93 protein-coding genes and 4 pseudogenes (1 of these 97 cut by a window edge) are annotated in these 103,926 nt (G+C 70.9%); 55 read left to right on the top strand and 42 right to left on the bottom strand.

The genetic code is table 11. The features are described 5' to 3' along the window. Positions 1-77: 77 nt before the first annotated feature. A pseudogene (locus AB0I04_RS30040) lies at positions 78-1,109 on the bottom strand (DEAD/DEAH box helicase); the annotation flags it as partial. Between the two features lie 68 nt (positions 1,110-1,177). Here AB0I04_RS30040 and AB0I04_RS30035 point away from each other — a divergent pair. Next, entirely contained in the window at positions 1,178-1,372 is a 195-nt protein-coding gene (locus AB0I04_RS30035) for a DUF3046 domain-containing protein (RefSeq protein ID WP_360891655.1), read from the top strand. Between the two features lie 75 nt (positions 1,373-1,447). Here AB0I04_RS30035 and AB0I04_RS30030 read toward each other — a convergent pair whose 3' ends face one another. Beyond that, a complete protein-coding gene (locus AB0I04_RS30030) occupies positions 1,448-2,308 on the bottom strand; it encodes an ATP-grasp domain-containing protein (RefSeq protein WP_360891652.1) in 861 nt (286 codons plus the stop codon). Between the two features lie 205 nt (positions 2,309-2,513). On the opposite strand from AB0I04_RS30030, the gene recA reads away from it, so the two are divergent. From recA to AB0I04_RS30000, 6 genes are all read left to right on the top strand, one after another. Beyond that, the gene (gene recA / locus AB0I04_RS30025) at positions 2,514-3,641 is read left to right on the top strand and encodes a recombinase RecA (protein WP_360891649.1); all 1,128 of its coding nucleotides are present in this window, start codon (positions 2,514-2,516) and stop codon (positions 3,639-3,641) included. A 39-nt stretch (positions 3,642-3,680) separates the two neighbouring features. Continuing rightward, positions 3,681-4,460 (top strand): recombination regulator RecX, encoded by a 780-nt coding sequence (gene recX / locus AB0I04_RS30020; protein WP_360891646.1) that lies wholly within the window; start codon positions 3,681-3,683, stop codon positions 4,458-4,460. A gap of 519 nt (positions 4,461-4,979) precedes the next feature. Next, positions 4,980-6,560, top strand: a complete 1,581-nt coding sequence (gene rny / locus AB0I04_RS30015) for a ribonuclease Y (RefSeq protein ID WP_360891668.1) — start codon at positions 4,980-4,982, stop codon at positions 6,558-6,560. 461 nt (positions 6,561-7,021) lie between these two features. Continuing rightward, on the top strand, positions 7,022-7,846 hold the full coding sequence (locus AB0I04_RS30010; RefSeq protein ID WP_360891643.1) for a trypsin-like serine protease: 825 nt from the start codon (positions 7,022-7,024) through the stop codon (positions 7,844-7,846). Positions 7,847-8,037: 191 nt separating this feature from the next. Further along, complete coding sequence (locus AB0I04_RS30005) at positions 8,038-8,535, top strand: sigma factor (protein WP_360891639.1); 498 nt, start codon at positions 8,038-8,040, stop codon at positions 8,533-8,535. After that, positions 8,532-9,140, top strand: a complete 609-nt coding sequence (locus tag AB0I04_RS30000; RefSeq protein ID WP_360891637.1) for a TIGR03086 family metal-binding protein — start codon at positions 8,532-8,534, stop codon at positions 9,138-9,140. Before AB0I04_RS30005 ends, AB0I04_RS30000 begins: the two co-directional genes overlap by 4 nt. A gap of 55 nt (positions 9,141-9,195) precedes the next feature. On the opposite strand, the gene AB0I04_RS29995 is transcribed toward AB0I04_RS30000, so the two are convergent. Continuing rightward, entirely contained in the window at positions 9,196-13,182 is a 3,987-nt protein-coding gene (locus AB0I04_RS29995) for a S8 family serine peptidase (RefSeq protein ID WP_360891633.1), read from the bottom strand. A 139-nt stretch (positions 13,183-13,321) separates the two neighbouring features. Between AB0I04_RS29995 and AB0I04_RS29990 the strand changes: the two genes are divergently transcribed. Next, positions 13,322-14,383, top strand: a complete 1,062-nt coding sequence (locus AB0I04_RS29990; RefSeq protein ID WP_360891630.1) for a helix-turn-helix domain-containing protein — start codon at positions 13,322-13,324, stop codon at positions 14,381-14,383. Between the two features lie 32 nt (positions 14,384-14,415). Here AB0I04_RS29990 and AB0I04_RS29985 read toward each other — a convergent pair whose 3' ends face one another. The 3 genes from AB0I04_RS29985 to AB0I04_RS29975 form a co-directional block, all read right to left on the bottom strand. Continuing rightward, positions 14,416-16,413, bottom strand: coding sequence for a prolyl oligopeptidase family serine peptidase (locus AB0I04_RS29985; protein ID WP_360891628.1), 1,998 nt, complete (start codon positions 16,411-16,413; stop codon positions 14,416-14,418). Positions 16,414-16,893: 480 nt separating this feature from the next. Beyond that, positions 16,894-17,538 carry a response regulator transcription factor gene (locus AB0I04_RS29980; RefSeq protein ID WP_360891625.1) on the bottom strand — a complete coding sequence of 215 codons (645 nt, stop codon included), beginning with the start codon at positions 17,536-17,538 and terminating at the stop codon, positions 16,894-16,896. Beyond that, on the bottom strand, positions 17,529-19,073 hold the full coding sequence (locus AB0I04_RS29975; RefSeq protein WP_360891622.1) for a histidine kinase: 1,545 nt from the start codon (positions 19,071-19,073) through the stop codon (positions 17,529-17,531). Before AB0I04_RS29975 ends, AB0I04_RS29980 begins: the two co-directional genes overlap by 10 nt. Positions 19,074-19,269: 196 nt before the next feature. Between AB0I04_RS29975 and AB0I04_RS29970 the strand changes: the two genes are divergently transcribed. The 4 genes from AB0I04_RS29970 to AB0I04_RS29955 all read left to right on the top strand — a co-directional run bounded on the left by AB0I04_RS29970 (position 19,270) and on the right by AB0I04_RS29955 (position 24,213). Continuing rightward, positions 19,270-19,983: an ABC transporter ATP-binding protein gene (locus AB0I04_RS29970; RefSeq protein ID WP_360891619.1), complete on the top strand. Its 714-nt coding sequence runs from the start codon at positions 19,270-19,272 to the stop codon at positions 19,981-19,983. A gap of 3 nt (positions 19,984-19,986) precedes the next feature. After that, the gene (locus AB0I04_RS29965; protein WP_360891615.1) at positions 19,987-21,756 is read left to right on the top strand and encodes an FtsX-like permease family protein; all 1,770 of its coding nucleotides are present in this window, start codon (positions 19,987-19,989) and stop codon (positions 21,754-21,756) included. 179 nt (positions 21,757-21,935) lie between these two features. Beyond that, positions 21,936-23,084 (top strand): monooxygenase, encoded by a 1,149-nt coding sequence (locus tag AB0I04_RS29960; RefSeq protein ID WP_360891613.1) that lies wholly within the window; start codon positions 21,936-21,938, stop codon positions 23,082-23,084. Between the two features lie 64 nt (positions 23,085-23,148). Further along, positions 23,149-24,213 (top strand): Rieske 2Fe-2S domain-containing protein, encoded by a 1,065-nt coding sequence (locus tag AB0I04_RS29955; protein WP_360891610.1) that lies wholly within the window; start codon positions 23,149-23,151, stop codon positions 24,211-24,213. Between the two features lie 151 nt (positions 24,214-24,364). Here AB0I04_RS29955 and AB0I04_RS29950 read toward each other — a convergent pair whose 3' ends face one another. The 4 genes from AB0I04_RS29950 to AB0I04_RS29935 form a co-directional block, all read right to left on the bottom strand. After that, positions 24,365-25,288, bottom strand: coding sequence for an amino acid ABC transporter permease (locus tag AB0I04_RS29950; RefSeq protein WP_360891607.1), 924 nt, complete (start codon positions 25,286-25,288; stop codon positions 24,365-24,367). A gap of 5 nt (positions 25,289-25,293) precedes the next feature. Then, on the bottom strand, positions 25,294-25,983 hold the full coding sequence (locus AB0I04_RS29945; protein WP_360891604.1) for an amino acid ABC transporter permease: 690 nt from the start codon (positions 25,981-25,983) through the stop codon (positions 25,294-25,296). 73 nt (positions 25,984-26,056) lie between these two features. Beyond that, positions 26,057-26,911, bottom strand: coding sequence for a glutamate ABC transporter substrate-binding protein (locus tag AB0I04_RS29940; protein ID WP_360891602.1), 855 nt, complete (start codon positions 26,909-26,911; stop codon positions 26,057-26,059). Between the two features lie 84 nt (positions 26,912-26,995). After that, the gene (locus tag AB0I04_RS29935) at positions 26,996-27,778 is read right to left on the bottom strand and encodes an amino acid ABC transporter ATP-binding protein (protein WP_360891599.1); all 783 of its coding nucleotides are present in this window, start codon (positions 27,776-27,778) and stop codon (positions 26,996-26,998) included. A gap of 255 nt (positions 27,779-28,033) precedes the next feature. On the opposite strand from AB0I04_RS29935, the gene miaB reads away from it, so the two are divergent. Beyond that, on the top strand, positions 28,034-29,524 hold the full coding sequence (miaB, locus tag AB0I04_RS29930) for a tRNA (N6-isopentenyl adenosine(37)-C2)-methylthiotransferase MiaB (protein ID WP_360891596.1): 1,491 nt from the start codon (positions 28,034-28,036) through the stop codon (positions 29,522-29,524). 180 nt (positions 29,525-29,704) lie between these two features. Further along, a complete protein-coding gene (locus AB0I04_RS29925) occupies positions 29,705-30,382 on the top strand; it encodes a class III extradiol dioxygenase subunit B-like domain-containing protein (protein WP_360891593.1) in 678 nt (225 codons plus the stop codon). A 254-nt stretch (positions 30,383-30,636) separates the two neighbouring features. Here the strand turns inward: AB0I04_RS29925 and AB0I04_RS29920 are convergent, their stop codons facing one another. Together AB0I04_RS29920 and AB0I04_RS29915 are read right to left on the bottom strand one after the other, a co-directional pair. Further along, complete coding sequence (locus AB0I04_RS29920) at positions 30,637-30,876, bottom strand: antitoxin (protein WP_360891591.1); 240 nt, start codon at positions 30,874-30,876, stop codon at positions 30,637-30,639. A 250-nt stretch (positions 30,877-31,126) separates the two neighbouring features. Then, positions 31,127-31,804: a carbohydrate-binding protein gene (locus AB0I04_RS29915; protein ID WP_360891588.1), complete on the bottom strand. Its 678-nt coding sequence runs from the start codon at positions 31,802-31,804 to the stop codon at positions 31,127-31,129. A 425-nt stretch (positions 31,805-32,229) separates the two neighbouring features. On the opposite strand from AB0I04_RS29915, the gene miaA reads away from it, so the two are divergent. Then, positions 32,230-33,129 (top strand): tRNA (adenosine(37)-N6)-dimethylallyltransferase MiaA, encoded by a 900-nt coding sequence (miaA, locus tag AB0I04_RS29910; RefSeq protein ID WP_360891665.1) that lies wholly within the window; start codon positions 32,230-32,232, stop codon positions 33,127-33,129. Beyond that, positions 33,117-33,932, top strand: coding sequence for a diaminopimelate epimerase (dapF, locus tag AB0I04_RS29905; RefSeq protein ID WP_360891585.1), 816 nt, complete (start codon positions 33,117-33,119; stop codon positions 33,930-33,932). Before miaA ends, dapF begins: the two co-directional genes overlap by 13 nt. Positions 33,933-34,001: 69 nt before the next feature. Here dapF and AB0I04_RS29900 read toward each other — a convergent pair whose 3' ends face one another. Continuing rightward, the gene (locus AB0I04_RS29900) at positions 34,002-34,541 is read right to left on the bottom strand and encodes a GNAT family N-acetyltransferase (RefSeq protein ID WP_360891581.1); all 540 of its coding nucleotides are present in this window, start codon (positions 34,539-34,541) and stop codon (positions 34,002-34,004) included. 45 nt (positions 34,542-34,586) lie between these two features. Beyond that, positions 34,587-35,174 (bottom strand): TetR/AcrR family transcriptional regulator, encoded by a 588-nt coding sequence (locus AB0I04_RS29895; protein WP_360891578.1) that lies wholly within the window; start codon positions 35,172-35,174, stop codon positions 34,587-34,589. A gap of 103 nt (positions 35,175-35,277) precedes the next feature. Here AB0I04_RS29895 and AB0I04_RS29890 point away from each other — a divergent pair, with 103 nt between their 5' ends. The 4 genes from AB0I04_RS29890 (at position 35,278) to AB0I04_RS29875 (ending at position 39,277) form a co-directional block, all read left to right on the top strand. Further along, positions 35,278-36,270 carry a hypothetical protein gene (locus AB0I04_RS29890; protein ID WP_360891575.1) on the top strand — a complete coding sequence of 331 codons (993 nt, stop codon included), beginning with the start codon at positions 35,278-35,280 and terminating at the stop codon, positions 36,268-36,270. 198 nt (positions 36,271-36,468) lie between these two features. After that, positions 36,469-37,062 (top strand): TetR/AcrR family transcriptional regulator, encoded by a 594-nt coding sequence (locus tag AB0I04_RS29885; RefSeq protein WP_360891572.1) that lies wholly within the window; start codon positions 36,469-36,471, stop codon positions 37,060-37,062. 8 nt (positions 37,063-37,070) lie between these two features. Next, positions 37,071-38,240, top strand: coding sequence for an acyl-CoA dehydrogenase family protein (locus AB0I04_RS29880; RefSeq protein ID WP_360891570.1), 1,170 nt, complete (start codon positions 37,071-37,073; stop codon positions 38,238-38,240). A 2-nt stretch (positions 38,241-38,242) separates the two neighbouring features. After that, positions 38,243-39,277: an acyl-CoA dehydrogenase gene (locus AB0I04_RS29875; RefSeq protein ID WP_360891567.1), complete on the top strand. Its 1,035-nt coding sequence runs from the start codon at positions 38,243-38,245 to the stop codon at positions 39,275-39,277. A gap of 240 nt (positions 39,278-39,517) precedes the next feature. Here AB0I04_RS29875 and AB0I04_RS29870 read toward each other — a convergent pair whose 3' ends face one another. Beyond that, positions 39,518-39,922, bottom strand: coding sequence for an ATP-binding protein (locus AB0I04_RS29870; protein WP_360891565.1), 405 nt, complete (start codon positions 39,920-39,922; stop codon positions 39,518-39,520). A gap of 181 nt (positions 39,923-40,103) precedes the next feature. Here AB0I04_RS29870 and AB0I04_RS29865 point away from each other — a divergent pair, with 181 nt between their 5' ends. From AB0I04_RS29865 to AB0I04_RS29845, 5 genes are all read left to right on the top strand, one after another. Beyond that, positions 40,104-40,889 (top strand): helix-turn-helix transcriptional regulator, encoded by a 786-nt coding sequence (locus AB0I04_RS29865; protein WP_360891562.1) that lies wholly within the window; start codon positions 40,104-40,106, stop codon positions 40,887-40,889. After that, the gene (locus tag AB0I04_RS29860; protein WP_360891560.1) at positions 40,886-41,041 is read left to right on the top strand and encodes a DUF397 domain-containing protein; all 156 of its coding nucleotides are present in this window, start codon (positions 40,886-40,888) and stop codon (positions 41,039-41,041) included. The genes AB0I04_RS29865 and AB0I04_RS29860 overlap by 4 nt, the downstream gene beginning before the upstream one ends. Positions 41,042-41,161: 120 nt before the next feature. Beyond that, entirely contained in the window at positions 41,162-42,142 is a 981-nt protein-coding gene (locus AB0I04_RS29855; RefSeq protein ID WP_360891557.1) for an ABC transporter permease, read from the top strand. Further along, positions 42,139-42,942, top strand: coding sequence for an ABC transporter permease (locus AB0I04_RS29850; protein ID WP_360891554.1), 804 nt, complete (start codon positions 42,139-42,141; stop codon positions 42,940-42,942). Before AB0I04_RS29855 ends, AB0I04_RS29850 begins: the two co-directional genes overlap by 4 nt. Next, complete coding sequence (locus AB0I04_RS29845; RefSeq protein WP_360891551.1) at positions 42,939-44,588, top strand: ABC transporter family substrate-binding protein; 1,650 nt, start codon at positions 42,939-42,941, stop codon at positions 44,586-44,588. The genes AB0I04_RS29850 and AB0I04_RS29845 overlap by 4 nt, the downstream gene beginning before the upstream one ends. A gap of 42 nt (positions 44,589-44,630) precedes the next feature. Here AB0I04_RS29845 and AB0I04_RS29840 read toward each other — a convergent pair whose 3' ends face one another. After that, entirely contained in the window at positions 44,631-44,909 is a 279-nt protein-coding gene (locus AB0I04_RS29840) for a type II toxin-antitoxin system RelE/ParE family toxin (RefSeq protein WP_360891548.1), read from the bottom strand. Between the two features lie 4 nt (positions 44,910-44,913). After that, complete coding sequence (locus AB0I04_RS29835; protein ID WP_360891546.1) at positions 44,914-45,195, bottom strand: type II toxin-antitoxin system Phd/YefM family antitoxin; 282 nt, start codon at positions 45,193-45,195, stop codon at positions 44,914-44,916. Positions 45,196-45,445: 250 nt separating this feature from the next. On the opposite strand from AB0I04_RS29835, the gene AB0I04_RS29830 reads away from it, so the two are divergent. The 4 genes from AB0I04_RS29830 (at position 45,446) to AB0I04_RS29815 (ending at position 48,120) form a co-directional block, all read left to right on the top strand. Further along, on the top strand, positions 45,446-46,036 hold the full coding sequence (locus AB0I04_RS29830; protein WP_360891543.1) for a class I SAM-dependent methyltransferase: 591 nt from the start codon (positions 45,446-45,448) through the stop codon (positions 46,034-46,036). A gap of 206 nt (positions 46,037-46,242) precedes the next feature. Beyond that, a complete protein-coding gene (locus AB0I04_RS29825; protein ID WP_360891540.1) occupies positions 46,243-47,196 on the top strand; it encodes a GNAT family N-acetyltransferase in 954 nt (317 codons plus the stop codon). Positions 47,197-47,380: 184 nt separating this feature from the next. After that, complete coding sequence (locus AB0I04_RS29820) at positions 47,381-47,713, top strand: hypothetical protein (RefSeq protein ID WP_360891537.1); 333 nt, start codon at positions 47,381-47,383, stop codon at positions 47,711-47,713. Between the two features lie 68 nt (positions 47,714-47,781). Then, a complete protein-coding gene (locus tag AB0I04_RS29815; RefSeq protein WP_360891534.1) occupies positions 47,782-48,120 on the top strand; it encodes a hypothetical protein in 339 nt (112 codons plus the stop codon). Between the two features lie 117 nt (positions 48,121-48,237). On the opposite strand, the gene AB0I04_RS29810 is transcribed toward AB0I04_RS29815, so the two are convergent. From AB0I04_RS29810 to AB0I04_RS29800, 3 genes are all read right to left on the bottom strand, one after another. Then, positions 48,238-50,430 (bottom strand): glycosyltransferase family 39 protein, encoded by a 2,193-nt coding sequence (locus tag AB0I04_RS29810; protein ID WP_360891532.1) that lies wholly within the window; start codon positions 50,428-50,430, stop codon positions 48,238-48,240. After that, positions 50,427-51,740 carry a bifunctional glycosyltransferase family 2/GtrA family protein gene (locus AB0I04_RS29805; RefSeq protein WP_360891529.1) on the bottom strand — a complete coding sequence of 438 codons (1,314 nt, stop codon included), beginning with the start codon at positions 51,738-51,740 and terminating at the stop codon, positions 50,427-50,429. Before AB0I04_RS29805 ends, AB0I04_RS29810 begins: the two co-directional genes overlap by 4 nt. 137 nt (positions 51,741-51,877) lie before the next feature. After that, entirely contained in the window at positions 51,878-52,603 is a 726-nt protein-coding gene (locus AB0I04_RS29800; protein WP_360891527.1) for an alpha/beta fold hydrolase, read from the bottom strand. 132 nt (positions 52,604-52,735) lie between these two features. Between AB0I04_RS29800 and AB0I04_RS29795 the strand changes: the two genes are divergently transcribed. Then, the gene (locus AB0I04_RS29795) at positions 52,736-53,638 is read left to right on the top strand and encodes a helix-turn-helix transcriptional regulator (RefSeq protein WP_360891524.1); all 903 of its coding nucleotides are present in this window, start codon (positions 52,736-52,738) and stop codon (positions 53,636-53,638) included. Here the strand turns inward: AB0I04_RS29795 and AB0I04_RS29790 are convergent. The 8 genes from AB0I04_RS29790 to aceB form a co-directional block, all read right to left on the bottom strand. Next, entirely contained in the window at positions 53,635-55,131 is a 1,497-nt protein-coding gene (locus tag AB0I04_RS29790; protein ID WP_360891521.1) for a HAMP domain-containing sensor histidine kinase, read from the bottom strand. The genes AB0I04_RS29795 and AB0I04_RS29790 overlap by 4 nt on opposite strands. Next, positions 55,128-55,805 carry a response regulator transcription factor gene (locus AB0I04_RS29785; protein WP_360891518.1) on the bottom strand — a complete coding sequence of 226 codons (678 nt, stop codon included), beginning with the start codon at positions 55,803-55,805 and terminating at the stop codon, positions 55,128-55,130. The genes AB0I04_RS29790 and AB0I04_RS29785 overlap by 4 nt, the downstream gene beginning before the upstream one ends. A gap of 83 nt (positions 55,806-55,888) precedes the next feature. After that, positions 55,889-56,614 carry a hypothetical protein gene (locus AB0I04_RS29780; protein WP_360891515.1) on the bottom strand — a complete coding sequence of 242 codons (726 nt, stop codon included), beginning with the start codon at positions 56,612-56,614 and terminating at the stop codon, positions 55,889-55,891. Between the two features lie 119 nt (positions 56,615-56,733). Further along, a complete protein-coding gene (locus AB0I04_RS29775) occupies positions 56,734-58,365 on the bottom strand; it encodes an L-lactate permease (protein WP_360891512.1) in 1,632 nt (543 codons plus the stop codon). Between the two features lie 3 nt (positions 58,366-58,368). Then, on the bottom strand, positions 58,369-59,631 hold the full coding sequence (locus AB0I04_RS29770) for a heterodisulfide reductase-related iron-sulfur binding cluster (protein WP_360891509.1): 1,263 nt from the start codon (positions 59,629-59,631) through the stop codon (positions 58,369-58,371). After that, the gene (locus AB0I04_RS29765) at positions 59,631-60,977 is read right to left on the bottom strand and encodes an FAD-binding protein (protein ID WP_360891506.1); all 1,347 of its coding nucleotides are present in this window, start codon (positions 60,975-60,977) and stop codon (positions 59,631-59,633) included. The genes AB0I04_RS29770 and AB0I04_RS29765 overlap by 1 nt, the downstream gene beginning before the upstream one ends. Beyond that, the gene (locus tag AB0I04_RS29760) at positions 60,977-62,419 is read right to left on the bottom strand and encodes an FAD-linked oxidase C-terminal domain-containing protein (protein ID WP_360891503.1); all 1,443 of its coding nucleotides are present in this window, start codon (positions 62,417-62,419) and stop codon (positions 60,977-60,979) included. Before AB0I04_RS29760 ends, AB0I04_RS29765 begins: the two co-directional genes overlap by 1 nt. A gap of 39 nt (positions 62,420-62,458) precedes the next feature. Next, positions 62,459-64,060 carry a malate synthase A gene (gene aceB / locus AB0I04_RS29755; RefSeq protein ID WP_360891501.1) on the bottom strand — a complete coding sequence of 534 codons (1,602 nt, stop codon included), beginning with the start codon at positions 64,058-64,060 and terminating at the stop codon, positions 62,459-62,461. 292 nt (positions 64,061-64,352) lie between these two features. Here aceB and hflX point away from each other — a divergent pair, with 292 nt between their 5' ends. From hflX to AB0I04_RS29725, 6 genes are all read left to right on the top strand, one after another. Further along, on the top strand, positions 64,353-65,762 hold the full coding sequence (hflX, locus tag AB0I04_RS29750; RefSeq protein WP_360891498.1) for a GTPase HflX: 1,410 nt from the start codon (positions 64,353-64,355) through the stop codon (positions 65,760-65,762). 463 nt (positions 65,763-66,225) lie between these two features. Continuing rightward, positions 66,226-67,437 (top strand): imidazolonepropionase, encoded by a 1,212-nt coding sequence (gene hutI, locus AB0I04_RS29745; protein ID WP_360891495.1) that lies wholly within the window; start codon positions 66,226-66,228, stop codon positions 67,435-67,437. 261 nt (positions 67,438-67,698) lie between these two features. After that, positions 67,699-68,412: a TMEM175 family protein gene (locus AB0I04_RS29740; protein WP_360891492.1), complete on the top strand. Its 714-nt coding sequence runs from the start codon at positions 67,699-67,701 to the stop codon at positions 68,410-68,412. A gap of 61 nt (positions 68,413-68,473) precedes the next feature. Then, complete coding sequence (locus tag AB0I04_RS29735) at positions 68,474-69,757, top strand: MFS transporter (RefSeq protein WP_360891489.1); 1,284 nt, start codon at positions 68,474-68,476, stop codon at positions 69,755-69,757. A 126-nt stretch (positions 69,758-69,883) separates the two neighbouring features. Then, positions 69,884-70,735: a DegV family protein gene (locus AB0I04_RS29730; RefSeq protein WP_360891486.1), complete on the top strand. Its 852-nt coding sequence runs from the start codon at positions 69,884-69,886 to the stop codon at positions 70,733-70,735. 140 nt (positions 70,736-70,875) lie between these two features. Then, positions 70,876-71,373, top strand: coding sequence for a YbaB/EbfC family nucleoid-associated protein (locus AB0I04_RS29725; RefSeq protein ID WP_360891483.1), 498 nt, complete (start codon positions 70,876-70,878; stop codon positions 71,371-71,373). A 54-nt stretch (positions 71,374-71,427) separates the two neighbouring features. Here the strand turns inward: AB0I04_RS29725 and AB0I04_RS29720 are convergent, their stop codons facing one another. Further along, positions 71,428-72,132 carry a hypothetical protein gene (locus AB0I04_RS29720; RefSeq protein ID WP_360891480.1) on the bottom strand — a complete coding sequence of 235 codons (705 nt, stop codon included), beginning with the start codon at positions 72,130-72,132 and terminating at the stop codon, positions 71,428-71,430. A gap of 33 nt (positions 72,133-72,165) precedes the next feature. Continuing rightward, positions 72,166-73,494, bottom strand: coding sequence for a hypothetical protein (locus tag AB0I04_RS29715; protein ID WP_360891477.1), 1,329 nt, complete (start codon positions 73,492-73,494; stop codon positions 72,166-72,168). Between the two features lie 287 nt (positions 73,495-73,781). Between AB0I04_RS29715 and AB0I04_RS29710 the strand changes: the two genes are divergently transcribed. Beyond that, positions 73,782-74,573 (top strand): helix-hairpin-helix domain-containing protein, encoded by a 792-nt coding sequence (locus tag AB0I04_RS29710; protein ID WP_360891474.1) that lies wholly within the window; start codon positions 73,782-73,784, stop codon positions 74,571-74,573. A 907-nt stretch (positions 74,574-75,480) separates the two neighbouring features. Here the strand turns inward: AB0I04_RS29710 and AB0I04_RS29705 are convergent. Beyond that, positions 75,481-75,684 carry a hypothetical protein gene (locus AB0I04_RS29705; protein ID WP_360891471.1) on the bottom strand — a complete coding sequence of 68 codons (204 nt, stop codon included), beginning with the start codon at positions 75,682-75,684 and terminating at the stop codon, positions 75,481-75,483. A 91-nt stretch (positions 75,685-75,775) separates the two neighbouring features. Here AB0I04_RS29705 and AB0I04_RS29700 point away from each other — a divergent pair, with 91 nt between their 5' ends. Next, positions 75,776-77,953 carry a ComEC/Rec2 family competence protein gene (locus AB0I04_RS29700; RefSeq protein WP_360891468.1) on the top strand — a complete coding sequence of 726 codons (2,178 nt, stop codon included), beginning with the start codon at positions 75,776-75,778 and terminating at the stop codon, positions 77,951-77,953. A 198-nt stretch (positions 77,954-78,151) separates the two neighbouring features. Here the strand turns inward: AB0I04_RS29700 and AB0I04_RS29695 are convergent, their stop codons facing one another. The 3 genes from AB0I04_RS29695 to AB0I04_RS29685 form a co-directional block, all read right to left on the bottom strand. After that, on the bottom strand, positions 78,152-78,676 hold the full coding sequence (locus AB0I04_RS29695; RefSeq protein WP_360891465.1) for a hypothetical protein: 525 nt from the start codon (positions 78,674-78,676) through the stop codon (positions 78,152-78,154). A gap of 37 nt (positions 78,677-78,713) precedes the next feature. After that, entirely contained in the window at positions 78,714-79,259 is a 546-nt protein-coding gene (locus AB0I04_RS29690) for a hypothetical protein (protein ID WP_360891463.1), read from the bottom strand. Between the two features lie 282 nt (positions 79,260-79,541). Beyond that, complete coding sequence (locus tag AB0I04_RS29685; RefSeq protein ID WP_360891460.1) at positions 79,542-80,579, bottom strand: LLM class flavin-dependent oxidoreductase; 1,038 nt, start codon at positions 80,577-80,579, stop codon at positions 79,542-79,544. 337 nt (positions 80,580-80,916) lie between these two features. Between AB0I04_RS29685 and AB0I04_RS29680 the strand changes: the two genes are divergently transcribed. The 3 genes from AB0I04_RS29680 to AB0I04_RS29670 all read left to right on the top strand — a co-directional run bounded on the left by AB0I04_RS29680 (position 80,917) and on the right by AB0I04_RS29670 (position 82,995). Next, positions 80,917-81,405, top strand: a complete 489-nt coding sequence (locus AB0I04_RS29680) for a hypothetical protein (RefSeq protein ID WP_360891457.1) — start codon at positions 80,917-80,919, stop codon at positions 81,403-81,405. Positions 81,406-81,454: 49 nt separating this feature from the next. Next, positions 81,455-82,414 carry a DNA polymerase III subunit delta gene (holA, locus tag AB0I04_RS29675; RefSeq protein ID WP_360891454.1) on the top strand — a complete coding sequence of 320 codons (960 nt, stop codon included), beginning with the start codon at positions 81,455-81,457 and terminating at the stop codon, positions 82,412-82,414. Positions 82,415-82,488: 74 nt separating this feature from the next. Further along, entirely contained in the window at positions 82,489-82,995 is a 507-nt protein-coding gene (locus tag AB0I04_RS29670) for a hypothetical protein (protein ID WP_360891451.1), read from the top strand. A 254-nt stretch (positions 82,996-83,249) separates the two neighbouring features. Here the strand turns inward: AB0I04_RS29670 and rpsT are convergent, their stop codons facing one another. Next, positions 83,250-83,522, bottom strand: coding sequence for a 30S ribosomal protein S20 (gene rpsT / locus AB0I04_RS29665; RefSeq protein WP_345431584.1), 273 nt, complete (start codon positions 83,520-83,522; stop codon positions 83,250-83,252). 220 nt (positions 83,523-83,742) lie between these two features. Here rpsT and lepA point away from each other — a divergent pair, with 220 nt between their 5' ends. The 4 genes from lepA to hemW all read left to right on the top strand — a co-directional run bounded on the left by lepA (position 83,743) and on the right by hemW (position 88,534). Further along, positions 83,743-85,566, top strand: a complete 1,824-nt coding sequence (gene lepA / locus AB0I04_RS29660) for a translation elongation factor 4 (protein WP_360891448.1) — start codon at positions 83,743-83,745, stop codon at positions 85,564-85,566. Between the two features lie 130 nt (positions 85,567-85,696). Next, the gene (locus AB0I04_RS29655) at positions 85,697-86,563 is read left to right on the top strand and encodes an LLM class F420-dependent oxidoreductase (protein ID WP_360891445.1); all 867 of its coding nucleotides are present in this window, start codon (positions 85,697-85,699) and stop codon (positions 86,561-86,563) included. Between the two features lie 282 nt (positions 86,564-86,845). Next, positions 86,846-87,217 (top strand): ATP-binding protein, encoded by a 372-nt coding sequence (locus AB0I04_RS29650; protein WP_360891442.1) that lies wholly within the window; start codon positions 86,846-86,848, stop codon positions 87,215-87,217. Positions 87,218-87,325: 108 nt separating this feature from the next. Beyond that, positions 87,326-88,534: a radical SAM family heme chaperone HemW gene (hemW, locus tag AB0I04_RS29645; RefSeq protein WP_360891438.1), complete on the top strand. Its 1,209-nt coding sequence runs from the start codon at positions 87,326-87,328 to the stop codon at positions 88,532-88,534. 10 nt (positions 88,535-88,544) lie between these two features. On the opposite strand, the gene AB0I04_RS29640 is transcribed toward hemW, so the two are convergent. The 4 genes from AB0I04_RS29640 to AB0I04_RS29625 all read right to left on the bottom strand — a co-directional run bounded on the left by AB0I04_RS29640 (position 88,545) and on the right by AB0I04_RS29625 (position 92,012). Beyond that, entirely contained in the window at positions 88,545-89,450 is a 906-nt protein-coding gene (locus tag AB0I04_RS29640) for a DUF4870 domain-containing protein (RefSeq protein WP_360891435.1), read from the bottom strand. Positions 89,451-89,459: 9 nt separating this feature from the next. Further along, positions 89,460-90,098 (bottom strand): DUF4870 domain-containing protein, encoded by a 639-nt coding sequence (locus AB0I04_RS29635; RefSeq protein WP_360891432.1) that lies wholly within the window; start codon positions 90,096-90,098, stop codon positions 89,460-89,462. A gap of 102 nt (positions 90,099-90,200) precedes the next feature. Next, the gene (locus AB0I04_RS29630; protein ID WP_360891429.1) at positions 90,201-91,022 is read right to left on the bottom strand and encodes a DUF3097 domain-containing protein; all 822 of its coding nucleotides are present in this window, start codon (positions 91,020-91,022) and stop codon (positions 90,201-90,203) included. Between the two features lie 186 nt (positions 91,023-91,208). Further along, complete coding sequence (locus AB0I04_RS29625; protein ID WP_360891427.1) at positions 91,209-92,012, bottom strand: MBL fold metallo-hydrolase; 804 nt, start codon at positions 92,010-92,012, stop codon at positions 91,209-91,211. 135 nt (positions 92,013-92,147) lie between these two features. On the opposite strand from AB0I04_RS29625, the gene hrcA reads away from it, so the two are divergent. Beyond that, the gene (gene hrcA / locus AB0I04_RS29620; protein WP_360891424.1) at positions 92,148-93,161 is read left to right on the top strand and encodes a heat-inducible transcriptional repressor HrcA; all 1,014 of its coding nucleotides are present in this window, start codon (positions 92,148-92,150) and stop codon (positions 93,159-93,161) included. After that, complete coding sequence (dnaJ, locus tag AB0I04_RS29615) at positions 93,162-94,292, top strand: molecular chaperone DnaJ (protein WP_360891421.1); 1,131 nt, start codon at positions 93,162-93,164, stop codon at positions 94,290-94,292. 213 nt (positions 94,293-94,505) lie between these two features. On the opposite strand, the gene AB0I04_RS29610 is transcribed toward dnaJ, so the two are convergent. Continuing rightward, positions 94,506-95,993 (bottom strand): MFS transporter, encoded by a 1,488-nt coding sequence (locus tag AB0I04_RS29610; RefSeq protein ID WP_360891418.1) that lies wholly within the window; start codon positions 95,991-95,993, stop codon positions 94,506-94,508. Positions 95,994-96,119: 126 nt separating this feature from the next. Between AB0I04_RS29610 and AB0I04_RS29605 the strand changes: the two genes are divergently transcribed. Further along, on the top strand, positions 96,120-97,193 hold the full coding sequence (locus AB0I04_RS29605) for an AsnC family transcriptional regulator (RefSeq protein ID WP_360891415.1): 1,074 nt from the start codon (positions 96,120-96,122) through the stop codon (positions 97,191-97,193). 123 nt (positions 97,194-97,316) lie between these two features. Beyond that, complete coding sequence (locus AB0I04_RS29600) at positions 97,317-98,048, top strand: 16S rRNA (uracil(1498)-N(3))-methyltransferase (RefSeq protein WP_360891412.1); 732 nt, start codon at positions 97,317-97,319, stop codon at positions 98,046-98,048. 105 nt (positions 98,049-98,153) lie between these two features. Here the strand turns inward: AB0I04_RS29600 and AB0I04_RS29595 are convergent, their stop codons facing one another. Next, the gene (locus tag AB0I04_RS29595) at positions 98,154-98,804 is read right to left on the bottom strand and encodes a hypothetical protein (RefSeq protein WP_360891409.1); all 651 of its coding nucleotides are present in this window, start codon (positions 98,802-98,804) and stop codon (positions 98,154-98,156) included. After that, a complete protein-coding gene (locus AB0I04_RS29590) occupies positions 98,804-99,343 on the bottom strand; it encodes a SigE family RNA polymerase sigma factor (RefSeq protein ID WP_360891406.1) in 540 nt (179 codons plus the stop codon). Before AB0I04_RS29590 ends, AB0I04_RS29595 begins: the two co-directional genes overlap by 1 nt. A gap of 310 nt (positions 99,344-99,653) precedes the next feature. On the opposite strand from AB0I04_RS29590, the gene AB0I04_RS29585 reads away from it, so the two are divergent. From AB0I04_RS29585 to AB0I04_RS29560, 6 genes and pseudogenes are all read left to right on the top strand, one after another. Continuing rightward, complete coding sequence (locus AB0I04_RS29585; protein WP_360891403.1) at positions 99,654-100,004, top strand: histidine triad nucleotide-binding protein; 351 nt, start codon at positions 99,654-99,656, stop codon at positions 100,002-100,004. A 116-nt stretch (positions 100,005-100,120) separates the two neighbouring features. Continuing rightward, a pseudogene (locus AB0I04_RS29580) lies at positions 100,121-100,828 on the top strand (PhoH family protein); the annotation flags it as partial. Next, positions 100,817-101,644 (top strand): annotated as a pseudogene (locus AB0I04_RS29575) (LAGLIDADG family homing endonuclease); the annotation flags it as partial. The pseudogenes AB0I04_RS29580 and AB0I04_RS29575, both read left to right, overlap by 12 nt. Before the next feature lie 264 nt (positions 101,645-101,908). Then, positions 101,909-102,241 (top strand): annotated as a pseudogene (locus tag AB0I04_RS29570) (PhoH family protein); the annotation flags it as partial. Position 102,242: 1 nt separating this feature from the next. Next, positions 102,243-102,725: an rRNA maturation RNase YbeY gene (ybeY, locus tag AB0I04_RS29565; RefSeq protein WP_360891400.1), complete on the top strand. Its 483-nt coding sequence runs from the start codon at positions 102,243-102,245 to the stop codon at positions 102,723-102,725. After that, a protein-coding gene (locus AB0I04_RS29560; protein WP_360891398.1) for a hemolysin family protein crosses the window boundary here: on the top strand, positions 102,722-103,926 show its 5' portion. Its footprint extends 106 nt past the window's final position; 1,205 of the gene's 1,311 nt are visible here — the first part of the coding sequence; its start codon is at positions 102,722-102,724; its stop codon lies beyond the right edge, outside the window. Before ybeY ends, AB0I04_RS29560 begins: the two co-directional genes overlap by 4 nt.

The following is a 103,926-nucleotide window of genomic DNA, read 5'->3' as shown; positions in this document are numbered from 1 at the left end:
CCACCCTCTCTCTCCGCCCCCCCGCCGCGGTCCTCCCGCCCGGCTTTCTGGTCTTCCTCGCTGCCGCCCCGATCCTACTCCTCCACCGCGGGGGGGGGCCCCCCCACCACGTCCGCCGGAGCGCCCCGCGACGCCCCCGCCTGCGCCATCATCTCGGCCGGTGAGGAGTCCTGCGGAAGCGCATCGCCGTTCTGTCGTTCCCAGGCCAGCTCGTTCAGCCGCCCGCTGAGCCGCTCGGCCAGCCGCCGGGAGTTGGCGAACACGATCGTCGACCGGTGCGCCCCGATCAGGTCGAGCACGGCGTCCTCGACGTGCGGCCAGATGTTGCGCCCCTGCAGCGGGGAGTCGTCCTCGGCGCGCGGATCCGGAGGGAGCTCGGTCATGTCCTCCACCGGCACCGAGATCCGCAGCTCCACCTCCTTCTCGTGCGGCGGCTGCACCACCGTCGCGGGCCGCACCCCGCCAAGGAACGCCGCGACCTCCGACACCGGGCGCACCGTCGCCGACAGCCCGATCCGCTGAGCGGGCCGCTCCAGCAGCGCGTCCAGGCGCTCCAGCGACAGCGCCAGATGCGCGCCGCGCTTGGTCGCCGCCACCGCGTGCACCTCATCGACGATCACCGTCTCGACCCCGCGCAGCGCCTCGCGCGCCTGCGACGTCAGGATCAGGAACAGCGACTCCGGCGTCGTGATGAGGATGTCGGACGGCCTGGTCGCGAACCGGCGGCGCTCGTCGGCGGGCGTGTCGCCGGAACGGACGGCCACGCCGATGTCGGGCTCGGCCAGCCCCAGCCGCCGCGCGGTCTGCCGCAGCCCGGTGAGCGGGGCGCGGAGGTTGCGCTCGATGTCGACCGCGAGGGCCTTGAGCGGAGAGACGTACAGCACCCGGCAGCGCCGCTTCGGATCCTCCGGCGGCGGCGTCGATGCCAACCGATCCAGTGACCACAGGAACGCGGCCAGGGTCTTGCCCGACCCGGTCGGCGCCACCACCAGCGTGTTGTCACCCTGGGAGATCGCCTCCCAGGCGCCCGCCTGGGCCGCCGTCGGCGCGGCGAACGCCCCCGCGAACCAGGCACGGGTGGCGGCCGAGAAACGGTCGATCGGCGTCATCCTGCCAGTGTGCATCGCCCCACCGACGGAATCGTCCACCGGCGACAGCGGCGGGTAGCGTGGGGGCCGTGCGACTCACGGTGTTCTGGGATCGGATGAACCAGCAGTTCGGCGAGGGCTATGCCGAGAGCGTGGCCAAGGACTACGTCATGGCCGAGCTGGACGGTCGCACGGTCGAGCAGGCCCTCGCCGACGGCGTCGCCGCCAAGGACGTGTGGCGGGCCGTCTGCGCCACCTTCGACGTCCCGCAGCGCCTCCGCTGAGCCGTGCGGTGAGACCCTCAGTGCCGCTGGGTGCGGGCCCGGCTGCGACTCTGAGCCGTGATCCCCGGCGGGGCACTACCTGATCGGGAAGCTCAGGTACAGATCCGCAGGTTCGGCGATCGACGGCAGATCGCTGACCTGTCCGTCGCCGACCTCGACCACCCGCCAGACCCCGTCCGCCCGCCGGGCCAGGTCCGTGGTGATGAACCGGCAGCCGAGCGCCCGTACGCACGGGGCGATCGGGTCCGCCTGCGGGCGGGGATGCCGGTCCGGCGTGTCCGGGTGCGGCCCCATCAGCACCGGTTCACCGTCGACCCACCACACGCGCGCCTCGCCGTCCTCGAACCGCTCGTACTCGCGGATGACGATGCCGCCGGCGAGGAAGTCGCCCTGCAGTTCGATGAAGCGCGCGACGACCGCGTGCAGCCGCTCCACGTCGGCGAGCTCGGGGATGAAACAGGCCTCGTCCCACTCGTGCTTGCGCGACTTCACGTAGTCCTTCACGACCGCCGGCCCGGAGCCCAGCGGGCGTACGAGCTCGGCCAGCTTGTCCGCCGCCGGCGTCGCGCCGGGGGACAGGGGCAGCCATACGCTCGCCGGAGTGACGCCCGCGAAGGTGTCGTACCAGCCGGGCAGCTCGTGCGCCTTCTCATAGCCGTCGGGCGGGACCGCCAGCACGACGTTGCGGGCGGCCAGGGCTGCCGCGAGCGCGGCGTACTGCGCCGGGGTGGTCATCCAGCCGCGGTACCACGTGGTCCCCAGGCCGTCGGGCACCTGGCGTACGGCCGCGGCGGCGTCGCCACGCTGCAGCGCGTCGTGGTCGATGAGCGCGACGGATCCGCCGAGCGCGCGTACGGCCTCGGCCTCCCGGGCGAAGTGCCCATCGACCCGCCGGGGATTCAGCGGGTCGGCGCACATGAGGATGGTCACCGGCATGATCCTGACCCTCAGCGTAGGGCAAGAGACCCCGTCTTTCCCCGGTGAATCGGCGCGTCCGTTCATGATCGAACGTGTGTTCGGCTAGAGTGAAGGAAGCGACGACATTGTCCACAGTGGTGGCCGGGCCCTCGAAAAATGTCGGCGGGTCCCCGTAACGTCGCTCCCGACAACAGCAGGCATCGACCCGACAGGGACACCTCACATGGCAGCAAACGATCGCGAGAAGGCTCTTGAGGCGGCGCTCGCGCAGATCGAGCGGCAGTTCGGCAAGGGTTCCGTCATGCGGCTGGGCCAGGAGGGACGCCCCCCGGTCGAGGTGATCCCGACCGGTTCGATCGCCCTCGATGTCGCCCTGGGCATCGGCGGTTACCCGCGCGGCCGCGTGGTCGAGATCTACGGTCCGGAGTCCTCCGGTAAGACGTCCCTCGCCCTGCACGCCGTGGCCAGCGCGCAGAAGGCGGGCGGCATCGCCGCGTTCGTCGACGCCGAGCACGCGCTCGACCCCGAGTACGCGAAGAGGATCGGCGTCGACATCGACGCCCTCCTCGTCTCCCAGCCCGACACGGGTGAGCAGGCGCTCGAGATCACCGACATGCTGATCCGCTCCGGCGCGATCGACGTCGTCGTCATCGACTCCGTCGCCGCCCTCGTGCCCCGCGCGGAGATCGAGGGCGAGATGGGCGACAGCCACGTCGGCCTCCAGGCCCGCCTCATGTCCCAGGCCCTCCGCAAGCTCACCGGCGCCATCAACCAGACCAAGACCACAGCGGTCTTCATCAACCAGCTGCGGGAAAAGGTCGGCGTCATGTTCGGTTCGCCCGAGACGACCACCGGTGGTAAGGCGCTGAAGTTTTATGCGTCGGTGCGGCTGGACGTGCGGCGGATCGAGACGATGAAGGACGGCACGGACGCGGTCGGCAACCGCACGCGCGTCAAGGTCGTCAAGAACAAGATGGCCCCGCCGTTCAAGGTGGCCGACTTCGACATCCTCTACGGCGTCGGCATCAGCCGCGAGGGCGGTCTGATCGACATGGGCGTCGAGCACGGCTTCGTGCGCAAGTCCGGCGCCTGGTACACCTACGAGAACGACCAGCTCGGTCAGGGCAAGGAGAACGCCCGGCGGTTCCTCAAGGAGAACCCGGACATCGCCGACGAGATCGAGAAGAAGATCAAGGAGAAGCTCGGGGTGGGTCCGCGACTCGACGCCGAGGCCGAGCCGGCGGGTGCTCCCGCGGCTCCGGCGGCTCCGGCGGCGGCCGCGGCGCCGGCTGCGACCAAGGCCGCACCGGCCAAGCGGGCGGCGAAGACCCCGAAGCCGGGAGACGTGTGATCCCGGGTCGCCCTTCGCGAGGCCCCGAGGGGCTGACCCATGAACACTCCTGACGAGCGTTCCACGAACACTCCTGAGGGGTGGCGGCGCCCCGCTCGGCGCCGGGCCGATCCCGGCGCGGAGATCTTCCCTGGTGACGCCGCCACCGCTCAGGACGACGGCGGCGGCGAGTCCGCCCGCGGCGGATCGGCGCGGCGGGGCCGGAGACGAGGGCGCCGTCCCACGGGCGCGACGTCGGGGCGTTCCGGTGAGGGATCCGCGCCTGGGCGCTTTCCCGAGGGGCCGACGCCCGGGAGCGCGGCGGCGCAGGGGCCGCCCGCCGACCCGGAGGCGGTGGCGCGCGAGATCTGCCTGCGGCAGCTGTCGTTCGCCCCGAAGACCCGGGCGCAGCTCGCCGACGCGTTGCGCCGCAAGGGCGTGCCCGACGACGTCGCCGATCGAGTGCTGAGCCGTTACTCCGAGGTCGGGTTGATCGACGACGCGGCCTTCGCGCGGGCCTGGGTGGAGTCACGTCATACCGGCCGTGGGCTGGCCCGACGGGCGCTCGCGGCCGAGTTGCGGCAGCGCGGCGTCGCCGACGAGACGGTCAGCGAGGCGGTGGAGGAGCTCGGGCCGGAGCAGGAGGAGGCGGCGGCCCGCGAGCTCGTCGCCCGCAGACTGCCGGGCACCCGGGGCCTGGATCCGGTCAAGCGCACCCGGCGGCTGATGGGCATGCTCGCGCGCAAGGGCTACTCCGGTGGTCTCGCATACCGCGTGGTCCGTGAGGCGCTCGAGGCCGAGGGCGCCGACGACCTTCCTGACCTGTCCTTTGACGACTGACCGTCCGCGCGCCGTCGTCGCGGTGTTCGCCGTCGCCGGTGGGGCCGGTCGGCGCGTGCGGCCATCACTGGCCCCAGGCCTTCACCGGTCGTCTGGCCGACGAGTCGGATCCTTGTCAGGGGTTCCCCGTCCCTTACATGGGCGTGACATGGACCGTGACAAGAAAGATCTAGCGAATCGTCCGGAACGCGTGGTCTTTCCTTGCCCATTACCTCTTGGCCGCTTACGGTTACCGCAGTGAGGTGTTACTCCGCGCAGTGCGGATTGCCATAGGACTGACCGCGTTCGACCACGTGAAAGGTGTTGTGTCCCCCGGCTCGCCAACGCCGGTGGTTCGCATAGCAGGGTTCTGGAACGGTCCGGAGCCCCCCTTGACCCTGCGCGTCCGGCGCTCGCCGGAGGCGCCGGTCGCGGCCGTCCCGGTGAGATCGCACGGTGCGTCCGTAACCCCTCGCGTCGCATCGCCGTCACCGGGCGTCCCCTGGTGGCGCAGCGTCGAGGAAAGGGGTCAGCGCCGTGATGTATGTCGTGATAGGTGCGGCACTGGTCGTGATCCTGGCGCTCGCCGTCCTCGTCCTCGTCGTACTGCGCCGTCTCGACGCCGCCGCGCGCAGGGTCGCCGTGAACGAGGAGCAGGTCGACGCGCAGCGGGGCGCCGACGAGATCGTGGCCAAGGCCCGAGCCGACGCCCAGGAGATCCTCAGTGACGCGGAGGTCAAGGCCCGCGAGGCGTCCGCGACGGCCCGGTCCGAGGTCGAGGACGAGATCAAGTCGCTCAAGGAGGACCTGCGGGCACTCCGGGAGGACCTGGAGCGCCGCGAGGCCCGGCTCGCCGAGCGGGAGCAACGGCTGGACGACGAGGTGCGCCGCCTCGAGGAGCGGGCCCGCGAGCTGGCCGACACGAAGCAGGGGCTCAAGGAACGCCGTGCCGCGCTCGACCGGCTCGACGAGGAGCGCCAGCGGGTACTCGAGCAGGCCGCCGGGCTCACCTCCGAACAGGCCAAGACCGAGCTCGTCTCCCTGATCGAGAACCAGGCCAAGCGCGAGGCCGTGCTGATCACGCGCGAGATCGAGAACGAGGCGCGCGACGAGGGCGAGAAGCGCGCCCGCAAGATCGTCACGCTGGCGATCCAGCGGGTGGCGAGCGAGCAGACCGCCGAGTCGGTGGTGTCGGTGCTGCATCTGCCCAGTGAGGAGATGAAGGGCCGCATCATCGGCCGGGAGGGCCGGAACATCCGCTCGTTCGAGACGACGACCGGCGTGAACCTCATCATCGACGACACCCCCGAGGCCGTGCTGCTCAGCTGCTTCGACCCCGTACGCCGCGAGGTGGGCCGCCTCACGCTGGAGAAGCTCGTCCTCGACGGGCGGATCCACCCGCAGCGGATCGAGGAGATCTACGAGCACAGCAAGACCGAGGTCGAGCAGCTGTGCGTGCGCTCCGGTGAGGACGCCCTCGTGGAGCTCGGCCTCACCGACATGCACCCGGAGCTGATCACGTTGCTCGGCCGGCTGCGGTACCGCACGTCGTACGGGCAGAACGTCCTGGGGCACCTGATCGAGTCGGCGCATCTGGCCGGAATCATGGCGGCCGAGCTGAAGCTGCCGGTGCCCCTGCTGAAGCGCTGCACGCTGCTGCACGACATCGGCAAGGCGCTCACGCACGAGGTCGAGGGCAGCCACGCGCTCATCGGCGCGGAGATCGCCCGGAGGTACGGCGAGGACGAGGACGTCGTGCACGCCATCGAGGCGCACCACAACGAGGTGGAGGTGCGCACGGTCGAGGCGGTGCTGACCCAGGCGGCGGACGCCATCAGCGGGGGCCGCCCGGGCGCCCGGCGGGAGTCCCTGGAGGCGTACGTCAAGCGGCTGGAGCGTCTCGAGGAGATCGCGACGACGCGCGAGGGCGTCGAAAAGGTCTTCGCCATGCAGGCCGGCCGGGAGATCCGGGTGATGGTGCGGCCCGACGCGGTGGACGACCTGCAGGCGCAGGTCATCGCGCACGACATCGCCAAGCAGGTGGAGGAGGAGCTGACCTACCCCGGTCAGATCCGGATCACCGTGGTCCGCGAGTCGCGCGCCACCGAGTTCGCCCGCTGAGGATCGCCGGTCCGGGGCCGGTGGCACCGGGGGATCAGCCGCGGGTCGCCTCGGAGCCTGATCGGCCGATCTTCTCCGGCACCAGCGGTGATCCTTGCTCCGTCCTCGTGCCGTTAGTACGTTGCCGTACGTCCTTGCACGCGGATGATCGACGGGGGCGTTGCTCCGCCGGGACGGGATGTGCGGATATGGGCTGCACGCGCGCGTTGCGTGCCGGGGTGACGACGGGGATCGTGCTCGGAGCGGTGCCGCTGGTCCTGTACGCGGCCCCCGCTCGAGGCATGCCGGTCCGGGAAGCGCCGATTCGGGCCGCGCCGCTCCGGGAGGCACCGGTCCGGGCCGTGCCGGTCCGGATAGCGCCGGTCCGGATAGCGCCGGTCCGGATAGCGCCGGTCCGGAAAGCGTCGGTCCGGGAGGCACCAGTTCGGAAAGCGCCGGTCCCGGGCGCGCCGGTCCGGGAGGTGCCCACGATCGATGCGCTGGCAACGGAGGTGTACTGGACGCCGGCGCGGATGGCCGCGGCGACTCCTGCCGGGGACGAGACGGCGGCATCGTCGCGTGGTCACGTCGCCGCGCGGGCTTCGGCGGCGGGCCGGGTGGCACACACGTTCCACGGTGTGCCGTCGGTCGGGGTGCTGTTCTTCACCTCCCGGCGGGCACGAGACCACTTCTGCACGGCGAGCGTGATCAGCGGCGCGCGGCGCAACCTGCTGCTGACCGCCGCGCACTGCCTCTACACGTACGACCACGACCGGCGCCGGGCGCACTACGCTTCCCACCTGGCCTTCGTCCCGAGGTACGAACGGACCCGCGCGCCGTACGGCGTCTGGACGGCGAAACGTCTCTACGTCCCGGAGGGCTGGGTCCGCCGGGGCGATGTCGACCTGGACTTCGGCTTCGCCACCCTGCGCCGTGACCGGGCCGGCCGTGACATCGCCGACGTGACCGGGTCCAACCGGCTCGTCCCGAACGTCCGTCTCCCGGCCGCCATCCGCGTCATCGGCTACCCCACCGTGCGCTACTCCGCCGCGGACCGGCCGATCTACTGCGACACGGTGGCCCGCCGGCGGTTCCGCTGGCAGAACACCTTCGCCTGCGGCGGTTTCTACGGAGGTACGAGCGGCAGCCCGTGGCTGTGGAGGTACGACCCCGATCGCCGGCAGGGACAGGTGATCGGCGTCGTCGGCGGCTACCACGCCGGAGGCCGGCGCCACGATCGTTCCTACTCCGCGCGGTTCAACGACGACGTCGCCGCGCTCTGGTCCCGAGCCGAGAAGCTGGGCTGACGGCGAGATCGTGGTGAGCGCCTCGCGGCGCGCTGTCCGCCCTGCGGGGGCGATGAGTTTCGCCCGCCCGCCAGGTCTTTATCAGGTGAGGACGTACGGGAGACCAGGGAACGGCAGGTCGGCGCAACTGCCATCGGCTGTTCACATGAGCGGATGGTCGACGGCGTAGGGGACGCGGAGAGGTGGCGGCGATGTCGAATAGCGACGAGTTCACCCGCTTGACGGATCCATTCCGGCCTGAGCTGCCGGTCCATTGCTACCGCATGCTCGGCTCGATCCACGACGCCGAGGACCTGGCGCGGGAGACCTACCTGCGTGCATGGCGGGCGTACGAGAACTTCGAAGGGCGTTCGTCGCTGCGCCGGCTGCTGCGCGATGATGTCGCTTTGGAGATGCCTCCGAACGCGACGTGGTTCACCGGCCGCGCGACGGTCGGCCGGTTCATCGCGGCGAAGGTCTTCGCCGGGCCCGGCGTGACCCGCATGGTCCGCGTCACGGCCAACGGGCAGCCCGCGGCCGCGGTTTACAGGCGCACGGACGACGGTGTCCACCGCGCGCACGCTGTGCAGGTGCTCAGCATCACCGACACGGGGATCTCACGGATCATCTCGTTCAACGACCCGGGCCTCTTCCGCGCCTTCGGCCTGCCGGTGACCCTGGACGCCGCCGGCGTGCCCGCGAGCGCATGACGCCGCCGAGCCGTCCGGCCGATCTGCTGGAGCGGGCGGTCCGCTACGGCCTGGAGAGCATGGAGGCGGTCGGGGCCGGATGCCTGTCCCGTCCGACGCCCTGCGCCGGCTGGGACGTCCACGCGCTGCTCCGGCACGTCAATGACTCGGTCGGCGCGATGTTGGAGGGGATCGAGCTCGGCCGCGTCGACCTGGTCCCGTCCGAGGAGGAGGACGAGGACCGCGACGGCGATCCGGCGGCCGACCTCGTGGCCGCCTTCCGAGGTGGTACGCGACGGCTCCTGCACGCCTGGACGGCGGCAGGACACCCCGGACACCGGATCGCCATAGCCGGGCATCCGATGGCAGCCGAGCTAGTCGCGGTCACCGGTGCCATCGAGATCGCGGTGCACGGGTGGGACATCTCCGTGGCCTGCGGCAGCGATCGGCCGATTCCGGCCGAGCTGGCCGTCGACCTGCTGACGTTGTCGCCGCTGGTGGTCAACGACGCCCTGCGTCACTCGCTGTTCGCGGCGCCCGTCGCGACATCGTGGCCGGCCGGCCCGAGCGACCGGCTCATCGCCTTCCTTGGCCGCAGCCCTTTGGGTATGGACCCGGGCCGGTAACCGGCATTCCGCGGGGCGGTCCTTCGTTCGCGGCCGCCCCGCGGTGCCGTCGGCGCTATCTGAGGCCGTAGGCCCGGTGGGTCGTCTGGTCGATCGTGTTGCCTTCGGTGTCCGTCGCCTGGACACGCAGCCCGACCGCGTCCCGGCCCGCCGCGGCCGCGGGATTGGTGATCGCCGCCGTGAATCCGGTTCCCTCGGCCCTCGTCGCGACCTGCGTCCAGTGGGCGCCGTCGTCGAAGGTGACCCACAGCTTCAGGCGGGTGAGCCGGGCACCGGAGTCGCCGAGTGAGCCGTGGTAGCCGCCGATCCGGATCCTGTGCGTGCCGCGCGGCAGCCGGTTGTCCAGATCGAGGCCCAGGTCGTACCGCAGGTTGAGGGTGCGCATCGGCGCGCAGGGCTTGATGGCCTGGGTCACGAGCCAGCCCACGCACAGGCCGTCCTGGAGGGAGGTCATCCCTTCCTGCGGACGTGCCGAGCGGAAGGTCCACTCCGTGTCGACGTCGGTGGCGAATCGCTGGAGCGGGTTCGGGGTGTGGTACTTGTCGGTGAGCCGGTACGCGGCCTCGCCCTCGGGCAGGGTGAAGGTGGGCACGGGGAAGGCGAAGATTCCAAGGATGGCCTTCTGCACGACCAGCGGCACCTCGGTGCCGTCGGCGCGGTAGAGGTGCTGCTCTTCCTTTCCGCCGTACTGCGAGACTCCGTTCGCACTCCATGCGAAGGCGCTCTTGCCGCTCGGCGCGGGGCCGGCGCCGACCACGGGGAGGGCCGTCACGAGTAGGTCACCGGTGCGGCAGGAGAAGCACTGCCGGGATCCGGGGAACCGCGCGTTGAGGCTCGCCGTCGGCGGGTCGTCGCCGGGGACGATGGGCTGGGCGCCCCAGTCCGCCGTCCGCCGGTCCGGCCTGGTGTACGCGTCGACGTAGGTGTACTGCCGTCCGTCGCGGTGGTAGTAGTCCCCGCCCGGGTCGTCGTAGGTGAACGCCACGTCGCGCTGCCAGAGCACGTCCGGTGAGACGGGGCCGACGTACTCGGTGCGGCTGCCGGGAGCGGGAGCGTCGAGGCTGAGGTCGCCGGGGGAGCCGGGTTCGCCGCGGTGCGTCGCGTACCAGGTCTCGTTGACGCGTCCCGCGCGGTCGAGGTGGAATCTGCCGGCGGTCTCGACGAGGTCCTTGGCGCCCACCGAGTAGCGGAGGCGGTCCGGGATGCGACCGTTCTCGTAGAACTTCAGCGAGTAGACGTACGGCGTGTTCGGAACGCCCGTGACGTCGACGTCGGCCTTGCCCGCGCGTACGGCGGTGAGCAGCGCCCGGCCCTCCTCGGCGGTCAGGCTCATCGTCGGGATCGGGTACAGCGGCCACGCCCGTGCCGGGTCGAAGAACGACCGTGCGGTGCCACCGAAGCCGAGCACGCCGGCGGCCCCGCCCTGCGCGGCGTTCTTGACGCGCTCGAGGGCGTTGGCCGTGCAGGTGGTGGTGCAGATGTCGTCGAGGGACAGCAGGACGAGCTTCCCGCGAACGTCGACGCCTTGGAGGTCCGCCGTGGTTCCGTGGCCGCCGTCGACCAGCGGAAGACGGAGGCGGCCGTTCAGCATCGGCACCGCGCCGGACTGGTCCTTCCAGTACGGCTGGTACTCCGGGTGCAGGGCCGGTGCTCCTCGCCACCGTCCCTGCATGGTGACCGGCGGGACGCCGAGCAGGTGCTGGCTGAACGCCAGGAAGGTGCCCTGGGCGACCTTCCTGGTCGGCAGCATCCACATGTTCAGCGAGCCGTACGGCATATCGGCGGTCAGCGTCAGGTAGCCGGTCCCGGTCGCCGGGACGCGCCGGAGGCCGAACTCCGCGGCGTAGCCCTCCGTCGGTCTGGGCGTCCGTACGCTGACCTTCCGCGCCTTGCGGAGGTCGAGTGTCACGGCGGTGTCATGATCCGCGTCGACCTCCGGGGCGGTGACCAGCGCGGAGTTGATCCGGTGGTCGGCGTCTCGCCAGGTGGCATAGGTGGTGAGGGTGAAGGCGCCGGGGTAGACGTCGGCGGCGGCGTCCTGGCCCGCGCCCATGCTCACCCCGTAGTCCAGGTCGTCGCGGTCGTCGACGCGCATGAAGGCCCAGCCGCTGTACGTCACGTCGGTGGCGCCGTCGGGCGGGATGACGTGCCCGGTCAGCCTCACCTTCCGGGCCTCTTCGTACGCGCCGATCGCCGTCGTGACGCGCACGCCGGATCCGGTGGCGCGGACGGTGCCCTCGTACCAGGTCGCCGGGCCCTTCGCCGGGTCGAGCGTGACCTTGACGGGCGTCGTACCGCCGGCGGGCACGGTCACCGTGTCGTGGTCGGCGGACAGCATCCCCTTGTCCGGGGTGCCGCCCGCGTGCGCCTTGAGCGTGAGGGCCAGGGCGAGCGTGACGGGCTGATCGCCCTCATTGACATAGGTGATCGTCTTGGTCACCGGTCCGGACTGCGGGTAGGAGAGCAGGCCGAAGTTCAGGTCGCCGTCGGCGTGCACCTGCCCGGTCACGGCCTGCGCCACGTCGACCCGGCCGGCGCCCTGTTCGAAGGTCCCGTAGCCGTCGTCGTGGGCGGTGCCCGTGAGCACGGACTTGAGCCACGAGGGGGACTTGTCCGGGTGCTGCTGCGCGAGGATCGCCGCCGCTCCGGCCACGTGCGGTGTGGCCATCGAGGTTCCGCTGAGGGTGGTGTAGTTCGCGTCCACCGCGGTGCCGAGGTTCGTGCCGGCGGCACGGGCGGCCACGATGTCCACGCCGGGTGCCGCGATGTCCGGCTTCAGGCCGAAGTCGCCCACCCGCGGGCCCCGGCTGGAGAAGTCGGCGAGCTTGTCCTGCTTGTCGACGGCGGCCACGGTGAGGGCGGCGTCGGCGGTGCCCGGCGAGTCGACGGTCCCCGCGTTCGGACCGGAGTTGCCCGCGGCGATGACGAACAGCGCCCCGTACTGCCGGGTGAGGTCGTTGACGGCCTGACTCGCCGGGTCGGTTCCGTCGGTGGGCTGGCTGCCCAGGCTCATGCTGATCACCTTGGCGCCGTGCTCGGCCGCCCACTGCATCCCCTCGATGACCTGTGAGTCGGCACCGCTGCCGCGGTTGTCGAGGACCTTGGCGGCCAGCAGCGTGGCGCCCGGGGCCACGCCCTTGTAGCGGCCGCCCGACGCCGCACCGCTGCCGGCGATGATCGAGGCGACGTGCGTGCCGTGCCCGTGGCCGTCCTGAACGCTGCTCTCGGCGCTGAAGTTGGCCGTGTCGCCGATCCGGCCGGCGAAGTCCGGGTGGTGCAGGTCGATCCCCGTGTCGACGACGGCGACCTTGACGCCCTTGCCGTCCAGGCCCTTCTTCCAGGCCTCGGGCGCGCCGATCTGCGGCACGCTCTTGTCCAGGGTGACGGTCACCTTGCGGTCCAGCCAGAGCTTGCTCAGCCCATCGGCCAGCGCCTTCGGCTGCGCGTCACCGGCGGCGGGGGCGACCGTGTCCCAGAACGTCCGCACCGCGGACTTGGCCACGCCGAACGCGGCTCCGTGGATCGCCGTCAGCGGCCGGGAGGAGGTGTTGGCCGGCAGGGCGTCGGCCTGCCGGGACAACGCCTTGGCGTCCCGGACCGCGCCGCCGTACTGCGCGATCACCGGGATGCGCGCGGACGCGTCGTCGGCATAGCCGGAGCGCGCCAGGTAGGCGACGTCGAACAGGCTCTTGTCCAGCCGCCCGGTGCCGATCAGACCGAGCGCGTCCGACGGGATCACGTACAGGGCGTCTCCCTGGCGGCGCTGGAAGAAGCCCACCGGCCTGCCGTCCGCACGTCGCGCTGCGGTGACCTTCACGTCCTCGCCCTTGTCGGCATGGGCGTCGTACGCGACCACGTCGCCCGTGATCAGTGTGATCCGCTTGCCGGACGACGAACCGGGGAGGGGACGCGATCCGGGCACCGCGGTCGTCGAGCCCGGCGTCGCCGCGGTGGCCGCGGAGACGGGGGCGGGGGCCGCGACGGCCATCAGCAGGACGCCCGCCGCCGTGGTGACGCGTATGCGCCGGCGGAGTGGGTTCAACGGGAACTCCTTCGTGGGGGATGGGGGCAGTTGGATGATCACCGCGGTGACGTCGCGGCGGAAGATCCACAGTGCGGCGCTTTCACGTCATTGACGTGCTTTGGCCCGCTGAGCGGCCCGAGCTGGCAAGATCAGCTTTGTGCTGGATGCTCTCGGCCTGGATTCCGCGGACGAGGCCGTCTACCGCAGCCTCATCGAGGTGCCCGGAGCGTCGGCCGACGCGCTCGCGGCATCGACCGGCCTGTCTCCGCAGCAGGTCAGGGCCTCACTTCGCGTGCTCGAGGACGCGGGGCTGGTGAGCCGGATGTCCGGCCAGCTGGAGAAGTACATCGCCGCCCCACCGGACGTCGCCCTGGAGACCCTCGTCCTCGAACGCGAGGCGGAGCTCAGCCGCGTCCGGGCCGCCGCGCGGCAGCTGGCCGAGACGTACCAACGGGCGCTGGGCACCCGGCACCCCGCCGAACTGGTCGAGATCGTCGCGGGCCGCGAGGCGGTGATGCAGCGGACCGAGCAGCTGCAGCGCGGCGCCCGTCACGAGGTCCGCGTCTTCGACCGCCCGCCGTACGTCAACCAGCCCCACCTGCCCAACCACGTCGAGCTCGAGATGCTCCGCCGAGGGGTCGTCTACCGGGCGGTCTACGACCGCGCCAGCCTCGAGGTGGACGGATGGTGGAAGGGGCACCACGAGCCGATCGCCGCCGCGGGGGAGCAGGCGCGCGTCATGTCAGGCGTTCCCATGAAGATGATGGTCGCCGACGACCGGCTGGCCATCGTGCCCTTGCGGATCGACGCCTCGGCCATCGAGAGCTGCGCGATCGTCCACTCCTCGGAGCTGCTCGACGCCCTGTGCGCGCTGTTCGAGACGCTGTGGCGGCTGGCACTGCCCCTGCGGGTGCCCGGCGACGACACCGCCGACGTCCCCGGGGCCGGCCCGACACCGTTCGAGGCCCAGCTCGTGGCGATGCTCACGGCCGGCCTGGGCGATGAGGCGATCAGCCGGCAGGTCGGCCTGAGCTACCGCACGCTGCAGCGCCGCGTGCGGGACCTGATGACACGGCTCGGCGCGCGAACCCGGTTCCAGGCCGGTCTGCAGGCGGCCTTCCAGGGGTGGGTGACGCCGCCCGCCGCCCGCCCGGCCGACGACACCCGCCCTCCGGTACCCGGAGACGACGCTCGGCCGGAGCGCCCCGGCACCGGATGACCGGCCGCCGCCGGTGCCGCGGACGGCGGGGGTCAGTCGGTCGCCTGGGCAGCGCCCGGCTCGGCGACCTCCTCGGCGCCGCTCGGCGGGTCGACGGTGAGCTCGATCGAGGGCACGTCCTTCGGCTCGAACCCCAGGGTCCGCCCGTAGAAGGCGAGCTCGGCCTCCAGGCAGGCGACGACGGTGCCGGCCCGCCGGAACCCGTGCGACTCTCCCTCGAACGCCAGATACGCGTAGGGCATCTTCTTGTGCGCCATCGCCTCGGCGAACCGCTCCGACTGGGCCGGGGCGACGACCGGGTCGTCCAGCCCCTGCAGGAGCAGGACGGGGCAGGTCACCTCGGACGCGCGGGCGATCGGGGAGCGCTCCTCGTACGTGCGCTCGAAGCCGGGGATCGGGCCGATCAGCCCGTACAGGTACGTGGATTCGAAGTCGTGGGTCTCCTTGAGCCAGTTCTGCGGGTCGGAGATGCCGAAGTAGGACGTGCCGGCCTTGAACAGGCTGCTGTGCGTCACCGCGCACAGCGTGGTCCAGCCGCCGGCGCTGCCGCCGCGGATGGCGAGCCGCTCGGGGTCGGCGGTACCGCTGCGGATGAGCGCCTCGGCGGCCGCGACGCTGTCCTCGACGTCCACGACCCCCCACTGGCGGCGGAGCCGTTCCCGGTAGGCGCGGCCGTAGCCGGTGGAGCCGCCGTAGTTGACGTCGATGACGCCGACGCCCCGGCTGGTGAAGTAGGCGATCTCCAGGTCGAGCACGCTGGTCGTGTGGTCGGTCGGGCCGCCGTGCACGAACACGACGTACGGCGGGAGCTCGCCCTCAGGTGCCTGGAAGCCCGGGTTGGACGGCGGGTAGACGTAGGCGTGCACCGGGCGGCCGAACGGGCCCTCGAGCTCCTGAGCGCGCGGCAGCGGCAGGTAGGCCGCCTCCGGCGGGGTGTCGAGCTCGCTGCGCAGCACCTTCGACTCGCCGGTGTCGGCGTCCACGACGACGACCGACCACGGGATGTCGGGGGCGCCCGCGATGCCGACGATGCTCGTCCCGTCGGCGGACAGCTGGGGCTTCCAGTCGGTGTACGGCAGGTCGAAGTCGACCAGATCGGCCGTCTCCGGGTCGTACAGGCCGAGCCGCTGGTCGCCCTGGCCGTGCAGCACCGCGATCCGTCCGTCGTCCAGGACGGCGTACGGGCGGCCGCCCAGGTTCCAGAGCGGCGCGGCGAACTCCTCCTCGGCCGGGTACAGCGCCTGCGGCGACTCGCCGTGCAGGCCGATCTCGTAGAGGTTCCACCAGCCCGGCCAGTCCGACACGACGTACAGCCGCGACTCGCTCAGCCACGTCGGCGCGAGCGCGGACTCGCTCAGACCGCCCTTGACCGTTCGCGGCCGGTCGAGCGTCCCGCTCTCGTCGAAGGCGGCGACCCGGATCTCGGTGCCGTCCCAGGGCATCCGGGGGTGACTCCACTGCATCCAGGCGAGGTGGCCGCCCTCCGGCGACGGCGTGGGGAACGCGTAGAAGTCGGCGCCGCTGACGAGCTCCCGGATCGCCTGGGCGTCGTCGGCCGCGCTGCCGTCGACGGGCACCGCGACGATCGCCCGGCGTACGCCCGCGGTCGTGTGACCCTCGCAGACGCACCAGACGTGCTGCGCGTCGGGGGCCAGGGCGAAGTCGGCGTACCGCAGGCCGGCGGGCTGGGCCGGCTCGGGCGTCAGCGGCCGGGGCAACTCACCGGGGGTGAGGCGGTAGAGCCGCTGGTCCTCATAGTTGGCGAAGACGACGTCCCCGTCGGGGAGAGGGAGGTAGGACCGCCCGCCGTACTCGTTCACGCGCGTGCGGGCGTCCCACGGCGCGGGCAGCAGGTCGACACCGGATCGCACGATCGTGGTCCGGCCGCCCTTCTCCGGGCGGGTCTCCTGCCACCACACGCGATCACCGTGAATGGTGGGAAAGCTGAGCCGCAGTCGCGCGCGGGCCACGTCGGCGGCGGAGATCGGAGAGGACCAGGATCCATAGGGAGCGGTAGCGCGAGCGGTCATATCGGAATCGTCTCGCAAACAGGACGCTGATGGGACCTCGAACGGTGACTTGACAGCTACGATCATGAAACGCAAACGGGCCGGTGGATCACCACCGGCCCGTCCGTGTCCCGTCGGCTCAGCTCGCCGACAGGCTCTCGCCGGACGGGCCCGCGCAGGGGTCGGATCGGGTCGGCGCACCGGTGACGAACGCCCGGTCCGTCGGGCTGTGCGGTGTCGCCCATTGTTCGCAGAGTTCTTCCAGTTCGGCGTGGGTGAGTTCGCCCGTGGCCGGAGCGGCCAGGTCGGCGATCAGGAGATCGCACGTCCCGATACGCGGCCGGGATCACCGCCTGCCGGTCCGGCGCGCCCCGCTCCGGAGGTCCTCCCTAGAGCGGTCTGGGCTGCGCTGGGCTGGACCTGGGGAGTACGCCTGGGGGCGCGGCGATCAGCATCCCCCTGGTGGCCAAGACGGGTGGGATGAGGCCGTTTCGGCGGGGGTCAGCGGTTCAGGTGGGCGAGGACGGCGAGGACCCTGCGGTTGTCGTCGTCGGAGGGCTGGAGGCCGAGCTTGAGGAAGATGGAGGCCGTGTGCTTGACGACGGCCCGTTCGGTGATGACCAGTCGCTGGGCGATGGCGGCGTTGGACCGGCCTTCCGCCATCTGGGCGAGCACTTCGCGTTCGCGTGGGCTGAGCGCGGCGATGGGAGCGGTGGCGGAGTTATGGTCCAGCAGGCGCGCGATGACTTCGGGGTCCATCGCGGTGCCGCCGGCGGCGACTCGGCGGACGGCATCGACGAACTCGGCGCTGCGCAGCACTCGGTCCTTGAGCAGGTAGCCGATGCCGCCGGTGCCTTCGGCCAGCAGCTCACGGGCGTACAGCTGCTCGACGTACTGTGACAGCACCAGCACCGGAAGGCCGGGCACCTGGCGGCGGGCCTCCAGCGCCGCCCGTAGGCCCTCGTCGGTGAAGGTGGGCGGGAGCCGTACGTCCACGATGGCCACGTCCGGCTTGTCCGCCGCCACGGCGGCGAGGAGATCGGGTCCGTTGTCGACGGCGGCGGTGACCCGCAGCCCGTGTGCCCGGAGCATGCGGGTCATGCCGTCCCTCAGCAGGAAGAGGTCTTCGGCGATGACTACGCGCACGGAATCTCCAGGTTCACCATGGTGGGCCCGCCGCGCGGGCTGCTGACGGCCAGTACACCGTCGAAGGCGGCGAGCCGCCGCTCCAGGCCGCGCAGACCGGTGCCCTGGGCGGGGTCGGCACCGCCACGGCCGTCGTCGGTGACACCAATCCGAAGCGTTCCGCGAGCATAACCGACGTCGATCCACACGTGAGTGGCGCCCGCGTGCTTGGACACGTTGGCCAGCAGTTCGCTGACCGCGAAGTACGCCGCCGACTCGACCGGCGCCGGTGGCCGGTCGGGCAGTTCACCGGAGAACTCCACCCGCAGCGGCAGGTCCAGGGCCAGCGCACGGAGCGCGTCGACCAGGCCGCGGTCGGCCAGCACCGGCGGGTGGATGCCACGGACCAGGTCGCGCAGCTCTTCGAGCGCCTTGATCGAGGAGTCCCTGGCCTCGGTCAGCAGTGCCCGCGCCGCGGCGGGGCTGGCCTCGACGAGTCCTTCAGCGGCGTCCAGGGTCATGCCCATCGCCACCAGCCGCGCCTGCGCACCGTCGTGCAGGTCCCGTTCGATCCGGCGCATCTCGGCCGCGCCGGAGTCGATGGTGTCAGACCTGGTCTGGGCGAGGTGACGGACCCGCAACGCCAGTTCGGCCTGGCGGTTCGGCCCCAGCATCGAGCGGGCGAATCGGCCGTAGACCGGCAGCAGCCTCGGACCGAGGTACAGCCCGAGCGCCACCATGGCCAGACCGAGCGGAATGGCGAGCCAGGCGGTGAGGCCGCCGGGGTTGAGCGGGGTGGCCAGCCAGTCGGTGAGCCGCTCGGTGTATGGCTGCGGCGGGAGAGGCGGTCCGGGGGGCACGGGAGGCCGGGTGAACTGGAGTGTGTGCTGCACGGGGGTGTCGAGCGCGTCGATGGTGCCCAGCCCGTAAAGGATCAGCCCGGGCGGCGCGGTGACCAGGACGCAGCCGCCGCCTGCGTTCACGGCCGCCCACAGCAGGTCCCGCCCGGTCGCGGTGTCGGTGAGCAGCCAGCGGGCGATCTGCCTGGCGCCCGGAAAAGGCTGGTAGGGAGCGGCGATGGGCACGCCGCAGCAGGCACCGACCAGTGACCTGGTCGCCCACGCCACCCACCGGATGCCCAGCACGCCGCAGAGGACCAGGGGGATCGCCAGCCACACGGCTCCGTGATCGCCACCGGGAGGCGGGCCACCGTAGGTCAGGATGGCGGCGATCGTCAGAACCGGGGGAACCAGCAGGGTGGCCCCCGCCGTCGGTCCGGCCCGACCGGCGGCCCATCGCACGCCCAACGCGGTGCAGGGAACCAGCGTGACCACCAGCCCCAGCCACAGGTGGAGGCGGTCGCCGCTGGACGGCCCACCACTGAGCGGCGCACCAGGGAGCAGAACGTCCAAGACCAGAGCCGGGGCCGCGAGCAGAATGGCGGCTCCGGCGAGCGTCAGGCCACAGAACGCCAGGCCGTACGCCAGGCCGCGGGCAGCGGCACCGATCCCGTGCCGGGGCGCCCCCGTGTTCAGGGCGGTCGATCCACCACTCACCGTGCTCTCCTCGGCCGGGTCTGTCCCGTTCATTGTGCAGGGCCACCGACTGGGCCCGCTGGGGTCCTGAGTGCCGAAGTGGAGGTGTACCTAGCTCCACTTCCGAGATGCCACCCAGCTGTGTATCGCCGTGGATCGTCCATTACCTAGCGTGATCGTCGGTTCGGGAACACCGGACCCTGCGAAGGGACAGACGATGACACCGGTACTACGCACCCGCGGGTTGCGCAAGAAGTTCGGCAGGGCGGCAGGGCTGGTCCACGCGGTGGACGGCGTCGACCTGGAGGTCACCCAGGGCGAGACGCTGGCGGTGATGGGCCCAAGCGGTTGCGGGAAGTCGACACTGCTGTACCTGCTCGGCGGGCTGGAACGACCCGATGAGGGCGAGATCGAGCTGGCCGGACGCCGCGTCGACCAGATGAGCGAACGGGCCCTGGCGCAGCTCCGGCGCGAGGCCGTCGGCTTCATCTTCCAGTCCTTCCACCTCATGGAGGAGCTCACCGCCGTGGAGAACGTCGAGCTCCCGGCGCTGCTGGCCGGACGCTCGCCGCGAGCGGCACGAGCGCGGGCCCTGGAACTGCTGGCGAGCGTCGGCCTGGCCGACCGGACCGACTTCCTGCCCACGGCGCTGTCCGGCGGGCAGCGCCAGCGGGTCGCGATCGCCCGCGCGTTGAGCCCCGACCCGCTGGTCCTGCTGGCCGACGAGCCCACCGGCAACCTCGACAGCGCCGCCACCCAGGAGGTGCTCGCACTGTTCGACAGCCTGCGGGTAGCCGGGCAGACGCTGGTCATCGTTACCCACGACCCCCAGATCGGGGCGACGGCGGATCGGCTGATCTCGATGCGCGACGGGGTGCTCGTGAGCGAGGTCAGGGGAACAACCGGCGCCTTCGCAGGGCGGAGGGACTGAGACGTGAGCCGTATCCTGGTGATTCTCCGGCTCGCCGCCCGCGACATGCGGCGGCACCCGGCCGAGGCCGTACTGATCCTCCTGGTGATCGCGGTCACCACCACCACACTGACGGTCGGACTCGCCCTCTACGGGGTGACCGACAAGCCCTACCAGCACACCCGGACGGCGACGGCCGGGCCGGACCTGGTGGTCAGCATGCGTCCCGGCCAGTCCGCCGACGCACTGATCCACGCCTCCGCCGTCACCGGCCACAGCGGGCCCTACCCGGTCGCCTCGACCATCCTCCACGCCGGTGGCCACACCACGCCGGTGATGGCGGCAGGCCGCGACCGCACACCGGCCGCCGTCGACCAGCCCACGCTCACACAGGGCAGCTGGGTGAGCGAGGGCGGGGTGGTGTTCGAGCGCAGCTTCGCCGACGCACTCGGCGTCCACGTCGGCGATCAGGTCACTTTGAGCGGGCGGACATTCCACATCGTCGGCACCGCCGTCACCGCCGCCATCCCGGCCTACCCGTCAAGCCTCTGCAACACCGGCTGCGCCGTTCTCCCAAGATCGTGGCTCAACGGCTCGAGGAGCCCCTCACCCGGCCTCGTGTGGCTCACCCGGACCGCTGCCCAGAGCCTGGCCACCACACCCGATTCACTGTCCTATCTCCTCAACCTGAAGCTTGCCGATCCCGCTGCGGCTCCGGCATTCGTGGCCGCGCACTCCAGTGACTCCGCCGCCGAATCGTCCTGGCGGCAGATCAGGGACGTGGACAACCTGGTGGTAAAGAACGAGCAGCTCGTACTGCAGGTCGGCAGCTGGTTGTTCGGCCTGCTCGCGATGGCTGGGGTCGCCGTGCTGGTCGGCCGCCGGATGGTGGAGCAGACCCGTCGGGTCGGACTGCTCAAGGCGGTCGGCGGCACGCCCGGGCTGGTCGCCGCCGTACTACTGGCCGAGCATCTGGCCCTGGCGTTGTCGGCAGCGGTGGCCGGGCTGGCGGCCGGATGGCTGATCGCTCCCCTGTTCGCCAGTGCGGGCGCCGGGCTGGTCGGGACTCCGGACACGCCATCGGTCACGCTGTCCACGATGGGGCTCGTCGTCACCGTCGCCCTGGCGGTGGCGGTGGCCGCGACACTCGTTCCCGCCATCCGAGCCGCCCGTACCAGCACAGTCGCCGCGCTGACCGACGCCGCCCGCCCGCCCCGGCGCCGGGCATGGCTGATCGCCCTCTCGGCACGGCTACCGATCCCGCTGCTCCTCGGCCTGCGACTGGCCGCCCGCCGACCCCGCCGCGGCGTCCTGAACGCGCTCAGCATCGCCGTCACAGTCACCGGGATCGTGGCGATCTTGACCAACTACTCCTTCCTGGCCGACCACCTCTCCTCCGAGGTCGACAATCCCCGCATCGACCGGATGAACCAGGTCATGGCGATGATCACCGTCCTGCTCGTCATCCTGGCGGCCGTCAACATGCTCTTCATCACCTGGGCGACGGTCCTCGACGCCAGACGCTCGTCGGCGCTGGCACGCGCACTCGGTGCGACCCCCCAGCAGGTCAGCGCCGGACTGACCGCGGCCCAGGCCCTTCCCGCGCTGATCGGCACCACCCTCGGCATCCCCACAGGCGTGCTCCTCAACAAGATCCTCAGGCAGGGCATCTTCACCGTCCCGCCCCTGTGGTGGCTCCTCGCCGTCCTGGTGGGAACCGTGCTCGCCGTCGCCGGGCTCACCGCCATCCCAGCCCGCATCGGCGCCCGCCACCCCGCAGCCGAAACACTCTGACCCTTCCCGGTCCAGGCAGTTCAGGCCCAGGTCCAATGATCAGGGTCAAGGCCGATGACGATGAAAGCGCACTGTAAGGAATGGCTGCGTACGTTCACGTGCACAGAATTCCAGATGAGAAGGGCATCATGACGAAACAGATAACTCGATTTCGGATACTCGCTTTTGTGACGGGTGCGATGACGCTGGTGGCCGCCGCGTGTGGCTCGAACGAGACGGGTTCCGGATCCGCCACCGACGGCGGAGGCCGGCACACCAGTCCGATGCACATGCCCTCCTCGGTGGCACAGGCGCTACCACTGCGGGCCGGCGAGCGATTCGTGAACCTGACTGTGCCGCAGCCCTACACGCCGTCCGCCCCCAACGGTGGCACCGATGAGTACCGGTGCCTGGTGATCGATCCGCACCTGACCAAGCCCGCGTACCTGACCGGAACCCAGTTCGAGCCCGGGAACCCGTCGATCGTGCACCACGCCATCACCTACACGATCCCACCCGAGAGCGCGGCAGAAGCACGCGCCAAGGACGCCGCGACGCCGGGCCAGGGCTGGACCTGCTTCGGTGGCGACGGCTTGAGCCAAGGTGGGGCGTGGGTCGACACCTGGACCCCGAATCACAAAGAGACGCTTCTGAAGCAGGACGTCGGATTCCCGTTGAAGCCCGGCAGCCTGCTCGTCCTTCAGGTGCACTACAACCTGCTCGCCACCGGCGGCCGTGCCGGCGCATCGGACCAGCCCAGAGTCCGGTTGCGACTGACTGACGGCACAGCCGCCACCAAGCCGCTGGCCATGGTGCCGTTGGAAGCGCCGATAGAACTGCCCTGCGCCGGCGGCGAGTCCGGTCCGCTGTGCGACCGCGCCGCAGCCATCGCGGACGTCGCCAAGCGCTTCGGCGTCGACCAAGGCTCCCGCGAGGCGCAACTGGTGAGCCGATGCAGCAAAGGCAAGCCGGTGCCCGGCAACACCCAGCACTGCGACTACCCGGTACCGCGACCCATGACGGTGTACGCGGGGTTGGGACACATGCACCTGCTCGGACGCTCGATCAAGGTGGAACTCGATCCCGGAACCCCCAAAGCCCGTACCCTGCTCGACGTCCCGTCATTCGACTTCGACAATCAGAAGCTCACGCCGCTGCCCACACCCGTCGACGTCAAGCCCGGAGACACGGTACGGGTCACCTGCACCCATGACGCCACGCTGCGTCGGAAACTCCCGGAACTGAGCAAGCTTCCCCCGCGATACGTGGTCTGGGGAGACGGCACCAGCGACGAAATGTGCCTCGGCCTGCTTTCCGTAACAGGCCCAGGCGGGAAGTCACTCAGGTAATCGCCTCTTGACTTGACGACGCCGTTACCTGGTGCCCCGACTCCGGATGGAAAGGTTGATCCTCATGCCGTCATCCTCGTCCTCCACCACCTCGCGCCGCGCGGGACCGCTGAGTGGTTTGCCGGCTCGGTTGCGGATGGATTCCCCACTGCAGTCGCCGGCGTGGGTGCTTCTGCCGCTACGCGCCTTTCTCGGTGTCACCTTTCTGTACGCCGGTCTTTCCAAGATCTTCGATCCGCACTACCTGGATGACGCCTCGCCACTCGGCGTCCACGCCCAGATGCTGCACGCCGCTGCGACGTCTCCGGTCGGCGCTGTGGTGTCGCTGAGTGCCCGCTATTCGACCGTCATGGGGCTGGCGATCGCCTTCGGTGAGGTTGCGGTCGGGCTGGGCACCCTACTGGGACTGTTCACCCGAGTCGCAGCCCTCGGCGGCGTCGTGCTCGCGCTCAGCTTCTTCCTGACGGTGAGCTGGACCACCCGGCCGTACTACTACGGAGCCGACATCGGTTTCGCCTTCGCATGGAGCCCACTGTTGATAGCGGGCGACGGCGGAGTGTTCTCGGTGATGGCCTGGCTGCGTGCGGCGGTGCGTCACACGCTGGATCTGCCGGCGCGGCCCACGCCGCACAAGAACGTGACCGAACAGGGCGACGTCGAGCGACGCGCCCTCGTGCGGGGCGGCATGATCGCGGCGGCGGTCGTCGCGGTCGCCGTCCCCATCGGCAGCGTCCTGGCGCTCGCGCGGCGCCCGTCCGGCGCCGCGGTGAGCCACGCTGGCCTGTCGCCGACTTCCACCGCGCCGGACGCCTCGCCGAGCCCAGGGACGGCCGGTGCCGGAATGGTGATCGCTGCGGTTGCCGGCGTCCCCGTCGGATCATCGAAGAGTTTCACCGCGCCGAACGGCGCCCGCGCTTATCTGCTGCACCCGGCGACGGACGCCTTCATGGCATTCAACGCCACCTGCACCCACCAGGGCTGCCCGGTCTCCTACGTCGGATCCGGTTTTCATTGCCCCTGTCACGGCTCCACCTTTGACCAGAACGGCCAGGTGACCGGGGGACCGGCGCCTGCACCGCTGATCAAGATCCCCGTAAAGGTCGTCAACGGACAGGTCACAATCGCCTGATCCCCGGTTGAGCCTTGCGCCATGACCAGCCGCGCCGCGCTGTGTCCCTTCGAACTTGGTCGCGGTGTCCTCGGCCGGCGTCATGCAGAGGCATACGAGATCAAGCGAACGGGCCGGTGGATGACCACCGGCCCGTCCGTGTTCCGTCGGCTCAGTTCGCCGACATGACCTCGCCGGTCAGGTTTGCGCCGAGCGTCTTGGCGGAGCTCTTGCGGCTGCGCCGGCTCCGCTTCTCCAGCCACGTGGCCAGGTAGCTGATTGCCAGGTTCATCGCGATGTAGAGCAGCGCGATCACCATCGCGGCCGGGATGAGGTTGCCGTACTGGGTGGGGATCTGCCGGTAGCCCGTGTTCAGCAGGTCCTCGTACGAGATGATCCAGCCCAGCGCCGAGTCCTTCAGCAGGACGACGAGCTGGCTGACGATCGCCGGCATCATCGCGGTGGTGGCCTGCGGGATGAGGATGAGCCGCATCACGCCGCTCTTGCGCAGGCCGATCGCGTACGCGGCCTCCGACTGGCCGCGGGGCACCGCGTTGATGCCCGCACGGAAGATCTCCGCCAGCACGGAGCCGTTGTAGAGCATCAGCGCGAAGACCAGCGCGGTGAACGCGGTGACCTCGGGGAACTCGCGGTTCAGCGCGTTGGCGATCGTCGGCGGCCCGCTGAAGACGAAGAAGATCAGGATCAGCAGCGGGATGGCCCGGAAGAACTCGATGATCGTCGCGGCGGGCACCCGGATCCACCGGTGGTCCGACATCCGCGCCAGTCCGAAGAATATGCCGAACACGAGGGCGAGCACGGCCCCGGCGAACGCCGCCTTCAGCGTGCCGGCCATCCCGGGGAGGATGAAGTCCGTCCAGGTCGAGCCCTGGATGAACGGCTTCCACAGCTTGCCCTGAAGCTGGCCTTCCTTGTCGAACCGGGCGACGACGACGTAGATGATCCCGAGGATGACGATCGCCGAGACGAGCGTCAGGATGTTGTTCCGCAGCCGCGCCTTGGGGCCCGGCGCGTCGAACAGGACGGACGACTCGGACTTCTTGGCCCGCCGGGGCGCCGGCTTGGTCTCTGTCACGGTTGTCACCGGACCACCGCCATCCGCTTGGCCAGCCAGTTGAAGAAGAAGCCCGTCGGCAGGGTCAGGCACATGAAGCCGACCGCGAATCCGATGAAGATCGGCAGCGTGGCGCCGTACTGCTCGAACATGTCCTTCATCAGCGAGGCCGCCTCGTAGTAGCTCGCGACCAGGACCACCGTGGTGTTCTTGATCATCGCGATCATGACGCTGCCGAGCGGCGCGATGACCGCGCGGAAGGCCTGCGGCATGATCACCATGCGCAGCGACTGGGTGAAGGTCAGCCCGATCGCCCGCGCCGCCTCCGCCTGCCCCATCGGCACGGTGTTGATGCCGGCCCGCAGCGACTCGGCCACGAAGGCCGCCGTGTAGAACGACATGCCGAGGACCGCCAGCCAGAAGAAGTTGACGGTCGACGTGTTGGAGATCCTGAACTTCAGCGTGTCACTGAGCCCGAGACTGCAGAACAGCAGGACCAGCGTCAGCGGGGTGTTCCGCAGCGTGTTGACGTAGAACGCGCCGGCGATCCGCATCACCCGGACGGGCGAGACCCGCATCGCGGTGATGAGCGTGCCGATCACCAGCGACAGGATGCCCACCGTCACCGAGATCTCGATGTTCGCCCAGAACGCGGACAGGAGCTTGCCGCTGTTGTCCGCGAGCGGACTGAAGTCGAGGAGTACGTCCCAGTTCATCTCACTCCTACCCTCTTACGAGCGGCGCCGGCGAGCCCGTGCGGCCCACCGGCGCCGATCCCGTGCCTGCGGCTCAGCTGCAGCCTTCCGGCGTGGGCGCGGTCGCGTCGAAGGGCAGGTTCGCCTTGGCGAACCACTTCTCCCACAGCTGCTTGGCGGTGCCGTCGGAGTACATGGCCTTGATCGCGTCGTTCACGGCGTTGCAGGTCTTGGTGTCGCCCTTCTTGAGGCCGACGCCGTACTTCTCGTCGGTGAACGGCGCGTTGACGACCTTGACCGCCGAGCCCTCACGGACGGCGAAGCCGCCGAGGATGGTCGCGTCGGTGGACACCGCGTCGACCGATCCGCCCTTGAGCTTGGTGATGCACTCCTCGTAGCCCTGGGCCGGGACGGTGGTCGCGGCGACCTTGACGTTGAGCTTGTTGGTGCCCTCGGTGATGTTCTTCCAGGAGTTCGACCCGGACACCGCGCACAGCTTCTTGCCCTTGAGGGACTGCACGCTGGTGATCGAGTTGTCGTTCGCCCGGACCATGAGGTCCTGGTGGGTGACGACGTACGGCCCGCCGAACGTGACCTTCGGCTTACGCTCCGCGGTGATCGAGTAGGTGGCGATCACCATGTCGACCGTGCCGTTCTGCAGGAAGGTCTCCCGGTTGGCCGACCGGGCCTCCTTGAACTCGATCTTGCTGTCGTCCTTGACGCCGAGCTTCTTGGCGATGTACTTCGCGACGTCGACGTCGAAGCCCTCGACCCCGCTGCCGGTCTTCATACCGAGGGCGGGCTGGTCGTACTTGACGCCGATGATGATCTTCTTGCCGTCCTTGGCCTTGTCGACCACCGTGGTGTTCTTCTTCGCCGCACACCCGGTGACGCTCATCGTGGCCGTCGCAAGCGCGGCGGCGACGAAGCCGAAATGACGTACTCGCATGATCTTCCCCTGCTGCTGTTGTGGAGAACCGCTCCCCGCGGTTCCTCTTCCTCGGGTCTGAGTCCGTCGAGATCTGTGAGCGCGTCAGTGCGTCAGGATCTTCGACAGGAAGTCCTTGGCACGGTCGCTCCGCGCGTTGGTGAAGAACTCCCCGGGGGTGTTCTCCTCCACGATCTGGCCGTCCGCCATGAACACGACCTTGTTGGCCGATGCCCGGGCGAACCCCATCTCGTGGGTCACGACGACCATCGTCATGCCCTCGGACGCCAGGTTGATCATGACGTCGAGGACCTCTTTGACCATCTCCGGGTCGAGGGCCGAGGTGGGCTCGTCGAAGAGCATCACCTTGGGCCGCATCGCGAGGGCCCGGGCGATCGCGGCGCGCTGCTGCTGCCCGCCGGACAGCTGCGCGGGGTACTTCTCGGCCTGCGAGGCGATGCCGACGCGCTCGAGGAGCTCCATCGCGCGCTGCTCCGCCTCGGTCTTGTCCGCCTTCCGGACCTTCATCGGGCCCAGGGTGACGTTCTGCAGGATCGTCTTGTGCGCGAACAGGTTGAACGACTGGAAGACCATGCCGACGTCGGCGCGCAGCTGCGCCAGTGCCTTGCCCTCTTCGGGCAGCGGCTTGCCGTCGATCCGGATCGTGCCGCCGTCGATCGGCTCCAGCCGGTTGATCGTGCGGCATAGCGTCGACTTGCCGCCGCCCGACGGGCCGATCACGACCACGACCTCGCCACGATGGATGGTGAGGTCGATGTCCCTGAGGACATGGTGCTCGCCGAAGTACTTGTTCACGTTCTCAAGCACCACGAGCGGTCCGCCGCCACTCACCTCGGCCTCCAAGGCCTCCTTGCCGCTGTCCGTCATGTGCGCAAAGCGTACGTCAAACGCCTGCGGTAACCCCAGAGATGAGGTACCGATCCGATCACGTTGTATCTCGCGCCTGCCTGCGGCGGGACATATCCGACCTACCGAAGTCGATCTTGAATGTCCGGGCTCGCGGCGCCTGAGTCGCCGCTGTCGGACGTGCCGTCGGGGCTCACGTCGGGTGCCGGACCGCGAGCGGGGTTGGTGTCGCGGAGTCTCCGTCCGCCGCCCGGCGCGCGTACTCTTTCCTATGAGATGAGCGCGCCCACGACATTCGACGACCGGCCCCGCACGTACGAGATCCGCACGTACGGGTGCCAGATGAACGTGCACGACTCCGAGCGGCTCGCCGGGCTGCTCGAGGACGCCGGCTACGCACGTGCGGACGACGACACGACGCCCGACGTCGTCGTCTTCAACACCTGCGCGGTACGCGAGAACGCCGACAACCGGCTGTACGGCAATCTCGGCCACCTGCGGCCGGTCAAGGAGAGCCACGCCGGTATGCAGATCGCGGTCGGCGGCTGCCTCGCGCAGAAGGACCGCGACACGATCGTCAAGCGCGCCCCCTGGGTGGACGTCGTCTTCGGCACCCACAACATCGGCTCGCTGCCGGTGCTGCTGGAGCGCGCCCGCGTCCAGGAAGAGGCGCAGGTCGAGATCAAGGAAGCGCTCGAGACGTTCCCGAGCACCCTGCCGACCCGCCGCGAGTCCCCGTACGCCGCGTGGGTGTCGATCTCGGTCGGTTGCAACAACACCTGCACCTTCTGCATCGTGCCGTCGCTGCGCGGCAAGGAGAAGGACCGCCGGCCCGGCGAGATCCTCGCCGAGGTCGAGGCGCTGGTCGCCGAGGGCGTCTGCGAGATCACCCTCCTCGGGCAGAACGTCAACTCCTACGGCGCCGAGTTCGGTGACCGGGGCGCGTTCGCCAAGTTGCTGCGCTCCTGCGGGGAGATCGACGGGCTGGAGCGCGTCCGGTTCACGTCCCCGCATCCGCGCGACTTCACCGACGACGTGATCGCGGCGATGGCCGAGACGCCGAACGTCATGCCGTCGCTGCACATGCCGCTGCAGTCCGGGTCCGACCCGGTGCTGAAGGCGATGCGCCGGTCCTACCGGCAGGAGCGCTACCTCGGCATCATCGAGCGGGTCCGCGCCGCCATCCCCGACGCCGCGATCACCACGGACATCATCGTCGGTTTCCCGGGCGAGACCGAGGAGGACTTCGAGCAGACGCTGCACGTGGTGCGCGAGGCGCGGTTCTCCGGGGCGTTCACGTTCCAGTACTCGAAGCGGCCCGGCACGCCGGCGGCGGAGATGGACGGCCAGGTGCCCAAGGAGGTCGTGCAGGAGCGGTACGAGCGCCTGATCGCGCTGCAGGAGGAGATCTCCTGGGCCGAGAACAAGAAGCAGCTCGGCCGCACCCTCGAAGTGCTCGTCGCCGAAGGCGAGGGCCGCAAGGACCAGCGGACGCACCGCATGTCCGGGCGGGCGCCGGACAACCGGCTCGTCCACTTCGGCCTCGGCGAGGGGCAGACCGAGGTCCCTCGCCCGGGCGACATGGTCACCGTCGACGTCACCTATGCCGCCCCGCACCACCTGGTCGCGGACGGACCGGTCCGCGCCGTCCGGCGCACCCGGGCGGGCGACGCGTGGGAGCGGCGCACCGCCGCGCCGAAGGGCGTGCCGCTCGGCATGCCGGGCATCGGCCGGCCCGCCACGCCGCCGGTGTCCTCCTGCCCGTGATCGCGTTCTCGGGGCTGATCGCCGCCGGTGTCCTCTTTGGCCGTGACCGCGCTCTCAGGGGCCGTTGAATGCTGATCTCCGCTGGTGTCCTCCTGGCTGTGACCGTCCCGCCGGGGGTGGCCGCGTGCTGATCTCCGCTGGTGTCCTCCTGCCCGTGACCGTCCTGCCCGGGGCGGCCGCGTGCTGATCTCCGCTGCGGTCTGCCCGCATCCGCCGCTGCTCGTTCCCGAGGTGGCGAGCGGCGCGGCGGCCGAGCTCGACGGCCTGCGGGCGGCGTGCGGCGAGGCCGTGCGCCGGCTCGGCGACGCCGACCTCCTCGTCGTGGTCGGCTCCGGGCCGCGCACCCACGACTTCGGCGCCGACGCGGCGGGCACCCTGCGTCCGTACGGCGTCGACCTGACGATCGGACCGGGCGAGCCCTTGCTGCCGCTCTCCCTGACGATCGGCCGATGGCTCATCGGCGACCGGCCGGCGGTGTACCGGAGCGTCGCCGAAGACGCCTCCGCGACGGCGTGCCTCCGGCTCGGCGCGGAGCTCGCGGACCTCGCCGGTACGGTCGCGCTCCTGGTCATGGGCGACGGGTCGGCATGCCGTACGCAGGCCGCCCCCGGCTACTTCGATCAGCGCGCCGCCGGGTTCGACGCGACGGTGGCGACGGCGCTGGCGGGCGCGGACCAGGCCGCGCTCACCGGGCTCGACGCCGACCTCGCCGCGGAGCTGCGGGCGGCCGGGCGCGCGCCGTGGCAGGTCCTCGGCGGGGCGGCCGGACACGCCCCGTTCGACGCGGAACTGCTGGCGGACGAGGCCCCGTACGGCGTCGGGTACCTGGTCGCGAGCTGGACCCGCCGCACGCCCTGACGACCGCGGCCCACCCTGTCGGCCGACAGTAGGTCACGCCGACCGGCAGCGGGTTACGCCGGCCTGCGGTCGGTCACGCGGACCGGCAGTGGGTCATGACGGCCAGGCAGCGCCTATGACGGCCAACAGCCTGCTCTGCCGACCGGCGGCCGGTCATGCCAGCCGATGACCGGTCATGTCGGCCGACGGCGGACTATGCCGGCCGCAGTGGTCCGTGCCGGCCGGCAGAGCGGGCTATGGCGGTCGGCGGCGGGCTAAGACGGCCGGCCACCGCCCATCGGATCGGCGCCTCCCGGGCTGCCGCGGTCTTCGGGCTCGCCTTCGCCGCCGGAGCGCTCCACGAATCGCCGTGCCTGCTCCTGAGCCGTGTCGATCTGGCCGGAGTACTTCCCGCCGGTCTTTCGGTCGGCCATGTCGCCGGCCTTCTCGATTGCTTCTTCCACCTTGTCGCCGTGCTGGCCGAGAAGGTTCTTCACCTTGTCCATGAGGGACATCCGAGCTCCCCTGACGCCTTGTTCCGGGACACCGGCCCTCGGCGCCCCTATCGGCCATCTGCCCCCATATCCGGCAGGGGAATCCCGTCGGCGGCGACGCGCGCTCCAGAGTGATCTGCGTCTCGCCGACGAACCCTCCGGGTGCGGTCTGTGATGCTCTGGCCTGCGCCGATCTGGCGAGAACGAGTGCGCTCGGCTCCGGATCCGCCCGGAGCCGAGCGCACCTTCGCGGCGCGGGAGGCGCGCCGGGTCAGCAGGAACCGTTGTCGGTCCAGACGTTCTGCGCGTTCGCACCGGGCACGTCACCCTGGGTCCACCACTTGGCGGTCCAGCGGTGGCCGTTGTACGACACGCTCGCCCCGCCGGTGTAGGCCGTACCGGCGTTCCAGGCCGACAGCCCGCCGCAGCCCGTACTGCCGCCGCCACCGCCGCCGATCTGGTTGACCGCCTGCTGGGCTTCGGCCATGTGCTGCTGGTAGGCGCCGTTGGTGTAGGTCGTCCACGGTGTCCAGTCGTTACCGGACGAGGAGATCCGGTAGGCGGCCTGCGCGGCGCCGTTCGGGTCGAACGCCTGTGCGTCGGACACCTCGGAGTGCCAGTACGAGTTGATCTGCCACAGTCCGCGGTCGCGGCTGCAGTCCGAGTCGACCAGCACCGCGCGGGTCCAGCCGCTGCTCTCGGCGAGCGCCACGGCCACCGAGACGACCAGCCCGTTGCCGGTGAAGCCGTTGTTCTTGGCGGTCTGGGCGACCTGTACGGGGGTGAAGTGGTCGCCGGCGAGTGTGCTGGTCACCGTGCAGGTGGCCGCGGGGCCGGCCGAGTGGCGGGCGGCACCGGGCGGGATGGTGCCGGCTTCCGCCGCGGTGCCGGTCAGGGCGGTGAACAGGGCTGCGGCGAGCAAGCCGGGGAGCCACGTGCGAAGCAGCATCGATCCTCCAGGGGCGGGATGCGGGAGATGGCGGGGGGCGCCGCCGTGCGGTGTCGGCGGGCTGACGCATGCACGTGATGGCCGGTCCACGACCGGCCTGAGGGGGGCGGATGGCGGGGTGACCGGGAGCGCTCCGGATGACTCTTAAGAAAGTTTCCTAAAAGTCGACTTGATGGTAGACCGCGGCCGTTCGGCCGACAAGCGATCCTGACGCCTGGTCCGGGGGAACTTGACCGGTCTACCTCGCGTACTGGGCCTCTTCCTCGGGGAGAGCGGTGATCCGCCGGATAAGGGCGTCCTGATCCAGTCCGGGAGCCGATCCGAAACGTGATCCGCTCGTCGTGGAGCCTCGGTCAGGGGCCCCGCTCGCTCGTGTGCGGAGGAAGCACCCCGGAGGAAACGGCAGAATTAAGCCGGTGGAGGAGATGAAGGTGATCGCGGTGGTCGGGCCGACCGCCGCGGGCAAGTCCGACCTCGCGGTCGAGCTCGCCCTGCGGCTCGGCGGCGAGATCGTCAACGCCGACTCCATGCAGCTCTACCGCGGCATGGACATCGGCACCGCCAAGCTCATCGAGCCGGAGTGGCGTGGCGTGCCGCACCACCTGCTCGACGTGTGGGACGTCACCCGCACGGCCAGCGTCGCCGAGTTCCAGGAGACGGCGCGCCGGGCGGTCGCCGAGATCCGCGGGCGCGGGCGGGTGCCGCTGCTCGTCGGCGGCTCCGGCCTGTACGTCCGGGCGGTCCTGGACGACCTGGAGTTCCCCGGCACCGACCCGGAGGTGCGCGCGCGGCTGGAGGAGGAGCTCACCGAGCACGGGCCCGCCGCGCTGCACGCCCGGCTGGCCGGGCTCGACCCGGCCGCCGCCGCGTCGATCCTGCCCAGCAACGGCCGCCGCATCGTCCGGGCCCTCGAGGTGATCGAGATGACCGGCCGGCCCTTCACCGCCTCCATGCCGTCGTACGCCGACACCGGCGACTCGGTGCAGCTGGGCCTGACCGTGCCCCGGCCGGAGCTCGACGAGCGCATCGCCGTACGCGTGGAGCGGATGTGGAAGGCCGGGTTCGTCGACGAGGTCCGCCGCCTCGAGCCGGAGGGGCTGCGCGACGGGCTGACCGCGAGCCGCGCACTCGGCTACGCCCAGGTGCTGCGATTCCTGTCGGGGGAGTGGACCGAGGAGCAGGCGAAGCAGGAGACGATCCGGGCCACCCGGCGGTTCGCCCGCCGTCAGGAGTCGTGGTTCCGCCGCGACCCCCGCGTGCGCTGGATCCCCTACGACGCGCTCGTCGAGACGGCGCTGGATACGATCGGGCCATGCGCTTCGTGAAGGGACACGGCACGGAGAACGACTTCGTGATCGTGCCGGATCTGGATGGCTCGCTCGACCTGACGCCGTCCCTCGTGGCCGCCCTGTGCGACCGGCGCGCGGGCATCGGCGCCGACGGCGTGCTGCGCGTCGTGCGCTCCAAGGCGCTGGGCCGCGACGACCTCGGCGCCGAGTGGTTCATGGACTACCGCAACGCCGACGGCAGCATCGCGGAGATGTGCGGCAACGGCGTGCGCGTCTTCGCCCGTTACCTGGTCGACGCCGGCCTGGCCGCCCCCGGCGACCTCGCCGTCGGGACGCGGGCGGGCGTACGCGCGGTGAGCCTGGGCGCGACCGGCGACGTGACCGTGGACATGGGCGCTCCCGAGGTGTTGGGGAAGGGGCGGGCGGTCGTCTCCGGCCGGTCGTACGCCGGGCTGCGGGTCTCCATGGGCAACCCGCACCTGGCCTGCGCGATCGACGAGCCGGTCGCCGGCCTCGACCTGACGCGCGCCCCCGGTTTCAACCCGGCCGCCTTCCCCGAGGGCGTCAACGTCGAGCTCTTCCGGCCGCTCGGCGACGGCCGGGTGGAGATGCGCGTGTACGAGCGGGGGTCGGGCGAGACGCGCTCGTGCGGTACGGGCACGGTCGCGACGGCCGTGGCCGCCGCCCACGCTCAGGGCCGGACGACCGGCACCTGGGAGATCACCGTCCCGGGCGGCGTCGTCACCGTCATCCTGGACGGCACGACGAGCTTCCTGCGCGGCCCGGCGGTCCTCGTCGCCGAAGGCGAGCTGCGCCCCGACTGGCTCGCCGCCCGCTGACGGCGGTCGGCGGCCGCGGTCGCCCTGGTCCCGCCGCCGCAGCCTGATCAGACCACCCGGCGGAGAACCTCAGGTCCTCGTACTACGGGCGATGCGGTACAGCACGCTCGGGCGCAGTGGCCCTTCGGGCGCGGTCGGGTCGTCGAAGTCGTCGGCAGGGTTCCGGGTCATGCCGATCCGGCGCATCACCGCCTGCGAACGGACGTTGGTGGCCGTTGTCACGGCGAGGATCTCGGGAAGCTCAAGGGCGTCGAAGCCGTGGGCCAGGACCGTCCGCGCGGCCTCGGTGGCGTAGCCCCGGCCCCAGGCCGGGCGGGCGAGCCTCCAGCCGATCTCCACTCCGGTGAACGGCATGTCGGCCTCCACCGGGTCCAGGCCCACGAAGCCGATGAACCCGCCCGTGGCCTGCTCCTCGACCGCCCAAAACCCGTAGCCACGCCGGTCGAGCTCGGCCTGGAACCGCGCCGCGGAGGCGTCGCTCTGTTCGCGGGTGAGCAGGTCGCCCAAGTGCTCTCGAACCTCGGGATCGGCGTTCATCGTCGCCCACGGTTCAAGGTCGGAGGCACGCCATCGACGGAGGATGAGGCGATCGGTACGCAGTTCGGCCATGCCGCCCAGCCAAACGTGGGCCCTGACCTCGGCGCAATTCCTTTTTCAGCCGGTCAGCGCGCGGATGCCCTCGCGCAGGGTGTCGGCGTCGACGTCCTCCAGGATGAGCCGCTGGAGTACGAAGCCCGGCACGAGGCAGAACAGCGTGGCGCCGACGACCCAGGGGTCGGCGTCGGCGGGCAGGCGTCCCGCGTCGCGCATCCGCTCGGCGAGCTTCACCCACCACTGACGGGTGTCGGCGAACAGGTCACGGACGATGACACCGACCGCCGGGTTGTGCATCGCCTCGACCCATGCGGCGGGTGCGACGCGGAGTGCGCCCTCGTCCGCCAGCAGGGTCTCGATCCGCTGGACGAGCCGGCCGACGACCTCGTCCAGCGGGGGCAGGGCGTCCTCGCTGAGGACCTCCTTCAGCAGGCCGGCGATGATGCCCTGGTTCTCTACGCCGATGGCGCGGACGATCTCTTCTTTGCTCTTGAAGTAGCGGTAGACGGCGCCGGCCGACAGGCCTGACTCCTTGAAGACGTCCTGCATGGACGTCTGGTGGAAGCCCTTGCGGCCGAAGCACCGCCGGGCCGCGTCGAGGATTTGCCGACGACGCTGTTCGAGGTGCTCCTCGCTGACCTTGGGCATGGTTCCGATAATAAAACGAACATTCGTTCTTGACAAACCCGGCGAGGGTTGTGATCGTGAGGGCCGGTAAGAGAACGAACATTCGCTTTACTGGAGTGGGACGATGAAGACCTCTCTCCGCGCCGCCCTCGTGGGCCTGCTGGCCGTCGCCGTGCAAGCGCTCATGGTGGCCGCGTTCACCTGGCCCGCCGCCCGTATCGCACCCCGCCACGTGCCGGTCGTCGTGGCCGGTCCGGCCCCGGCCGCCGCATCCGTCGCGCAGCGACTCGGTGCCGAGCGGCCTGGGGCGTTCGAGGTGAAGCGGCGCCCCGACGAGGCGGCCGCCCGGCGGGCGCTGGCCGACCGCGAGGCGTACGGCGCCATCGTGGTCACGCAGGGCGGGCCGCGGGTGCTCGTCGCCTCCGCCGCGAGCCCGACCGTCGCGCAGCTGCTCACCCAGATGTCCCAGCAACTGTCCGGGGCCGGCGTGCCGGCCCCGCAGGACGTCGTGCCGGCCGATCGTGACGACCCGCGAGGCGCCGCGTTCAGCGCTCTCGTACTGCCGCTCGTCATGTCGAGCCTGATCTGCGGCATTCTCTTGACGCTCCTGGTCGGTTCCGCGGAATGGCGGGGGATCGGCCTGGTGGTGTTCGCGGCCGGGGCGGGGTTCCTCACCGCCGCGTTCGTGGCGGGCGGCCTGTCGGTGGTGCCGGGCTCGTACGTGACCGTCGCCGGGGTGATCGGCCTGACCAGCCTCGCGGTGGCGAGCGCCGTTGCCGGGCTCGGCGCGGTGCTCGGCCGGGCCGGGATCGGCCTGGGCGCGGTCACGATGATGCTTCTCGCCAACCCGCTCTCGGGCGTCACCTCGGCGCCTGAGCTGCTGCCCCGGCCGTGGGGGACGATCGGCCAGGACCTGCCGGCCGGAGCGGGCGGCACGCTCCTGCGGTCGGTCGCGTTCTTCGACGGCGCGCGGGCGGGCGGCCCGCTCACGGTTCTACTCGTCTGGTCGGCGGCCGGTCTTCTCCTGGTCGGCGCCGGGGTGCTGCGCAACCGGCGGGTCCGGCCGGGGAGCACCCCCGAACAGCACCCTCCCACGCCCGTACCCGCCCGCTCGTGACCCGGCCCCCGGGCTCGGGCGGGTACGCAGATCCAGCACGCCCCTGAGCCCCTGTACCACCGCGTCGTCTGGCACCACGGTGTCGCCCGGCACCACCGCGCCGGGCGGCGCTGTCGTGTAGGGCGGTGCCGCTGCCGCGTCGAACGCGAGTCGGCCGACTTGTCGATTACCGAATCGGTTTCGGTTACGATGTGCGCCATGACCCCCGTGAAGCGCCAGGCACGCGCCGAGCGTACCCGCGCCGCGCTGCTGACGGCCGCCCGGGAGGTGTTCGAGGAGAACGGCTTCCTCGACGCCAAGATCAGTGAGATCTGTGACCGGGCCGGCGTCGCGTACGGCAGCTTCTACACGCACTTCGCCGACAAGGACGCCGTCTTCGCCGAGCTGATCGACGAGATGCTGAACGGCCTGCTCACCGTGATGCGGGCCGAGCCGCTGAACGGCGACGGCCCCGCGGCGCGCATCGCCAGTGCCAACCGCGCCTACCTGCGCGCCTACCGGGACAACGCCCGGCTGATGGCGGTCTTCGAGCAGGTCGCCACGTTCTCCCCGGCGATGCGCGAGACGTACCTGCGGGCGTGGGGGGTCTTCTACGACCGGCAGGAGCGCGCCATCCGGGAGTGGCAGCGGTCCGGCCTGGTCCCCGAGGACGTCGACCCGCGTACGGCCGCGGTCGCGCTCGCGACGATGATCGGCCGGACGGCGTACACCTGGTACGTCCTCGGCCGGCCCCACGACGACGGCGACGTCGAACAGCTCACCCGGCTGTACTGCCGGGCGATCGGCATGTAGGAGGCAGCGTGGACTTTCGCGACACACCCGAGGAGGCCGCGTTCCGAGCGGAGCTCCGCTCGTGGCTCGAGGAGAACGCCCCGCGCCGCGCGATCGAGGCGGGCCGGGGCGACTTCGACGAGCAGCGGGCGTGGGGCGGCCGGCTCTACTCGGCCGGCTACGTCGGGCTGACCTGGCCGGAGCAGTACGGCGGGCGTGGCCTGTCCCCGACCTACCAGGCCATCTACCTGGAGGAGTCGGCCCACGCCGACGCCCCCGGGCACCCGGGCGTCATCGGCCTGAACATGGCCGGCCCGACGATCATCGCCTGGGGCACCGACGAGCAGAAGCAGCGCTACCTCAAGCCGCTGCTGTCGGGCGAGGAGATCTGGTGCCAGGGCTTCTCCGAGCCCGGCTCAGGCTCGGACCTGGCCGCCGGCCGGACCAGCGCCGTCCTCGACGGCGACCACTGGGTGGTCAACGGGCAGAAGGTCTGGTCGTCCTACGCGCACAAGGCGGACTGGTGCATCCTCGTCGTCCGTACGGACCCGGACGCGCCCAAGCACGCCGGACTGTCCTACCTCATCGTCGACATGCACGCGCCCGGCGTGACCGTGCGCCCGCTGCACCAGATCACCGGCGACCCGGAGTTCAACGAGATCTTCTTCGACGACGTCCGGGTGCCGCGCGACTCGATCCTCGGCCGGCCCGGTGACGGGTGGAAGGTCGCGATGACCACGCTGCTGCACGAGCGCGGCACGCTCGGCTTCGCCCTGTCCGCGGAGCTCGAGCGCATGGTCAACCACCTGGTCGACCTCGTACGGGAGCCGGGCACGGACGGCCGGCGGCCCGCCGACGACCCGCTGATCCGCGACGCCGTGGCCCGCGAGTGGATCGAGATGCAGTCGCTGCGCTTCACCAACTACCGGGCGCTCACGACCCTGCTGGAGACGGGGATCCCCGGCCCGGAGGGGTCGGGCGTCAAGCTCGCCTGGAGCGAGGCCAACCAGCGCCTTACCTCGCTTGCCCAGTCGGTGTTCGGCCTGCACGCCCAGGTCACCGGCGACGAGGCGCCGTGGAACGGGTTCTGGCAGTACTGGCAGCTTCGGGCTCGGGGCAACACGATCGAGGCGGGCACCTCGGAGATCCTGCGCAACATCATCGCCGAGCGGGTCCTCGGCCTGCCGAAGGGACGTTGATCATGGACTTCGCGTTCTCCGAAGAGCAGGAGCAACTGCGCGGCTTCGCCCGCGAGTTCCTCGCGGACCGCTACGACGACGTCCGTCTCGCGCAGCTCGCCGACTCCGAGACCGGCGTCGACGCCGAGGTGTGGCCGAAGCTCGCCGAGATGGGCTGGCTGGACGCCGAGCTGACCTTCCTCGACCAGGCCGTACTGCTGGAGGAGACCGGCTACCGGCCGCTCGCCGCGCCGTACTTCTCCACCGCCGTCCTCGTGGCTCCCGCGCTCGACGACGAGACGGCCAAGCGGGTCGCGGAGGGCGGGCTGACGGCCACGCTGGCGTGGGCCGAGCCCGGCGTGCCACAGGGGCTGCTGGACCCGGCCGGCGCGACGGTCTCCGGCGGGCGGCTCACCGGCGAGAAGGTCCTCGTGCCGGACGGCGCGGCGGTCGACCTGTTCGTCGTCACGGCCGCCGACGGGCTCTACGCCGTCGAGGCCTCCGCGGCCACGGTCACGCCGCACCGCGCGCTGGACGGCACGCGGCGACCGGCGACCGTCCGATTCGACGGAGCCCCCGCGCGCCAACTGGAGAGCGGGGACGCCGCCGCGGAACTGCTCGGCCGGATCCGCGACGGCGCCTACGCCGCGGCGGCCCTGGAGTCGGTCGGCGTCGCCCAGCGCGCGCTGGACCTCCTCGTCGCCTACGCCAAGGAGCGCAAGCAGTTCGGCAAGCCGATCGGCGTCTACCAGGCCGTGTCGCACAAGGCGTCCGACGTCTACGTACGGCTCCAGGAGGCCCGTTCGCTGGCCTACTGGGCGGCGTGGTGCGTCGCCGAGGACGACTCGATGGCGCGCCAGGCCTGCCTCGCGGCCAAGGCGTTCGCCGGGGAGGCCGCGGTCTTCGCCTGCGAGAACGCCATCCAGGGGCACGGCGGCATCGGCTTCACCTGGGAGCACGTGCTGCACCGCTACTACAAGCGCGCCCAGTGGCTCGCCGCGTTCGACGGCCCCGCCCGTGCCCAGCACGCCGAGATCGCGGCCTTCCTCCTTGACTGAGACCCTCACTTCTTGAATCGGCGCGGTGGAGCCGTTCCGTGAGCTCCGTGTAAGGATGACAGGCCCCGCGCATTATGGGCGGGGCCTGTCTGTTTTAGATCTCCGTCGGTGATTGACGCGGTCTTATTCTGAAGCGGTATAACGCGTTTTATTTGGAGGTCCAAGGCTAATAGTGGTGGTATGGATTCCGGCGCTGCGTCGTCAGGGGCGTGATCGTGAGGCGCGGAGGCGGTTCGGTCGTCACTCGAGAATCAGGCACTCGCACCATACGATTTTTCCACCCGAGTGCAACGTTTCATATCCCCAGTCCTTCGAGAGGGCCTGGACGAGAACGAGTCCACGGCCGTTCTCGTCATCGTCCGAGGCTGTGCGCCTATGCGGTGATTCGTCACTTCTGTCCCACACTTCTATCAGCAGCTTCTCCGAGAACGTCGAGAGACAGAGATAGATCGACGAACCCGTCTCGCCCCGCCCGGCGCGGAGAGAGCCGTTGAGGCCGCCGGTGGCCTTCACCGCATTGGTCACCAGCTCGCTGACCAGGAGCTCCGCAGTCTCGATCATGGTCTCCAGCCGCCAGGTGCGCAACGCCCACCGCGTATAGGCCCGGGCTCGCCCGGCCGCGCTGGGCAGTGCGGCGATGAGCATGCAGCTCGAATGAGGTGAAGATGGCATCTCTTACGCCTTCCTGACGGTGAGAGATTTCCCCTCCCACGTCTACCTGGAGAGACGTAGTCTCGACCCAAAGACCCGGTTAACGTGAGCGCGAGCGCCCGGTCTGTGAGGCGGTTGTGAGGGAGCTGTGAGGTTCAATGATGGTCGTACCTGGTTGGAGTACTTCGCCGCTGAGTTACGTTCATGGCGTGAGTATCGGAAGCTGAGCCAGCTTCAGCTGGCTCAGGCGATCAATTATTCGGAGTCCGCCGTCGGGATGGTGGAGACCGCGCGACGGAAACCGAAAACCGACTTCGTAAAGCGGTGCGATGACGCCCTGGAAACAGGTGGGGCGCTCAAGCGGCTGCTGAAAGAACTCGTCGAACGTGAGTTGATCCCGGACTGGCTCGACCGATGGAGAATCATCGAAGAACAGGCGACCGCCCTCAACTGGTTCGAGGCGCTCCTCGTCCCGGGGCTGCTGCAGACCCCCGACTACGCCCGCGCGGTGTTCGAGAAGAGCGGCCAGCCGGCGTCGCTGGACATCGAGACGCAGGTGCGGACCCGGCTGGAACGCCAGCGGATCCTCACCCGCGACGACCCGCCGATGTTCGTCGCGGTGGTGGACGAGGGCGTTCTCCACCGGGCCATCGGCGGGCCGACGGTCATGCGCGAGCAGCTCATGCACCTCGTCGAGCTGTGCGAGACGCGCTCGGACATCGTCGTGCAGGTGATCCCCACGGATGCCGGCGCCTACGCCGGCCTGGCCGGGCCCTTCGTCATCGCCACGATGGACGGAGACGAGTTCGTCTACCTCGACACCGCGCTGTACGGCCAGCTGGCCGAGAGCGCGGAGGACCTGGCGATCGTGAAACGGATGTGGGAGTGCCTCCGCGCCGAGGCGCTCCCGCGGCAGGCATCTCTCAACCTCATCAAGGAAGTGGCCAAGAAATGGACGTGAACTGGCGAAAGTCCACCCGGAGCAGCGGCAATGGCGGCGCGTGCGTCGAAGTGGCGACGTGGCGCAAGTCCGCCCGCAGCGGCGGCAACGGCGGTAACTGCGTCGAAGTGGCGTGCGTGACCGCGCGCCGGGCCGCCGACCGTAGGAGCTGAGGCAACGGCGGGTGGGGCGACGGCCCCACCCGCCGTTCCGGACATCTCGGCAACCTCCTGCGCGAAGAGTGATGAGTCGATAACTTTTCGTGGTCGGGTCGATTCGCGGAGGAGGTGTCCATGGCGGGCGTTCTGCTGCGCAGACTGGCCGGTCAGGCGCTCCTCGTCACCGTCGCGATCGGTCTCGCCTACCTCCTCGCCGCCACGGCGCTCGATCCCCGGGCCGAGCTGGAGGCGCACAATCCGCCTCCGCCGCCTTCCGTCGTCGACAAACGGCTCGACGAGCTCAACGCGAACGACCGGACCCCGCTGCTCACGCGGTTCGTCACCTGGGCCTCCGGAGTGCCGCGCGGCGACCTCGGCATCACCCTGGACGGCGCTCCGGCCGAGGCCGAGACGCGCCGCCGGATCGGCGCCAGCCTGCGCCTGCTGCCGGCGGGCGTGCTCCTGGGCAACCTCCTCGGGGCCGCGCTCGGTGTCGTCGGCGCGTTCGACCGGCACGTCGTCCTCGACCGCCTGGTCACGGCCGGCACCTTCACGGTCCTCGCGATTCCCCTCGTCGCCCTCGCCGTCCTGGCCCAGGCGGCGGCGCAGTGGGCGAACTCCCGCACCGGGACCAGGATCTTCGCCTGGACGGGGGAGTACACCCCCGGCGTCGCGGGCGGATCCCCGCACCACCTCGCCGAGCGCCTCCAGCACCTCGTGCTGCCGACACTGACGATCGCGCTCGGCCGGGCGCCCGTCGTCGGCCGTTACCTTCGCGGCACCCTGCGGGACACCGCCGACGCCGCCTTCGTCCGGGCCGCCGTCGCCAAGGGACTGACCCGCCGCAGAGCGCTGACCCGGCACGCGCTGCGCGTCGCGGTGATCCCCGTGGTCCCGATGTCGGCGTACGGGTGCGCGACCCTTCTCGCGGGAGCGGCGTGCACCGAGAAGGTCTTCGGCTGGCACGGCATGGGGGAGTGGCTGATCGACTCCATCCATCGCGGCGACGTCAACGCGGTCGCCGCGTACTGCTGCTTCGCCGCCGTCGTGGTCCTGTGCGCCGGGCTGCTGTCCGACCTCGCCGTCGCGGTCCTCGACCCGAGGGCCCGCGCGTGAGGACGTACGGACGGCCGCTGGCCGGGTTCGCGCTGCTCGCCCTGCTCGGGATCCTCGCCGGCGCCGGGCCGTACCTCACCCGGTGGAGCTGGACGGACGTCGACGTCACCGCGTTCGGCGATCCGCCATCGGCGGATCACTGGCTCGGAACGACGGCGAGCGGCCGGGACATGTACGCGGTCGCGCTGCGCGCCCTTCGCCGGTCGCTGATCACCGGCCTGCTCGTGGCGTCGGGCGCGACGATTCTGGCCGCGATCACGGGTGCAGTCGCCGGATACCTCGGCGGGTGGGCCGATCGCCTCCTGCTGTGGACCACCGATCTGCTGCTGGTGTTCCCGCCGTTCCTGGTGGCGGCGGTGGCGTCCCGGGAGTTCACCGGCCAGGTCGCGACCGCCCTCCTGTTGACCGGCCTGATGTGGATGATGACGGCGCGGGCGGTCCGGGCCGCGACGCGCTCCCTGCGCGACGAGGGGTACGTCCTCGCGGCACGCCAGCTGGGCGCGTCGGCGCAGAGGATCGTCCTCCGCCACCTGCTGCCGAATCTGACGTCGCTGTTGCTCGCCGACGCCACGCTGAACACCGGCGCGGCCGTCGTCGGCGAGTCTGGCCTGTCCTACTTCGGCTTCGGGGTCCGCCCGCCGGACGTCTCCCTGGGCACGCTCCTCGCCGACGGAGCCCCGGCCGCCACGGTCTTCCCATGGCTGTTCCTGCCCCCGGTGATCCTGCTGATCGCCACGCTGCTCGCCGTCGACCTGGCCGGCGCCGGGCTGCGCGGCGCGTCGTTCCAGGAGCGTGGATGACGCTCATCCGACTCGTGGCCGTCCTCATCGTCCTGAGCGGCTGTTCCGGCGCCCGTCCCGGCGCGCCGCCCGCCCTCGCCCCGTACGACATCGGCCCGGTGCCGCGTGCCGGCGTGCGGGAGGGCGGCACCCTCCGCCTGGCGACCGGGGAGTTCCGCACCCAGTGGAACTACTGGCATCTCGGCGGGCCGAACCTCGACGCGGTCACGGTCCTGCGCACGACGATGCCGTGGCTGTTCCGCAGCGACGCGAACGGCGCGGTCCGCCCCGACCCGGACTACCTGGCCGGCGCGCGGATCGCCCGGACGAGCCCGCATCAGGTCATCGTGTACGACATCAACCCGAAGGCCCGCTGGTCCGACGGCACGCCGATCGGTTACCGGGACTTCCAGTCCCTCTGGCGGGCGGTCCGCGGCCGGAACCCGGCCTTCCCGATCGCCACCTCCACCGGGTACGACCGGATCCGCGGCGTCGCACGCGGACGTGACGACCGGCAGGTCGTGGTGACCTTCGCCCGGCCGTTCGGCGAATGGCGCGAACTCTTCAGTCCCCTCTACCCGGCCGGGACCATCGGCACGCCGGACCGTTGGGACCACGCCTGGCTGAACCGGCTTCCCGTCACCGCGGGCCCCTTCCGGCTCGAACGGATCGATCGGACCGCCGAGGCCGTCACGGTCGTCCGCGATCCGGCCTGGTGGGGCGCCAGGCCGAAACTCGACCGGATCGTCTTCCGCCACCTCGCCCGCGACGCCATGCCCGGTGCCCTGCTGAGCGGTGAGATCGACGGCTTCGACGCCGGCGCCGACGCCACCGCGTACCGGCGCGTCGCCGGGACCGCCGGCGTGTCGGTACGGCGGGCGGCCGGGCCGGACTTCGTCCAGCTCACCTTCAACGGCGCCGGCCCGGCGCTGTCGGACCCGGACGTGCGACGGGCGGTCGCGATGGCCATCGACCGCGCCGCCGTCGCCCGGTCGGCGCTGCGCGGCCTGGGCGGACGCGCCGACGTGATGAACGACCACGTGTACGTCAACACCCAGCAGGGCTACCGGGACAACGCCGGGCAGGTCGGGGCGTACGACCCCGGCGGGGCCCAGCGACTGCTCGACCGGGCGGGCTGGACACCGGCAGGGGGAGTGCGCCGGAAGAACGGCCGGATGCTGACCCTCCGCTATCTCTTCCCGGAGAGCGCGGCGATGAGCAGGCAGAGCGGCGAGCTGATCCAGGCGATGCTGCGTGAGGCCGGCGTGCGCCTGCTGCTCCGCCCGGTCCCCGACGGTGATTTCTTCGACCGGTACCTCGTGCCCGGCGGCTACGACGTCGCGCCCTTCACCTGGCACGACACGTCGTTCCCGATCTCGAACCTGGAGTCGGTGTACGCCCGGCCGCGCGGCGACGACGTGCGGCAGAACCTCGCCCGGATCGGCTCCGCCCGGCTGGACGGGACGCTCGCGCGGGCCGTCGGCGAACTCGACCCCGTACGGGCGCGGCGCGCGGCGAACGAGGCGGACCGGATGATCTGGGCCGAGGTCCACTCACTGCCGCTCTACCAGCGCCCGCAGATCGTCCCGGTCCGAAGCTCCCTCGCCAACTGGGGCGCCTTCGGCCTGTCCGACCCGGTCTGGACCGACATCGGGTTCCGGAAGTGACGCCACTTCGGGTGAGTGGAACTCCTGGATCCCCGGCAGGGCTCAAATGCGGCGGTATATCTCCCGGCGATTGCCGACGGCCAGAACCCACACGATCAGTTGACCATCCTCAATCGTGTAGATGACGCGGTAGTCCCCGACTCGCAGCCGCCACCGCGCGTTGTGACCTTGAAGGGACTTGATGTCGAAGGCGGTGGTGTCTCCGGCATCCAACGCCTTCTGAAGCTCGGTAAGCCGATGGAGGATCCGCACTGCTTCGCCGCGGGGAATCTTGAGCATGTCCCGCTGCGCGTGAGGGGTGAATCGCGTGACGTATCCCATTGGCTCACGCGTGGTGGTCTCGGAGCATGGCGGCCATCTCCTCGAGCGAGACGGAGCCTTCCGTACCCTCGGACTCCGCTTCGTCGGCCAGTTGGTTGAGCCACGACTCCTCGAGCTGCTCCGCGATGCGACGCAGGTGCTGGTATTCATCGATGTCGATCACCACGGCCTCCTGCTTGCCGCGCCGGGTGATGATGGTGGGGATCTCGTCTCGACGGGCTCGATCGATCACATCCGCGAAGTGGCTTCGGGCCTCCGCCATTGATTCGATCACCGGATCGCTCATGTCATGAATGTATCAGATGTACATGAAGCCAGCTGGTTGCGGGCCGAGATCGCAGGCGCGGGCGAGGGGAGACGACGCCCCTTGTCGGCTGGGGAGCCTTCGGTCTCAGCGACCCGGTCTGGACCGAAACGGCTTCCGGAAGTAGTCAGGTGGCAGGATCAGTTGCAGGAAGGGGGACGAAGCCTTGGAGCGATCAGGAGATCTCGCTGATGATCCCTTCGGCGGCCGCCGGCCGACCAGTCATGAACGGATGACGGGACTGCCCTGGGATGCGTCGTATCACGACGGCCCTGCGCCTTGGGACATCGGCCGGCCGCAGTCGGCGATTGTGCGTCTGGCGTCCGAAGGCGGATTCGCCGGAGCGGTGCTCGACGCAGGCTGCGGGACCGGCGAGAACGCTCTTCACATCGCCTCGCTGGGACTGCCGGTCCTGGGCGTCGACGTGGCTGAGACGGCACTGGCGATCGCCAGGGAGAAGGCCGACGACCGTGGGATCGAGGTCGAGTTCGCCACGGCGGACGCGTTCAGGCTGGAGCGTTTGGGACGCAGGTTCGAGACGGTGCTGGACTGCGGACTGTTTCACACCTTCGACGGTGACGAGCGCCCGGGATATGTGGCGAGCCTGGCGTCGGTGATCGCGCACGGTGGCACCCTGTACGTGTTGTGCTTCAGTGACGATGGCCCCGATGCCGGCCCGCACCCCGTCAGCGAGGAAGAGCTGAGAGCGGCGTTCGATCCCGGCCATGGATGGAGCGTCGCCACGATCGAACCGGACCGGATTCAGACGAGATACCACGACGACGGCGCACCTGCCTGGTTCGCGACGATCAACCGGATCTAGTGCTGTAGCAGGCAACGTTCGCCCTGCACGTAGTGTCGCGCGTCGGTCGATCTCCGCGGTCGACCGGCGTAAGCGAGGGACTTGGCTGCCCGGCCTGCCGCCTCGACGATGCGTTTCGCACGTTGTCCCAGTGCTGTTGACTGCCTCGATCGGCGGCCCCGGAAAACCTTTCGACGGCTTTGTGGGGTCCTGGCACAGTGGCGCCTATGGCGAACGTCGAGCTTGTGGCCGCCGTGGACGTGCAGCTCATGCAGGGTCTGGCGCAGCGTGTCACCGCCACCCGCCCGGACCTGGTGAACAGCGACGCCTCGTTCGGAGAGTTGGCCTGGAACTGGGGCAAGGGGTACGCAGGCGAGGGCGCGAGCTGGCGGCGTCGGCTGTGGTTCTCTGGCGGGGATCTGGTGGCGTGGGGCTGGGCCCATCTTCCGCGCCAGGTGAGGCGGAGTGACGGGTCGGTGAAGGACGTCACCGGCGCCTATCTGGCGTATCAGGTCCATCCCGACCACGCCGGGCTGGTCGACGAGGTGATCGACTGGTACGACGGTACGGCGGCGGGCATCGAGCGTACGGTGATGCCGGGCGCCGCCGATGAGTTCGCCCTGCGACGTTGGGCGGCGCACGGCTATGAGACCGACCCGGCCTCGCTCGGCGACGCCGGGTCCTGGACCCAGCTCAATGAGCGGGACCTCACCGACGTGGAACAGCCGGTACTGCCGGACGGATTCCGGTTCCGCACCGCCGACGAGGCCGGGCCGGAGGCCGCGGTCCAGGCCCATCTGGACGCCTGGTCTCTCTCGACCTACACGGCCGAGGGCTACCAGGGTGTCCGACAGACGGCGGGGTACCGCGGCGATCTGCACATCCTGGTGGAGGCGCCGGACGGGACGATGGCATCCTCGACGATCATGTGGCTCGACGAGGCGAACAAGACCGCTGAGTTCGAGCCGGTCGGGACGCATCCGGACTACCGGCATCGGGGGTTGGGAAGAGCGATGCTTCTGCATGGGATGCATCTGGCGCGGGCGGCCGGGGCCACTCATATGACGGTCGCCTGCCTGGGTGCGCCGGGGCATCCCCGGGCGCGCGGGCTGTACTACAGCGTCGGGTTCCGGGAGTTGTCGCGGGACGCGCCACTCATCAAAGCCAAGACCGCGCGCTGAGGGCTGGTTGTTCGGGTAGCCGCTGGTCAGGCCGCATTGGCCCGGGCGAACGCCCATCCGTCACGATGATCATGTAGTGAATTCGATGGGAGCCTTCCGGCGGATTTCGGGTATGCGCCTTCTGCGGCCCGGTGATCAACGTCAGCCGAGGCGGAGCGGGACTGCCGGTGATCGGTGAGTACGCGTGATGCGGAGGCTGGGGCGCGACTTTCGGCTGCTGTGGGCGGGGCAGACGATCAGTCTGGCCGGTGACCAGGTCGCCACGCTGGCGGTTCCCAGCATCGCGATTCTGGTGCTCCACGCTGGCGGGTGGCAGGTAGGCCTGCTCACCGCCATCGGGTACATCGCCTGCCCACTGCTGGGCCCGTTCGCCGGGGTGGCCGCCGACCGGTATCGGCGCCGCCGGATCCTGATCGCCTGTGACCTGGTACGGCTGGTGGTCTTCGCCACGGTCGCGGCGGCCTCGGCCACCGGCCGGATCGACTACCTGTCGCCGTGTCCTTCGCCGCCTCACTGACCGGGCTGTCGCTCATCACCACCCGAGAACCTGCCCGCCATCACCGGCCCCCGGCGCCGGGAGAGGCATTGAGACAAGGACTCGGTCACGTCTGGCATCACCCGGTGCTGCGCCACACCACGCTGGCCGCGGCCACCCGCAACCTCGGCATGACCATGGTCAGGACCGCACTGCTGCTGTTCGCCTATCAGGACCTGCGCCTCTCGGCCGCGGTGACCGGCACGATCCTGGCGGCGGGCACCGCCGCCGCCTTGCTGGGCGCGGTGGGCGCCCGCCGGCTCGCCGCCCGCATCGGACTGAGCCGCACGCTCAGCGCCGCCACCAGCGCCTCAGCCGTCTGGTGGCTACGCGCGCCCTCCATCAGCCGCCTGACCGACCACCACCCTGCCTCCTCCACCACGAGTTGAGCCGAGCGAGTCGTGGCCTCGGCCCTTCTGCCGACAGGGCGCGCGGTGGACGCTTGGCGCTGGGAGCCGGTGGTCGCGGGCCCGGGAGCGGGGAGACGCCCGGGCCCGCGATGTCCCTTAACCGCAGCGGTAGAGGGACGACCCGGTGGTCTGCGTAGAACCGCTCGCGGTCGAGGCGCCGTACTCCGAGGGCTGCACGGCGGTGCAGTTCTTCGTGACCCAGGAGGTCACGTCCGAGTTGCCTCCGCCGGGACCGCCTCGTCCGCCGAAGCCGCCGCCGGTCATCACGTAGTGCAGCTTTCCAACCTTGACCAGCTCCTGGAGCTTCTGCACGGTCATCGCCTTGTCGCTGCCGACGAAGCCGAACATGGAGATCGCCGGCCGGCCCGTCTGCAGGATGATCGACGCGGCGCTCTGCGAGTTGCTGACCGCGACGAGCCAGGTGGCGCCGCCCTGGTTCTTCTCCAGGTAGGAGATCATCTGCGAGCTGAGCTCACCGCCCATCCCCGGACCGCCCCCGCCGGGGCCGCCCTGCCGCCCGTTCCGGCCACCGGGCATTTGACCACCGGGCATCTGCCCGGCGCCGCCCTGACCGCCCGTGTTGCCTTGTCCGCCGGAGCCGCTCGGAGCGCCCGGGAAGCCGCCGCCGGGGAAGCCACCACCCGGGAAACCGCCTCCGGGGAAGCCGCCGCCCTCCTCGAACCTCTTCCGGATCTCGGCCGGGATCTGCCCGCCGCCCGGCATTCCGCCGCGCATGCCCGGGAAGCCCATGCCGCCCGAGTTCGGGCCGGCGGTCGGGTTGCTCCCGTTCGTGCGGCCGCCGGCGGCGGACACCGCGAAGGCCGCCGGTCCGGCGAGCCCGGCCACCAGGCCGATGACGCCCGCCAGGACGCCGAAGCGGGCGAGCGTGCCCGGGCCGAGACGCGCGGCGAGCAGGCCGATCACGGCGACCACGGTCAGGCCGGCGACCGTCCAGGCGAGCCACGGGTTCCAGTTCGGAGTGCGCCGCAGGAGGGTGAACGCCCACGCGCCGGTGACCGCGAGGCCGGCGGGCAGGACCCAGGTCCAGGCCCCGCCGCCCCGGTACGCGCGGGTCAGCTCGACGGCGCCGATCCCGACCAGGGCGGCGATCGCCGGGGTCATGGCGGTCGTGTAGTAGGGGTGCATGATGCCGCTCGCGAAGCTGAACACCACGAAGTGGAGGGCCAGCCAGCCGCCCCACATCACCAGGGCCGCGCGCGCCAGGTCCGTACGAGGCCGCTTCCAGTACAGGACCAGGCCGCCGACCAGGACGAGCGCGGCGAGCGGCAGTAGCCAGGAGATCTGGCCGCCGAGGACCTCGTTGAACATGCGCCCGATGCCGGACTGACCGGAGAAACCGGGCCCGCCGCCTCCACCGCGCCCGCCTCCGCCGGGGCCACCGCCTCCGCCGGGGCCGCCGCCCTCATTGCCGGTGATCCGGCCGATGCCGTTGTAGCCGATGATGAGGTCCCAGGCGGTGCCGTCCGTGCTGCCGCCGATGTAGGGCCGCTTGCTCGCGGGGATCAGGTCGACGATGATCGTCCACCAGAGGCTCGACACCGCGAGGACGACTCCGGCGGCGAGCAGGTGCCCGATTCGGCGGAGCCACCCGCCCTGGGCGAACAGCAGGTATACCAGTGCCAGCGCGGGCAGCAGGATGTACGCCTGCAGCATCTTGGTGTTGAAACCGCAGCCGATGAAGAACGCCGAGGCGAGCAGCCAGCGCAGTCTCCCGGACTCCAGCGCCCGCTGGCAGGCCCACGCGGAGAGGGCCAGCAGCAGGACGAGGAGTGTGTCCGGGTTGTTGTCCCGGTTGATCGCCACGGTGATCGGCGTCAGCGTCATGACCAGCGCGGCGATAACGCCCGCGACCGGTCCGAAGGCGCGCCGGACCGTGGCGTACACGACGGCGACCGCCGCGACGCCCATGATGACTTCGGGCAGCAGCAGGCTCCACGTTCCGAATCCGATGATCCGGGCGAAGATCTCCTGAACCCACAGGGCCATCGGCGGCTTGTCCACCGTGATGAAGGACGCGGAGTCCAGCGAGCCGAAGAAGAACGCCTTCCAGCTCTGGGCGCCGCTCTTGACGGCCGCGGAGTAGAAGCTGTTGGCGTAGCCGCCCGCCGACAGCCCCCAGCCGTACAGCGCGGCGGCCAGCGCGAGGACGGCCCACAGGGCGGGACGGGTCCACGCGGGGTCACCCGTGGGGCCGAGTGCGAGACGGCCGAGCCGGTTTCTGGGCGGCGCCTGCGGCGCGCCGGTGGGTTCGGACAGTTGGGTGGTCAACGGGACTGCTCCTGCATGACGGGCTCCGTCTCCTCGGCGGCGCGGCGCGGGTGGAAGACCCAGGCGCGCAGCAGGACGAAGCGTATGACGGCGGCGAACAGGTTGAGCGCGAACAGGGCGCCGACCTCGGCCAGGCGCGGGGCGTTCGGCGCGACGGTGTCGAAGATGGCCAGGCCGGCGGTGCTGACGACGAGGCCGACGAGGAACGCGACGCCGCCTTCGAGCTGGTGCCGTACGGCGCTTCGCCGCCCGCGTACGCGGAAGGTGAACCGGCGGTTCGCGGCGGTGTTGGCGATGGCCGCGAGGAAGTACGAGACGACGTTGGCTGCGATGACCGGCATGAAGAAGCGCAGCAGCGCGTACAGCGCGAGCTGGGCGACGGTGCTGATGACCCCGATGACCGCGAAGCTCGGCAGCTGCCGGCGCATGCCGGTCGGCAGTTGCGCGTCCCGCGTACGTGCGGGGACCGGCACGTTGAAGGCCCCGGAGAGGACCCGGCGGGCCACGCGCGCCATGCCGCGCAGATCGTCCGCTGCCGTACGGACGACGTCGACCCGGCTGTCCGGGTCGTCCACCCAGTCCACGGGCACCTCGTGGATCCGCAGGCCGTTCCGTTCGGCGAGCAGCAGCAGCTCGGTGTCGAAGAACCAGGCCTCGTCCTCCACCGCGGGCAGCAGCGCCCGCACGATCTCGGTACGTCCGGCCTTGAACCCGCACTGCGCGTCGGAGAAGCGCGCGGCGAGCGTCGTACGCAGAAGGAGGTTGTACGTGCGGGAGATGAACTCTCGCTTCGGACCCCGGACGACGGCGGAACCCCGGGACAGGCGGGTCCCGATCGCCAGGTCGCTGTGGCCGGACACCAGCGGCGCGATCAGGGGCAGGAAGGCGTGCAGGTCGGTGGACAGGTCCACGTCCATGTAGGCGACCACGTCGGCGACACTGGTGCTCCACACGTGCCGGAGTGCCCGGCCGCGTCCCTTCCGGTCCAGGTGCACGGCGTCGACCTCGGCGATCTCCAGGGCCAGGTGCTCGGCGACCTCCCAGGTCCCGTCGGTGCTCGCGTTGTCGGCGATCGTGATCACGAAGCGGTACGGGAACGTCTCGCGCAGGTAGGCGTGCAGCCGGCGCACGCTGGCCGCCAGCACGTGCGCCTCGTTGTAGACGGGGATGGCGACCTCGATGAGCGGGTCGCGGGGTTCTTCGTCGATGATTCCCGGGGGCTGCCCCAGGGGGCCGCGCCGGGAGCGCGCGGTCTCGCCGCGCCCCGGCCCGGACCCCGGAAGATCCACGGAAGTCGTCAGCTCGCTCATGCTGACCAAGCTCGCGACTCATCGTGGGAGCCGCCTGAGCCGTTTCTTAAGCGCAGATGAGAAACCGGGTGCGCCGAATTCGGCGCGCGGCGATGCCCCGGCCTCGGCCATCTCGACCGACCACATCGGTGCGCAGGTCAGCCGAGCTTGAGCAGTAGCTCGGTGAGCTCGACCGGCATGGTGATCATGCAGTCGTGGCCGGTTTCCAATTCCCAGACCTGTGCCGGGGAACCGTTGGGCTGTGTCGCGGGGACGGGTCGCCGGACAATGCCTTCCGGCTTGCCGACAGTGCAGTGGATGTGCGTCCGCGGGATCGTGTTCACGGCCGGGTTGTCCAGTCGGACCGGTTGCTGGAGGCAGCGCACCGGCTGATCCGACAGCATCGTGCGCAGCCAGGCGACGTCCGCCGGGTCGGTGACCCCGAACAGGCCTGAGGGCGGCGGCATCTCGGGCAGCGGCGGAACCCGCCAGCCACTGTCGGACTTCACGGCGAGGTCGATCAGGTCCTGGGTCATGGGCATCACGTCGGCCGCGCTCTCGCCGTCCTCCGGGACCATCGCGTCGAGGTAGACCAAGTGAGCGATCCGCTCCGGGACCTGGTTGGCCACGGACGAGATGACCAGCCCGGCGTAGCTGTGTCCCACGAGTATCACCTCGGTGAGGTCTTCCTCGATGATCAGCCGAACGACATCGTCGACGTGCGTGTCAAGCCCTACCTCGGGGGTGAGCAGGTGCGCCTTGTCGCCGTAGCCGGTCAGGGAGGGCGTGAACACCGGATGTCCGGCCGAGGCCAGCAGCGGGACCACCCGCTCCCAGCACTGTCCACTGTGCCAGGCGCCGTGTACCAGCAGAAATGTCGACATGGTTACGCTCCTTGCTGTGCTTGTCCGCGTCGGACCAGGCTGCCGCCCGGCCTCTGACCGGGCCAGGGCCCCCGCGATCCTGGGGGTGACAGGACCAGGCACGCGCGCGACCGGGCGAATTACAGTGCGGAGATGACCGGCGAACCGAACCCGCTGGGCGACTACGTGCGCGCCCGCCGTGAGCTCGTCACCCCTGAACAGGTCGGTATCCCCGTTTCGGGGGCACGGCGCGTGCCGGGCCTGCGCCGGGAAGAGGTCGCGATGCTCGCCGGCATCAGTGCCGACTACTACCTGCGCCTGGAACAGGGCCGCGACCGCAATCCATCCGTGCAGGTCCTCGAGTCCCTCGCCCGCGCGCTGCAGCTCGACGACGACGCGACGGCATACCTGCTACGCCTTGGCGCCGACAGGCCCCAACGGCGCCGGCGCCGGGCCCGGAAGGAGACCGTCCCTCCCGGGATCGTCAAGCTCGTCGCCACGCTTCCGTTGCCCGCGCTGGTCGAGGGCCGCTACTTCGACGTTCTCGCTGTCAACGCCTTGGCGACCGCTCTGTCACCGCGCTTCGCGGTGGGAGCCAACCGCCTGCGGGACCTGTTCCTCGACCCCGCCGAGCAGGCCCTCTACCAGGACTGGGAGAAGGCCGGCGCGGGCATGGTCGCCGGCTTCCGCGAGTCCGTCGGCACCGACACCGACGACCCCCGATTCATCGAGCTCGTCGGCGAGCTCTCCCTGGCCAGTCCCCGCTTCAGCCGTCTCTGGGCCCGTCACGACGTCGAGGCGTGCGAAGGCGCACCTAAACACATCGACCATCCCCAGGTCGGTCGCCTCCGGTTGAACCGGGAGAGGCTGGGGATCGACGGCACGGCAGGCCAGACGCTCGTCGTCTACCACCCGGACCCCGGCACTGACAGCGCCGACAAACTGGCACTCCTCGCCTCCGCCGTACAGACACCGGCTGGGCCTCAAGCCACAACCGAACAGGCACGAGCGGATACCGACCTACCGGACGCGGTGCACGGACGCCTTCGGCCCTAGCGCCGGACGTCTTCCCCGCCGGCGCGGTCGCCCGAGTTCGCGGCGCCGACCCACGGCTCGTCGTCGTCCGGTTCCGCGCCGTCCAGTGGCGCCGCGTGGCCTGGCAGGCGGAGCCAGGCCAGGGTGCCGCCGCCGTCCGCGGGGCCCAGCCGGACCTCGCCGCGGGCCTCGGCGACCGCGCGGGCGACGATCGCCAGGCCCAGGCCCGAGCCGGGCAGGCCACGGGCGGACGGGGAGCGCCAGAAGCGGTCGAAGACGTACGGCAGGTCTTCGGGCGGGATGCCCGGACCGTCGTCTCGTACGGTGAGCTCGCCGCCGTCCAGCCGTACGGCGATGGTGCCGTCCGGCGGGCTGAACTTCACGGCGTTGTCGAGGAGGTTCACCACCGCCCGCTCGAGGGAGGGGGCGTCGCCGCGGACGTACCAGGGGGAGGCGACCGCGTCGACGTTCAGGCCGGGACCGCGCAGCCGCGCGCGGCGTACGGCCTTGTCGACGACCTCGTGCAGGGGGACGTCCTCTTCGACCCGGACGCCGGTGGCGGACTCGGGCCGGGACAGGTCGAGCAGGTCGCCGACCAGGTGGGACAGCTCGAGCAACTGTGCCTTGACGTTGGTGAGGAGCTTCTGCTTGTCGGCGGCGGGCAGCGGCCGGCCGGTGGTCTCGCTGCGCAGCATCAGGTCGATATTGGTGCGCAGGCTGGTCAGCGGCGTGCGCAGCTCGTGCCCGGCGTCGACGATCAGCTGCTGCTGGCGTTCGCGGGCGCTGGCCAGGGCGCGGGTCATGCTGTTGAACGACCGGCTCAGCCGGGCGATCTCGTCGTGCCCGTCGGCGGGGATGGTGGTGGCCAGGTCCTCGGTGCGGGCGATGTGCTCCACCGCGTCGGTGAGCCGGTCCACCGGCCGCAGCCCCGCGCGGGCGATGAGCAGGCCGGCGGTGGCCGCGCCGACCACGCCGACGGCGGACACGATGACCAGCACCACGGCGAGGCTGTCCAGCTTCTCGTTGACCGGGCCCAGCGGCTTGGCGATGGACACCGCCGCCCCGCCGTCCGGGTCGTGCCGGGTGAAGACCCGCATGGCGACGCCGCTCTCGGTGTGGCCGTCGCGGTAGACCAGGTCGCGCTGGCCGCGGGCGACCTCCAGGTCGCCGGCCGACCGGACCAGCGGGTCGGTGGTGTCCTGCGGGCTGCAGGAGGTGCCGTTGGACCACACCACCTGCACCGTCGGCAGGAAGTCCCGGAACCGGTCGTTGCCGCCCCGTGCCGGCTGCCGGCAGATGTCCGCGACCGAGCCGGTGTCCCTGCGCGGCGGGCCGGGGCGGGCTCCCGGCGGCCCGAAGCCGACGTTCGGCCCTGAGAGGGACTGGTCGAGCTGTTCGATGAGCTGCTTGTGGACGATGAACCAGCAGCCGAGGGCGCAGGCCGCGACCGCGACGGCGACGGCGAGGCTCGTCAGCACGGCCAGCCGGGCGCGCAGCGACAATCGCTTGATCATGGTTCCCGCAGGACGTATCCGACGCCGCGTACGGTGTGGATGAGGCGCGGATCGCCCATCTTTCGCCGCAGGTACATCACGTAGACGTCGAGGGAGTTGGACGCGGGCTCGAAGTCGAAGCCCCACACCGTCTCGAGGATCTGCTCGCGGGTGAGCACCTGGCGCGGGTGCGACAGGAACATCTCCAGGAGGGTGTACTCCGTGCGGGTCAGGTCGAGGCCGCGGCCGTCGCGGGTGACCTCCCGGGTGAGGGTGTTCATCCGGATGCCGGCGTACTCCATGACGTCGCCGGGGTCCGCCGAGCGTGTGGTGAGCACGCTGCGCCGCAGCAGCGCGCGGACCCGGGCGAGGAGCTCGTCGAGCTCGAACGGCTTGACGAGGTAGTCGTCGGCGCCCGCGTCGAGGCCGGTGACCCGGTCGCCGATGGTGTCCCGGGCGGTCAGCATGAGCACGGGGACGGCCTCTCCCCGGGCACGGAGCCGTCGGCAGGTGGTGAGGCCGTCGAGACGGGGCATGAGGATGTCGAGCAGGATGAGGTCGGGCTTGACGGCGTCCAGCTTCTCCAGGGCGTCAAGCCCGTCGACGGCGGTCTCGACCTCGTAGTCCTCGAAGGCGAGGCTGCTGGCGAGCGACTCTCGGACGGCGGGTTCGTCGTCCACGACCAGGATGCGCACGATCCGACGGTACCGGGGGTCAGCGGGTGGGCGACCGGCGCGGCCGGTGACGGGACGTATTTCTCATGGAACTCTCAGAGGGATCAGGGGAACTCGACCTGGACGGCCTGGCGGTTGGCGACGAAGCGCGGGTTCCAGACGTACAGTCCGATGTCGCCCGGCGGGGTCTCCTTCTTGACGCCCATGTCGGTGGCGACCCTGACCAGGTAGCTCGCTCCCGCCGGGATGTACTGGTCGCCCTCCTGCGACTTGGGCGGCGCGAACCCGAGCGTGTCGATGACCTCGGTGCTGTCGGGCAGTGTGCACATGTCCGAGGGCGCGCCCGGCTGCGGCATGCACCGGCCCGTGGCCGCGACGCCGTCTGGCAGGGCCGAGCGCTTGACGAACAGGTCGGCCGGGAAGTCGAGCAGCGCGGGATCGGTGCCGGTGTTGGTGATGACGTAGTCGACGTAGGCGAGGGTCGCGCCCTCCGGCGGTGGCGTCTTGGTGCCGGAGAGCGGCTTGTCGGCGGTGCCGGCCGCGACCGCGGCGATGTCGTAGACGTAGCCGTCAGGGGTGGTCAGGTCGAGCTTCGGGCCGAGCTTGAGCTGGGCGAGCGTACGACGGTGCGCGGGCCGCGCGCCGGCGGCGTTCGTGGTGGCCGCCATGGTGCCCGGCTCGTCCGCGGTTCGGCTTCCGTGCGATCGGAGAGTGAACATCAACCCGGCGACGGCGACCACTCCGACGACGCCTGTGACACCGCCCGCGATGGCGAGGCGGGCGGTGTTCCTGGCCTTCTTGCGCCGGTGTGAGCGGTGGCTCGCTGGCATTGATCTCCCGGTCCCCCGACGGTATGCGGGGCGGGCCTGGGCTCGCGCCGCGCGATTGATGAGGTTGAAAGATAGCAAAGTGTGTCGAAGGGGAGAATTACCGCAGCGGTGACGGATGGTCAGGGCACCATCCAGTCCAGAATGGCGTTCGCTTGCAAAAGGACAAGGACGCACATCCCGCCGAGAAAGACGAGACTCCAAATGATCACTCGGCGGAAGATATCGCCCTCCCGGCCGTCCAGCCCGACCGCCGCGGCGGCGATCGCCAGATTCTGCGGGGAGACCATTTTGCCGAGCACGCCGCCGGAGCTGTTGGCGGCCGCCAGCAGCACCGGGGACAGGTGGGCCTTGCCCGCGGCGGCGACCTGGAGCGCGCCGAACAGCGAGTTGGAGGAGGTGTCGGAGCCGGTCACCGCGGTGCCGAACCAGCCGAGGACGGGGGAGAGGAACGCGAAGAACCCTCCGGCGCCCGCCATCCAGGTGCCCAATGTGATCGTCTGCCCGGACGCGTTCATCACGAAGGCCAGCGCCAGAACGAGCGTCACGGTGAGGATGGCCCACCGTAGTTGCACCAACGTGTCCCGATAGGCGTGCAGCGCGCGGCGGACCGAAATCCGCAAAATGATCATGGTGAGCAGTCCGGCGACCAGCATCTGGGTGCCCGGAGTCGTCAGGTAGTTCAGCGTGAAGGTCTGCAGGGACAGCGGTTTGCCCGCCGCGTTCACCAGGTGCAGGCCCGGCCAGTGCACCGTCTGCGTCGCCTTGTCGACGGCGTTCTTGACCGCCGTTATCTGGCATACGACGAAGACCAGAATGATGATCGCGTACGGCAGATAGGCCCGCAGGACCTCCCGCGGGTCGTCCGGGCGGGCCACCCGCCGGGCGAACTCCGGCGTCAACTCGTCCGCCGCGCCGCCCGCCACCACCGCCTGCCTCTCCGGCCGCAGACGCGGCCGTACGATCGCCACCACGGCCGCCGCGGAGACCAGGGAGGCGACCACGTCGGCCAGCGGCACCGAGACGAAGTTCGACGTCACGTACTGCGCGACCGAGAAGGCGACCCCGCAGCCGAGCGCGGCCGGCCAGGTCTCCCGGACGCCACGGCGCCCGTCGACGATGCTCACCAGGATCAGCGGCACGAACAGCGCGAGGATCGGCGTCTGCCGCCCGACCATCGCGCCGAGCGTGTCACTCGACTGCGACGTCACCTTCCCGAGCGTCAGGATCGGCGTGGCCATCGCCCCGAACGCCACCGGCGCGGTGTTCGCGGTCAGCGCCAGCACCGCCGCCTTCAGCGGCCGGAAGCCGAGCGCGATGAGCATGACCGACGTGACCGCGACCGGCGTGCCGAACCCGGCGAGCGCCTCCAGCAGCGCCCCGAACGAGAACGCGATGATGATCGCCTGGATCCGCTGGTCGTCGCTGACCCGCGTGAACGACCGCCGCAGCACGTCGAAGTGGCCGGTCTCCACGGTCATCGTGTAGACCCAGATCGCGTTGATCACGATCCACAGGATCGGGAACAGGCCGAACGCCGCCCCCTCCGTCCCGGCCAGGGCCGCCTGGCCGACCGGCATCCCGTACGCCCAGATCGCCACCGCCAGCGCGACGGCGAGGGCGACGAGCGAGGCCGTCCACGCTCGCATGCGCACGGCGCCGAGCAGCACGAACAGCGTGAGCAGCGGCAGCGCGGCGACCAGTGAACTCCAGGCCAGTGAATGGGCGACAGGGTCGAGCACCTGCTGGAACATCGCTCACCTCCGGGAGAGGAATGACTCCTTGCCGATCCCCCGAATGGACGCGTCCAGGACCTCCGCCGTATGAGCCACCGGGAGGTCCTCGCTCTGCCTGCGCAGGGCGGTGGTGATCTGCAGGGTGCAGCCGGGGTTCGCGGCGACGAGCAGGTCCGCGCCGGTGGCCGCGACGTTCCGCGCCTTCCGGTCGCCCAGCTCGCCCGCCGCCTCCGGCCGCAGCAGGTTGTACACCCCGGCGGATCCGCAGCAGATCTCCGGGTCGGCGACCTCCCGGACCTCCAGCCCGGGGATGTCGGCGAGCAGCCGCCGGGGCTGCGCGCGGACGCCCTGCGCGTGCGCGAGGTGGCACGCGTCGTGGTAGGCGACCGACAGCTCCAGAGGGTGGCGGGTGGCGCGCGGGCCCAGGTCGGCCAGGAACTCCGCGAGGTCCCGCGTCTTCGCCGAGAACGCGGCGGCGCGCTCGGCCCACTCCGGGTCGCCCGCGAACACCGCGCCGTAGTCCTTCATCGCCGACCCGCACCCGGCGGAGTTGACCACGACGACGTCGACGTCCGCGAACGTCTCGATCGTCGCGCGGGCGAAGGCCCTGGCCTCCTCGTCCCGTCCGGTGTGCAGCGACAGCGCCCCGCAGCAGCCCTGGCCCTTCGGGAGGACCACGTCGCAGCCCTCCATCGCGAGCACACGGGCGGTCGCGGCGTTGACGCCGGGGAAGAACTCCCGCTGCACGCACCCGGTGAGCATCCCGACGACGGCGCGGCGCTCGCCCCGGGCGGGGACGCGCTCGGGCAGGCGGACGTGCCGGGCGGGCGGCGGCGTCAGGCGTTCCATCGCGGCGAGCGTGGGGGAGAGGCGCTCCAGCAGCGGCGTCAGGTTCAGGTTCAGCCGCCGGTACGCGCGCAGCGGCCCGCGCATCGCCCGCAGCCGCCGGGGATAGGGGAACACCGCGAAGATCGCCTCGCGCAGCAGCCGCTCCCCGCGCGACCGGGGGTGGTCGTCCTCGACCCGGGCCCGCGTCATCTCGATGAGCCGGTCGTACCGGACCCCGGACGGGCACGCGGTCACACAGGCCATGCAGCCGAGACACCGGTCGAAGTGCTCGATGGTCGACGCGGTCAGCGGACCGCCGCGCTCGAGCTGGTCCATGAGGTGGATGCGGCCGCGCGGGGAGTCCATCTCCTCGCCCCACAGCACGTACGTCGGGCAGGTCGGCAGGCAGAACCCGCAGTGCACGCAGTCGTCCAGCAGCTCCCGGAACTCCTCCATCAGATGCCCCCCGCGAAGCGGCCCGGCGCCAGGCGGTGCCCGGGATCGAACTGGTCCTTGACTCGGCGCATCAGCGGCAGCGCCGGGATCGGCCCCCACCGGTCGAGCCGGGCGCCCGCCGGCGCCGCGAGCGCGACGGCGGTGCCGTGGCGGCGCAGCCGCGTGAGCGCCTCGTCGGCGCCGCCGGCGGGCAGTGCCGCGTGCCACACGCCGCGCCCGGCGGAGCCGCGGATCCGGGCCCCGCCGTCCGGCAGCTCGGCGAACAGGTCCGGGAGGGCGGTCGGCAGGGCCCGGACCTCGGCCAGGACCTCGCCGTCGGGGAGCCGCGCCCACCATTCGGGCGGGTCCTCGCCGATCCGGCCGCCGATGAGGCTCCGCGCCGCCTCCGCCCGGGGCGGCACCCCGTCGGGCACCCCTTCGAGCAGGACCGCGACGGTGATCGGATCGGGGCCGTCCACCTCGATCGCGGCGGGGACCAGCGTCGAGTGCAGCACGGCCTGGGCCATCTGGAGGGCCTGGGCGGGATCGGCGGCCGTGGCCGAGAGGTACGCGGTCGCGCGCGGCAGCGGATGCAGCCGGAACGCCGCCTCGACGATCAGGCCGAGCGTGCCGTACGAGCCGGTGAACAGCTTGCCGAGGTCGTACCCGGCGACGTTCTTGACGACCTTGCCGCCCGCGTGCGCGACGACGCCGTCGGCGCGGACGACGGTGATGCCGATCAGCAGGTCGCGGGCCGAGCCGTACAGCAGCCGGCGCGGCCCGGCGACGCCGGTCGCCAGGACGCCGCCGACGGTGCCGCCCGGCGGCAGGAGGTCGAGGGCGAGCTGCTGTTCCGCGCCCGCCAGGACGCCGCGGAGCTCGTCCAGCGGCAGGCCCGCCTCGGCCTTGACGACGAGGTCCCCGGCGGCGTGCTCGACGATCCGGCCGAGCCGGCGGGTGTCCACGAGCAGGTCACAGCCGTCCGGCGGCGCGCCCCAGTGCATTTTGGTGCCCGCGCCGCGCGGCACGACCGTGAGCCCGTGCTCGGCCGCCGTACGCATCAGGTCGGCCGCCTCGGCGACCGTTGCGGGCGCGGCGACGTACGCAGGCGTGACGCCCGGCGACGTGACGCCTGACGGCGTGACGGCTGGGGACGTGACGCCTGACGGCGTGACGCCCGGCGACGTGACGCCTGACGGCGTGACGGCTGGGGACGTGACGCCTGACGGCGTGACGCCCGGCGACGTGACGCCTGACGATGTGACGCCGGGGGACGTGGTGCCCGGCGGTGTGACGCCCGGCACGGCGTCGGTCGCCTCGCCGGGGCGGACCTCGCACGCCTTCGCCAGGGCGTCCAGGGCCTTCATCAGAACAGGTCCGCCTTCCCGCTCTCGACCAGCGGATGCACCCCTGTGCGCCGGCCGGGGACCTCGCCGCACAGCCGGGGCGTGGGGTACACCTTGCCCGGGTTGCACAGCCCCGCCGGGTCGAACGCGCACCGCACCATCTGCATCGTGTCCAGGTCCTCGCTGGTGAACATCCGGGGCATGTGCTTGGCCTTGTCGATCCCCACGCCGTGCTCGCCGGTGATCGAACCGCCGTGTTCGATGCACAGGTCGAGGATCTTCCCCGAGACCTCCTCGGCGCGTTCGCCCGCGCCCGGCTCCGAGCCGTCGAACAGCACGAGCGGATGGAGGTTGCCGTCGCCGGCGTGGAAGACGTTCGCGACGCGCACGCCGTGCTCGCGGGAGAGCGCGTCGATGCGCGCGAGGACCTCCGGCAGGGTCGTGCGGGGGATGACGCCGTCCTGCACGATGTAGTCCGGGCTGATCCGCCCGACGGCGGCGAACGCCGACTTGCGGCCCCGCCAGATCAGCCCGCGCTCGGTGTCGTCGGCGGCGACGCGGATCTCGAACGCCTGCCCGCACAGCTCCTTCACCCGGGCGAACTGCGCGTCCACCTCCGAGGCGGGCCCGTCCAGTTCGACGATGAGCACCGCGCCCGCGCCCGGCGGGTAGCCGCAGCGCACGGCCGCCTCGGCCGCCTCGATGGACAGGGCGTCCATCATCTCGATCGCGGCGGGCACGACCCCGGCCGCGATGATCGCCGAGACCGCCTCGCCGGCCCGCTCGATCGTGTCGAACCCGGCCAGCAGCGTCTGCACGGTCTCCGGCAGGCGCGTCAGCCGTACGGTGACCTTGGTGGTGATGCCGAGCGTGCCCTCCGAGCCGACGAACGCGCCGAGCAGGTCGTAGCCGGGACCCTCGGTCAGCTCGACGATCTCGCCGTCCGGGGTGACGACCTCGCAGGCCAGGACGTGGTTGACGGTGAAGCCGTACTTCAGGCAGTGCGCGCCGCCGGAGTTCTCCGCGACGTTGCCGCCGATCGAGCAGACCTGCTGACTCGACGGGTCGGGGGCGAAGTAGTAGCCGTACGGCCGCGCCGCCCGGGTCACGTCGAGGTTGATCACACCGGGCTCGACGACCGCGCGCTGGTTGGCGGCGTCGACCTCCAGGACGCGCCGCATCCTGGAGGTCACGATCAGCACGCCGTCCGTACGGGGGAGCGCGCCGCCGGACAGGCCGGTGCCCGAGCCGCGCGCGACGTACGGCACGCCTTCCGCCGCGCAGGCCCGGACGATCGCCGCGATCTGCTCGGCGGTGTCCGGGAGCACCACGATCCCCGGTGTGGCGCGGTGGTAGGTCAGGCCGTCGCAGTCGTACGTCGCCAGCTCGGCGGGATCCGTCAGGACGCTCCCCGCGCCGACGATCCTGCTGAGCCGTTCCGCGAGCGCGTCAAGCCGTGCCATACCACCCATACTCACCCTTTTCCCGAAGATCGGCGAGGGTCACGGCATGCGTTCGTATGCCGGGAGGGTGAGGAAGTCGGCGTAGTCGTCGGCGAGCGCCACCTCCTTGAACAGGCTCACCGCCTCGGCGAACCGCTGCTCGTCGAACGCGTCGCCGTACGATTCGCGGATCTTGCCGAGCTCCTCGTCGATGATCCGCTCGACCAGGTCACGGGTGACCTTCTGCCCCTCGGCCAGGTTCACGTCGTTGTGGATCCACTGCCAGATCTGGGAGCGGGAGATCTCGGCGGTCGCGGCGTCCTCCATCAGGTTGAAGATGGCGACCGCGCCGTTGCCGCCCAGCCAGGTGGCGATGTACTGCAGGCCGACGCTGATGTTGTTGCGCAGCCCCGTCTCGGTGATCTCGCCGGGGGTCTTGTCGACGGCGAGCAGGTCCGAGGCCGAGACGGACACCTCCTCGCGGAGCCGGCCGAGCTGGTTCGGCCTGTCGCCGAGGACTCCATCGAAGATCTCCCGGCAGACCGGGACCAGGTCGGGGTGGGCGACCCAGGAGCCGTCGAAGCCGTCGTTGCTCTCACGGGTCTTGTCGGCCCGGACCTTCTCGAACGCGGCCTTGTTGACCTCCTCGTCGCGCCGGGACGGGATGAACGCGGCCATGCCGCCGATCGCGTGCGCGCCGCGCTTGTGGCACGTACGGACGAGCAGCTCGGTGTAGCCGCGCATGAACGGCGCCGTCATCGTGATCGCGTTGCGCTCCGGCAGCAGGAACTGCCGGCCGCGGGCGCGGAACTTCTTGATGACGGAGAACAGGTAGTCCCAGCGCCCGGCGTTCAGCCCCGCGGAGTGGTCCCGCAGCTCGTACAGGATCTCCTCCATCTCGAACGCCGCCGGGATCGTCTCGATCAGGACGGTGGCCCGGATCGTGCCGCGCGGGATCTCCAGGAGGTCCTGGGCGAGGTTGAAGGCGTCGTTCCAGAGGCGCGCCTCCAGGTGGCTCTCCATCTTCGGCAGGTAGAAGTACGGTCCCTTGCCCTTGGTCAGCTGGCGGCGCGCGCAGTGGAAGAAATAGAGGCCGAAGTCGAACAGCGAGCCCGACATACGCTTGCCGTCGACGAGGACGTGCTTCTCGTCCAGGTGCCAGCCGCGCGGGCGGACGACGATGGTGGCGAGCTCCTCGTCCGGCTTGAGGCGGTACGACTTGCCGCCCGTCTCGAAGTCGATGGTGCGGTCGAGCGCGTCGCGGAGGTTGAGCTGGCCGCCGACCATGTTCTCCCACAGCGGCGTGTTGGCGTCCTCGAAGTCGGCCAGCCACACCTTCGCGCCGGAGTTGAGCGCGTTGATGGTCATCTTCCGGTCGGTCGGACCGGTGATCTCGACGCGGCGGTCCTCAAGTCCCGGCGCCGGCTCGGCGACCCGCCAGGAGTCGTCGTGGCGGACGCCCGCCGTGTCCGGCAGGAAGTCCAGCGTGCCGCCGCGGGTCAGCTCCTCCTGACGCTCGGCGCGCTTGTGCAGCAGCTCCTCGCGGCGGGCGCCGCACTCTCGCTGCAGGGCAGCGAGGAAGCCCAGCGCCTCGGGCGTGAGGATCTCGTCGTAGCGCTCGTGGACGGGGCCGGTCAGCTCCACGCCGTCAAGTCCGGGCATCGAAGCCGCCTTTCGTATAGTGAAATTATTCTTCTGCTTAATGGAAACGATATTAAGATCGTCGTAGCTCGGTCAACGGTGAGCCCGGCCACCGGCGCCGGGGCGTACCGGCCCTGGTGAGGGCGAAGGGTGTCCCCACATCGGCGGGCGCGCAGGGATATCCCTGCCCCGGTGGGGAACGGTCACTCCGGGCCGGACACGGCCGCGCCCGGAATAAGCAGGTGTGCTCGGGACCCGGGCATGGCAGCATCAGGGAAGATCCGGCGACGTTCCGGCGTTGACATGGGGGAACATGACGAACTTTCCTTACGAAGAGCCAGAGCAGACGCCGCTGACCGGCGAGCTGGACCTGGAGGACCGCCAGGCGCTGCGGCGTGTGGCCGGCCTGTCGACGGAGCTCAGCGACGTCACCGAGGTCGAATACCGCGCCCTGCGACTGGAGCGCGTGGTCCTCATCGGGGTCTGGACCGACGGCGACGAGGCTCAGGCCGAGAACTCCCTGCGCGAGCTCGCGCTCCTGGCCGAGACCGCCGGATCCGACGTCCTCGAGGGCATGGTCCAGCGGCGTTCCAAGCCCGACCCGGCGACCTACATCGGGTCCGGCAAGGCGGCCGAGCTGCGCGACGTCGTGATCTCCACCGGCGCCGACACCGTGATCTGCGACGGCGAGCTGACGCCTAGCCAGCTCCGCCAGCTGGAGGAGATCGTCCAGGTCAAGGTGATCGACCGGACCGCTCTGATCCTCGACATCTTCGCCCAGCACGCCAGCAGCCGTGAGGGCAAGGCGCAGGTCGAGCTGGCCCAGCTCGACTACCTCCTTCCCCGCCTCCGCGGCTGGGGTGGCAACCTGTCCCGGCAGGTCGGCGGCCGCGCCGCCGGCGGCGTCGGCATCGGCGGCCGTGGCCCCGGCGAGACCAAGATCGAGCTTGACCGGCGGCGGATCCGGTCCCGCATGGCCCGGCTGCGCCGCCAGATCAACGAGATGGGCAAGGCCCGCGACACGAAGCGGTCCCGGAGGCGCGCCCGCCAGGTCCCCTCGGTGGCGATCGCCGGATACACCAACGCCGGCAAGTCCAGCCTGCTCAACCGCGTAACGGGGGCCGGAGTCCTCGTCGAGAACGCGCTGTTCGCCACCCTGGACCCCACGGTCCGGCGGGCGAGCACGCCGGGCGGCCGGGCGTTCACGATCACCGACACTGTCGGGTTCGTCCGTCACCTGCCGCACCAGCTGGTGGAGGCCTTCCGCTCGACGCTGGAGGAGGTCGCGGACGCCGACCTGATCCTGCACGTCGTCGACGGCTCCGATCCGGCCCCGGAGGCGCAGATCGCCGCGGTCCGCGAGGTGCTGCGCGAGCTCGGCGCGGACGACGTGCCCGAGCTCATCGTGATCAACAAGGCCGACGTGGCCGACGCCCTCTCCCTGGCCCGGCTGCGGCGCCACGTGCCGCGCAGCGTCGTCGTCTCGGCGCGCACCGGACAGGGCCTGGACGCCCTCCTCGAAGCGGTCGAGGAGCAGCTCCCGCGCGGCGACCACGAAGTGCACGTCCTCGTCCCGTACGAGCGCGGCGACCTCGTGGCCCGGGTGCACGACCTCGGCGAGGTGCTCTCCCAGGAGCACACCGCCGACGGCACCGCCCTCCACGCCCGCGTCCCCGCGAGCGTGGCCGGCGAGCTGGAGCCGTACGTGACCACGCCCGCCTGAAGGCAGGCCTGGGCACGCGACCGGCGAACTGAGCCGTACTCGGACGGCGCGTGGCCGGCGAGGTGGCACCGTACGTCACCACGTCCGCCTGACCGTAAGGCCGGACGGCGGGGTCCGAATTCGGGTCCCGCCGCCCGGTGAGCCCGGCCCCCTGTCGATTCCGTCGTTCGGTCCGGCGAAGGGTTGGGAGTGAGGTATCGTCAGTGCACCTGTAGCAGTCGGCCGCTGGGCGGTTTGGGGAGCGGTATGTGGCGTGAGGCTGTACAGCGTGGCCTTTCGTGCACTACGGTGACGAAACCGATATCCCCGGGCTCGTTGCTCCAGGTGGTCGGCTGATCACCCCTTATCCGATTTGGGTCCGTCGGCAGTGCCGCCGGCGTAATCGAGCGAGAGCAGGTGACCCGCTGCATGGCGTCCGGACACCTTTCACCGGCGCGCGACCGCAGAATCGGGCGGTGACGCGATGACCGTGCGTTTGCTGACGAATATCGGTCGGCTGTGGACCGGCACCGATGTGTGCAGCAACGCCGCCATTCTCGTGCACGACGACCGGATCGTATGGGCCGGTCCCGCCTCGGACCTTCCGCAGAGCGTCCCCGGTGTCATCGACGACATCGTCGATGTCGACCACGTCGAGAACCTCGGTGGCGGCCTGGTGACCCCGGGTCTCATCGACGCGCACTCGCACCCGGTGTACGCCGGTAACCGCTGGGCCGAGCTGGCCATGCGGACGAGCGGGTCGTCCAACAACGAGATCGTCGCGGCGGGCGGCGGGGTGGCCTCCACCGTCACCGTGACCCGTGGCACCGATCCCTGGACACTCTGCAACAACGTGCGCGAGCGGCTCCGGCAGTGGATCTGCGCCGGCACGACCACGGTCGAGGCGAAGACCGGATACCACCTCACGCGCGACGGCGAGCTGGCCGACGTCCGGATGCTGCGCTCGCTCGAGGAAGAGCCCTCGATGCCGCGCATCCACGCGACGTTCCTCGCCGCGCACATGCTGCCGCCGGAGTACTTCGGCCGCCGCCGCGACTACATCGAGGCGGTCCGCCTGTGGGCCGGCGACGCGGCCGCCGCGGGCGCCGACAGCATCGACGTCTACTGCGACGAGGGCCACTTCACCGCGGACGAGGCCCGCGTCCTGCTCATGACCGGCCAGCGCGTCGGCCTGAAGGCGCGCCTGCACGCCTGCGCCAACGAGCGGGTCGGCGCCGCCCAGGTCGCGGCGGAGGTCGGCTGCGCCTCGGCCGACCTGCTCACCGAGGCCAACGACGACGACATCAAGGCACTGCACCACGGTGGCGTCGCCGCGACGGTCTGCCCCGGCAGCGCCCTGCACAACGGCCGCACCCCGCCGGTCCGCGCCATGCTCGACCGCGGCGTCACCCTGGCCTTGGGCACCGACCACAACCCCGGTCAGTGCGGCATCACGTCGATGCCGCTCGTGATCGGCCTGTCGGTCGCGATGTTCGGACTCAGCGTCAACGAGGCGCTCCGCGCGGCGACCCTCGGCGGCGCGGCCGCCCTCCGGGTCTCCGACCGAGGCGCGCTCGTGCCGGGCATGTACGCCGACATCGTGCTGTGGGACGCCGACCACGAGGGCGCGTTCGCCTGGGCGTTCGGTCTCCGCGCGCTGCGCGTCTGGCGCGGCGGCGTCCCGGTCCAGCCGTAAGGCCCCTGGCCCGCGTGGCCGGGTAACCTCGCGCGCGTGCGGTGGGTGTCCTCGGCCCGGCGAGGGCATCAGTTGGAGGCAGTACGCCGGGAGTAACGTGTTCGGCCGGATGCCCACCGCATCCCACGTGCGGATGTCCGGTGACGGCGACCACCGAGAGGGGGACCACCGCTCGAGTCGGCCGGCGAACCCAGGGGTCCGCGACCCTCCCGTCCGCGTACGATGCGGCTCCACCGTTCCTCTTCGTTGGAGTCGCCTGTCGTGTCCGAGCGCGTTGATGAGACTGAGGAGATGGCGGAGGCGATCGCCCCTGGACGGCTGGCGGCGTTCAGCGACGGCGTGATCGCGATCGCCGCGACGCTCCTCATCCTCGAGGTGAAGGCCCCGCCCGCCGGGGAGGAAGTGTGGCCGGCACTGCGTCACGAGTGGCCGGCGCTCGCGGCGTACGCCGTGAGCTTCCTCGTCATCGGCATCGCGTGGATCCACCACCACAACATGTTCCACCAGGTGCGGCGGGTCGACCGTGGCCTGCTCTTCCTGAACCTTGGCATGCTGGCCACCCTGGCCTACCTGCCGTTGCCGACCGCGACGCTCGGCAACCACCTCACCGGCCACGACGCCGTCCCGGCCGCCGTGTTCTACTCGGCGTCGGTCATGGTGTCGGCCGTCTGGTTCACCCTGCTCTGGAACCACCTGTGCGCGCGGCCGTACCTGCTGCATCCGGCCGCACGGGAGTTCGCCCGCGAGGCCCGCCGCAGGTCGCTGCTCGGGCCGGTGTGCTACCTCCTCGCCGCCCTGCTCGCCTTCGTCAGCCCGGTCGGCTCGCTGATCCTCAACGCCGCGATCATCCTCTACTTCATCGTCGGCCGCCGGTCCCCGGCCTCCCGGGTCCAGCGGCCCGCCCCGGCCTCGGCCGCCGGCTCAGAAGAAGATGACGCGGCCAGGGACGGTGAGCCGTCCTCCGACGCTCGCTGATCGGCCCGCCGTTCCGCCCGCCCCGGCAAGGGAATCGCGCGCGACCATACCCTGAGCGATCGTGATCAATAAGACGACCTCGGAGACGGCCGGTTCGAGGAAGGCACGCGGAGGCGTCGTTCTGATCGGCGCGTTGCTCATCGACGCGGTCGGCAACGGGCTCTTCCTCCCCTTGTCCCTGGTGTTCTTCACCCGGCTCACCGATGTGCCGCTGAGCCTCCTCGGCATCCTGATCAGCGTCGCCAACGTCGTCACACTGCCGGTCCCCGTCTGGGCCGGTGCGCTGGCCGACAGGCTGGGCGCGGTGCCGCTGGTCGTCGCCGCCCAGGTCATGCAGGCGCTGGGCTTCCTCGCCTACAGTCGGGTCGACGAGCCGGTCGGCATCTTTCTCGCGGCGAGCCTGGTGGCCGTGGGCGTGCGGTTCTTCTGGTCGAGCATCTTCACCGCGGTCGCGGACTACGCCGACGCGAGCACCTCCACCCTGAGCACCGACTCGTGGTTCGCCTGGACCAACACGACCCGCACCGTAGGACTCGGCGTGGGGGGTCTGATCACCGGCGCCGTCGCGGCTGACGGCCGTGCCGTCGCCTACCGCGCCGTCGCCTACGGTGCGGCCGCCTGCTTCACCGTGGCCGCCGCCGCGATCACCGTCTTCGTCCGCGCACCACGGTTCCGCCACGAAGGCGAACAAGCCCGGTCCGGATATGGAACGCTCCTCCGAGACCGTCCGTTCCTCGCGCTGACCGGCATCAACACGGTCCTGGCGATGACGAGCATGATGCTCGCCCTGGGGTTGCCCACCTTCGTACTCACCGGCCTGCACGGGCCGGCGTGGATCACCTCCGCGCTTTTCGTGGGCAACACCGTTCTGGTCTCGGTCCTGGCCGCCCCCGTCGTCAAACGGCTCGCCGGCTACCGGCGCACCCGAGCCGTCATGACCGCGGCCGCCCTGTGGGCCGTGTGGTGCCTCCTGCTGTCCGGTCTCGCGCCAGGCCGCCACGCCTGGGTGATCCCCGTGCTGGTCGGTTCCACAGCACTGTTCACCCTTGCCGAAATGCTGCATGCGCCCGTCTCGATCGCGCTCGCGACCGCGATGTCTCCCCCCGAGTTCAGGGGCCGCTACATGGCCGCTTACCAATACTCATTCACCATCGCCGGGATCATCGCGCCGACGTTCTTCGCCACGCTGTTCGACCTCCACCGCGCCCTGCCGTGGGTCGCCCTTGGCATGATCGACTGCCTCGCCATCGTCGCCATACGGATGCTGGAGCCGAGTCTGCCGCCCGGGGTGCAGCATGACTTCGCCGCCGAGGTCGGCGGCGGTCACACGGAGCGTTCGGTTTGAGCGGCGTCGGCGGGTTACGGAGGGCGCCGCCATGTCCGCCGAGACCTGGCTGCACGGCTCGGCGACGGTGACGCGCGGCCTTCCGGGTTCAGACGCTTATGTCGCTTACAGCCCTACACTCCCGGTATGACAGCAGCGGTCGCGGTCGTCACTGATTCCACCGCTTACCTCCCTGACGAACTGGTCGCGGCGCACGGCGTCACCGTCGTGCCGTTGCAGGTCGGAGTCGGCGGAGAGACGTTCGAGGAGGGCCTGGGCCGTACGGCTGCCGAGGCCGCCCAGGGGTTCCGCGACTGGCGGCCCGTCACGACGTCCCGGCCGTCGCCGGAGAGCTTCGCGGACGCCTTCCGCAAGGCGGCGGAGTCGGGGGCCTCTGGGGTGGTGTCCGTCCACCTGTCCGCGGAGATGTCGGGTACCGTCGAGTCGGCTCGGCTGGCCGCCAAGGAGGCGCCGATCCCGGTTCGCGTAGTGGACAGCCGATCGCTCGGCATGGGGCTCGGCTTCTCGGTCCTGGCCGCTGCCCGGGCGGCGGTCGCCGGCGGCGACCTCGACGCCGTGGCCGATGCCGCGGTACGCCGGATCCGGGCGACCCGCTCGTTGTTCTACGTCGACACGCTCGAACATCTGCGCCGGGGCGGCCGGATCGGCGCGGCGGCGACCCTCCTGGGCTCCGCACTGATGATCAAGCCGCTGCTGCGCATCGCCGACGGGCGCATCGCGCCGCTCGAGAAGGTCCGTACCACCTCGCGAGCGCTCGCCAGGCTGGAGGAACTGGCCGTCGAACTCGCCGGCGACCGCCCCGTCGACGCCGCCGTCCAGCACCTGGCCGCGCCCGTACGGGCCGCCGCCCTCGCCGGTCACCTGCGGGAACGCATCCCGCAGGTGCACGACCTGTACGTCGGTGAGGTGGGTCCGGTCATCGGCGCGCACGTCGGCCCGGGAATGCTCGGCGTGGTCGTGTCCCGCCGGGAGCAGTGAGCCATCCACGATCGGTGGTGGGGCGTCGCATGTCGTCATGGCTCGGGCGGCAGCACGTAACCTCCCACACGGTCGTAGAGGCGAACGGCGGCGGGATGCACGGCCGCGGAGCCGGCGGCGTGCGGTTTTGTGGAGCCCGGATGGTGTTTAAGGCGATAATCGGCAGTCGGGTGAATATAGAGGGGGATGCCGTGGAGAGTTTCGGGGATTTCGCCAATATCGATGTCGACAAGCTGCTCAGCGGGGCGCACGAACGTATGGCGCGCGTCCACGAGATGCAGGAGCAGCTGGCCGACCTCGTCGGGCAGGCGGAGGGTGCCGACGGACGCGTCAAGGCGACGTACACCATGGCCGGTGGGCTGACCGATCTCGACATCGATCCACGGGCCTTGCGCATGGGATCCAAGGATCTCGCGGCCGCCATCAAGGCGACGGTCCACGAGGCGGCGCAGGACCTGCAGCGTCAGGTCGGGGAGGTCATGAGCGAGGTCTTCGGCGAGGCGGACAATCCGATGAAGCTCGTCGGTGACCGGGACGCCGCCATGGCCAAGGTGAAAGAGGCGCAGGCCGCCTACGACCGTACGATGCAGGATGTCATGGGCGAAGTCGACGCCGTCCGCAAACGCCTCGGCCTGTGAGCATCCGCCCAGCGCCGGGAAGGACGACCGCCCGGCGCTGGGCGTCACCAAAGATCAGTTCGTCGGCGGCACCTGCGTGTTCGGGTCCGTCGGCATGCCCGGGCTCGACGGCATGAGGGTCGCCTGCTGGAAGTTGACCGGGCCCTTACCGGTCGGGTTCGTCGCCTTGTGGCTTGAGTACATGTAGACCCCCATACCGGCGCCGATGATGCCGGCGATCGTCATTATGGCGGTCTTCAGGCTGACGCAGGAGGCGGACACGATGGTGTCGCACATCGCGGCGAAGATGGTGGCGTCAGACTCCAGCGTGACCCCGCCGACGATGGTCCACACGCTCGCCGCGATGAGAGTCGCCCATACCGCGAGGAGCGTCCCGATGGCGAGGGCGAGCACCGCGAACGCGAAGAACGCGTATCCGGCGATCTTCAGCATCCCGCCGACGTCATCGGTGAACTGATGAACCTTCGTCAGCTCCTCTTTGTACTTGTCCAGCGCCGTCTGGAACGCCTCGCGGCCGCCCTCCTGCCACTTGTCCTCAGGCACCCCCTTGGCCAGCTCGTCCAACTTCGTGCCGACTTCCTGGAGCTGATGCGCGGTCGTCTTCCAGTCGCTGCCCGCGTTGTCCATCTGACCGGGATCCGAGTACGCCAGAAACATCTCGGGGATCAGGGGCCAGGCTGCGGGCACCACCTTTGCGGCCCACATCGTCTCCGCGATGGCCACCATGCACATCCACTTGCCCTTTTCCAACATGCTCATGTCGACGTTCTCCTCATGTGACCAAGCCGGCCGTCACTGCTGCGTCTGCACGGTGCTGGCGTTCTCGCCGTCCTGCCACGTCTTGGCGTTCGTGCCGAGCGTCTGCTGCCAGCTCGTGAGCATGGACCGGCCCATCTTCACGTAGTCGGTCGCGCTGTCCCGTACGGTGTTGTGCGCCATGTTCAGCGGAAAACCGAGCACGCCGAACGCCGGCCAGCCCACGCTGATCTTGGACGCATTCTCGTGCGCGGTGTCCATTGCCCTGCCCGCATCGCGGTCGATGTCGTCGCCGAGCTTCTTGATCGCCTGAGGATCGCCGTTGCGCTGCCCGCCGCCCGCACCCTTCGGCGGCTGTGGAGTGGTCGGCTTACCGCCCCCACCTCCTGAAGGGCCACCGCCCCCCGACGGACCGCCGCCCCCGGAAGGACTGCCGCCGCCTCCGGAAGGGTTGCCGCCCCCGGCCGACGGCGTCTTCGGCGAGGAGGCCTTGTCGCCGTCCTTGCCCTTACCGTCCTGGCCTGTCCCGTCCTTGCCGTTCGGGTCGGCTCCGGGTGCTTTGCCCTGACCGTCCTTTGACGTACCGTCACCCGGCTTGGCCTTGTCGACCTTGACCTTCACGTCTCCGTGCTTGCCGCGTGACACGTCGATCGAGACGTGCTTGCCCGGATCGACGTGGACGCGGATGTCATGCGGGTTGTGCGGGCCCTTGCGGATAAGGACGTCGAGGCTGCCATCGGGGTTCTTGGTGGTGACGACCTGAGGTGCGTGCTTCCCGAAGCCGTGCTCGGAGAGGTCCGCCGCGGCGGCGTGCGCGCCCTCACCTTTGATGTGCTGCGGTTGCTGGTCCTGCCCCTTGCCGGAAGGGTGGCCGGTGTCCGCGACGCCGTTCGTGAGATTCTTGCCGGAAGGGTGGTCGGTGTTCGACACGCCGTTCGTGAGGTCCTTGCCGGACGAACCGTCACCGTGGTGAGCGTGTTCGGCTCCCGGCCGACCGTCGCTCTGCTGGCCGTGACCCTTCTCGGAGGCGGCCCCGTGCTGTCCGGCGCCGCCCGCGTCCGAACCGGTGCCGGAGTGGGAGACCTTCGCGGAGCCATCGGCCAGGACATCGACCTTCAAGCCGTCGTCACCGGCCGCGACCGCGTGCCCGTCGACGAACACCTGTGCGTCGGAGTCGGACGGCACCTGACCCTTTCCGGCGTCCGTCCCGCTCGGGACCGTGTATCGGTCGGGAGCCGCGGTGTTCTGGACGCTCCCTCCCTGCCGGGTGGCCAACGAGGGATCCGCGGATCCGGTGTGAGAGCCCGCGTCCGCCGTCTGATCAGATGAGCCGTTCAACAGCATGTCGATGCGGTTCTCGCTCATGGGACTCCGATCACAGGCAAGGTGTCGCTCACGCCGGAATTAGACCACACGATTAGATATCCGGTTCCCCGGCCGACCTACTCTTCATGACTCATGTTCGAGGAGTCGTCAACGGCATCGATCACGGGTCGTCCGATGAGGTCTGTGTGACTCCCCACCGGAGAGAGGCCGCGGTCATCGCGCACTCGGCCCGGTCCGCATGGCCGTCCCTCGCCGCTTGGAGCGAGTTATCCACAGTCCGCATCGAGTTGGTCGCGGTGGGTCATCGGCCCGTTAGCGTCGGGCTCATGTCCAGCTCCGATGGCAGCGCCTTTGATCGACTACGTGACGTCTTCCGTCCGCCGCAGTCGTTCGGGCCCGACGACGCGGACCCGCAACCGCCGGGAGCGGTGTTACGGGCCTCGCCCCAGAACCCCGGGAAGCGGGTGCGGCTCGACCCGGGCGTCCCGGGGATCCGTGTGCTGGCGGTCGTCGGTCTCGTCGCGGCGCTCGTGGCGGGTGCGTATCTCTGGTGGTCGCGTCCGGAGCCCCGGTCGGCCCCACCGGTCGTCGTCAGTCCCGCTGCGCACCGGTCCGCTCCGATGGACGCGTCGGCGCCGAGCCCCGCCGTGCCGACCGTGGCCGCCGCACCGACCTCCTCGTTGTCGCCGGTGCTGATCGACGTCGCCGGGAAGGTACGGCATCCGGGTGTGGTGAGCCTGCCCGCCGGCGCCCGGGTCATCGATGCGATCAAGGCGGCCGGCGGGGTCCGGCCCGGCGCCGAGACGGGCACGCTCAATCTGGCCCGCCGCGTCGTGGACGGTGAGCAGATCCTCGTCGGAGTGGGCGCCCCGCCCGCGCCCGCCGCCCCACCCGGGGCGCCGCCCGGCGCCACGGTTCCGGGCGGTACGCCGGTCGACCTCAACACCGCCAATGCCGCCCAACTCGACCAGCTCCCCGGCGTGGGTCCCGTGCTGGCCCAGCGCATCGTCGACTACCGCACCCAGCACGGACCGTTCCGTTCGGTCGACGAGCTGCGTCAGGTGTCCGGCATCGGAGCCGCCAAGTTCGGGGACCTCAAAGGGCTCGTGACCGTGTGAACGCACCGTCACGGATGGCTCACCGGCCCTTCCGAACCGAGCCGCGATGCGCCGACCGCAGGCGCGCCGACTGAGGGCAGAGGGGCGGTCGGGCTGCGCCACCGACGGGCGGCCCGGTGCCGGGGAGCCGCGGAGCAGCCGGGGAGGTACCGCTGGCGGTCGGCGGCGTGCCCGGGACGGCCGAGAAGTGCTCGGCGCTGCGGAGGGGTCGGGGGCCCGGTGCCGCGGAGCGGCGGGGCAATCAGGGGCACCAGTGCTGCGGAACGCGAGGGAGGTCGCGGTGGACCATTGCCGAGCGGCAGGGCGTCCGAGGAACGGCCGGGCGGTGGGGGGGAGCGCGCCGTCGACGGGTGGCAGAGGGGCAGCGAACAGCGGGCCCGCCGAGGGACGCATGTCGGGGAAACGGAGGTCGAGAGCCGGCTGCCGGAAACCGGTGGGGCGGGTCGTGGATCGGCCGGCGGCACGTGGTGCGGTGCCGGGGGAAACGGTCAAGCGATCGGGGGCCGGGTGCGGGGGAACGGTGGGCGGCCCGGAGGCGGCCCTGGCAGATGAGGAGTGTCGGGGACGACGGAGCGGTGGAGGGTCGGGTGCGGGGGAACGGTGAGGTGGCGGGAGAGGGGCCACTGGCAGGTGGTGCGCTGCCGGGGAACGGTCGAGCGGCCGAGGGCTCGCCGCTGGAGAATGGCCGCGCGGTCGGTGGCCCGGTGTCGGGGGACGGTGAGGGGGCCGGGAGCGGGCCCCCGACGGGCGGCGGTCACGACCTGCGACTGGCCGCCCCGGCGGTCGGTGCCTGGCTGGCGGCCCTCGTGCTGCTCGGGACCGACGCCGCCGTGGCGTACGCGACTGCTGCGGTCGCGGCCCTCGGGGCGGTGCTCCTGGTGGCCATCTCGGCTCGAGACCAGACCTCCTACGTCGTCGGCGCCTCGGCCCGGTCGGCCAGAGGCAGGTTGACATGGGCTCGGTTGGCCGGAGGCCGCTTGAGCGGGGGCGGGGCGATCGTGGGCCGGCCCGTCACGGGTGGGTCGGCGGTGGGCCGGTCGCTCAGGGGCGGGTCGAGCGTGGGTGGGTCCGTCACGGGTGGGTCGACCGTGGGCGGGTCGGTCAGGGGCATGTCGGCCAATGATCGGTCGGCTGCGGATTTGCCGGCCGGGGATCTGTCGGCTGGGGATCTGTCGGCTGGCGGGCGCTCGGCCTTGGGACGTGTGGCCTTTCGGCGGGTCGTGGCGGGCGCGTTGGTGTGCGTCGCGGCGTCGGCGGTGGGGGTGGGGTTCCGGCTGACCGCGGTGGGGTCCGGGCCGGTCCGGGCCTTGGCGGTACGGGAGGTAACGGCGACCCTCGACGCGGTGGTGACCGGCGACCCGGCGGTGTCGGTGAAGGCGGGATCGGCGCGTCGGCGCACGACCGTTCTGGTGCCGGTGCGGGTGGAGGAGGTCGATCGGCGGCGGGTTCGGGTGCCCGTCCTCCTGCTCGCGGGCGACGAGGCATGGAGATCGCTGGTGCCGAGTCAGCACGTCCGCCTGACCGCGCGGCTCGTCGTCCCGCGCCGAGGGGAGCTGCTCGCGGCCATCGGCCTGGTCCGCGGGCCGCCGACGGTCGTCGGCGGGCCGTCGCTCCCGCAGCGGTGGGCGAGCGTCATCCGATCACGGCTGCGGGCGGCAGTAGGCCGGCTCCCGGCCGACCAGCGCGGTGTTCTGCCCGGTCTGGTGGACGGTGACACGTCGCTCCTCGACCCTGAGCTCGCCGACGCGTTCGAGAAGGCCGGGCTCACGCATCTCATGGCGGTCAGCGGCGAGAATCTCTCCCTGCTGATCGGCGCCGTCCTGATGGCGGGCCGCCTCACCGGGCTGGGCCGCCGCGCCCTTCCGCTGTTCGCCGGGGCGACGGTCTTCGGGTTCGTCCTCGTCGCTCGACCGTCGCCGAGCGTCCTGCGCGCGACCGTCATGGGCTCCGTCGCCCTGCTCGCCGTCGTGACCGGCCGGGAGCGCCGTGGGGTCCCGGCGCTCTGCGCGGCCGTCCTCGTGCTGGTCCTGCTCGACCCGGGGCTCGCCCGTTCGTACGGCTTCGCGTTGTCGGCGCTGGCGACCGTCGGCATTCTGATCCTTGCGCCCCCGTGGCGGCGGAGCCTGGCCCGGTGGCTGCCGGGGAGCGTGCCCGGGCGTGTCCTTCGCCGCGTGGCCGGCATGCTGGCGGAGCCATTGGCGGTGTCCGCCGCGGCGCACGTCGCCTGTGCCCCGGTGCTCGTCCTGCTCGACGGCGAGGTGGGCCTGGTCGCCGTGCCGGCCAATCTGCTGGCCGCTCCGGCGGTGGGGCCCGCGACGCTGCTCGGTGTGCTGGCCGCCGCCGTCGCGCCGATGTCCCTGTCCATCGCCCGATGGATCGTCGTACCGGCCGGGCTGGCGGTCGGCTGGATCGCAGGCGTCGCACGGGTGTGCGCCCGCGCGCCGTACGCCGCGGTCGCCTGGCCGGCCGGGCCCGTCGGGGCGGCGCTGCTGGCGGTGGTGTTCATCGTCGGCGCGCTCACCCTGCGTCGGCCCGGGGCGCGCAGGGTCGCCGCCGCCGCGATGGCCGGGGTCGCCGTCGTGGCCCTGATCGTCCACGTCTGGGCACCTGGCTGGCCGCCACGCGGCTGGCGGTTCGTGGCCTGCGATGTCGGCCAGGGCGATGCGCTCGTGCTGGCGGCGGGGCCCGGCCGGGCGGTGGTCGTCGACACCGGTCCCGACCCCCGGCCGATCGACCGTTGCCTGAGCGACCTTCGGATCCGTGCCGTGCCGCTGCTCGTGCTGACCCACCCGCACGCCGACCACGTGGACGGCGTGCGCGGCGTCCTGCGCGGGCGCGCGGTCGGCGAGACCGTGATCAGTCCGGACAGCGAAGGGGAGGAGCGTCGTCTGCTCACCGGGAGGCGGGTCCGCCCGGCGGGCATCGGTGACGTCTGGAGGGTCGGGCCGCTGACGCTCGGCGTCATCGGCCCCCTGACCACCCTGCGAGTGTCGACCCGCGACCCCGGAACGCTGGTCAACGATGCCAGCGTGGTGCTCCTCGCCCGCTGGCCGGGCCTGAGCGCGCTCCTCTGCGGAGACGTCGAGACCGAGGCACAGCGGAGACTACTGGCGGCCGGGATGCCTCAGGCCACCATCTTGAAGGTTCCACATCACGGATCGTCTCACCAGGATCCTGACTTCCTGGCCGCCGCGCATGCGCGCATCGCCGTCACATCGGTCGGGGTGGACAACGACTACGGTCATCCGGCACCCGCGACGATGGCCCTTCTGGCCCGCATCGGTCTGCGGAGCTACCGCACGGACCGCGACGGCGACATCGCCGTCATCGGCTCCCACGACGGCCCCACGGTCGTCACCCGGCGACCGGGATCCGGATAACGGGATCACGCGGCTCCTGTCCTGCCGCGCGGTACGGCCCCACCGCAGCACGGCCTCACGCGGCTGACTGAACGCCCGGCGTGCGCGTCGCCGGTGGCCGGGTCCGGGGAGTCGCGTGCGGCTTGCCGATGGTCGGCACCGACGAGGCGCATGCAGTAGGCGCTGACGAGGCGCCTGCGGTTCGACTGGGGGACGGCGTTAGACCGTCTTGTTGATCGCCCAGATGTCGTGCGAGTCGTAGTTCCGTGGGAAGGAGTTGCCGTCGATCATGCAGGACTTGTTGCTCTTCCGGTGGCCGAGGTCTCCGGTGTGGCCCACCTCGTGGCAGCCGAGGCTCTCCCAGGCGCTCGTCGAGCGGGACCCCATCGCGGATTGATTGAAATGGACGCTGAAGCTTCCGCACTTCGGACCGTTACGAACCTCGCACCGTGTCTGGCCGAACCAGCCGGTGTTTCCGTACTTCCCGTCGAAGAAGTGGATGTCGCCACTTCCCCATTTCGTCGTTATCTTGCTGCGCTCCAGCTGCTGCTTGCCGTGCTTCATCGCCGCCGTGCCCTTGGCGGTCAGGCTGTGCCCTTGGAAGTCCTGGGTCTTGTTGTCCGGGAGTCCCGAACCCTTGAACTGGTGGTCCGCATAAGATGCCGGAGCCCCGAACACGGCGATGACCGCCGTGCAGCCGGCGATGGCCGCGATGCGCGCCGAAGAGATTCGCATAATCGTCATGCGCCTTCCGTGAGGATCGACTGAGTCTTGGCGTTCGCTATCGAGGCACCGGGACGGCGCGGAGGTGGCCGGCGCGGTACTCGTCGGAGGCCTTTCGCAAGGAGGTGCGGAAAGTGGTCTCCGACTGCCTCTCGACCGCTTCGTGAATGGGGTTGTCCTCCGCCGCGGTCGGGGCCAGTCGAGAGCTCTTGACCGACACGCGTCCCTGCGTGCTGACCAGCCGGAACCGCGCCGGTCCCTCGTCGATCCTCCGGAGGAAATAGTAGTTCTCGTCTCCGGTCTTGCTCCAGGTGACGCCTTCGATCTGAAAGCCGTGCCCGCGGTCGTCCCAGCCCCACTCGTCGAGCGTCACCGTGGCCGGCGTGGTGCCGGTCTTGTTGAGGAAGACCTGTTCGACCGTGATCACCACGTCCCGTACGCGCTGCCCGTCCATGCCGCTGCTGCCGATGTGGCGGCCAGGAGTGATCCGGGTGACGCGGCCGCGGATCACCAGGTCCGATGAAGCGGTCATCGTCGGCACATCGTCGTATGTCTCGACCTCTTTGACGGCCGCGACCTCCCGCGGCTTGACGTCGAGTTTCACTGCGGAGACATTCGTTGATCCCGCGTCGGCGCGTGCGGGTGCGGCCGCCGATGACCGTTCGGCCGGGGACGAGCAAGCGGCCAGCGACGTTATGGCCGCGACGACGAGAAGCGGGCTCAGGCGACGGCCGGAGCTTTTGAATTTCACCACGAAGACCTTTCGACGTGCGTCATTCCCCGCGATGCGCGACCGGATCAGACGGTCAGTATGTTCGTCGGTCTTTATGTGGTGAAGAGACCTTGGGCCTAATCGGATTAGGCCTCCGGTCCCGGTGAAACGGTCTCAGACGGCGGCCGGATCCTGCGATCCACTCGTGGTGAGGACCTCTTTGACCAGCTCGTACGAGCGCAGTCGCGCGGCCGGATCACCGACGTTCGTGGAGATCATCAGTTCGTCCGGGCGGGTGCGGTCCAGCAGTTCAAGGAGCCCCTTGCGAACCGTTTCGGGGCCGCCGATCACGTGCGACTCCGTGATCGCGCCGATGGCCTCGCGTTCCTGGGGCGTGTACGGGTGGGCCAGCGCCTCCTCCGGCGTCGGCAGCAGACCGGGTCTCCCGGCGCGGAGCCGCAGCATCGACAGGCCTATGGGAGCGGCCAGCCGTTCCGCCTCCTCGTCCGTCTCGGCGCCGACGACGGCGGCGGTCACCATGACACGCGGACGGGACAGCGACTCGGACGGCTGGAACGTCGAGCGGTACAGCTCCAGCGCGGGCTCGGTGAACCGCGCGCTGAAATGGTGGGCGAACGCGAACGGCAGCCCGAGCGCACCCGCGAGCTGCGCACTGTAGCCGCTCGAACCCAGCAGCCAGATCTCCGGTGGGTTCTCGCCCGCGGGCACCGCCCGGATGCCGAGGGAGGAGCCGGCGAGGAACGCCCTCAACTCCGCCAGGTGCCGTGGGAAGTCCTCGACGTCCAGGTCGGCGGTCCGCCGCAGCGCGTACGCGGTGGCCTGATCGGTGCCGGGCGCCCGGCCGATGCCGAGGTCGACGCGGCCCGGGTGCAGTGCTTCGAGCATGCCGAACTGCTCTGCCACGACCAGAGGCGCGTGGTTGGGCAGCATCACCCCGCCCGAGCCGACCCGGAGCGTGGACGTCGCCTCGGCGAGATGCGCGATCAGGACCGGCGGCGAAGAGCTGGCGATACCGGGCATGTTGTGGTGTTCGGCGACCCAGAACCGGTGATATCCGAGTCGCTCCACCGCACGGGCCAGCTCGATGCTGGCTCGCAGCGCGGCACCGGGGGTGGTCTGCGTGTCCACCGGCACGAGGTCGAGCACGGACAGGCGTATGTCATTGAGTTCGAGCACATTCGAACAACCCATGGGCGGCTCCCTGGATTCCGGACCTGACCGATCCGGGCGCCGGGACTTGGCCGGAGCGGCCCGCCCATCCACCGCGACCGAGTGCGGGGAGCCGCCTCGCGCCGTCCGCAGGGCCCGGGAATCCGCCGTGCTCTCGGCGTGGCTGGAGTGGGTCGCGCTGTCGGCGGGCCCGGGAATCCCCCGTGCCCTCGGCGTGGCTGGAGTCCGCCGTGCCGTGGGCAGGGTCCTGGAGCCTGCCGCGCCGCCGTATGGCTGAGGGTCGCGTGAGGCATCCCGGTTCCGTATCGACACCGTTCGCCTGTGCCGAGATGTCCTGATCACCGGGCATCATTGGACAATGCCCCGAGGAACGTCCCGAGTCCCCCAACCGCACGGATTCCTGCCTCGTATCGCGCGTACCCCGCTGTGGTTCTACCACCGGGACCTCGGTTTTCTTCTGGGGAAGCGGTTCCTCTATCTCGCACACCAGGGGCGGCTGAGCGGGCTGCGCCGCGAGACCGTGCTGGAGGTCGTGAAGCTCGACCATGAGACCGGCGAGGTCATCGTGTTCTCCGGGTGCGGCAACCGCGCCGACTGGGTGAAGAACCTCCGGGCCGGCCGTGCCCTCGAGATCCGCATCGGGCATCTCCGCCTCCTCGAGCCGGAGCATCGCTTCCTGTCCCACGAGGAGCGCCGGGCAGTGCTCGTCGAGTACAAGGAAGTCCGTCCGCTGACCTGGTGGGCACTCGCCCGGCTGACGGGGCTGCCGGGTGACCCGAAGAACGACGACATCGGCGACATGCGCGCCGTCGCCTTCCGCCCGAACCGGTGGGACGTCCCGTCCTGACGGCCGCAGGCGGGCCATGCGGCATGCCGCGACATGGCATGCTGCTTGCGTGTCTTCGGAACGTCTCACCTTGGTCGTCGGTGACGAGGAGCTGCTCGTCGACCGGGCGATCGGCGACGTCGTCGCCGCGGCCCGTGCCCGCGAGCCCGACGTCGAGGTCCACGAGCTGACCCCTGCCACCCTGGCGCCGGGCGCCCTGGCGGAGCTGACGTCGCCCTCGTTGTTCGGCGGCGGGCGCGTGGTCGTCCTCCGCTCGGCCCAGGACTTCGGGAAGGACCTGGCCGCCGAGATCGGACGGTACGCGGCGAACCCGGCCGACGACATCGACCTGGTCGTCGTGCACGCGGGCGGAGCCAAGGGCAAGGCACTACTCGACGCGTTCACCAAGGCGGGCGCCCGCAAGGTCACCTGCCAGAAGATCACACGGCCGGGCGACCGCGTGAGCTTCGTCCGCGCCGAGGTCCGCCGGGCCGGCGGCAACATCGGCGAGGACGCCGCCCGTACCCTCCTCGACGCGGTCGGCACGGATCTACGGGAACTGGCCAGCGCGTGCAGTCAGCTCGTCGCCGACACCGGCGGCAGGATCAACGACGAGGCCGTCGCCCGCTATCACCGGGGACGTGCGGAGGTCAGCGGGTTCACCGTGGCCGACCGGGCGGTGGAGGGGAAGCTCGCCGAGGCCCTCGAGCAGCTCCGCTGGGCGCTGGCCACCGGCGTCGCGCCCGTACTGATCACGAGTGCGCTGGCCCAAGGGGTGCGCTCCCTCGCCAAGGTCGGCGGCGCGCCGCGCGGCCTGCGCGGAGCCGGACTGGCCAAGGAGCTCGGCATGCCGCCCTGGAAGGTCGACCGGGTGCGCGCGCAGCTTCGCGGCTGGGAGCCGGCCGGGGTGGCGCGGGCGCTGCAGGTGGTCGCGGAGACCGACGCGCAGGTCAAGGGCGGCGGCGCCGATCCGGCGTACGCGCTGGAGAAGGCCGTCGCCCAGATCGTCGCCGCCCGCGCGGGCCGCTGACCACCGGTAGAGAGGCAGCCGCCCGGCGATAATTCCGTTTCGCGCGGGTCGGCCCGTACCGCAACCTGATCCTCATGAACAGGATCAGAGAGCCACGTCTCGGCGTCGACTTCGGCCGGGTCGTCCAGGGAGGCGCGGTCGAACCCGGAGAAGAGGACACCGTCTTCCTGAGCGGCGGGTTCGAGGAGGCGATGCGCACTCCGCCAACGCCCGGCGCGTTCGACGTGCTGCCCCGGATCGTCTCACGGTTCGGCGGACGGGTATGGGTGATCTCCAAGTGCGGGGAACGCGTCCAGCGGCGCACCCTGGACTGGCTCGATCACAACGACTTCTACCGGCGTACGGGGGTCCCGCGCGGCAACGTGCGGTTCTGCCGCAAACGCGCCGACAAGGCCGTTCACTGCGCGGAACTCGGCATCACCCACATGATCGACGACCGCCTCGGCGTGCACAACGCGCTACGGGGCCTGGTGCCGCACCTCTATCTGTTCGGCCCGCAGGGCGACTCGCCGCCGGACTGGGTGGAGGCCACGCCGACCTGGACCGACGTCGAACGGGCGATGACGGCGACGCACCCATGACCGCGTCGGGCGACGATCGCCGGCCCGGCACCGCCGCCCGGACGCGGTCCGGGAGCGTATGTGCTCAGGAGACGATGACCGGGCCGGGACCGGCGCCGAGCGAGTAGGCGCTCATGGTGACCCGTGGTGCGGCATCGAGGGCCGATTCGCCGACGGCGGCACGGCCGACTGCGACCGGGCGCCGGGGCGCAGGCAAGCACAGCGACGCCGCGCCCGGACCAGCGGGCACGGCGTCGGTGACGCTTCGGTCTGTCTTACTTGGCGGCCTGCAGCTCGGCGGCGCGCTTGGCGATCGCCGACTTGCGGTTGGCGGCCTGGTTCTTGTGGATGACGCCCTTGCTCACGGCCTTGTCGAGCTTGCGCGAAGCGTGGCGCAGCTCGGCCAGGGTGGCCTCGACGTCACCGGCCTCGGCGGCCTCACGGAACTTGCGGATCGCGGTCTTCAGCTCGGACTTGACCGCCTTGTTGCGCAGGCGAGCCTTCTCGTTCTGCTTGTTCCGCTTGATCTGGGACTTGATGTTCGCCACGAAAGAAGCCTCAGGTCTTAAGTCGATGGGATGGGGGCGCGGGACCTGTCGCGCCCACACGCAGTGGAACAGCCTACCAACCCCACCGGCCCCTCCCCAAACCGAACCCGCCGACCGGTCGCGGAGAGGGCGTCCGCGGGTCGGGCGACGCGCGGCGGGAGCATGGCGCCCGGCATGGGACCATGGAAGACGCTAGATCCGCCACTTCTTGAGGAACCCGGTGCCGCCCGTACCGAACCAGACCGATCCCGCGGTGATCCGCAACTTCTGCATCATCGCGCACATCGACCATGGCAAGTCGACGCTCGCCGACCGCATGCTTCAGCTGACCGGTGTGGTCGAGGAGCGTCAGATGCGCGCTCAGTATCTCGACCGGATGGACATCGAGCGCGAGCGCGGCATCACCATCAAGAGCCAGGCCGTGCGCCTGCCGTGGAAGGACCACGTCCTCAACCTGATCGACACGCCCGGCCACGTCGACTTCTCGTACGAGGTGTCGCGTTCGCTGGCGGCGTGTGAGGGCGCGGTGCTGCTCGTCGACGCGGCGCAGGGCATCGAGGCGCAGACGCTGGCCAACCTCTACCTCGCGCTCGAGGCGGACCTGCACATCATCCCGGTCCTCAACAAGATCGACCTGCCCGCCGCACAGCCGGACAAGTACGCCGAGGAGCTCGCCGGCATCATCGGCTGCGACCCGTCCGAGGTGCTGCGCGTGTCGGGCAAGACGGGCGAGGGCGTCGCGGACCTGCTCGACAACATCCTCGAGACGGTCCCGGCGCCGGTGGGCGACCCGGACGCTCCGGCCCGCGCGATGATCTTCGACTCGGTGTACGACACCTACCGGGGCGTCGTCACGTACGTGCGAGTCATCGACGGGCACCTGTCGCGGCGCGAGAAGAGCCTGATGATGTCCACGAAGGCCGCGCACGACACCCTCGAGGTGGGTGTGATCTCGCCGGAGCCCAAGCCGGTCACCGGTCTCGGCGTCGGCGAGGTGGGCTACCTCATCACCGGGGTGAAGGACGTCCGTCAGGCCCGGGTGGGCGACACGGTGACGAGCGCCTCCGGCCCGGCGGCGGAGCCGCTCGGCGGCTATCAGGATCCAAAGCCGATGGTGTTCTCCGGCCTCTACCCGGTGGACGGCGACGACTATCCCGAGCTGCGCGACGCGCTCGACAAGCTGCGCCTCAACGACGCCGCGCTGATCTACGAGCCGGAGACGTCCCTGGCGCTGGGTTTCGGGTTCCGCTGCGGCTTCCTCGGCCTGCTGCACATGGAGATCGTGCGCGAGCGGCTGGAGCGGGAGTTCGACCTGTCGCTCATCTCCACCGCGCCGAACGTCGTCTACCGCGTGGAGATGGAGAACGCCGAGGAGCACCGGGTCACCAACCCGAGCGAGTTCCCCGAGGGCAAGATCGCCGCGGTGTACGAGCCGATCGTGAAGGCGACCATCCTGTCGCCGAGCGACCACATCGGCGCGATCATGGAGCTGTGCCAGGGCCGGCGCGGCGTCCTGCTCGGCATGGACTACCTGTCGGAGGACCGCGTCGAGATCCGCTACACCCTCCCGCTGGCCGAGATCATCTTCGACTTCTTCGACCAGCTGAAGTCGCGCACCCGCGGATACGCCTCGCTCGACTACGAGCCGAGCGGCGAGCAGGAGTCCGACCTGGTCAAGGTGGACATCCTGCTGCAGGGCGAGTCGGTGGACGCCTTCAGCCAGATCGTCCACAAGGACAAGGCCCGCGAGTACGGCCTGATGATGACGGCCAAGCTCAAGGAGCTCATCCCGCGGCAGCAGTTCGAGGTTCCGATCCAGGCGGCGATCGGCGCGCGGATCATCGCCCGGGAGAACATCCGCGCCATCCGCAAGGACGTCCTCGCCAAGTGCTACGGCGGTGACATCTCCCGTAAGCGCAAGCTGCTGGAGAAGCAGAAGGAGGGCAAGAAGCGGATGAAGACCATCGGCCGGGTCGACGTCCCGCAGGAGGCCTTCGTCGCCGCGCTGTCGACCGGCGCGGCCACCGCCGAGAAGAAGAAGTAGTCACCGCGCCGCCGGACCGTCTCGGCCGCTCCCGCCCGGCGCGCCGGGACCGGTTCACGCGTCTTCGGATCGGCTCCACCGGGGCAGGCTGACCGTGACAGCGGTCGGCCGAGACGGTTGGAGGAAGACGATGGTGAACGTCGGCAGGGTGGGCATCTGGAGCCTCGGGCTGCGCAACGACGATCCGAACGCTGCGGGCGAGATCCGGGACGCGGCGGCGGAGCTCGAACGGCTCGGGTACGACGCGATCTGGCTCGGCGGAAGCCCGGGGGTGCACCACGCCGAGCCGGTGCTGGAGTCGACCTCCCGGGTGGTCGTCGCCACCGGGATCCTCAACATCTGGGAGTACGACGCAGCCGACGTCGGGGCGCGGCACAAGGCGGTGTCCGCGGCCCATCCTGGACGGTTCCTGCTGGGCCTGGGTGCGAGCCACGCCGGCCTCGCCGAGGGCTACCGCAGGCCGTACTCGGCGATGGTCGCGTACCTCGACGGGCTCGACGCCGCGGGCGTTCCGCGATCCGAGCGCGTGCTGGCCGCGCTCGGGCCGCGCATGCTCGCGCTGTCCCGGGACCGCGCGGCCGGCGCGCACCCGTACCTCGTGACGCCCGAGCACACGGCGCTGGCGCGGGAGATCCTCGGCCCGGACCGCATGCTGGCCCCCGAGATCAAGGTGGTCCTCGACACCGATCCCGAGCGGGCGCGTGCGACGGCACGGCGGCACCTCGGCTTCTACATGAAGCTGCCCAACTACACGAACAACCTGCTGCGACTGGGCTTCAGCGAGGACGACTTCGCCGAGGGCGGCAGTGACCGCCTGATCGACGCGGCCGTCGCGTGCGGCGACGTCGAGACGGTACGGCGGCGGATCGCCGCTCACCGTGAGGCGGGCGCCGACCATGCGGTCCTCCAGGTGCTCACCGACGACCGGAGCGGGCTGCCCCGTACGGAGTGGCGGGAGCTCGCCGCCGGCCTGGGACTGGACCGGCTGGGTTCTTGAGGCCGGCAGCCTCCCGCGCCGGGAGGGGCACTGTGACGAACCTCACCGCGGCGAGGGCGGACGCCCATGGGTAAGGGTTCGCGGCCGATAAGGGACCGCTCATCTGCTCCGTCCGAAAAACCGTAACCGGCGATCCGGGTTTTCGTCCGCCCCGAGGGGAATGAGGTCGTTCCGTCTTTTTAGGGAGGAGTTGTGGATGCTGCCATAGCGCGACCGGAAGCACACCCCCGCCATCCGTGTGTCCCGGACGGCAGCGCTCCGGCCGCTATGACGCTCATCGGAGTGATCGCACTGCCCGGGACGGAGTGGTCGGTCGCGGTGAGCCGTGAATTCGTGCGGGACGTACTCGGCTCCCACCACCCCGCTCTGGACGGCGTCGGCCTCAGCGTGAGCGAACTCGCCACCAACGCGATCAGGCACACCCCCAGCGGAGCCGGCGGCCGGTTCACGATAAGGCTCGCCGCCGCGGACCACCGGATCCGGGCCGAGGTCATCAACGACGGCGTGATCGACGGCGAACCCCACCGCAGGAGCGAACCGGGCATCGACGCCGAGCACGGGCGCGGGCTGCTCCTCGTCGACGCCCTCGCGGACCGCTGGGGCGTGACCCGGTGCGCCGGCCGGACCACGGTGTGGGCGGAGTTCGGCTACTGAGGAGCCTCGAGATCCGGCCACCTCCTGATCATCGGAGCACCCTCGTACGCCGTCCCGGGCACTCATACGCCGTCCCGGGCATTCGTCCGGTGGCGGCAGACTTGAGGGGTGCCCTCGACTCTGCCCGATGGAGATCCGGTCCCCAGCGACGGCGCGCTGCCCGGCAGCGCCCTCGAAGGTCTCGGTGACCGCCCGTTCGGCTTCTACGTGCACGTGCCGTTCTGCGTCACCCGCTGCGGCTACTGCGATTTCAACACCTACACGGCGACCGAGCTCCGGGGCGCGTCACGCGAGGCGTACGCCGACACGGCCATCGCCGAGATCCGTCTCGCCCGCCGCGTGCTCGGCGACGTCGACCTTCCCGTCGCGACCGTCTTCGTCGGAGGCGGCACGCCCACCCTGCTGCCCGCCGACGACCTGGGCCGGATCCTCGACGCGATCGGCAAGGAGTTCGGGCTGGCGGCCGACGCCGAGGTGACCACCGAGGCCAACCCCGAAACGGTCGATCCGGGCTACCTCGCGGGCCTCCGGGAGGCGGGCTTCACACGCATGTCCTTCGGGATGCAGAGCTCCCAGGAACACGTGCTGGCCGTCCTCGACCGCACGCACACGCCCGGCAGGCCGCAGCAGTGCGTCCGGTGGGCGCGCGAGGCCGGGTTCGAGCACGTGAACCTCGACCTCATCTACGGTGCGCCGGGGGAGAGCGACGCCGACTGGCAGGCCAGCCTCGACGCCGTACTCGAGGCCCGTCCCGATCACGTCTCGGCGTACGCGCTGATTGTCGAGGAGGGCACCCGGCTGGCCGCCCAGGTGCGGCGTGGTGAGGTCGCAGCGCCGGACGACGACGCCATGGCCGACCGCTACCTCGCCGCCGAGCGCACCCTCGGCGCCCACGGGCTGAACTGGTACGAGATCTCCAACTGGGCGGCGGACGACGACGCCCGCTGCCGGCACAACCTCCTGTACTGGACCGGCGGCGACTGGTGGGGGGTCGGCCCGGGCTCGCACAGCCACGTCGGCGGCACCCGCTGGTGGAACGTCAAGCACCCCGCCGCCTACGCCGCCCGCCTCGCGGCCGACACCACGCCGGCGCACGCCCGGGAGGTTCTGGACACCGCCGACCGGCGGTTCGAACGCGTGATGCTCGAACTGCGCCTGGCCGACGGCTGCCCCCTCGACCTGCTCGACGACGCCGCCGTACGCCGCGCGGTCGCGGGCGGCCTGCTCGTCGCCGAAGCCTACGAGGCGGGACGCGCGGTGCTGACCATGCGCGGGCGGCTCCTGGCCGACGCGGTCGTCCGCGACCTGACGCCCTGACGAGCCGCGATCATTTGATCATCGGCCAGCACAGCCACTTCGGGATCACGTACGGCTGGGCCTTGCTCGCCCGCACCGCGCCCATGATCAGATAGATCAGGTGCGCCACGCCGTACGCCACGAGCACCGGGAGGACGACGATCGCGCCGATCCCGAGCGTGACGACGATCAGCAGGATGCTGCCGAACGTGAGGATGAGGCTGGTCAGCGCGAGGTTCAGCGCCTGCGCGCCGTGTTGGCGGACGAACGGCGACCGGTCCTTGCGCGACGCGTAGACGATGAGTGGCGCGATGAATCCGATCGCGAACTGCCCGACGTAGGCCATGAGCGCCCACGTCGTGTCGTCGGCCGCCGTGATCCCCGGGGTGGCGTACGCCGGCGGCCCGTAGCCGTACGGGACGGGAGGCCCGCCGTACGGCGGGCCGGGCGGGTGCGGAGGGCTGCCGTACCCGGGACCGTGCGCTGGTGGACCGGGCGGCGCGTCGTACGGCCCGGACCCTGCCGGCGGGCCGCCGTAGGGCCGTCCATACGGCGGCGGCTCGGCCGGCGCGCCGTACGCCCCCGGATGTGCCGACGGTTCAGTCGGTGGCCCGTACGGCCCCGGTAGTGCGGGCGGTTCGGCCGGGGTGCCGTACGCCCCCGGTAGTGCGGGCGGTTCGGTCGGTGGCCCGTACGCCCCCGGTTGGGCCGGTGGCTCGACAGGGGCGCCGTACGGCCCTGGTTGCGCCGGGGGGCCGCCGTACGGCGGTTGGCCGGGAGGGGCCTCGTAGGACGGCCGGCCGGGCGGAGTGTCGTGCGGTCCCGGCCATGAGGGTTCGGGCGGGGGACCGCCGAGAGGCGGAGGAGTGGAGGGCGGGCCGCTCAGCGCCGGGTCCGGCGGTTCGAAAGAGGGCCGGGGGTCCTGTGGCTCGCTCACACGACATCCCTATCGCAGGATCGGCCAGGCGGCGATCGAGGGCAGGCGGTACCACTCGCAGCGGTTCGCGCCGATCGCGGCCTTGACGACGCAGAAGTACTCGATGGCCAGCACCGCCAGCGTGATGAGCAGGCCCTGTGGGCCGATGAAGTAGGTCACGGCGAAGGCGGCGATGTTGCAGGCGGTCATCGCGATGGACAGGTTGAGCGCCTGGACCGCGTGGAAGCGCGCGAACCGCGAGGAACGGCCCCTGAGGAGGTAGACGATGGCCGGGGCGATGAACCCGGCGACGAAGATCCCGACGTAGGCCGGGACGGCCCAGCGTTCGTCCTCGTCCGTGACCGGCCCGCCGGTGGGCGTCGGCTCGCGGCGCCGCTTCGCGGGCTTGGGCGGGCCGTAGCCCGCGGCCGGCGGGGCCTGCTGCCCGTGCGGTGCGGCGTACGGCTGCTGCTGGTATCCGCTCTGGTCGTAGCCTCCCGGCGCGTACCCGGGCTGGGCGTACGGCGACGGCCCGTGGCCCTGGGCCGGTGCCTGTCCATGGCCCTGGCCTCCGTGCCCCGGTCCGTACGCCTGGCCTCCCGGGCCGGGCCCGTAACCCGGTCCGCCGAGGCCGGGCCGTCCGTAGCCCGGTTGCTGGCCATAGGTCATTGGTGGTGTCCCTTCTAGCGGAACATGAGGAGATGTCGGGGGGTGACCGAAAGAGGTCGCAGTGTATGAGACGTACGCCGGCGCGGGATGGTTGCGGCGTCCTCAGTCCTGTTGCTGGACGGTGACGAAGTCGATCAACTCCTCGACCCGCCCGAGCAGCGCGGGCTCCAGGTCGGTGTAGGCGCGGACCCGGCCGAGGATCGCCTGCCACACCTCGCCCGGCTCGCCCCGCCAGCCGAGGGCGGCGATGACACCCTCCTTCCAGGACGTCCCGCGCGGCACCCGGGGCCACTCCGGGATGCCGAGCACCGACGGCTTCACGGCCTCCCAGATGTCGATGAAGGGGTGACCGGTGACCAGGACGTACGGCGAGGAGACCGCGTCGGCGATGCGGCTCTCCTTCGAACCGGTCACGAGGTGGTCGACGAGCACGCCCAGCCGGCGTTCCGGCCCGGGGCCGAACTCCTCGACGATGTCGGGGAGGTGGTCGACGCCCTCGAGGTACTCCACGACGACGCCCTCGACCCGCAGGTCGTGCCCCCAGATCTTCTCCACGAGCTCGGCGTCATGGCGGCCCTCGACGTAGATCCGGCTCTCCCGGGCGACGCGGGCCCGGAGGTTCGGCACGGCGATCGAGCCGGACGCCGACCGCGCGGGCCCCGCCGCCCGTACGGGACGGACGAGCGTCACCGGCTTGCCGTCCATGAGGAACCCGGCCTTGGCGAGAGGGAAGACCCGGCGCTTGCCGAACCGGTCCTCCAGGGTCACCGCGTCCTTCTCGCAGGCGACGACCGCGCCGCAGAAACCGCTCGACGGGTCCTCGGCGACCAGACCCGGCTCGGCGGCGACCTCCGGGATCTGCCCTTTCTTCGGGCGGCGCCAGTCGCCGGACAGAACGTCGCGTCCATAGTCTTTGCTCCGCACTCGTCGCACCGTACCGGTCACGGGGCGAGCGAGTCAGCCGTCCGAGCGGCTCGCGCTGATCCCTCGCCGCCCCGATCGTCCGGGCGGCTCGCTATGAGCCCTTGTCAGTCCGGTCCGGGCGGCTCACCCTGATGTCCTGCCGGTCCGATCACCCGGCGGCGCACCGGATCGGGCCCTCCCGGTGGCTCATCCTGATCCAGGGCTCGGGTCCAGGTGGTCGTGGCCGCGCCGGACCGCCTCGCGCAGCGCCTCGGCCGGGTACGGCCAGTCGCCCGAGCCGAGTGCCTCCTCGACGTCCAGCCCCGCGGCGTGCGTCTCCCGCACCCGGTGGGCCACCAGGTCGATCTCCTCGCGCTGGCGGGCCGCGAACTCCGGATCGACGGGCTCCCCGTGCCCCGGCACGAGCACGCCGTCCACGGCCCGCAGCAGCTCGGCCAGGGTGCCGGGCCACTCCAGGGGGAACGAGTCGCCGCCGTACGACGGCGGGCCCGACTGCTCGATCAGGTCGCCGGTGAACGCGCACCGGGCGTCGGGAACCCACACGACGAGATCGCCGTCCGTGTGGCCCCGGCCGAAGTGGCGCAGCTCGACGACGCGGTCGCCCAGGTCGAGCTCGGCGCGGTCGGTGACGAGGTGGTCCGGCGCGAGCAGCAGGTCGGTCTCGACCTTCTCCGCCCACCCGGGGAACTCACGCGCCAGCATCGGCCGCGCGGTGTGCGCCATGTAGTCCGGCACCGACGTGTGTCCCCACCGCTCCCCGGCGAACGCGGCGTTGCCGAAGCAGTGGTCGAAATGGCCGTGGGTGTTGACGACGACGGGATCATCGACGCCGAGCCGCCGAACGTCGTCGCGCAGCCGCACGCCCTGTGCGACACTCGCGCGGGTGTCGATGACGACGGCGCCCTCGGCCCCGACGACGACCCCCACGGTCACGTCGAAGTCGGAATAACGGCGCTGGAAACAACGTTCCGCAATCTCGTGCCAGGTCACACGAGTGACTCTGTCATGCTCGACGCGAGAACGTGATCCACCGGCGTCTCCTCGTGCGTGCCGCCGAGCCGTACACTTGGCACTCAGAGGAGAAGAGTGCCAGATTGAAGGGCTGTGGACACGGGAGGTGAGTGCGTGCTCGACGATCGAAAACTGGCCGTGCTGCGAGCCATCGTCGAAGATTACGTGTCCACCCACGAGCCGGTGGGTTCCAAGACGCTGGTCGACCGGCACAATCTCGGCGTCTCGCCGGCCACGATCCGCAACGACATGGCCGTACTGGAGGAGCAGGGCTACATCGCCCAGCCCCACACCAGCGCGGGACGTGTTCCGACCGACAAGGGATACCGGCTGTTCGTCGACCGGCTGTCCACGATCAAGCCGCTGTCCGCGGCCGAGCGGCGCGCCATCGAGACGTTCCTGGCCAACGCCTACGACCTCGACGACGTCGTGAGCCGTACGGTCCGGCTGCTGGCACAGCTGACGCGGCAGGTCGCCGTCGTGCAGTATCCCTCGCTGACGCGTTCGTCGGTACGGCACGTCGAGCTGGTGCCGATCGCGGCCCAGCGGCTCCTGCTCGTGGTCATCACCAACACCGGCCGCGTCGAGCAGCGGGCCATCGAGACCCACGAGGACGTCTCCGACGAGGCCATCGCGCACCTGCGGGCGCTGCTCAACGCGCGTCTCGACGGGTGCTGGCTCACTGACGTGCCCGACGCGCTCGCCGACCTGCCGGAGCAGGTTCCGGTCGGCGAGCGGCCCCTGGCCGCGACGGTGCTGTCGGTCCTCCTCGAGAGCCTCGTGGAGAAGCACGAAGAGAAGATAATCATCGGCGGTGCGGCGAACCTCGCCCGCGCCGACTTGTCCCAGAGCCTCCGTGACGTGCTGGAGGCCCTGGAAGAACAGGTCGTCCTGATGCGACTGCTCGGCGAGGCGGAGAACCCCTCCGGCCTCACCGTGCGGATCGGCACCGAGAACCCGCATGAGGGCCTGCGCACGACCTCGGTGGTCGCCACCGGGTACGGCGCGGGCGACCAGGCCGTGGCCCGGCTCGGCGTTCTCGGTCCGACGCGGATGGACTACCCCGGGACGATGGGAGCAGTGCGCGCAGTGGCACGTTACGTCGGTCAGATTCTGGCGGGGTCGTAAGTGGCGAACGACTACTACGCGACCCTTGGGGTGCGCCGGGACGCCAGTGCGGACGAGATCAAGAAGGCTTACCGAAGGCTCGCGCGTGAGCTGCACCCGGATGTGAATCCCGATCCGGCCACGCAGGATCGGTTCAAGGAGATCACCCAGGCGTACGAGGTGCTCTCCGATCCGAAGAAACGCGAGATGTACGACCTGGGCGCCGACCCGTTCGCCGCCGGCGCCGGCGCGGGAGCCGGTGGCTTTGGCGCCGGGTTCCCGTTCAGCGACATCATGGACGCCTTCTTCGGCACCACCACCCAGCGAGGGCCGCGCAGCCGGGCCCGGCGGGGCCGCAACGGCACCGTGCGCGTGGAACTGGACCTGTCCGAGACGGCGTTCGGCACCACGCGCGAGCTGACGGTCGACACCGCCGTCGTGTGCAACAACTGCTCGGGCGCCGGCACGGCCCCGGGCACGCACCCCGAGACGTGCGACATGTGTCACGGCCGGGGCGAGGTGCAGCAGGTCACCCGGTCGTTCCTCGGTCAGGTCATGACGTCGCGGGCCTGCCCCCAGTGCGGCGGCTACGGCACCATGATCCGCAACCCGTGCCCGGAGTGCTCCGGCGACGGCCGGGTCCGCACCCGCCGCACGATCAAGGTGCGCATCCCCGCCGGTGTCGAGAACGGCACCCACATCCAGCTCGCCGGTGAGGGCGAGGTCGGCCCGGGCGGCGGACCGGCCGGCGACCTGTTCCTGGAGATCGTGGAGCGCCCACACCAGATCTTCGAACGGCAGGGCGACGATCTGCACTGCACCGTCCAGGTCCCGATGACCGCCGCCGCGCTCGGCACCACGCTGACCGTCGAGACCCTCGACGGCCCGGAGGAGATCGACATCCGGCCCGGCACCCAGTCCGGCCAGGTGATCCCGATGTACGGCCTGGGCATCAAGCACCTCAACGAGAACGGCCGCGGCGACCTCATGATCCACGTGAACATCGAGACGCCGACCAAGCTCGACGAGGAGCAGGAGGAGCTCCTGCGCAAGCTGGCGAGCCTGCGCGGCGAGGAGCGCCCGCCGGGCAAGTTCTCCCCGGGCCAGCAGGGCTTCTTCTCCCGCCTCCGCGACGCGTTCAACGGCCGCTGAGCCTCCACGAAGGCCCCGCCCGGTCTCTGTGCCGGACGGGGCCTTCGTCATTCGTAGGCGGTCTCCGGCACGTGGTGGGTCTTCGTCACGTGGATCGGTCTTCTCACGTGGGTGGGTCTTCGTCACGTTGGTGGCTCTTCGCCCACGTCGGCTGTGCCGGGCCCCCGTCCACGTCACCTGGGCGGGACCGGTCCACATAGGCGGGGGCCTCGATCATCCGTGGGCGGGTGCCGTGGAGCGGTTCTCCGGCTCCCGTTCCGGCGGTGCCTCGCGCGTGCGCATCAGCGCCGTCGTGACGGCCGCCGCGACGAGGAGCCCCGCCGCGAGCCAGAACGTCAGCCCGACGGCGTGCAGCGACGCGGCGCCCGGCCCGCCGCCCGTCCGGGCCCCCGTCGCCAGGCTGCGGAAGAAGACGGTGCCCAGCAGGGCGATGCCCAACGTGCCGCCGAACTGCTGGACCGCGTTGAGCAGTCCGGCGGCCGACCCCGTCTCATGCGGGCGTACCCGGGTCAGGGCGGTGGTGAAGAAGGGCACGGTGAACAGCCCGTTCCCGATCCCGCACAGCCCCAGCGCGCCGAGCAGCGCCCAGGGGTAGGCCCCGGGCCGGGCGCCGGCGTAGACGGCGACCGCGACGAAGAGACCGGCGAGCATGACGGCCAGCCCCACGAACATCATCCGCGGTCCGTACCGCGGCACCAGGCGCGTCCCCGAGACCCACGAGGAGATCGCCATGCCGCAGGACCACGGCAGCAGCGTCAGCCCGGCGGAGAGGACGTCGTCGCCCAGCCCCACCTGCACCTGCACCACGACGACCAGCATCAGCCCGTTCATCACCGCGAAGAACAGCGTCGAGGTCGCCAGCGCGGCCGGGAAGCCCCGGTCGCGGAACAGGCTCGGCTCGACCAGCGGCCGGCCACCGCGCCGGGCTGCGTACCGCTGCTGAAGACCGAACGCCACCAGGACCACGGCCCCGGCGCCCATCTCGGCCCAGCCGCCCGCCCGCACACCGGCGGTCCCGCTCTGAATCAGGGGATGGACGACCAGCCCGGATCCGGCGATCGCCAGCACCGTGCCGAGCAGGTCCAGGCGTGGCCGCGCCGCCGCCCGGTCCTCGCGCATCCTCGGAACCACGGCCAGCACGACGGCCGCTAGGGGCAGGTTGACGAGGAACACCGAACGCCAGGAGGAGCCGAACAGGTCGGCGTGCGTGAGCACCGCCCCCAGCACCGGCCCGCAGATCGCGGCCAGGCCCATCACCGGCCCGATGCTCCCCATCGCCTTGGCCAGCTCCGCCCCGTCGAACATGGCACGGATCAGCCCGATCGTCTGCGGGATGATCAACGCGGCGGCGGCACCCTGGACCGCTCGGGCGACGATCAGCGCCCCGGCCCCGGGCACCAGCGCGCACGACAGCGACGCGAGCGCGAAGCCCACCACCCCGACCGCGAACACGCGCCTGCGCCCCACCATGTCGCCCAACCGGCCCCCCGTGACCAGCAGCATCGCGAACGGCAGCGTGTAAGCGGCGCTGAACCACTGGATGTCGGCCTCGTCACCGCCCAGGTCGGTGTGGATGACCGGCGCGGCGACCTGCACGATCGTCGCGTCCAGCAGGTTCATCGCCTCGGCGACCAGCAGGGCGCCCAGCGCGAGCCATCGGAAGCGGTACGCCGCTCCCGCCGTCCCTTCTCGTATCTCCATCGATCTTCCTTCCGGTCACGCCCGATGTCGCGATCCAGCGTGCGGGGCCGGGGTCAGCCGTTCCATTCACGGCGCGAGATCCGCGGATTGTTTCCATCAGAGGCGTGACAGGTGCAAGATCGGTGCATGCTCGACGATCTCGACCGGTGCATCATCCACGCCCTCTACATCGACGGACGGGCGCCGTTCAGCCGGATCGCCACGGTCCTCGGCGTGTCCACCCAGACCGTCGCGCGCCGATACCGGCGGCTGCGCGTCGAAGCGGGCCTGCGCGTGGTCGGCCTCGCCGAGACACGCCAGGCCGGGCACACCCAGTGGATGGTCCGCCTCACTACGACCCCGGCCACCGCGCAGACGCTCGCGCACTCCCTCGCCCGGCGGCCGGACACCTCATGGGTCAAGCTGGTCTCGGGCGGCACGGAGATCTTCACGCTCATCCACGCGCCGCACGGCGTCGAGGTCTCGCAGGCCCTGCTGCTGCGCGACATCCCGCGCCGGGCGGGGATCACCGCCGTCTCCGCCCACTGCGTGCTGCACACCTACCTGGGCGGCCCCACCACCTGGCGCGGAGTCACCCAGGCCCTCAGCGAGAGCCAGCAACGGGAGCTGCGGCCCGCGGCGGAGCCCGGCGACGCACTAGCCGGGTCGGCCTCCCACCCCCGTACGGCCCGCCCTGCCTCTCCCGACGGTGCGCCGACCCAGTCCCGTATGGTCCGGCCTGCACCTCCGGCGCGCGCGGACCAGGAACTGCTCGCCGCGCTCCGCCAGGACGGCCGCGCCTCGTACGCCGACCTGGCCGCCGCGACGGGCTGGTCGCAGGCCACCGTCGCCCGCCACATCGCCGACCTGCGCGCCCGCGGCACGGTCTTCTTCGACGTCGAGATCGACCCCGCCGTCCTCGGAGCGACCACCCAGGCCCTGCTGTGGATGGCCGTCGCACCGGCCCGCCTGGACCACGTCGCGACCGCGCTCGCCGGCCACCACGAACTGGCCGTCGTCGCCGCCACCACCGGCCCGACCAACCTCCTCGCCCAGGCACTCTGCTCCGACCCGACCGAGCTGCACCACTACCTCACGCGGCGCCTCGGCGCCCTCGACGGCATCCACACCCTCGAGACCGCCCCGATCCTCCACACCGTCAAGGCGGCCGGCACGCTCAGCCCGGCGGGCACCCGGCTCGGCCTGTCCTCGGCGTCCTGACGCGGCGGACCGCTCAGGCGGCCTTGACCTCCAGCACGCCACGCGGATCCCCGACGACCAGCGTCCCGATGCCGTGCCGCACCGCCGCGCTCTCGGCACCGCGGCACGCCTACGATCGGTGCCATGAGCCCGCCCCTCTTTCTCGCCGATCCCGCGCGCCTCGACTCCGATCGAATCCTCCTCGACGGACCCGAGGGGCGCCACGCGGCCGCCGTACGCCGGCTCCGGGCGGGAGAGCGGGTCGACCTGAGCGACGGGGAGGGCCGGCTCGTCGAATGCGTCGTTGCCTCCGCCGAGCGTGACAGCCTCCACTTGGAGGCCGTCACACGCCGGTACGTTCCCCGCCCGGAACCCCGCATCGTCGTCGTCCAGGCCCTGCCCAAGGGCGACCGGGGAGAGCTCGCGGTCGAGACGATGACCGAGGTGGGCGTCGACGTGATCGTGCCGTGGACCGCCGCGCGCTGCGTCACACAGTGGCGGGGCGACCGGCGGGCCAAGGCGCTCGCACGGTGGCGCGGTACGGCGCGCGAGGCGGCCAAGCAGAGCCGCCGGGTATGGATGCCGGAGGTGACCGAGCCCGCCGGCACGGCCGCGGCGGCCGAGCGCGCCGCCGACGCGGCGCTCACCGTGATCCTGCACGAGGAAGCCGAGCGGCCGCTGAGCGGGATCGACGTTCCGGACACCGGCGACATCGTCGTGGTCGTCGGCCCCGAGGGCGGGCTGACCGACGACGAGATCGCCGCGTTCCAGGCCGCGGGCGGCACTCCCGTCCTTCTCGGCCCGACCGTCCTGCGCACCTCCACCGCAGGGGTCGCGGCGGCCGCCGTACTGCTCAGCCGCGCCGGCCGCTGGTAGACCTCACGTCACGGGGCGGCCGTGCTGCCCGGCCACGGCGGTCGCCGATGGACCTCACGTCACCGGGCGACCGTGCCGCTCAGCGGCGCCGGTCGCCGGGGCCCGTCACGGGGACGACTGCGTCGACGGCTGCTGGCCGCCGTTGGTCGGCGCAACGCTCGTCGTCGCCGACTGCGTCGGCGACGACACGGGCGGCGTGGGCGTTTCCTGCGAGGCCGGAGGCGATGTCGCCGACGCCGGCCCGCACGTGACTCGTGGCGACGGACCTGTGGTCGCCGTCTTGGCACCGGCCGAACCGGGCGGCGGCTTGATCGTGCCCTCACCCGGCGGGCACTTACGGCCGGTGACGACGTGCGTGCCCCCGGGCGTCGTCGGGACCGCCGTCGGACGGGGCGACGCGCTCGTTTCAGGACGAGAGGGGTTGACCGGAGGTGGCGCGGTCACCGCGTGCTGCCCACCTGCGACGGACGTGCCGCCGTCCTGATGGTCGTCGGGGCTGAAGTGCCCCGTCTGCACGAAGGTCTTGATCGCCGGGGTCGCGGACACGGCGGCCCCCGCGACGACGACCGCGGCGGCGACGGCCGCCAGCGGACGAAGCCACGGTATGGCGAACCACGTCAGGAAGCGCCGCTCGCGCTTCTTGCCGATCTTGGTGCGGATCTGCTCAAGACCCTCTGGAGAGGGCGTGACCGCTTCCGCTTCCGCGTGCAAGACACGGCGCAGACGCTCGCCGTACTCGTCGAAGGGTTCGGTCATTAAAGCTGCTCCAGAACGCTGCGAAGCGCGGCCATCCCGCGCGCGGTGTGGCTCTTGACGGCTCCCCGGCTGATCCCCATTGCACTGGCGATCTCCGCCTCGGACAGATCACCGTAGTAACGCAGCACCAGCGCCTCCCGCTGCCGGGTCGGCAGCCCGCTCAGGGCCTTGACCACCGCGGAGCGCTCGAGCTCGACGATCGCGCCGTTCTCGGCGCTCGGTGCGTCGGGCAGGCCCTTGGGAGCGTACTTCTCCACGACGGCCCGGTGCCGCAGTACGGATCGTGACCGGTTGACCACCGACTGCCGGAGGTACGACAGCGCCTTCTCCGGATCGCGCAGCCGCCGCCATGCCCCGTGCATGGCGACGAAGGCGTCCTGCACCACTTCCTCCGCCGTCGCGAGGTCGCGTACGAGGAGGGCGCTGAGCCGTACGAGGGAGCGGTAATGAGCACTGTAAAGCGCGGTAACCGCCTGGTCAGCGTCCCAGGCGACGGTCACCGCGCCTGTCGTTCCTCTGGCCACGAGGGTCTCGGTCACATCAGTAGGACGCGTGCCCTCGCCGTCAGGTTTACGAAAGGGCATTCCTCGTCTCGCCTTATCCGCCCGTCGGTGCCTTCATCGGGTGTCGTCTCATTGGACGTACGCCGCGACCCAGCAGGTTCGCGCGAACGTCACCCGGCTTGGATTTTGGGTGCGGATCCAGCGCTGGGGGTTCGCGTGAGAGCAACGATAACCAGACGAGGGAGTGCCTTGGCCATCCTTACACGCCCGCCCGCGTAACGATTCGTAGACGACCAGGTGGTCCCCGCCGCGATAACATGCGCTGACCCCGGCGAAGGAGAGTTCATTGACGGAACAGGACTGCTTGTTCTGCAAGATCGTATCCGGAGAAGTGCCCGCGGACATTGTGCGCGAGTCCGACCGGACGATCGCGTTCCGGGACATCAACCCGCAGGCGCCGACGCACGTCCTCGTCATCCCGCGCGAGCACCACCCGACCGCCGCCGCGCTCGCCGCCGTCGACGGGGACCTCCTCGCGCAGGTGATCCGGGAGGCCCACGAGGTCGCGGTCGCGGACGGCGTCGAGGAGACCGGATACCGCGTCGTGTTCAACACCGGGCCGGGCGCCGGGCAGACCGTGTTCCACGTGCACGCGCACGTCCTCGGAGGCCGCGGGCTGGGCTGGCCTCCGGGATGAAGGACCGTCCCCACATGATCGGAAAATGAGTGGTGCGGGCCGGTAACATGGGTGAGACGCAGCCGAAGACCCGACGTGACCGGAAAGCAGGGGCGAAGAGGCCGCAAGGCCGCGCTATGGCCGAATCAATTCAGACCGACACCGCGCCCGAAGGCGCGCGCGCGCAGATAAAGATCGTGATCCCGGACGACCACTCGATGGTCGCCCTCCTCGGTTCCCGCGACGAGCTTCTCGAGGTCGTGGAGCGAGCGTTCGACAGCGACGTCCACGTCCGCGGCAACGAGATCACGATCACCGGCCGGGCCGAAGAGACCGACCTCGCCGCCAAGCTCTTCGAGGAGCTGCTCGCTCTGCTCAAGAGCGGCACCACCATCACCCCCGACGCCATCGAACGCAGCATCGCGATGCTGCGCGCCGAGACGACGGAGCGGCCGGCCGAGGTGCTCACCCTCGACATCCTCTCGTCGCGGGGCCGCACCATCCGGCCCAAGACGCTCAACCAGAAGCACTACGTCGACGAGATCGACCGGCACACCATCGTGTTCGGCATCGGGCCCGCGGGCACCGGCAAGACCTACCTGGCCATGGCCAAGGCCGTGAAGGCGCTGCAGGCCAAGGAGGTCAACCGCATCATCCTGACCCGGCCCGCCGTCGAGGCCGGCGAGCGGCTGGGCTTCCTGCCGGGCACCCTGTACGAGAAGATCGACCCGTACCTGCGCCCGCTGTACGACGCGCTGCACGACATGGTCGACCCCGACTCGATCCCCCGCCTCATGGCCGCCGGCACGATTGAGGTGGCTCCGCTGGCATATATGCGTGGTCGCGCACAACCGACCTTTATGCCGGTTTTGACGCCTGATGGCTGGCGTCCCATCGGCGACCTCCAGGTCGGCGACCTCGTCGTCGGCTCGAACGGCGAGCCGACCCCGGTCCTCGGCGTCTATCCGCAGGGTGAGAAGGACATCTACCGCGTCACCGCCCAGGACGGCGCGTGGACTCTGTGCTGCGGCGAGCATCTGTGGACCGTCCGGACGGCCGCCGACAAGCGCCGCAACAAGCCGTGGCGGGTCATGGAGACCCGGGAGATGATCGGCAACCTGCGCGCGGCGCACGCCCGGCGCTACGAGCTCCCGCTGCTCACCGCCCCCGTGCACTTCCCCGAGCGCGAGGTCCCCATGGACCCGTACGCGCTGGGCCTGCTACTAGGGGACGGCTGCCTGACTGGCTCCACGACGCCCTCCTTCGCCACGAACGACCCTGAGCTCGTCGTCGCGCTTGGAGAGCTCCTCCCCGGCATCGAGGTTCGCCACAGGGGCCGCGTCGACTACGCGCTGAGCCGTGTCATCGAGCCCGGCCAGGTCAGAACCATCGCGAACCCGGTGAGCGTCGTCGCGCGCGAACTCGGCTTGGGCGGTACGCGGTCGGCGACGAAGTTCATCCCGGACGCGTACCTCCACAACAGCGCCGAGGTCAGGCTGGCAGTGCTCCAAGGGCTCCTGGACAGCGACGGCGGGCCTGTCACGCAGGCCGATCGCACGTGCCGCATCCAGTTCACGACGACGTCGATCCTGCTCCGGGACGACGTCATGGCGCTGGTCCGGTCGCTGGGCGGGATCGCCTACACGCGGCGGCGCCTGGCCGAGGGCCGCAAGCCCGGACGGGCGCAGGGCCGCGACGTCGGCTACCGGAGTGACGCGCACATCGTCGATATCCGACTCCCCGAGGGCGTCGAGCCCTTCCGGCTCACCCGGAAGCGCGAGAAATACCACGAGGCCGGGGGCGGCGGGCGGCCGATGCGGTTCATCGACGAGATCGAGCCGGCGGGCCGCGAGGAGTGCGTGTGCATCCAGGTGGCGGCCGAGGACTCGCTGTACGTCACCCAGGATTACCTGCTGACGCACAACACCCTCAACGACTCCTTCATCATCCTCGACGAGGCGCAGAACACCTCGCCGGAGCAGATGAAGATGTTCCTGACGCGGCTCGGCTTCGGTTCGAAGGTCGTCGTGACCGGTGACGTCACTCAGGTGGATCTGCCATCCGGGCAGCAGAGCGGGCTGCGGGTCGTCCAGGACATCCTCGATGGCCTCGACGACATCGCGTTCTGCACGCTGACGAGCAAGGACGTCGTTCGCCACAAGCTGGTGAGCGCGATCGTCGACGCGTACAGCCGCTACGACGCCCAGCCGGCCCAGCTCCCGCAGGGCCGCGGCGGCTCGCGCAAGCGGGGGCGCTGATATGAGCATCGAGGTCCTCAACGAGTCCGGGGCGCCGGCCGACGAGGCCACGCTCCAGGCCCTCGCGGCGCACGTGCTCGAGCAGCTTCAGGTCCACCCGCTCGCGGAGCTGTCGATCCTCCTCGTCGATGAGAACGCGATGACCGAGCTGCACGAGAAGTGGATGGGCGAGCCGGGCCCGACCGACGTGCTCTCCTTCCCCATGGACGAGCTGCGGCCGGGTCACGTGTCCGGTGGCGCCGACGACGCTCCGTCGGACCCGGCGCTGCTCGGCGACGTCGTGCTGTGCCCGTCCGTCGCGGCGAAGCAGGCCAAGAAGGCGGGGCACAGCGCCGAGGACGAGCTGCACCTGCTGTGCACGCACGGCGTCCTGCACCTGCTCGGCTACGACCACGCCGAGCCCGAAGAGCACAAGGAGATGTTCGGCCTGCAGGCCGAGCTGCTCGCCTCGTGGCGAGAGGCTCGCGCCCGGCCCTCCTCATGACCACTGTCCAAGGTTGGTTGATCGTCGGCGCTGTCGTGCTGGTGGCGATCGCCGGACTGTTCGCGAGCGCCGAAACCGCCCTGGCCCGGATCTCCCGGGTCCGGGTGGAGGAGCTCGTACGCGAGGAGCGGCGGGGCACCCGCCAGCTGGCCGAGGTCGTCGCCGACCCGCCGCGTTACCTCAATCTTCTTCTGCTGCTGCGGGTGAGCTGCGAGCTGACCGCGACGGTCCTCGTCGCGGACGTGTGCATCACCTGGCTGGGCGCGAACTGGCGCGCGTACGTCACCGCCGCCGCCGTCATGATCGTCGTCAGCTACATCGCGGTGGGTGTCTCGCCGCGGACGCTCGGTCGTCAGCACCCCGACAAGATCGCGCTGGCCGGCGCGGCGGTGATCCATCCGCTGGCCCGGGTCCTGGGGCCGCTGCCGCGGCTCCTGATCCTCCTCGGCAACGCTCTCACGCCCGGCCGGGGTTTCCGCGAGGGGCCGTTCGCGTCGGAGGCGGAGCTGCGGGACCTCGTCGACCTCGCGGAGCAGCGGCGGCTGATCGAGCCGGACGAGCGCCAGATGATCCACTCGGTGTTCGAGCTGGGTGACACGCTCGTCCGCGAGGTGATGGTGCCGCGCACCGACATCGTCTTCATCGAGCGCGACAAGACGCTGCGGCAGGCGCTGTCGCTCGCGCTGCGCAGCGGGTTCTCCCGGATCCCGGTGGTCGGGGAGAACGAGGATGACGTGGTCGGCATCGCCTATCTGAAGGACATCGTCCGCCGCAGCCACGAGTTCCGTGAGGGCGAGTCGGTCGAGACGGTCGAGACGATCATGCGGCCGGCGACGTACGTCCCGGACAGCAAGCCGATCGACGAGCTGCTCCGCGAGATGCAGGCCCGCCAGATCCACTGCGCGATCGTCATCGACGAGTACGGCGGCACGGCGGGGCTGGTCACGATCGAGGACATCCTCGAGGAGATCGTCGGTGAGATCACCGACGAGTACGACCAGGAGCCGCCTCGGGTCGAGCGCCTGCCGGACGGCTCGGCACGGGTCACGGCGCGGCTACCGGTCGAGGACCTCGCGGAGCTGTTCGAGGTGGAGATCGACGTGGACGAGGTGGAGACCGTCGGCGGTCTGCTGGCGCACGCGCTGGGCCGGGTGCCGATCGCCGGGTCGCAGGCGACGGTGGCGGGCCTGCGGCTGACCGC

Source organism: Actinoallomurus sp. NPDC050550 (assembly GCF_040655075.1).
Taxonomy (GTDB): domain Bacteria; phylum Actinomycetota; class Actinomycetes; order Streptosporangiales; family Streptosporangiaceae; genus Actinoallomurus.
This window is presented reverse-complemented; position numbering and strand designations above follow the sequence as displayed.

Coding starts and splice junctions, on each gene's coding strand:
- AB0I04_RS30030 (WP_360891652.1), bottom strand. CDS start 2,308: ATGCCGGTGACCATCCTCATGTGCGCCGACCCGCTGAATCCCCGGCGG.
- recA (WP_360891649.1), top strand. CDS start 2,514: ATGGCAGCAAACGATCGCGAGAAGGCTCTTGAGGCGGCGCTCGCGCAG.
- recX (WP_360891646.1), top strand. CDS start 3,681: ATGAACACTCCTGACGAGCGTTCCACGAACACTCCTGAGGGGTGGCGG.
- rny (WP_360891668.1), top strand. CDS start 4,980: ATGTATGTCGTGATAGGTGCGGCACTGGTCGTGATCCTGGCGCTCGCC.
- AB0I04_RS30005 (WP_360891639.1), top strand. CDS start 8,038: ATGTCGAATAGCGACGAGTTCACCCGCTTGACGGATCCATTCCGGCCT.
- AB0I04_RS30000 (WP_360891637.1), top strand. CDS start 8,532: ATGACGCCGCCGAGCCGTCCGGCCGATCTGCTGGAGCGGGCGGTCCGC.
- AB0I04_RS29985 (WP_360891628.1), bottom strand. CDS start 16,413: ATGACCGCTCGCGCTACCGCTCCCTATGGATCCTGGTCCTCTCCGATC.
- AB0I04_RS29970 (WP_360891619.1), top strand. CDS start 19,270: ATGACACCGGTACTACGCACCCGCGGGTTGCGCAAGAAGTTCGGCAGG.
- AB0I04_RS29960 (WP_360891613.1), top strand. CDS start 21,936: ATGACGCTGGTGGCCGCCGCGTGTGGCTCGAACGAGACGGGTTCCGGA.
- AB0I04_RS29955 (WP_360891610.1), top strand. CDS start 23,149: ATGCCGTCATCCTCGTCCTCCACCACCTCGCGCCGCGCGGGACCGCTG.
- AB0I04_RS29945 (WP_360891604.1), bottom strand. CDS start 25,983: ATGAACTGGGACGTACTCCTCGACTTCAGTCCGCTCGCGGACAACAGC.
- AB0I04_RS29940 (WP_360891602.1), bottom strand. CDS start 26,911: ATGCGAGTACGTCATTTCGGCTTCGTCGCCGCCGCGCTTGCGACGGCC.
- AB0I04_RS29935 (WP_360891599.1), bottom strand. CDS start 27,778: ATGACGGACAGCGGCAAGGAGGCCTTGGAGGCCGAGGTGAGTGGCGGC.
- miaB (WP_360891596.1), top strand. CDS start 28,034: ATGAGCGCGCCCACGACATTCGACGACCGGCCCCGCACGTACGAGATC.
- AB0I04_RS29920 (WP_360891591.1), bottom strand. CDS start 30,876: ATGTCCCTCATGGACAAGGTGAAGAACCTTCTCGGCCAGCACGGCGAC.
- AB0I04_RS29915 (WP_360891588.1), bottom strand. CDS start 31,804: ATGCTGCTTCGCACGTGGCTCCCCGGCTTGCTCGCCGCAGCCCTGTTC.
- miaA (WP_360891665.1), top strand. CDS start 32,230: ATGAAGGTGATCGCGGTGGTCGGGCCGACCGCCGCGGGCAAGTCCGAC.
- dapF (WP_360891585.1), top strand. CDS start 33,117: ATGCGCTTCGTGAAGGGACACGGCACGGAGAACGACTTCGTGATCGTG.
- AB0I04_RS29900 (WP_360891581.1), bottom strand. CDS start 34,541: ATGGCCGAACTGCGTACCGATCGCCTCATCCTCCGTCGATGGCGTGCC.
- AB0I04_RS29895 (WP_360891578.1), bottom strand. CDS start 35,174: ATGCCCAAGGTCAGCGAGGAGCACCTCGAACAGCGTCGTCGGCAAATC.
- AB0I04_RS29890 (WP_360891575.1), top strand. CDS start 35,278: ATGAAGACCTCTCTCCGCGCCGCCCTCGTGGGCCTGCTGGCCGTCGCC.
- AB0I04_RS29885 (WP_360891572.1), top strand. CDS start 36,469: ATGACCCCCGTGAAGCGCCAGGCACGCGCCGAGCGTACCCGCGCCGCG.
- AB0I04_RS29875 (WP_360891567.1), top strand. CDS start 38,243: ATGGACTTCGCGTTCTCCGAAGAGCAGGAGCAACTGCGCGGCTTCGCC.
- AB0I04_RS29870 (WP_360891565.1), bottom strand. CDS start 39,922: ATGCTCATCGCCGCACTGCCCAGCGCGGCCGGGCGAGCCCGGGCCTAT.
- AB0I04_RS29855 (WP_360891557.1), top strand. CDS start 41,162: ATGGCGGGCGTTCTGCTGCGCAGACTGGCCGGTCAGGCGCTCCTCGTC.
- AB0I04_RS29845 (WP_360891551.1), top strand. CDS start 42,939: ATGACGCTCATCCGACTCGTGGCCGTCCTCATCGTCCTGAGCGGCTGT.
- AB0I04_RS29840 (WP_360891548.1), bottom strand. CDS start 44,909: ATGGGATACGTCACGCGATTCACCCCTCACGCGCAGCGGGACATGCTC.
- AB0I04_RS29835 (WP_360891546.1), bottom strand. CDS start 45,195: ATGAGCGATCCGGTGATCGAATCAATGGCGGAGGCCCGAAGCCACTTC.
- AB0I04_RS29830 (WP_360891543.1), top strand. CDS start 45,446: ATGACGGGACTGCCCTGGGATGCGTCGTATCACGACGGCCCTGCGCCT.
- AB0I04_RS29825 (WP_360891540.1), top strand. CDS start 46,243: ATGGCGAACGTCGAGCTTGTGGCCGCCGTGGACGTGCAGCTCATGCAG.
- AB0I04_RS29805 (WP_360891529.1), bottom strand. CDS start 51,740: ATGAGCGAGCTGACGACTTCCGTGGATCTTCCGGGGTCCGGGCCGGGG.
- AB0I04_RS29800 (WP_360891527.1), bottom strand. CDS start 52,603: ATGTCGACATTTCTGCTGGTACACGGCGCCTGGCACAGTGGACAGTGC.
- AB0I04_RS29795 (WP_360891524.1), top strand. CDS start 52,736: ATGACCGGCGAACCGAACCCGCTGGGCGACTACGTGCGCGCCCGCCGT.
- AB0I04_RS29790 (WP_360891521.1), bottom strand. CDS start 55,131: ATGATCAAGCGATTGTCGCTGCGCGCCCGGCTGGCCGTGCTGACGAGC.
- AB0I04_RS29780 (WP_360891515.1), bottom strand. CDS start 56,614: ATGCCAGCGAGCCACCGCTCACACCGGCGCAAGAAGGCCAGGAACACC.
- AB0I04_RS29775 (WP_360891512.1), bottom strand. CDS start 58,365: ATGTTCCAGCAGGTGCTCGACCCTGTCGCCCATTCACTGGCCTGGAGT.
- AB0I04_RS29770 (WP_360891509.1), bottom strand. CDS start 59,631: ATGGAGGAGTTCCGGGAGCTGCTGGACGACTGCGTGCACTGCGGGTTC.
- AB0I04_RS29765 (WP_360891506.1), bottom strand. CDS start 60,977: ATGAAGGCCCTGGACGCCCTGGCGAAGGCGTGCGAGGTCCGCCCCGGC.
- AB0I04_RS29760 (WP_360891503.1), bottom strand. CDS start 62,419: ATGGCACGGCTTGACGCGCTCGCGGAACGGCTCAGCAGGATCGTCGGC.
- aceB (WP_360891501.1), bottom strand. CDS start 64,060: ATGCCCGGACTTGACGGCGTGGAGCTGACCGGCCCCGTCCACGAGCGC.
- hflX (WP_360891498.1), top strand. CDS start 64,353: ATGACGAACTTTCCTTACGAAGAGCCAGAGCAGACGCCGCTGACCGGC.
- hutI (WP_360891495.1), top strand. CDS start 66,226: ATGACCGTGCGTTTGCTGACGAATATCGGTCGGCTGTGGACCGGCACC.
- AB0I04_RS29730 (WP_360891486.1), top strand. CDS start 69,884: ATGACAGCAGCGGTCGCGGTCGTCACTGATTCCACCGCTTACCTCCCT.
- AB0I04_RS29725 (WP_360891483.1), top strand. CDS start 70,876: ATGGTGTTTAAGGCGATAATCGGCAGTCGGGTGAATATAGAGGGGGAT.
- AB0I04_RS29720 (WP_360891480.1), bottom strand. CDS start 72,132: ATGAGCATGTTGGAAAAGGGCAAGTGGATGTGCATGGTGGCCATCGCG.
- AB0I04_RS29715 (WP_360891477.1), bottom strand. CDS start 73,494: ATGAGCGAGAACCGCATCGACATGCTGTTGAACGGCTCATCTGATCAG.
- AB0I04_RS29710 (WP_360891474.1), top strand. CDS start 73,782: ATGTCCAGCTCCGATGGCAGCGCCTTTGATCGACTACGTGACGTCTTC.
- AB0I04_RS29705 (WP_360891471.1), bottom strand. CDS start 75,684: ATGCCCCTGACCGACCCGCCCACGGTCGACCCACCCGTGACGGACCCA.
- AB0I04_RS29695 (WP_360891465.1), bottom strand. CDS start 78,676: ATGACGATTATGCGAATCTCTTCGGCGCGCATCGCGGCCATCGCCGGC.
- AB0I04_RS29685 (WP_360891460.1), bottom strand. CDS start 80,579: ATGGGTTGTTCGAATGTGCTCGAACTCAATGACATACGCCTGTCCGTG.
- AB0I04_RS29680 (WP_360891457.1), top strand. CDS start 80,917: ATGCCCCGAGGAACGTCCCGAGTCCCCCAACCGCACGGATTCCTGCCT.
- AB0I04_RS29670 (WP_360891451.1), top strand. CDS start 82,489: ATGAACAGGATCAGAGAGCCACGTCTCGGCGTCGACTTCGGCCGGGTC.
- AB0I04_RS29655 (WP_360891445.1), top strand. CDS start 85,697: ATGGTGAACGTCGGCAGGGTGGGCATCTGGAGCCTCGGGCTGCGCAAC.
- AB0I04_RS29635 (WP_360891432.1), bottom strand. CDS start 90,098: ATGACCTATGGCCAGCAACCGGGCTACGGACGGCCCGGCCTCGGCGGA.
- AB0I04_RS29610 (WP_360891418.1), bottom strand. CDS start 95,993: ATGGAGATACGAGAAGGGACGGCGGGAGCGGCGTACCGCTTCCGATGG.
- AB0I04_RS29605 (WP_360891415.1), top strand. CDS start 96,120: ATGCTCGACGATCTCGACCGGTGCATCATCCACGCCCTCTACATCGAC.
- AB0I04_RS29600 (WP_360891412.1), top strand. CDS start 97,317: ATGAGCCCGCCCCTCTTTCTCGCCGATCCCGCGCGCCTCGACTCCGAT.
- AB0I04_RS29595 (WP_360891409.1), bottom strand. CDS start 98,804: ATGACCGAACCCTTCGACGAGTACGGCGAGCGTCTGCGCCGTGTCTTG.
- ybeY (WP_360891400.1), top strand. CDS start 102,243: ATGAGCATCGAGGTCCTCAACGAGTCCGGGGCGCCGGCCGACGAGGCC.